The organism is Methylocystis sp., assembly GCF_051061225.1.
Lineage (GTDB): Bacteria > Pseudomonadota > Alphaproteobacteria > Rhizobiales > Beijerinckiaceae > Methylocystis.
The window spans coordinates 1-103,530 of record NZ_JBPFEB010000122.1 but is presented as its reverse complement, the minus strand read 5'-3'; the positions used below and the strand labels follow the sequence as shown (position 1 = coordinate 103,530).

The following is a 103,530-nucleotide window of genomic DNA, read 5'->3' as shown; positions in this document are numbered from 1 at the left end:
TCTTCTTCACGCCGGACGGCAAGCGCTTCGCGGCTGAAATCGGCGGCCCGGTGATTCCGAAGTTCGTCGCGGGCGACATGCCCTGATCGAACAACGATCGCTGACATAAACGCCGGCCGGATCGAAAGATCCGGCCGGTTTTCTTTTTGCGCGCAGCGATGCGCGATGACGACGCCATGCGGCGCTTCGGGGGATAGAGGGCGCCGAGCAGCCGGCGAGAGGGTGCTCCGGAGCGTCTGGCGCCGGGCGCGCGCGGGGGGCTCCAGGCGCACCACGGAGGCCGGCAACGCTTGCTCAAGATCAAACGGTGCGTCCTTTAGACGCAAATCAACATTGGGCTTTTCGCTCGCGCCAACGCCTGTTTTGGATGCAGATTAGCGGTCGAAAAGGTGGCGTTTGCGAGCCTGCGAAGCTGTCGCCGTCCGCTGCGAGTTGCGGTAAAGGTTCGAACGGCGGCGCTGTCTTGGCGGCGTCGAAGCGATCGGCGGACGTACGGGGGCGACGCCCGCGGCGGTTCGCCGGAACAAGAATGCAGCGTCGCAAAGGCGCGGGCACATATCGAGGGATGGAAATGATGAATTGGCGTAGCCTTGTCGCCGCCATGTTTGGCGCCGTTCTTTCGTTCGGCGTCGCGTCGTCCGCGCGCGCCGAAGGCGGCGCGGGACCGGAAGCCATGTCCATGGGCAACATGTGCATGGTCATGTTCGGATACGACATGATCCACATCACCGCGTTCCAGCCCGACAAATCCCGTTCGGAATATTGCAGCGAGATTCCCGCGACGGGACGGACGATCATGGCGTTCGACATCGAGACGCCGGCGTTCCGCGATCTTCCGCTGGAATTGCGGATCATCCGCGATCCGCTCGTGCCGCTCACGAAGGACACCGATCTCGAGGCGTTGACCGAACTGCACATCCCCGCCAAGAAATATTCAAAGGGGACGTTCAGCATCGAGCATAATTTTACGAGCAATGGCCATTACATCGGCCTTGTGACCTTGACCCGCGAAGATGGCCGGCAGGAGACCGAACAATTCAAGTTCATGGTCGGCGAAACGCTCTGGGCCTGGGTGCCGCAGATCGCCGGGACCGTGCTGATCGCCGGCATGGTGTTCGTCTATTGGAAGCACACGCATCCGTCTTCCAAGAAGGCCGAGGCGCCCGCCGAGACCGTCGAGTCTTGAAGCCGGAACAAGGCGACCGCATCTGAAAGGGACGCGGTCGCGTCTATCGAAAACAGCAAGAGAGGCTGGCGCCTCGGGGGAAATGTCATGAACGGACTGGTTAATTCTCCTCGCCGCGCGATCGGCGTTCTGTCCGGCGGGCTTGTCGCCGCTTTTCTGATGGCGGGTTCCGCGCTCGCGCATTCCTTCCTGGTCGAAGCGACGCCATCGTCGAAAGATCATGTCGCCACGTCGCCAAAGACGATCAAGCTGCGATTTGGCGGCGGCGTCGAGCCCAAATATTCCAAGCTCACGGTAGAAAACGCGGACGGCAAGGTGCTCGGCGAAGGCTCCATCGGCGTTCCCGACAAGCCGCGCGAGCTCTCCATGGACTCCCCCGACCTCGCGCCGGGCAAATATGTCGTGCGCTATCGCGTGCTGTCCGTCGACGGGCATGTGGTCGAGGGGAACTACGAATTCACCGTCGATCCGAAGTAGCTCCGCGAACGGGTTGCGGCGTTCGGGCAGGGCGCCTCGACTCGCGCGCCGAGGCGCCGCCCGGTTTCGTCGTCACGGCGGCGTGACGGCCTCCAACAGTCATCAGAGCGGGTAAAAGCGAGAAGCGAAACATGTATCTTTCTCTCGCGTTCGTGCGTTTCCTCGAGAGCATGCCGGCGGCGCTGGCGGTCGGTCTGCTGCTGTTGCCGCGGCTGATCGGCGAGGATGGCGGGCGGTTCAAAATCCCGGTGGCGGCGGCGGCGGTGTTCCGGGCGGCGCTCGGTTTCGCGCTGCTGTATCTCATCGCGCGCCAGATCATTCCCCCCGAGCGGCCGATCGATTCGCCTCTCCTCTGGGAGTTCACCTTCGGCACGAGCGTGGGCAAGGCGTGGATCGCCACGCAGGCCGTCGCCTTTGCCTTCGCGGGCCTGGCCGTCGCGCGGCTGTTCGTGAGTTCGGATCTGCTCGACCGCGTCACGCTGTGGACGGGCGTCGGCGTTCTCGCCATTGTCTCCGTGACGGGCCACGCCATCGATGACGGCCTGCCGGTCTGGACGCAGGCGAGCTTCCTTCTGCATACGGCGGCGGGTCTGACCTGGCTGGGCGGCCTGCTCGGCCTGATCTGGTGGATGTTCACCGCTCACAAGAAGCCGCCGGAAGTCGCGGCGCAACTTGCCGAACGCTGGTCCATGGTCGCCAAGGTGGCGGTGGGCCTTGTCGCCGTCACCGGCGTGGCCATGGCCTATGAAAATGTCGGCAGCGTGCCGAACATGCTGGCGACCCCTTACGGCCGGCTACTCACATTGAAGCTGGCGCTTCTCTGCGCTGTCCTTTTCTGCGCTCTCGCCATCGTCCGCTACATGCACAAGCGTCCGGCTGGTGAGTTCAATGTCGACTGGGTCGGCAAGATCGGCAGCCTGGAAGCGGTGTTCGGCCTGGGGCTTCTCGGGATCGCCGGCTATATCGCGGTGATCACCCCGGCCTCGCATGAGACGGACATTTACTGGCCGCTGCCGTTCCGTCTGTCCTACATCGCCACCTGGGGGCAGAAGCCGGTCTTCCCGTCGCCGATCTGGTGGTGGGGCATTGCGGGGGGCGTGTTGGCGGTCGCCGCGGCGGCTGTGTGGTTCGCGCCGGCGACTCGCGAGAAACGGCTCTACGCCACCCCGGCCGCGACCCTTGCGGCGCTGTTCTGCCTGGCGGTCTCCTTCTCGACCGAGGCGTACACCGACACCTACAACGACCCGACGCAGGATTTCACAGCCGAGTCCGTCTCGCGCGGCATGACGGCCTTCGCGGATAATTGCGTGCCCTGTCACGGCCCCATGGGCGAGGGCAACGGCCCCATGTCCAAGGATCTGAAAAACGCCCAGGGCCTCAAGGTGGAGCCGGCCGACCTCACCGCGCCGCATGTCGGAACGCATACGATCGGCGATATTTTCCACTGGCTGACCTATGGCGGCCAGAGCGGGGTCATGCCGGGCTTCAACCACGTTCTCGACGTGGACGATCGCTGGGACATGATCAACTATCTGTTGATGCTTTCGAGCACGAACCGGTCCCGGTTCATCGCCCCGCAGGCGATGATCCAGTGGCTGATCGCGCCGGACTTCGCCCTCGTCGATCCGAAGGAGGAGACCACGACCTTCTTCAAGCTGCGCGGCAAGCCGACGCTTCTGTCCTTCGCCCGCTGCACGGGGACCGGCGAGGAGAGGACCGCGCTGGACGCGAGCCTGATCAGGGCGGCCGACGCGGCCAAAGCCGCTGGCGCCAACCATGTCACGGTCTATACGGGCGATTGCCCGGCGGCCGCCAAGGGTCGCGAGGCTTTGCGTCCGGCTGCGGTCGAGAAAGCCTATTCGATCATCAACCGCTATCCGAACGTGCCCTACACGCCGGAAATCAGCCAGGCGCATTTCCTGATCGATCGGTCAGGCTATGTGCGCGCGCGATTCCGGCAGTTCGGGGAGGACGACGGCAGCGCGACGCAGTTTTCCGCGCAGGCGTCGATTCTGGCGCAGGAGCCCATCGTCGAGATCAATCTGCACTCGCACTGACGCTTGGCGGAGATTTGATGAGCCGGCGCATCAGCCGGCCGTTTCAGGAGGAAGAGATGATGATCAGGCGGCGTGATCTTTTGGCGTCTGGCGGCTCCTTGTTCGCCGGCGCCGCTCTGGGCGTTTTCGTTCCGGCCGGCGCCGCGCAGGCGCATGAATATGACGTCGGCAAGCTGAAGGTCGAACATCCCTGGATCCGCGCGCCCGCCGACGGGGACAACAAGTCGTCTTTCTACGCCTTCCTGCACAATAATGGCGACACGCCCGACAAGCTCGTGGCGGTGAAGGTCGAGAAATTCGGCAAGTCGGTGATCCATGGCGACGCCAAGAATCTCGAGCTCGAGGCGCCTGTCGTCCTCCCGCCGAAGTCGACGGTGACCATGGCTCCCGGCGGCGTCTATGTCGCGTTGCTCGACGCCAAGAAGCATCTTGAGGTCGGCTGGGGGCTCGAAATGACCCTCGTCTTCGAAAAGGCGGGGGAGGTTGTCATCGATGCGGCGATCGACGCGCCGGACGCCCAGCACGCCCATGACGCCGAGGCTATGGAGCGCTGGGAGAAGGCGCACAACAAGGACACCTCCGGCCCGAAAGATGGTGGTCACGAGGGGCATCAGGGCCATGACGGCCATGAGCACCATCATCATGAGGACATGAAGCCCGGGGCCGGCCAGTAAGCAGGTTGGGCGCGGCGCGACCGCGCCCATGCCGACGGCGGGGCCGAGCGGTCCGTATCAGCGTGTCGCGATCTTCTTCAGAGGCGCGTCGTCAGGGCGGCCGGCGCTAAAAAGCTCATGACAAAACAATACGCGCGCCGGGTGGGCGCGCGTAGCTCGCGGAGGATGATGAAGGGGCCCGTTCAGCGGTCGACGCTGACCAATCGGCCGGCAAACGGCGCGCTATCCGCGACCGGGGACATGCTCGGAGTCGGGTCGATGGGCATGGCGAAGCCAAGAACAAAGGCTGCCAACGCCATCGCGGCGACAAGAAGGATCGACACGCGGAACTGACGGCGCGCCGATTCACGGTCAAAGCTGCTCGCAAACGCGGGCTCAATCTGATCGTCGAACTTATCAACGAGCGACATTGTGACTCTTCCTCTCGGGGTGTTCGCCCTTATTTCTCTCGTCCGCCGGGGCTCTCCCTCAGCCGCGCCAGACCAGTCTGGACCGTTTCCAGTCCTCGCCTTTGCCTTAGTAACGACGATCAAGCTGAAAAGTTGCATCGCCGGATCAGAATTTTCATAAAAAATTAACCTTTGGCGAGATCAGGGTTAAAAAACGGCAAAGCCGACCTTTGCAATTGTCGACAATGGATTGGCGCGCATCAGCCCCGACCGCCGGCGCCGTCGGGCCATCGCCGTGGTCGATCAGGGGGAAACTGTAACGCGCCGTCGAGAGGAAGAGCAGGATGATCGCGGCCGCGCCCAATGGCAGCGGCAGGACGCTCGCGACCGGCCGCGCGAGGAGCGGCGCGACATAGGCGACGGCCAGCGCGGATTTTTCGTAAGGCCGGAAGCCGCTTTCCAGTCCATGCGCCAGGAGCAGCGCCAGCGCCGGCGCCAGCGCCATCATGTCGTAGTCGAGCGAATAGGGCGTCGTGAGAAAGAGCGCGGCAATGACCCCCGCCGCCTTGATGCGTGCGTCGACGCGAGATCGCAGGAGCGGCAGGAGCAGGCTGAGGGCGACGGCGGCTGCGAGAGTCTGGGCGGCGTAGGCGGCCGGGACGCCGCCGCCCATCAGCCGCACGGCGGCGAAGACGCTCTGAATTTTCTCGAAGCCCGTCGCGCCCTCTTCGACAATGGCGCGGGTGAAGCCGAGACTGTCAAAGAAGGCGCGCCAGCTCGCGAGGCCGAAGGCGGCGAGGCTTGCGGCGGTCATTGCGGCCAGCGTCGCGGCGCCGGCCGCGAGGGCGCGCCAATGACCTCCGATCAGCAGGGCCAGCGGCAGGGTCAGGCCGAATTGCGGCTTGTAGGCGAGTAGCGCGAAGAGGCCGCCGGCGAGGAGCGGGCGCCGGTCCAGCAGAACGAAGCCGCCGCCGAGAAGGGCGGCGGTGAGGAACCCATTCTGTCCGTGCCCGAGGTTGACGATCACGGCCGGATAGGCGAGCGCGGCCACGGCGATGGACGCCGGGGTCAGACCCGAGCCACGCAGGATCGCAAGGATCGATACGAGGTAGAGCGCCAGAGTGGCGCATTGCCAGAGCGTCAGGGCCTCGAGATAGGGGAGGCGCGCGAGAATCGCGGCGGGCGCCAGGAAATAGGGCGGGTAATGCCAGCCGAAGATCCCTTTTTCGGGTCCGAAGTGGGAGCGCTGCGCCGCCGCATGAAGCCGGATGTCGAAGGGCGCCTCCGGATGGCCGGCGAGCGCCTCCTTGCCGGCGACCCAGACCTGGCTGAAATCCGCGCCCAGCGGCAGATTGTTGGGACCGACGCCGCCCTGGGACGCAGCGATGACGAAGGCGACGGCGACGAAGGCGAACGCCAGCAGCATCAGCGGATAGACGCGCAACCTCTCCGGCGTGAGCCAATCCCCGCTTCGCAGCGCCGCCATCATGCCAGCCGCTCCCGCCTTCTACCGTAAGCTTGAGGTCTAGCCCGATAGCACGGGTGTGTTAATGAGCCGCAACGCCCTGCGGGCTTGGGCTGCGGATTTTCATTGCCGGTCGGCTCCCCACAAATTATGGTGCAACGCACACTCCCCCTTCAGGACGTAACGCAATGACATTCCTCGCTCACGCTCTCTCGCGCGTAAAACCCTCCGCCACGATCGCCGTGACGCAGAAAGCGCGCGATCTGAAAGCGCAGGGGCGGGAGGTGATCAGCCTTTCGGTCGGGGAGCCGGATTTCGACACGCCGGAGCATATCCGCACGGCGGCCAAGGCGGCCATCGATCGCGGCGAGACGCGTTACACGCCGGTGCTCGGCATTCCGCAGCTTCGCGAGGCCGTGGCCCGCAAGTTCAAGCGCGAGAACGGGCTCGACTACAAGGCGTCCGACACGATCGTCGCGACGGGCGGCAAGCACATTCTGTTCAACGCCTTTCTCGCCACCATCAATCACGGCGACGAGGTGATCGTCACGGCGCCCTACTGGGTGAGCTATCCGGAGATGGTCGCCATCTGCGGCGGCAAGACGGTCTTCGTCGATACGAAGATGGAGGACGGTTTCAAGCTCCAGCCGGAGGCGCTCGAGGCGGCCATCACGCCCAGAACCAAATGGCTCGTGCTCAATTCGCCGTCCAACCCCTCGGGCGCCGCCTACAGCTACGATGAGATGAAGAAGGTGACGGACGTGCTGCTGCGTCATCCGCAGGTGCATGTGCTCACCGACGACATCTACGAGCACCTGGTGTACGGCGACTTCAAATTCGTGACGCCCGCGCAGGTCGAGCCGAATCTCATGGAGCGCACGCTGACCATGAATGGCGTCTCCAAGGCTTACGCCATGACCGGCTGGCGCATTGGCTATGCCGCCGGCCCGAGCCATCTGATCAAGGCCATGGACCTGCTCCAGGGCCAGCAGACCTCGGGCGCCTGCTCCATCGCGCAATGGGCGGCGGTCGAGGCGCTCAATGGCCCGCAGGAGCATCTCGCGACCTTCCGCAAAGCCTTCCAGGAGCGGCGCGACCTCGTCGTGTCGATGCTCAACCAGGCCAAGTATCTGCGCTGCCCGACGCCGGAAGGCCCCTTCTATGTCTTCCCCTCCTGCGCGGAGGCGATCGGCCGCAAGACGCCGTCCGGCAAGATCATCGAATCGGACGAGGACTTCGTCACCGAGCTTCTGGAGGCGGAGGGCGTCGCCGTGGTGCAGGGCTCTGCGTTCGGAACCGGGCCGAATTTCCGCGTGTCCTACGCGGCCTCGGCGCTCGTGCTCGAGAAGGCCTGCGCCAAGATCCAGTCGTTCTGCGCCAGCCTCAAGTAAACAGGCTGGCGCCGCGCGCCGTCGCAGGTCGACGAGCCCGGCGCCGCCTTGCGCTTGTGTGACGGCCCGCCCGCGCGGGCCGTCACCCGCCAGCTTTGCGCCCTTCCGTCCCCCGCCTTACAATAAGGAAAAGCGTGGCGTTTCGGCCGCGCCGGGAGGACGTCGCATGACCTTTATTCTTTTGCTCGTGCTGTCGGCGGTCAGCGCGCTGATCGCTTATGTCTCGCTTCAGCCCAACACCTTCCGCATCGCGCGCTCCGCCGTGATCGACGCGCCGGCGCAGCGCATCTATCCGCTGATCAACGACCTCCACGAGTGGCCGCGCTGGTCGCCATGGTCGCGGCTCCATCCCCAACAGACCGTGACCTATGACGGCTCGCCGCTGGGCGCCGGGGCGATCATGAGCTGGGCCGGCGACAAGAAGGTGGGCGCCGGCAAGATGAAGATCGCCGAGAGCAGCCAGAACGAGCGCATCCGCATCAAGATCCAGTTCCTGAAACCGATGAAGGCGATCCATGACGTTCAGTTCGATCTCAAGCCGCTCAGCGAGACGCGCACGGAAGTCGTCTGGACCATGTCCGGCAGGAACGAGTTTCTTGCCAAGGCCATCCACGCCTTCATGAACATGGACAGGATGGTGGGCGGCCAGTTCGAAGAGGGGCTCGCCAATCTGAAGGCGCTGGTGGAAACGCCGGCCGAGGCGTAGCCGCCGGGGATTGGCAGGCGTGACGGAAAGGTTCTAGGGTTGGCGCGTTAAGCCGCGCGAGGCGTCCCGGCGGCGCCGACGCGTCGACAGACAGGGAGCATTTCAATGAAACAACTGCTGATGGCCGGGCTGGGCCTGCTGACCTTCGCCGCGACGCTCACCATTGAACCGCAAGACGCGAACGCCGTCGTCTGCGCGAGGGGGGTGTATCGCGCCGGCTGCGCCGGCTATCGGGGCGCGGCCGTCGTCCGCCGCCCGGTGGCGCCAGGCCGCGTCTGCCGCACGGTCTGGACCCGCGGCGTGCGCCGCACGGTCTGCAACTGAGGATTTGGCGCGCGGCAGGTTCCCACCGCCGCGCGCAAGATTGCTGCGAAACGCTTACTTCGCGGCGTCGAGCATTTCCTCGACATGTTCCCAATTGACCAGATGGTCGAGGAACGCCTTGAGGTAGTCGGCGCGACGATTGCGATAGTCGATATAGTAGGAGTGTTCCCACACATCGGCGACGAGCAGCGGCTGCGCGCCATGAACCAGCGGGTTCTCGGCGTTGGGGGTCTTGCGAATGGCGGCCTTGCCGTCCTTGAGCTCCAGCCACACCCAGCCCGAGCCGAACTGCCCGAGGCCTTCCTTCTGGAACTCTTCCTTGAACTTGTCGAAGGAGCCGAAGCTGTCGACGAGCAGCTTCTCGATCTTGCCCGGCGCCGCGCCGCCGCCATTCGGCTTCATCCACTTCCAGTAATGGTGGTGGTTGTAGTGCTGCGCGACATTGTTGAAGATCGGCGTGTTTTTGCCGAAGGAGCCGACGATCACCTCTTCGATCGGCTTGCCGTCGAACTCGGTGCCCTTGATCAGATTATTGGCGTTCGTGACATAGGTCGCGTGATGCTTGTCGTGGTGATATTCGAAAGATTCGCGCGAGAGATAGGGCTGCAGGGCGTCATAAGCGTAGGGGAGATCTTCAAGCGTAAACGACATCAATCGTCTCCTGAACAGGATGGGACTCACGGCCCCGCGTTTAACTAGACCCGGCGCCAGTGCGCGGCAACAAGCAATAGGGGGTCCAGTTAAGGCGCCGACGACGACGAAAATGGCCCGGCGCGGGCCGGGCCATTCCTTTTTCCGAGACTGCCCGAGCGATCAGGCGGGGGCGTTGGCGGTCTCCGCCGCCTTGTGGGCCTTCGCGCGCAGCGCCAGGAGCATGACTCCCACCAGAGCAAAGAAGCCGACGCCGTAAAGGATGTATTCGATCATTCCCCAGAAGGTGTAGAGGCCCACGCCGAACGGGAATTGCGAGACCCATTCATTGCCGAGATCGTCGCGCACCGTCACGATTGCGACATAGCGGCCCGCGTCCTTGAAATCGTGCTCGAAGGTCATGATGCCGTTGCGGTAGACCTTGGGCTCGTGGAAGGCCACGGTCACCGCGTCGAGAGTGTCCTTGCCCACGGGCGCGCCCGTGTCCTTGATGATCCGCGCGCCAATCGCCATGTCGCGCAACTCCGGCGAGACGGCCGTCAGCGCGATGACGGTCGGGCCGGTCTGGCCGACGTCCTGACAGAATTCCTGCTCCTCGCCCGAGCGCTGATAGGCGATGAAATGCATCGTGCTCGGCCCCAACCGGAGCACGCATTCATCCTGCTCCAGCTTGACGCCGCCATGCGCCTGCGCGCCGGAGGGCGCAAGGCCGAGAGCGGCGAACAGACCAAACGCCGCGGCCGCGAGGCCGCGCTTCAACAAACCCTTCATGCTCGTCTCCTCATCAAGACATGACATCCGACCAAAAGGTCCGGCGGCGCCCTCGCCGCCGTCCGCCGCTCTGTCTGGCCGATAACAAAAGCTTTGTATGAGGTGGACGTTTTACTATGCGTCATCAAGACGCAGACTTATAAAATATTACAAGCGATTGAAATCAAACTGGAAAATTGAAAACAGTGGCGAGAGCTTGTGCGCAATATCTTGTAAAACGCCAAGCTTGCAACCATATATTTTGAAAAAAGACCTTGGCTGTGGGCGGGTCGGTTCAGAGTATAGAGTTAAAGTATATCCGCGCTCCCCATGTGCAACGGCCTTCTCGCCCTCCAGCTTGCGCGCCCGCGTGCGGGTCATGTTAAAAGGAGCCGGAAACAACCGACGGGATCGAGATGAAGCGGAATCTGTCCGGAGGGGGCGTGACCATCGCCGGCCTGCTCCTCGCTGGCGCCGGCGCCTATGCCATGTGGACGGGCTGGGACATGATCCTGCTGGAGCGCGGCTGGAGCCTGTTCATCTCCGGCGCCGCCATGCTGTCCGGCGGCGTTGTGACCATGGCGCTCGGGTGCGTGATCGCGCATCTGGCGCGTCTGTCGACCCAGCTCCAGCCAGCCGCCGCCAACGCCCCGGCGAAAGCGGAGGCTCGGGGGCAGGGCGCCGCCGAGGCGCCAGCCGCCCGGCCGAAACCCGAAGCGCGTTCCGCCAAACAGGAAGCGACGCCCGCCTTTGCGCCGGCAGCCCTCCCGCCCAAGCCGGCCGAGGCGCAGACGCCGGAGCCAATCGCCAGGCCGGATGACGCGCCGGGTCTGTCGGCGCTCTTCCCCGTCGTGGCCGAGTCGGGGACGGAGGAGCCCACAGAGGTCGACCGTTACGAGGCGGGCGGCGCCACATACATCATGATGTCGGACGGGTCTGTCGAAGTGCGCGGCCCGAACGGCCGGCAGCGCTACCCGACAATCGCCGCGCTGAAAGCCGATTCCGGCCTTCGCTCAAACTAGGGCGCCCCGCCGCAAACGCGAATTTACCAAAGGCCACGGTTGAGGTAAGCTTCCCGGCGACCTGTCCGAGAGGAACTCATATGATCGCAAGGCCGCCGCGACTATGACCAGGGTCGTTTTGGCCGTGATCCGCTTCATCTTGTCCCTGTCGGCGACGGCCGCGCCCGCTGTGATCTTCATTCTTCTGCTGGGCGTCCCCGAGCGGGCGCTCATCGTGGCGCTCGCGGCGCCCATCGCGATCGTGCCGGTCGCCCTGAAATATTGGTTCGGCGCGGTTGGCGCCCTGGCGTCGACCTTCGCGCTCGCCTGCGCGCTTCTCTTTCTGACGTATCGTTTCGTCGTTGGGGATGATGAGCCATTCGAGGCGCTGAAACTTGCCGTCCCTTACATACTGGCCGGATGTGCGCTGCTCACGTTGGGCATGGCCTTCGACGCGCTCGTCATCGAGAGATGCTGGCGCTGGGTCGGCCTAAAATCAGGCGCCCGAGCCCCAGATTAGAAACAGCGCCGCATCGCCTGGCAGCCCCTCTGGAAACTCGATGATCTGCGCGGCGATCTTGAAGCCGCGAGGGTGGAGCTCATTGCGCCAGCGCCGGAAAACGTCGGCCGGCTCTCCGCGCAGCGTGTCGGGCCAATGCGCATCGGGCGCGTTGATCGCGCGTCCGCCATCCGCGCAGAGTTGCGAGGGAAAGCGGATGAGCAGGCTTTCGGTGAGCCCGTTCCCGGCCGCCGCGCGCGCCTTCGCGAGCATCTCGCGCCAGTCGGCGTCGGTGAGCCGCTGCGCGGCAAGGTCGCGTATGCGCTGCTCGCGCAGAGCTTCGGCGGCGCGCCGCTGCTCCGTGCGCTCGGTCTCCAGGAGCCGTTCGTGCTCCGAGACGAGCGCGCGAAAGTCCGAGGCGGTCGCAATGTCACAGAACGCAGGCTCGCTTTGAGCCACCTTCACCAAGGCGCCGTCCTTTTGGTCGAGCGTCTTGTCGCCGCCGCCATTCGCCAACGCCGCCATGACCTCGCGGCGGAGCAACACGCCGACGAGCTTGTGGCCGTCGACGACCGGCATGCGCTTGAGGCGATGCTCCTCCATCACCTTTTCGACCTCGGCGAGCCGCGCCTCGCAAGGCACGAAGATCGGCGGCGCCGTCATGATCTCCCGCAGCGCCTTGCCATTGCCGCGAAACGGAAGAACTTTCGGCCGGTTGCGCAGCAGGAACTCGGGGATCGGCCCGAGATCGGCGGAGAGCGGCGGGCGCGCCTTTTCGAGATCGCTGCGCGTGACAACGCCGATGGGCGTGAGATTGTCGTCGACGATCGCCACCACGCCGGCAGGCGTGGCGGCGAGCGCTTTCGCGACATAGTCGAGGTCGGCGTCCGTGGTCACATAAACGAGGCCGCGCCGCATCAGATCGCAGGCGAGCATGGGATCTCCCGCTAGTTGGCGATCACTCCGAAAGTTCGATCGTCACTGGCACATGGTCGGAGGGTCGCTCCCATCCGCGCGCTTCCGTGAGAACGTCCAGCCTTGCCAGCGCGCCGCCAAGCGCCTCGCTGACAAGAATGTGATCGAGCCGGCGCCCGCGGTTGGACGCGGCCCAATCCGCCGCACGATAGCTCCACCAGGTGTAAAGTTTCTCCTCCGCCGGCACGAAATGGCGCATGGCGTCGATCCATCGTCCCGCCTGCAAGACGCTCGTGAGCTTCTCCACCTCGACGGGCGTGTGGCTGACGACCTTGAGAAGCGCCTTGTGGCTCCAGACGTCATGTTCGAGCGGCGCGATGTTCAGATCGCCAACGAGCGCGACGCGGCCTTTCGCGGCGCCCTTCTGGCCCCAGTCGGTCATTTCATCGAGGAAGCTGAGCTTGTGCGCGAATTTCGGATTGATCTCAACGTCCGGCTCGTCGCCGCCGGCGGGCACGTAGAAATTATGCAGCGTGATCGGACCGCCCGCCGCCTCGATCTCCACGGAGATGTGGCGCGCATCGCCCTTTTCGCAGAAGTCCCGCTTTTCGATGAGACGCAGCGGTTCTTTGGAAATGACCGCGACGCCGTGATAGCCTTTCTGTCCGTTGATCGCGGCGTGCTTGTAGCCGAGCGCGGCGAAATCCTTCATCGGGAATTCGGCGTCGCGGCATTTGGTTTCCTGCAGGCAAAGGACGTCCGGCGCCCGCGTCTTGAGAAAATGCGCGACGAGCGGCATGCGCAGCCGCACGGAATTGATGTTCCAGGTCGTGATCTTCAAATCTTCAGGCCTTGGTCTTGTCGCCGCCGAACAGGAAGGGCGCGACGTCTTTCACGCCGGGCTGCTTTTCGGTGACGAAGGGAGTGGGCCGGCACACCGCCATGGCGGAGAGGCCGACGCGCGCGGTGAGCAAGCCGTTGAGCACGCCTTCGCCAAGCTTGGCGGAGATACGCGCCGCAACGCCGTGCCCCAGCACTTGCTGAAGCAGTGTGTCGCCGACCGCGACCGTGCCGGTGATGGCGAGATGCGCGCCGACGGAGCGCGCGAGCTTGAAAAAGCCGAGCAGGCCGGGACGGCCGCCATAGATTTCCGAAATGCGGCGCATCAGCACGATGGCCTGTCCGGCGACGAAAATCACATCGAGCACCGCGCGCGGGCTCACGGCCGTCACGACGGAAACGCGCTTGGCGGCGGCGGCGATTTCGCGCCGCGCCTGCTCGTCGAGCGGCGCGACGAGATTGCGCTCGGCAAGGTCGATCAGATCCTTGCCGTCCATGATCTGCTTGACGTAATCCTTCATCATCGCGCGTGGCCGCGCCAGATCGGCGCGCGGTTCATACAGCGCGCAAAGTTCGAGGACGCGCCCGCTGGCGGCGTTGAAATCATTGGCCGCACGCGCCTGCGACAACGCGGCGTGCAGCTTGGCGACCCGGTTTTGCAGCAGGATCGAACGCACTTCGCGCGCGATGAACACCAGCGCGGCGGCGGCGGCGGCCAGCGCGAGCGCGAGGCCGATGGAGCCCAGCAAGGCGGAATGGGTGAACAGATCTTCGACGAAATTCCAGGCCCACACGCTGATCGCCAGCGTGATCAACCCGCTCAGCGCAGACAGGAAGACGCCGCCGGGCGAGAAGATGTAGCGGTCGAGAATGCCCCGCGCACGGGCGGCGGCGGCGGCTTCCTCGCCGCCCGGCGCGCCGTCGACCAGCTCCGCCGCCTCGGCGAAAACGTCGATCTCGGGTTCGATGACCTCGGGGGTCGGCTTCGACGTCACCGTCTCGTCGCCCTGGAGGCGGAAGGCGCGCGGGCGGGATTTGCGCTCGGAATTGCTCATGCGGCTCTTGTCCGGTTTCGAAGATCACCCTTTAGCGCTTTCGGCCGCAAAACGGGAGGCGCCTTTGCGCCAAAACGCCGCCACCCGCGCGGCGGTCGGGCCCGGCCGCTCTCCGTTCCCGCGAAGCATAAGGGACGAAACGAGAAAACGCTTGTTCTCCGCCAACATGTTGGCCAAGGAAGGAGCGCCGGAGCGCGGCTTGCGGTCCGGCCAAGCCTCCGTTAGCATTCGCCGCGCCTTGCCGGCGTCACGAAAAGAGTTTGTGTTTCCCATGACCTTCTTTCTGTCCGACGCCCTCTCGCTGGCCATCGGTTATCTGCTCGGCTCGATCCCTTTCGGACTTCTGCTGACGAAGACCGCCGGCGCCGGCGATCTCCGCTCGATCGGCTCCGGCAATATCGGCGCGACCAACGTGTTGCGCACCGGCCGCAAGGATCTCGCCGCCGCGACTCTTCTGCTCGACGCGCTGAAGGGAACCGCCGCCGTTGTCATCGGGTCGATGCTGTCGCCGGAAGGCGCCATCCTCGCCGCCTTCGCCGCCTTCGTCGGCCATATCGCGCCGGTCTGGCTCAATTTCAGGGGCGGGAAGGGCGTCGCCACCTTCCTCGGTTGCCTGTTCGGCCTGTACTGGCCGGTGGGTCTCGCCTTTTGCGGCGTCTGGCTCGCGGTCGCCGCGATCACGCGTTATTCGTCGCTCTCGGCGCTCGTCGCCAGCATCGTCGCGCCCGTGCTGCTGTTCGCGCTGGGGCGCGGGGGCGAGGCCTTCGTCGTCGGCGCGATGGCGGCGCTGCTGTGGCGCAAGCACGCGGAAAATATCGCCCGTCTGCGCGCCGGCTCGGAAAGTCGCATCGGACAAAAGGGATGAGCGCAGCGGGCCGGCGTCTCACCGACGCGCAACTCGTCGATTGGCTGCGGCTCATCCGCAGCGAGAACATCGGCCCGCGCACCTTCCGTCAGCTCGTCAATCGCTTTGGCGGCGCCAGCGCCGCGCTGGAGGCGCTGCCGGAACTCGCAAAGAAAACCTTGCGCGGTCGCGCCATCGGCATTGCGACGCTCGATGACGTGCTGCGCGAGATCGACGCTGCAACCAGGCTCGGCGCGCGCTTCGTCACCACCGCGGACCCCGACTATCCCCCGCTCTTGCGCGAGATCCATGACGCGCCGCCGGTGCTGTCCGTTCGCGGCGCGGTCGGCGTCAGCCAGCGCGACGGCGTCGCGCTTGTCGGCTCGCGCAACGCTTCGGCGGTTGGGCTCGCCTTCGCCGAACGGCTGGCGCGCACGCTGGCGCGGGCCGACTATGTGGTCGTCTCCGGTCTCGCGCGCGGCATCGACGCCATTGCCCATCGCGCGACGCTCGACACCGGCACGATCGCCGTGCTCGCGGGCGGACAGGCGCGGCCTTACCCCGCCGAACACGAGCGGCTCATCGAGGAGATCGCGGAACGCGGGCTCGTCGTGTCGGAAATGCCGATCGAATGGGAGCCGCGCGGGCGTGACTTCCCGCGCCGCAACCGCATCATTTCTGGATTGAGCCGCGCCGTGATCGTGGTCGAGGCGGCGCGCCGCTCCGGCTCGCTGATCACAGCGCGATTCGCCAATGAGCAGGGGCGGGAGGTGTTCGCCGTGCCCGGTTCGCCGCTCGATCCGCGCGCGGAAGGGACAAATGACCTGCTCCGGCAGGGCGCCACGCTCTGCGCGCGGCCCGAGGATGTGATTGACGCTCTGGCGGCGGGAGGGCCGCGTCCGGCCGGCTCGCTACTCGACGACGACAGCTTCGCGCCGGATGAGCCGCTTTACGACGAGCTGGATCTCTTCCCCGCTCAGGGCAGTCTCGCCTTCGAGGAGAGCGCCCCGCCGAATGCCGATTTCGCGGTCGTCGAGTCGCCCGTCGAAGTCGCGCCGGGTCCTCCGCCCACGGACGCCCGGGCGCTTGTCCTGTCGCTGCTCGGTCCGGCGCCTGTGCCCGTGGATGAACTGATCCGCATGGCCGGGCTTTCGGCGCGCGACGTGCAGGGGGCGCTGATGGAGCTCGACCTGGATGGTCGCCTGGAGCGGCACGGCGCCAGCGGTGTCTCGCTCCTTTATGCGCCCGACTGAGGCGGCTTCTCCCGCTCGACGGCGTAGCCGCCCAGTTCTCTGGCGCGAATTTCCGCTTCCACGCGCGCAAGGTTGAGGAAATAGGCCACCATCTGGAGTTCCGCGCCCGCGGCCAGATGCGAGAGCTCCGACGACATGTCCGCGATGTAGCTCGCCATCCCGGCGGCGTCCTCCGACGCGCGCCGCGCCGCGACCACGTCCGAAGACTCAGGTGAAGCGCTTTGAGACGCAGTCGATCTGGCCATCGGTATGCCTCCGTGGGACGTAGGGTCGACCAAAAGCTTGAACTCAACCTTAACGTGTAATTTTTATTAAAGCCACGCTATGGGAAGTCAAGGAGCATTTTCCATGACGATAGGCGGCAGAGGGGGCCGCCTCGCCCTCGCCGGCAGCGTTGAAAGACGTAAACTCGCAGGAGCGCTCGTGTTTCTTCAGACGAGACGCGCGAGGCGATCCAGCGCGCCCTGGAGGATATAGGCGGCGGCCATCCGGTCGACGACCTCGGCGCGCTTCGCGCGGGACGCGTCCTGTGCGATGAGTTCGCGCGTCACCGCCGCCGTCGACAGTCGCTCGTCCCAGAAGGCGAAGGGCAGGGGCGTGAGCTTGCGCAGATTGCGCATGAAGGCGCGCGTCGCCTGCGCGCGCGGGCCTTCTGAGCCGTCCATGTTGAGCGGCAGGCCGAACACCAGCGCCTGAGCCTCGAAATCCGCCGCGCGCTTCAGCAGCGCCTCGGCGTCGGCCGAGAACTTGACCCGGCGGATGGTGTCCAGGGGCGAGGCGAGCCGGCGCTCGACGTCGGACAGGGCGAGGCCGATGGTTTTCGTGCCAAGATCGAGGCCGATCAGGCGCCCGCGCGGCGGGAGCGCGGCGGCCAGCGCTTCGAGGGGGAGGTCTAGCGTCATCTTCCGCCCGGAATATCAGGCTGCGGCCGGATGCGCGAGCGCCAAGCGGCTCGAACCGGGCGGTTTTCGTCGGATCGCCCGGCTCGGGGCGCCCTCCCGCATTGCGCCTTGCCAGCCCAGGCGCTATAGCGCCGTAACAGGTTCATCCCGGCGGAGCTCTCCCATGTCTGTCGATTCCGCGGTGGTACGCCGCATCGCCCATCTCGCGCGCATCGCCGTCGATGATAACGAGGTCGAGCGCCTGCGCGGCGAGCTCAACGCCATTCTGTCTTTCGTCGAGACGCTCGGCGAAGTGGACGTCGAGGGCGTGGAGCCGATCGCCTCCGTGCTGCCGATGCAAATGAAGAAGCGCGCAGACGTGGTGACGGACGGCGGCTTCGCCGACGACATTCTCGCCAATGCGCCGGCCCGCGAGGATCACTATTTCGTCGTTCCCAAGGTGGTCGAGTAGCCTCCGGCCGACACGCCCTTCCGCTTCCTGTACATAAAGAGACTCGATGTCCGATCTCACGAAACTCTCCCTCGCCGACGCCCGCGACGCGCTGACGTCGAAGAAAATCTCGGCGGTCGAGTTGACCCGGGCGCATCTCGACGCGATGGCGCATGCGCGCGTTCTCAACTGCTTCATCACCGAGACGCCGGACCTTGCGCTGGCGCAGGCCGAGGCGAGCGACGCGAAACGCGCGCGCGGCGACGCCGGCCCGCTCGAAGGTCTGCCGCTGGGCATAAAGGATCTCTATTGCTCGAAGGGCGTGCGCACCACCGCGGCGAGCCGCATCCTCGGCAACTTCACGCCCACCTATGAATCGACTGTTTCCGGCAATCTCATCCGCGACGGTGCCGTCACTCTTGGAAAACTCAATCTCGACGAATTCGCCATGGGCTCCTCGAATGAGACGAGCGCCTTCGGTCCGGTGATTTCGCCGTGGAAGCGAAAGGGCGATCCGGACGCGAAGATCGTTCCGGGCGGGTCGTCGGGCGGTTCGTCCGCGGCGGTCGCGGCGCATCTGTGTCTGGGCGCCACGGCAACGGATACGGGCGGCTCGATCCGCCAGCCGGCCGCGTTCACCGGCACGGTCGGCATTAAGCCGACCTATGGGCGCTGCTCGCGCTGGGGCATTGTGGCCTTTGCGTCGTCGCTCGATCAAGCGGGGCCGATCACGCGCACGGTGCGCGACGCGGCCATCATGCTGCGCTCCATGGCCGGTCACGATCCGAGGGACACGACGAGCGTCGATGCGCCGGTGCCGGATTACGAGGCCGCCGCCGGCGCCTCGGTGAAAGGGCGCCGCATTGGCGTGCCCAAGGAATATCGTCTCGACGGCATGTCGGCGGAGATCGCCGCGCTGTGGGATCAGGGCGTCGCCTGGCTGAAGGAGGCGGGAGCGGAAATCGTCGAGATTTCCCTTCCGCACACGAAATACGCCCTGCCGACCTATTACATCATCGCGCCAGCTGAAGCCTCGTCGAATCTCGCGCGGTATGATGGCGTGCGCTACGGCCTGCGCGAGCCCGGCAAGGACATTGTCGATCTCTACGAGAAGACTCGCGCGAAAGGCTTCGGCGCGGAAGTGCGCCGCCGCATCATGATCGGCACCTATGTTCTGTCGGCGGGCTATTACGACGCCTATTACGTGCGCGCCCAGAAGGTGCGCAGCCTCATCAAGCGCGATTTCGACGAGGCCTTCGCCGCCGGCGTCGACGCCGTGCTCACGCCGGCGACCCCCTCGACGGCTTTTGCCCAGGGCGAACAGGGTTCGACCGATCCGGTGGAAATGTATCTCAACGACGTCTTCACCGTCACGGTGAACATGGCGGGCCTGCCGGGCATCTCCGTGCCGGGCGGTCTCGCCGCCAATGGCCTGCCGCTCGGTCTTCAGCTCATCGGACGTCCGTTCGATGAGGAAACGCTGTTCTCGCTTGGCCATGCGCTGGAGCAGGCGGCGCCGAAGTTCGATTTCCCGCAACCCTGGTGGCGTGAGGCCTGACGATGAACAAGGCCGTTGCCGAGACCGACCTGAAGGCGATGCAGGACGAAATGTCCGACGTGCGCCGTGTCATCGATGAGCTCGACGACGAGCTTGTCGCCTTGCTGGCCAAGCGTCAGCGCCAGATCGAACGCGCGGCGAAAGTGAAGCCGGCGCTCGGCATTCCCGCGCGCGTGCCGGATCGCGTCGACGAGGTGCTGGCGCACGTGCTCGGCGCCTCGCGCCGCGAGGGGCTGTCCGTGGAACTCGCGATGAACCTGTGGACGACCATCATCGAGTGGGCGATCCAGTACGAAGAGCGCCTGATGGGCGACCGCGCGCCGAAGGGCGACTGAGGCTTTTCGAAAGAAGACAGCAATCTGTGGGCTCTCATCCCTCCCCTTTATGGGGAGGGTGGCGCGCGAAGCGCGACGGATGGGTGTCGCGCCGTTACTGTGCCGATGGGGCTTTACCCCACCCGACCCCGCTTCGCGGGGCCACCCTCCCCGTAAAGGGGAGGGATGGGGGTGCGGCATGATCGTCGGTCACAGACGCAAGGCCGTCATGGCTTCACGTTTCGGTTCTCGCCTCTACTGCACATCCGGCTCCTCCCGCTTCACCCGCTTGATGCGGAGAAAGCCCTTGCGGATCGACCAGCGCAGCAGGCGCCGCTCCAGACGGCCGGCTGCGGGGATGTGCGGGGCGATGATCGCGAGGCCGACGGGGAACATCCAGAGCCCGAAGACGGGCAGAATGCTCAGAAAGCCGCCAATGATGAAGAGCGCGCCCACAGGCACGGCGACATGGGCGGGCGCGTTGCGCATGCGGGCGATCACGCCGCTCTTGCAGAGGTTCGCCATATCCGGCCGATGCTCCTTTCCTGCGCGTCGCCCGTTCCGCTGACGCGCGCCGTGGTTTATATGGAAGGCGTAGGTTTAGCGAGGAAAATATGGCGACACAGGCGGCTCCCTCCAAGCTCATCAAAGGCGCGACCGGCGACTGGGAAGTCGTCATCGGCATGGAAATACATGCTCAGGTGACGTCGAACGCCAAGCTCTTCTCCGGCGCGTCGGCCGAATATGGCGGCGCGCCCAACGATCATGTTTCTCTGGTCGACGCGGCCATGCCCGGCATGCTCCCCGTGATCAATGAGGAATGCGTCAAGCAGGCCGTTCGCACGGGGCTCGGCCTGGAAGCGCAAATCAACCATCGTTCGGTCTTCGACCGGAAGAATTATTTCTACCCCGATCTGCCGCAGGGCTATCAGATCTCCCAGTACAAGCATCCGATCGTGGGCGAAGGCGCGGTCATCGTGGACGTTTCCCCCACGGAGCGCATCACCGTCGGCATCGAGCGTCTGCATCTCGAGCAGGACGCCGGCAAGTCGCTGCATGATCTCTCGCCGGGCGAAAGCCATGTCGACCTCAATCGCAGCGGCGTCGCGCTGATGGAGATCGTCTCGCGGCCCGACATGCGTTCCGCCGAAGAGGCGCGCGCCTATGTCACGAAGCTGCGCGCGCTGCTGCGCTACATCGGCTCCTGCGACGGCAATATGGAGCAGGGGTCGCTGCGCGCCGACGTCAATGTGTCGGTGCGCCGTCCCGGGGCGCCGCTCGGCACGCGCTGCGAGATCAAGAATGTCAACTCGATCCGCTTCATCGGACAGGCGATCGAGGTCGAGGCGCGCCGTCAGATCGGCATTCTCGAAGACGGCGGCAAGATCGATCAGGAGACGCGCCTCTTCGATCCCGGCAAGGGCGAGACGCGGTCCATGCGCTCGAAGGAAGAGGCGCACGACTACCGTTATTTCCCCGATCCCGACCTGCTGCCGCTCGAGTTCGACCAGGCTTACGTCGACGCGCTGAAAGCCGAGCTGCCGGAATTGCCGGACGCCAAGCGCGCGCGTTTCATCGCCGAATACGGCCTGCCGCCCTATGACGCGGGCGTGCTGGTCATGGAGCGCGCGAGCGCCGACTTCTTCGAGGAGACGGCGAAGGGGCGCGACGCGAAGCTTGCGGCCAATTGGGTCATCAACGAACTCTTCGGCCGGTTGAACAAGGAGGGTCTGGAGGTCACGCGTTCGCCGGTCTCGGCGCAGGCGCTCGGCGCGATCATCGACCTCATTTCGAGCAACGTGATTTCCGGCAAGATCGCGAAGGATCTGTTCGAGATCGTCTGGATCGAAGGGGGCGATCCGAAGGAGATCGTCGAGACGCGCGGCATGAAGCAGGTGACCGACACGGGCGCCATCGAAGCCGCGATCGACGCCGTCATCGCCGCCAATCCCGACAAGGTCGAGCAGGCCAAAGCGAAGCCCACCATGCTCGGTTGGTTCGTCGGTCAGGTGATGAAACAGACCGGCGGCAAGGCGAATCCGCAGGCCGTCAACGACCTGCTGAAGAGCAAACTGGGCATCTGATCGCAGCCCTGTCTTGCCCATTTTTACGAATCAGAACGGCCCGGGAGTGCGCGATTTTCATGTCGCCCACCCCCGGGCCGAAGTTTTTTTCACTTTTTGCGGCGGCTGCGCACAATTTTTTTTCATCGTGTCGAAACCGCGTCAGTCTGTCTCCGACATTCCGCCGCGGCGCTCCGCGGAAGGCGCGGCGCGATGCGGAAAGCGTGAAGCGAAGCATGGCGCGCGCCTGTGTCGCGCCGCGCGCGCGACGAGGAGAAGGCGCTCGTCACGCGCCTTGCGCGCCGATCTGTGAGCCTTGCTCGATTCACAAGAAAAACAAACAATTGACGTGCGCCTGACGATGTCTTCGACGCGCTGACTCAGCCAGCGCCGTCAGCCGTCGGACGGTTGCAAGACGCGTTCGTCGCCGCATGAAGTCTCGCGTGCGCTCCGGCAGGATCAAAAGCATTCGCGCATGTCGCGGACAGCATCCGCGCGCCGTCTTCTTCTTTGTCGACGAGGCAATGAGAGGAGAACCGGCGCGTTGAAATGCTTGCTTTTCGCGCAACGCCACTTGAACCGGTGGTTAACCACGTTACGCTAGTTGAGCGTATTGTCGGTCGACCATAGTTCCGGCAATTCGGATCAAGGGGACTTATTATGGCGAGAGCTACAACAAAGCGTAAGCCGGCCAAGAAGGCGGCGGCGAAGAAGGGCGCGCGTAAAACCGCGACCAAGAAGGCGGCGACGAAGAAGCGCGCGACGAAGAAGACGGCCACAAAAAAGGCCGTGCGCAAGACCGCGACGAAGAAGACCGCCGCCCGCAAGACCGTTCGCAAGGCCGCGACCAAGAAGCGCGCCGTGACGAAGAAGGCGGCGACGAAGAAGCGCGCCACCAAGAAGACGACCGTGAAAAAGGCGACCGCCAAGAAGCGCGCGCCGCGCAAGGTGAAGGTGGCTCCGCCGGTCACGCCGGGCGAGGGCGCCTGAACAAGGGCGCGTTCGCCATGCGTGATCTATGGGTCGCGCGTCGTGATTGCGCTCCGCGCATCTGTTCATCGCCCGGGGAAGCGCCTGCGCGGCGCGCCTCGGGCGGACTTGCTCAAGGGGTTCCCGCCCCGGGCGCTTTCGGTTCCGAGGGCCCGCTCTGCCGCGTCAGACAGCCCGTCGCGAATTCGCGCCACGTCGGCAGACCGGCCGTGGACTTCCGCTTCATCTGATCCCATTCATTGGCGCAGGCGCGCATGCGCTCGCGTGACGCGCGTGGCAGCATGGGCGGCGGAACGGACGTGTCCAGCGGCGGGAGCGGCGGCAAAGCGCGCGGCTGGGCTGGAACGTCGGCGCCTGGAGCCGTCGTTGCGGGCGGCGACGGAGATGGCGCCGGCGTGCGCGGCTTCGCGGCGCTTCCCGGCGCGCCGGCCGGTTTTTTCGCGGGCTTCAAATCCTGAGAACCGCCGCCCGGCGTGGACGGCTCCGGCTTCTTCGCAGGGGCTTTGGGTTTCGCGGGCGCCGCGCGGGGAACGGGCGGCGTCGCCTGAACTTGCTGCTGCGCGGCGGCGGGCGCAAGCGTCATGGCGCAGACGCCGGCGAACAGCCGGGCGGCGAGAGCGGCGAATGACGAGCGTTCGCCGGCGATGATCATCTTTCTGGTTTCCTTCACGAGCGGAACGGGGCGCGCCCTATCTTTATAACGCGCCGCGCGGCGGAGTCGAAAGGCGCCGGCGCGCATGCTAAGCGTCCGCGAAAAGGAGGCTTGAATGACGGACATGCAGACTTCATCTGCGGGGCTGGGGCTCGTGCAGCGACCCCGGCGCAACCGCAAGAGCGACTGGTCCCGCCGTCTTGTGCGCGAAACCGCCCTCGATGCATCCGACCTGATCTGGCCGCTTTTCCTGATCGAAGGCGAGGGGCGCCGTGAGCCTGTCGGCTCCATGCCCGGCGTGTTCCGCTTTTCGATCGACGTCGCGGCGGAAGAGATCGCGCGCGTGGCGGCGCTCGGCGTTCCGGCGGTCGCGCTCTTTCCCAACACCGATCCCCGGCTGCGCGACGAAAAGGCCAGCGCCGCGCTCGATCCGGAAAATCTCGTGTGCCGCGCCTGCCGCGCCATCAAGGCGACGACGCCGGACATCGGCGTCATCACCGACGTCGCGCTCGATCCCTACACGAGCCACGGCCACGACGGGCTGCTGCGCGGCGACGAAATCCTCAACGACGAAACGGTGGAGGTTCTCGCCCGTCAGGCCGTGACGCAGGCGCGCGCGGGTTCCGACATCATCGCGCCCTCGGACATGATGGATGGCCGCGTCGGCGCCATTCGCACGGCGCTCGACGCCGCCGATTTTCAGAATGTTCAGATCATGAGCTATGCGGCGAAATATGCGTCGGCCTTCTACGGGCCGTTCCGCGACGCCATCGGCACGAACAAGACGCTGCGTGGCGACAAGCGCGCCTATCAGATGGATCCCGCGAACACCGACGAGGCGCTGCGCGAGGTGGCGCTCGATCTGGAGCAGGGCGCGGACATGGTGATGGTGAAGCCGGGCATGCCCTATCTCGACATCATTCACCGCGTCGCCGAAACCTTCCATGCGCCGACCTTCGCCTATCAGGTGTCGGGCGAATACGCCATGATCATGGCGGCGGCGCGCAATGGCTGGCTCGACGAGGAGCGGGCGATGATGGAGAGCCTGCTCGCCTTCAAACGCGCCGGCGCCTCGGGCGTGCTCACCTATTTCGCGCCACGCGCGGCGGAGCTGCTGCGGGGGGAGATGTAAGGGGCCTCATTGTCCTGGCGGCTTGCCCCTCACCCAACCTCTCCCCGCAAGCGGGGAGAGGAGCAGGATGCGGCTGCGGATCGCGAGCCGTCCCCCTCTCCCTGGAGAGCGGGGAGAGGGCGGGGTGAGGGGCAAGGCCACATCACGCGAGATCAACGTCCTTCGCTTCCCAGCGTCCCGACCGTTTCGAGCCACTTCTCCGCGGTCTCGCGCCCCATGCCCTTCACCGAACCGATCAGCGTGGCGCGCACCGGGCGCACGCCCGCATAGTTGAGCACGTTGCGTTTGAGATTGCGCAGGCCATGCGCGAAGAAGAAGAAGCGGTAGACCGGCGCGGGCATGCCCATCGTCACGATGACGCGGGCGCTCTTCCCCTTGAGCAGCCCCTCGGGCAGGCGGCCGTCACGGTAGCGGAGGGCAAAGCCGGGCCGGAACGTCTGCTCGATAAACGCCTTGAACAGCGCCGGCGCGTCGCCGAGCCACAGCGGATAGATGATGACCCAGTGATCCGCCCAGCGCAGCGTCTCCTGCGCGTCGGCGATGGCGGGCGGCGGCGCGCCGCGCTCGAACTGCGCCTGATTGCGGATCAGGGGGAACTCCAGCGCCGCCACGTCGATGCGCCGCGCCTCGTGTCCAGCCTTCGCCGCGCCGGCCGCGTACGCTTCCGCCAGCGCCCGGCAGAAGCGTTCGGGCGCCGGATCGGGGTGCCCCTGAATGATCGCAATACGGCTGGCCATCGATACGCCTCTCTGTGTGCCTGATCTGTAAGTGGCGCAGCGGCCCCGGCGGCGCAACAGGATCGGCGCGCTCCGGGCCCGGCTGCGACACTGCGGCAGAGCGGGGCGGCTGGCGCGAAGATCGGCGGGACGGGTTTGCCGGGGTGGACAAATACCGCCTAGCGTGGTTTGCCTTCCCCACGGCGGCGGCGCTTCGGCGACGCCGGTCAAGGTCCTTTCCGGTTTTCTGCCCCGACGATGAATCGACGCCTCCTCCTTCCCGCCGTTTTGACGGGGCTGGCCCTGACGGCGCCGGCGCGCGCCGACTTTCGCCTGTGCAACAACACGAACACGCGCATCAGCGTGGCCATTGCCTATACGGACGGAAAAAGCTGGCTGTCCGAAGGGTGGTGGAACCTGCGCCCGACCGCCTGCGAGACGCTGCTGCGGGGGCCGCTCGCCGCGCAGTTCTATTACGTCTATGCGATGGACGAGCGCGGCGGCGAGTGGAAGGGCAAGGCCTTCATGTGCACCCGCGACCGGGAGTTTCGAATCGACGGACGCGAGGACTGTTTCGCGCGCGGTTACGACCGGACGGGTTTCTTCGAGATCGACACGGGCCGGGACGCCAAAAGCTGGACGGTGCAGCTCACCGACCCGAACGCGCCGGCGCAATGACAGCGGAGCCGTGCTATAGCGTCGGCTCCGAGAAGAGGATTTGGGAACGAATATGAGAAGGCTCAGGCGCGTCAAGATTATCGCCACGCTGGGACCGGCGACAGTCGACAAGGCGGTCATCGCCGGGCTCGTACGCGCGGGCGCCGACGTGTTCCGCATCAATATGAGCCACACGGACCACGCCGGGCTCGCGTCCTATGTCCGCATCATTCGCGAGATTGAAGCGGAGATGTCGCGCGCCATCGGCATTCTAGTCGATCTTCAGGGACCGAAGCTGCGCATCGGCGCTTTCGAGGAAGGCTCGGTGCATCTGCGCAAGGGGGACGTCTTCGTCTTCGATTCGGACCCCAAGCCCGGCGACGTCACCCGCGTGCGCCTCCCGCATCCCGAGATTTTGGCTGCGCTCAAGGTGGGCGACACGATTCTCATCGACGACGGCCGCGTGCGGCTGCATGTCGTCGAGGCCGCGCCCGAGCGCGCCCATGCGGTGGTCGATGTCGCGGGCCGGCTGTCGAACCGCAAGGGCGTGAGCCTGCCGGACACGGAAATTCCGATCACCTCCATGACCACCAAGGACCGCGCCGATCTCGAGGCGGCCCTCAAGGAGGGCGTGGACTGGGTGGCGATTTCCTTCGTGCAGCGTCCCGAGGACGTGATCGAGGTCAAGCAGATCACCAAGGGCCGCGCGCTGGTGATGGCGAAGATCGAGAAGCCGCAGGCGATTCATCGTCTGGAGGAGGTCATCGAGGTCTCCGACGCGCTGATGGTGGCGCGCGGCGACCTTGGCGTCGAAGTCCCGCTGGAGCGCGTGCCCGGCCTGCAAAAGCGCATCAACCGCTCGGCGCGCCGTCTCGGCAAGCCGGTGGTGATCGCGACGCAGATGCTGGAGTCGATGATCCTGTCGCCGCTGCCGACGCGCGCCGAAGTCTCGGACGTCGCCACCGCCGTCTTCGAGGGCGCCGACGCCGTCATGCTGTCGGCGGAGAGCGCCGCCGGCCAATATCCGCAGGACGCGGTGGCCACCATGAGCCGCATCGCGGAAGAGGTCGAAACCGACTCCTTCTACCGCTCGATCATCAACGCGCAGCGCGGCGAATTGCCCAACCCGACCTCGGCCGACGCCATCGCCGTCGCCGCGCGGGACATCGCGCAGACCTTGCATTGCAAGGCGATCTGCGCCTGGACCTCATCCGGCTCGACGGCGCTGCGCATCGCGCGAGAGCGCCCGCAATCGCCGATCCTGGCGCTGACGCCGAAGCGCGATACAGCGCGCCGCCTGGCGCTGGTCTGGGGCGTCCATGCGCTCGAGACGCGCGACGCGGTGGACATCGAGGACATGGTCAAGCGCGCCTGCGAAAACTCGAAGATCGAGGGCTTCGGCGAGGATGGCGACCGCGTCATCATCGTCGCCGGCATGCCCTTCGGCTCCCCGGGCGCGACCAACATGATCCGCATCGCCCACGTGGGCGAGGACGTGCGGCAATCCGGCGAGGCGCCGTAAGCAAGGCGGCCGGGCATTGGCCCGCCGCAATCTCCCGCCGCAAAAGTCAGGACCCACAGCCAGAGCGATACATTGACCGCCTCGCTCGCCGCAGCTTTCCTAGCGCAGGTTTGTTGACGGCAGGGGGGTTCAATGTCCGATGGTGTTCCTGGTCGCCTGCGCGCCCGTTCGGCTCCGCCCATTCTGGCGGACGCCCGGACGGGTCACATTGGCCAGCAGCGGGTCGGGCGCACGGGGCGCGGCGTGGCGGTCACCGTTCTGGACCCCGGCTCCCAGCCGCGCGCCGAGGTTCCCCCGCGGCCCGACGCGCGGCCGCTCGGCGAACGGAAAGCCAGCATCCGCAACCTCCCCAAGAGGCTGTCTCTGGAAGAGAGCGCCAATGGCCTCAAGGCGCTCGTCGGGAAGTCGATCGACCCGCAGGTGTGTGACCTCTATGCGGATGTGATCCAGTTCAATCATCTCGGTCAGATCGTCGGCCTTCGTGGGAAACCGCTGACCAACGCCGATCTTGAAAAGCTCCAGAGCAGCGTCGTCAGCGACCTGGGCCCCACCAACCGGCCGGGCGAACGCGGCGCGCCCAGGATCGAAACCGAAATCATCTTCGATTTCATTGCTCAGTTGCAGGACGAGGCGCAGAAGAGCGGAGACCCGGACGGCCTTCTGGCGCTCCACGGCAAGACGTTGAAAGAACTCTGGTTCCAGGGCGCCAATGGCCGAACTACTTGCGCGGCGCTGCGATCCGCTGAAGCCGCCCTGCGGGAACGTCATCCTGAGCTTGCCAGCTTCGCGGGAAAGCTTGCGGAAGAAGCGTCCGCGAAGAAGTTCCATACCCAGCGCCAGGACAACATTCTGGCGCGGCGCTTCGAGACAGAGGTCGTGAAACTGCTGGTCCTGAAGCCGCCAAAGGCCGCTCTGAAGGCTGCCGATGCGGTTGGGAAGAGAGTCTGTATTGACGTCGAGACGAAGATACCGGCCGGCCGCAAAGGCGATCTTGTCTGGGCGGAAATGGCGCAGAAGCTCGACTCTCTCAATCGTCCCTATGTCGTCGAACTGCCGAGCGTGCAGAAGTTCATATCTACTCCGTCCCGGTTCAGATTCTGGAGCATGATGTGCTCCAATCAAAACGGCTTCGACATCATAAAGGTTAACTGGATCTCTGGCGTGGTGAAGGATTTCGTCGACCTGCCGTGGGTCGGGGAAGGTATGGAATTCTATAGGAACGTGATCGTCCCGGCGCGTTCAGCGACGCATTCCGTGCTCTCGACAGGCGTCGCGATGATGCCCCGATTCCGCAAAGACCTCGGCAAGGATATCGACCGTCTGATCTCCGATTACGGAGACATCCCGCCCCTCGTCGCATTCGGTGCGACTCTGGACGGCGCCCAGTTGGATTTTGCCAACGGGGACACAGAGGTGCAGCAATGTCTCGGTGCTCTTGAGGCATTGCGCAGGGAGTTTCGCCAGGAAAGAGACGCTCTGCGTCAGGACAACGCTCCCCCCGAGGCGCTGCAGTTGCTTGCGGCGGGTTTCGAGAAGCGGAACGCCGAGCTTCGTGAGGGCGCGAAAAATGCGCTGGTCAAAGCCGCGAGCGATCTCAAAGCCAATCTGGCGATGTGGGGTTTCTCGGCGGAATCCTCGACAAGACGGCGACGAAATATCTGAAGCGGCTGGATGCTGAGTTGGCGGACGCCCTGGAGGAAGTCGAACGCTATGCGGCGCTGTTGTCGCTGGTCGAAGTTGCCATGGACATCGACAAGAAGAATCCCTCGCCCATTAAAACCCGGGACTTCGGCACATTTCTGCCGTATCAGGGCCGGCCCGATTTCCCGGGCCGAGGAACCTGGCCCAAGCGGCTGGCGCTGCAGACCTATCTGCATATCGACGTTGACAAGCCCACGGATTTCGAGCGGTCGGGGCTCCTTGCCAACAGATACTTCGCGACCGGGGCGTCGGGCACGATGATTCTCCTCATAAACGCGTATCGACACGCCCGGAGAGAGGCGCGCAAGACCAACGAAATCCTCAACATCGGCGACGCGTTCCTCGGCGCGCTGATATATCTGACGTTCGACGGAGGGCACTCCTTCTCGGAGTCGTTCGGGACGCTCGCCGCTTTCGTGCAATATCTGAACGAACGTTCCAGATCGAATCCGGACGCGAGCCGGCTGGCGGCAGAAAATCTCGATGCTTTCGTCCTGAATTACCGCGATCTCGAACTCGCGGATTATGAGGCGAGCACGGAGACGCAACAGGCGGTGCACGAGGCGCTGGAAGAGGCGTTCACTCGGACTTTGTCTGGATTCCGGGAGATGCGCCGGGAGAGAGGCGAATGAGCGAAACGTCCTGATCAGCCGCCCGCCACTCCATCATGACGGTCGCGCGGCCGGAGAGCGTATTCGCGCCGCGACCCACCTGCGTGAAGCCGGCGCGCTCGTAGAAGCGAATGGCGCGCATGTTGTCGGCGTTGACGTCGAGCCGCACGACGCCGGGCGAGACGGCGCGGGCCGCCGCCATCAGCCGCGCGCCGCATCCATCGCCCATATGGCCCGGAGCGACGCAGATCTGGTCGAGCCAGCCCGTCTGCGGGTCGATCACCACGAATCCCGCGATTTCGGCAGGCTCGCCGGCGAAAAGGCAGAGCGTCATCGCGCCATCCGCCTCCAGCCTCTCGACCTGCCGTGTCAGCCAGCCCCGGCGCGCGTCGAAATCAATGTCGGGATAGGTCGCGCGCCAGGAGTCGACCCAGAGATCGAGCAGGGCGGGCCAGTCGGCGTCGGCGCGCCGGCGCAGGAGCGGGGAGGGCGACGGAAGCGCGGGCGGGGGGCTGGGCGCGGCGGCGAGCATGGTCACGCCTTCCGCATGACGTCGAGCAGCAGGCGATGGATGGTCTCGTTGCCGGCGCAGACTTCGCCCCTGGCGAGCATGTCGGAGCCGCCCGCGAGATCGGTCACGAAGCCGCCCGCCTCGCGCACCAGCACGATGCCGGCCGCAACGTCCCAGGAGTTGATCCCGCGCTCCCAATAGCCGTCGAAACGGCCGCAGGCGACCATGGCCAGGTCGATGGCGGCGGCACCCATGCGGCGGATGTTGCCGATCTTGGCCATGCCGGCCGCGAGTTCGCGCTTGAAGGATTCATGGTCCCGGGCGCGGGCGAGCGGCGGGATGCCGCAGGCGACCATGGACTCGGCTAGAGACCGGCGCGCGGCGACGCGCATGCGGCGGTTGTTGAAATAGGCGCCCTGGCCCTTCTCGGCGACATACATCTCGTCGATCGCGGGATTGTAGATCAGCCCGGCGACAAGCTGGCCCTCGCGCTCGAGCGCGATGGAGACGGCGAAGACCGGAACGCCGTGAAGGAAATTCGAGGTGCCGTCGAGCGGGTCGATGTGCCAGGTGTGGCTCTTGTCGGAGCCTTCGACCACGCCGCCTTCCTCGAGCCGGAAGCCATAGCCCGGCCGGGCCTTGGAGAGCTCTTCGAACAGCGTCTTCTCCGCGCGCTTGTCGGCGGCGGTGACGAAATCGCCCGGCCCCTTCACCGAGACCTGCAGATTCTCGACCTCTCCGAAGTCGCGTTTCAGGCCGCGGCCCGCCTTGATGGCGGCGGCGGTCATGACATTCATCAACGCGGAACGAATCATTCGGAAAGGCCTCGGGGAGAGAAGGGAAGAGGGTTCAAATGCCTCCGGGGCGTCCGCGCGTCAAGCAGCGCGGCGCAAGGGACAGGATTTAACGGAATAGTTAGGATTTTCCTTAAACTTTCGTCCCGTTTCACGGGAGCCCCGCATGGCGCATGTCGATTTGCATTTCGGAGCCAACGCCCGCCGTCGTCCATCCGCCGCCCCGCGTGGCCCATTGGCTCCGTTGCGCGACAAGCCCCAACCGCAGGGCGCGGCCAATCAGCGCCCGGAATTCTGCCGCATCGACGCCGGCCAGGTGATCCGCGCCCTCTGCCTCCTGCTCCTGTGCCTCGGCTGCTCCTTCCTGCCGCGCGGCGAGAAACTGCCCGCGCAAGGCGCGGTGGTCGAAGCGGCCCAGCTCAAGCTCTGACCTTTCCCTTCTTATCCGACTCCGAACAGCGGGAGCCCGGCGCGGCGCGGCGGCGCACGCCCGTGCGTTAACCATATATTTACGATGTGGACATAGCCTTGCAATCAGTCCAACGAGTTGGGCTCGAGTGGCCTCTTCTTCTCCACTCGTCCTTGATGCCTCCCTGTCACGACCTAGAGAGCCGCTTTTGCGGCTCTTTTTTTTGACGTCAGCTCTGCCTGAGTTAAGGTTAAAAAACGGCTAAGCGCGCGCGCCGGGCCGAGGTGCGCTACTGTCTCTCTGTATCGAGTTTGCCGGCGTCGTCCGGCCAAAGCGTGAGCGTGGCATGGGTCGTTTGAATGATAGTCCGGGCGAGCAGGGCCAGCCCGTTTCCTTCGTCGAGAAGCTCGCGGCTTCCGAGGCGTTCGGCGCAATGTTCAAGGAAGGCATGGGGCTCGTCGAAGACGCCGCCGCCTATCTGGACGGCGCCGGCCGGGAGGAGGCCAAGATTCTGGCGCGCGCCGAGGCGCTGGCCTACGCCGCAGAGAGCATGCGCCTGACGACGCGCCTCATGCAGATCGCGTCATGGCTCCTGCTTCAGCGGGCGGTCAATCAGGGCGAGCTCACGCGCAGCCAGGCGGCGAGCGACCGTCACAGGGTCAAGCTCCAGCAGCAGGAGCTCGCCTCCGCGCCCGACATGTTCGAGCGCCTGCCGGAGCGGCTGCGCGAATTGGCGCTGCATTCCTTGCGTCTCCAGTCGCGGATCATCCATCTCGACCAACTGATCTATTCCGGGCCGGAAGCGGTCACGGCGCAATCCACCCCGGCCGCGAGCCCGGTTCAGGAGCAACTGGAGCGGCTGCGCGACGCCTTCGCCCGGTAAGCGCCGGGCCACTCGAAGCCCCCCTCTCGCCGCGACGCCGGGGAGAGGGGAGGAGGGCGGCGCGAGTCGCTTTCGGGCAAAAAAACGCCGGAGCGGCGGCCGCTCCGGCGTTTTTCTTTTGGATTGTCCGGCGTCTTACTTCTTGCCGAAGCTCAGGCCGCCAAAGCGGGAGTTGAAGCGCGAGAGGCGGCCGCCGCGATCGAGGAGCTGGGTCGAACCACCGGTCCAGGCCGGATGCGTCTTGGGGTCGATGTCGAGGTTCATCGTGTCCCCTTCCTTGCCCCAGGTCGAGCGCGTCATATACTCGGTGCCGTCAGTCATCACGATCTTGATCGTGTGATAATCGGGGTGGATTTCCTTTTTCATCGAACGCGTCCTTCCTGCGATCTGAAACAGCCGCGACCCCGGGGACGCCTGACGGCGCGGGGCGGCCGGTTGAATTGCCGATTTGGCTGCGCTCATAGCGCAACGCGCCCCGTTCGGCAAGGTCGCTTCATGCGCAATCGCGCCAGCGGCGCCGTCCCGCGTCACGCCGAAAGCGCGTTCTCCGCCGGGGCGAGCCCGTCCTCGATCGCCTCGGTGACATAGGCGTAGAGAGCGAGGTCCTCGGCGAGGAAATCGTTGACGACGCCGATTCTGGACAATGTCTGCGCAAGCGCGCTGACCGCCGGGTAACGCACCGGCTCCTCGTCCCCCAGAACATTCTTCCCCAGAGCGCCCGCCAGCAGGTCGCGAAACAGCGGAAAGCATTCGCGCACGCCGATCACGTCGAAGCCCGCCAGCTTCTGGAGGGCCTGGGTGACATTGGCCCGGCGCGGCGGCTCGCCCACCTCGCAGCCGAACACGCGCGTCATCGGGCTCATCAGCTCCCGCCGCTGCGTTTCCGTGGCGCCGCGAAAAGCCGCGGTGAGGCCCTTCGGGTCCCTGAAGGGAAGGTCGCGGGCGAAGTCGATCAGGCTGCGCAGGCCGTGCGCATAGTGATCGAGCGCCTCGCGGTCCGCCTCCTGGGCGAGGTAATTGAGGAAATAGAGCCGCTCCGCCAGCTCTTCACACGGCTCACGCAGGAGCGCGCAGCGCAGGAAGCCCCTCTCTCTCAGGAGATCGTCATAGCGCACGACATGCGAGCGGCCGCTCATGACGACCGATTGGGCGCCCGGATTGACAATGCAGGCGATGGTGGTTTCCGCGCCATTGCGCTCTGCGTGCTGATAGCTGAGCGAAAAGTAGCGCCCGAGTTCGTCCAGCAGGCGGCGTTGCGGAAGCACGGAGCAATCGAACAGGAAAAGCCTTTTCAGGAGATCCCTGTCCGGCGCGAAGCGCCGGTAGATGGGGAGGCGCGTGTCGGCCTCCAGAATCTCGAGGTCCATCAGCGTCGGCAGGTCGGGGACCCGGTCGGCGGTGATCAGGAAGCCGCAGACCCCGGTCAGATGATAGCCCGCGTCGGCGACGTCGCGTCGCATCACGCTTCCGGGAATTTCGACCTCGTCCCGCCCCGGGACGGCGACAATGACGCTCGGGGACAGCGACGGATTGTCCGGGGAGAGCCAGCCAGAGATCGTGTCGCCGCTGTCGATGTCGATCGAGAATCGCATTCAGGCCATTCCGGCAAAGGGGGTCGGGAGCCTGCGAAGCTCCGCCCGGCGGCTAGCCTAAAGGATTTGTGGACAAGCTCAAGGCGCCTGTCTCAGGCCGCCAGCATCCGCTGCACTTCGGTCACCAGGTCGCGCAGATGGAAGGGCTTGGAGAGAATCTTCGCCTGACGCGGGGCCTGATTGTCGGGGTTGAGCGCGACGGCGGCGAAGCCCGTGATGAACATCACCTTGATGTCCGGGTCGAGCTCGGTGGCGCGGCGCGCCAGCTCGATGCCGTCCATCTCGGGCATGACAATGTCTGTCAACAGCAGTTCAAAGGGCTCGACGCGCAACTGATCGTAGGCGGCGAGGCCATTGTCGAAGGAAGCCACGGAAAAGCCCGCCTGCTGGAGCGCCTTGACCAGAAAACGGCGCACGTCGTTGTCGTCTTCCGCCAGCAGGATCTTTGCCGTCATCCGCTCGTTCATCGTCATCCTCGCAGGTTTTCGCCTCATACAGACGCAGCTTCGTAAATATCAGGTGAAACTTCCGGCGCGTCACGTTAACTTAGGCCATTGCAGAGCAGAATTGCGCAAAGCTTGCGACCAGACGCCGGGCCACGGGGCCGGCATGGGCAAGGCAGGGCGACCGGATGACTGGTGAATCAGGGCGCGGCGAGACACCCCCGCCGGCGGAGAGCGAATTTTCTCCCCCCTTCGAGGTGATCGAGCCGGGGGAATTGACCTCGCCGCTCGTTTTTTCCTCGCCCCATTCGGGCCGGGTCTATCCCGAGCGATTCCTCGCGGCCGCGAAGCTCGACGCCGCCTCGCTGCGGCGCTCCGAGGACGCTTATGTCGACGAGCTTTTCGCATCCGCCGGGGCGGTGGGGGCGCCGCTGCTGCTCGCGCATTTCCCGCGCGCCTATCTCGACCTCAATCGTGAGCCCTATGAGCTCGACCCCAAGCTCTTCGAGGGGCCGCTGCCGCAATTCGCCAATACCCGCTCGCTGCGCGTGGCGGCCGGGCTGGGCACGATTCCCCGTGTCGTGGCCGACGCGCGGGAGATTTACAGCGGCCGCCTTTCCGTCGATGAGGCGCTGCGGCGGATCGAGGCGCTCTACAAGCCCTATCACGCGGCGTTGCGCGGCCTGATGGAGCGGGCGCAGGAGCGGTTCGGCGTGGCGATTCTCGTCGATTGCCATTCCATGCCGTCGTCGAGCGCGCGCGAGCCGTCCATGTCCGGACGCGGCGACAAGCGCCGTCTGGATTTCGTCATCGGCGACCGTTATGGCGCAAGCGCCGCGCCCGGCGTCGTCGAGGGCGTGGAGGCCCGGCTGCGGGCGCTCGGCTATCAGGTGCAGCGCAACCGGCCCTATGCCGGTGGCTTCATCACCGAGCATTTCGGCCGGCCGGCGGCTGGCTGGCACGCCGTTCAGGTCGAGGTGTCGCGCGGGCTTTACATGGACGAGGCGACGTTGGACAAGAGCCCGCGCTTCGCGGCGGTCGCCGCCGATCTCGCCGAGGTGGTTTCCGGCCTCGCGCTGGACATTGAAACGGATAAGACTCTCGGCGGCCCGCGCCGGATGGCCGCCGAATAATCGCGGCAGCCGGCGGCTGGAGCAGGAATGACCGTCGTCGATTTCGAGAAATTCGTCGAAGACCTCGCGGAAGTGTCGGGCGACGCCATCATGCCCTTTTTCCGCACCGCCATCGCCGCGGACGACAAGGCCCATGGCGGCGCCTTTGATCCGGTGACGGAGGCCGACCGCGCCGCCGAGCTCGCCATGCGGCGACTCATCGAGCGGACCTTCCCCAACCACGGAATCATCGGCGAGGAGTTCGCCGCGCGTGGAGAGGACGCCGAATATGTCTGGGTGCTCGATCCCATCGACGGCACCAAGAGCTTCATTTCCGGCTTCCCGACCTGGGGCACGCTGATCGGTCTCTCGCATCACGGCCGCCCCTGTTACGGGCTGATGCATCAGCCGTTCACCCGCGAGCGGTTCCACGGCGACGGCGAGGCCGCGTTCTGGCGCGGCCCGGCTCGCCACGTCCGGGGCAAGGAGGAGCGGCGCAGGCTCGTCGTGCGGCCGTGTCCGCAGATCGGGCAGGCGACGCTGATGACCACCTCACCCTTGCTGATCGAAGAGGGATTGCGCGAGAAGTTCCATCGCGTGGAAGAGCAGGTGCGGCTCTCACGCTACGGCGGCGACTGCTACGCCTATTGCGCGCTGGCCGCCGGCCATGTCGATCTCGTTATCGAGGCCGGAGTGAAAAAATACGACATTTTCCCGCTGATCCCGATCATCGAGGGCGCGGGGGGCGTGGTGACGACCTGGGAGGGAGGTAACGCCTCCGAGGGCGGCGCCGTGATCGCCGCGGGCGACCGCGCGCTGCATGAGGCGGCGATGCGGATTCTCGCTGGATAATGGCGGCCGCCTTGCGCTAGCCCCGGCTCCCGGGAATGAAGGCGTCGAAGGCGCACCAGAATTGGGCGCGGCATTCGTCGCGCTCCATCAGCAGTTCATGTTCCGCCCCCGGCACATGGATCAGCGCGCCATTGTTGAGGTTCTGGGCGAAGCGCTCGATGGCGGCGTTGGAGACGATGCGGTCGCGCCCGACCGTGAAGCCCAGAATCGGCGTGCGGATCTGGCGCGCATATTCCGGCGCCTCGAAACGCTTCATGAGACGGAACGCCGCGTTGACCCAGCCGATCGTCGGATCGCCGATCACCAGATCCGGCGCCGCCGTGATGATGCGGGCGTTGCGCGCGAAGCGCACGGGATCGGTCGTCAACTTGTTGCCCTGGAACGGTCCTTCGAGAAAGGAGCGCCCCTTGCCGAAGGGAATGAAGCGGCCGCCAAGGCCCAGCATGTCCAGCGTATCGGCAAGCCAGCGCGCCCCGCGCGGGAAGCGGAGATTGTAAAGGTCGATCATAGGCGCGACCAGCGCCATCCGCTCGAAGGGCGGGCGGGTCTCATGGGCGAGGTCGAGCATGATGGCCGCGCCCATGGAATGGGCGAGGGCAAACCAGGGCTGCGGCCTCGGCGCCAGTACTTCGGCAAAAAAAACGTCGAGATCGCGCAGATATTGCGAGAAATCGTCGATGTGGCCCTTGCGCGGGTCGTCGAGCTCGCGCTCCGACCCCGCCTGGCCGCGCCAGTCGAGCGTCACGACGTCGAAGCCGCGCCCGCGCAGCTCTTCGATGGTCTCGAAATATTTCTCGATGAATTCATTGTGGCCCTGAAACAGCGCGACCGTGCCGCGCGGGCTCGAAGGGCAGGGGAATGTCGCGGCGCGCAGCGTGCGGCCGTCCAGCGTCCGCAACCGATGGAGGACGGCGCCAGCGGGGATGGGATTGTCCGGCGTCGCGACCAGTGCCCGCATATCGTCTCCGTGGCGCTCGAATCTCTGAAGGCGCGCAGGATAGAGCATTTTCGCGCAGGGCCGAACTGACTCCGCCGTCAGCGGCCGCAGAAGGCGGCGAGGCGGTCAGGCTCGGTAAAGTCCATCTTGCCCGCGACGATGGCCTCGACCGCGCCGGAGGCGTCGATGAAATAATGCATCGGCGTCACCACGCCGCCCTCGACGGTCTCGCCATAGAAGGCGCGCGCCGCTTTCGCCTTTGCCACGTCGTCGCGCGACGATCCGCCCACATGGTAGAACTTCCACGGCAGGCCGAAGCTTTTGAATTTGGCGAGATCCTTTGGATAATCCCCGGCGCGCGCCGAGACGAAGACGATGTTCCACTGTCGCGGACAGGCTTTGGCGATGGCCTTGTAGCCGGAGACCTCGCCGAGGCAGTTCGGGCACCAATGCGCCCAGAGCGAAACCAGCGTCGGCTTGCCGCTCCCCATCAGCGCGTTGAGATCGAGCGGCGCGCCTTTCTCATCGACAAGCTCGACCTCGCGCAGCGAGGCTTTCATGTCCGCTTCCGTCACCTTGCGCTCCACCTGCATGCCGATGATGTCCGCAAACGCCGGCGCGGGCGGGACGACGAGGAGAAGCGTGAGAAGAACGCGGCGGGCGAGGTCTCGTTGTTCCATGGGCGCAAAAATCCGGTGGTGAGCGGGAGCCCCGATCCTAACGCAACGACGCCGTGTCGGGGAGAAAAGCGCGCGGCGAAGGGCGACGCGCTCGCGCCGCCCTTGTTCTCGATCATCAGAATTTCACCGTCATGCCGGCGACGAAGTTGCGGCCGATGCCCGGCACGGGTCCGTAGTTCAGGGGATTGTTCGTGACCCTGGCGAGGGTGAAGTAGCTGCCGCCGAGCGGCGGGAAATAGAGCTGGTCGAACAGATTCTCCAGCGCCAGATCGACGCGGATATTGCCCCATTCGTAAGCGGTGCGCAGATTGACCAGCGCATAGCCGCCGGTCATCAGCTCATTGCGCGCCAGGGAGACATGCGTCTTGTTGTCGACAAGCTGCACTTCCACGGCGCTGGACCAGCCGCCCAGACGATGCTCGATCGCGCCGCGCGCGTTGAGCGGCATGATGTGATAGAGACCGTCCGTCGTGCGGAAGTTGCGCGCGAGAATGTAGCAACTGAAGCCGGACATGCCGCAGGTCGTGTAATTGGGCATGTTGAAGTCCTGCCCGAAAGCGTAGTTCACGTTTCCGGTGGCGAAGAACTGGCCATAGTCCGGCGTTTCCCAGAGCTTGACCCGGCCCGACACGTCCACGCCGTAGATTTCCGCGCGGTGATTGAAGAACTGCATCCCGACGAAGGGAATGCCCGCGACGCCGCTGATATTCGTCCAGCGCTCCGCGTTGATGAAGTTTTCGATGTAGCTGTAGTAGGGGTTGACCCGCGCTTCCCAGTTTCCTTGCGGATCCCGCCACTCACCGGTGACGCCGAAGGTGTGCGCGACTTCCGGCTTGAGATTGATATTGCCGACATAGCCGTTGAGATCGCCGAACCAGTTGTTCATGGCCATGGCCATCGAGCTCACGCCCCAGGCATAGCGTTCGTAGAGATTGGGCGAGCGCGTCTTGCGCGAATAACCAAATTCATAGGTGCTGGCCTCATCCGGCTGGTAGCGCGCCTTGGCGACCATGTCGAAATTCACGTCGGTGCGGCCGTTGTATTGCGCGTTGAACATATTGGCGGCGACGGCGTCGGGGTTGTTCATGCCCATCATCATCATGCGCATGCCGCCCATGCCGCCGCTCATTCCACCGCCCATGCCGCCGCCCATGCCGCCGCCGCCCATGCTCATGCCCGGCATCGGAATTGGGTTGCGCCAGTCATAGGGCGCGACGGCGCCGGTGTTCATCCAGACGGTGTCGTTGCGCACGCCGAACAGCGTCGACCAGCGGGGCGACCAGGCGGCCTCCCATTCCGCGTAATGGCCGAGGCGATTGCGCTGGCCGTTGTTGATGTTCCAGTAGGTGAGCGGTCCCATCATCATGGAATTGGGGACCGGCTCCCACCAGTCGTTCAGATGAAAGCCGTGATACTCGCTGCCGAGCCGCAGGACGTCATGGCCGGAAATCTGGGTGAAGGGAATTTCCGTCTTGATCGCGTAGCCGTAGTCCTTGCCGATTGTGTTCATCGGCATGTTGGCGGGCTGCTTGTCCTGCAGGAAGCCCATCGTGTGGGAGACGTAATGATAGAAGGCGCGGGCGTCGACCGTGCCCCACTCATAGGCGCCGAGATATTTGGCGTCGGCCGTATAGGCGCGATTGCCGGTCATATCCATGCGCTGGTTGGGAAAGCCCTGATAGGGGATGTTCTCGATCGCGCCGCGCAGCGAGAACAGATGACCGTTGTTCTGATAGGCCGCGGTGACCGAATGCTGCTCGGAGATGAAATTCGTCGACAGAACCTTCTGATCGCCGCCGCCGGCATGATAGTCGGTCGCGCGCGACCAGGCGCCATTATAGAGCACGCTCCAATGCTCGGTCGCGACATTGGCCGTGCCGGAGACGGTGACGCCATTGTTGTTGGTGCGGAAGAAAGCGGAGATCGCGCCGGTCGCGAGAACCTGCTTGTCCGCCCCGAAGCGCAGGCCCTGGCCGTTGAAAGGCAGAAAGGGCGGATAGGGCGAGCCCAGCAGGAACGGCCCGGTCGGCGCGACGACCACGGCCGGCGCATTGGCGGGTGGCGCGAAGGCGGGCTGGCGCGGGGTCACGAGGATCGAGCCGCCGATCGAGTCGCCGCCCTTGCTGACCGGCATCACGCCGGACTGCACCTCGATCCTGTCGACATTGTTCGGGTCGATATAGGAGAGCGGCGGGTTCATGTGGTTGGCGCAGGCCGAGGTCGGCTCGACGCCGCCGATCATGATCTTCAGCCGGTCGTCGGCCATCCCGTGAATCGCCGGCAGGCGCGACACGCCGCCATTCTCGTACCAGCTCACGCCCGGCGTCCGTTCGAGCAGCTTCACGGTGTCCGCGCTCGCCGGACGCTCCGCGACGATTTGCTTCCTGTCGACGATGGTCGCGTCGGCGGACGGCTCCTGTTGCACAGGGGCGGCGGTCGGATTGGGCGCGCCCGTTGACGAGGCGCGGCGGGTGGCGGCGATGCGAATGTCGGGCAGGGGCGTTTGCGCCTGGGCGGCGCCAAGCAAAGCGAGGGCGATCGCGCCGGCGGAAACGCCGCGCGTCAGGTGGTGACGTGACATGACAAAATTCTCCCGATCCGCCAGTGACGGCGGTTAAGCGTTCGCGCGGGGGCCGCGCGTCAGAGTGAAGGCTTTTGGATCAGGAGAAGACAGGCGGCGCCCGCGCCGGATGCGCGGCGCGCCAGCGCACGACAGGAGTCGAGGCGGCGTCGGGCGTTGAGGCGATGGTCGCCGGATAGACGGTCGGCCGGGGATGTCCCGGCGCCCGCGCCTCGATCGCCGAAGCAAAAGCGCAGACAAGACAGGCCGCGCAATCGTGATGGGCGTCGGTCGCCGGAGCGGGCGCATGCGCGCTCGTCGATGGTTGGGCGGAGGGCGTTTCGCAAATCTGGCCGAGGAAGGCGAACGCCGATCCCGGACCCTGAGTCAGCGCAAGGGCCTGCGCTGCAATCAGCAGCGCCATCGCCAGCGCGCGCGCATGGGCGCCCCAGCCGGCAAAGCGCCGGCGGCGCCCCATCGCGCCGAAAATATGGCCTCCAAACAACCGCATGGCCAAATCTAGACGCCGTGAGGCGATTCCCGAAAGAGACCAACTCACAATATCAATGAATTGTAATTCGTGTGTCTTTTGCGCAACTTAGTTTGATATTCAGCAATGATTGGAACGCGCGTCCGGCGCCGTCTTCGCGGCGCGCGTTCCGGTTTGGCGATCAGATCGGCGACGGCAGTTTGTCCTCTTCGGCGAGATTGGAGAAGCGCGTCACCTCCGCCTCGAAGGCGAGGGCGACCGTGCCCGTCGGACCGTGGCGCTGCTTGCCGATGATGGCCTCGGCGCGGCCATGCGCGCGCTCCATCTCGGCCATCCAGTTGATGTGCTCTTCCGTGCCTTCGCGCGGTTCCTTGTTCTTCAGGTAATATTCTTCGCGATAGACGAAGAGCACCACGTCGGCGTCCTGCTCGATGGAGCCGGATTCGCGCAGGTCGGAGAGCTGCGGCCGCTTGTCGTCGCGCGATTCCACCTGACGCGAGAGCTGCGAGAGCGCGATCACCGGGACGTTGAGCTCCTTGGCCAGCGCCTTCAGGCCCGTGGTGATCTCGGTGAGTTCCTGCACGCGATTGTCGCCCCGCGACTTGGAGCCGGCGAGAAGCTGGAGATAGTCGACCACCAGCAGATCGAGCCCCTTCTGCCGCTTGAGGCGCCGCGCGCGGGCCACGAGCTGCGCGATGGAGATGCCGCCGCTCTGGTCGATGTAGAAGGGGATGCTCTGCATCTCGCGCGACGCCTGCACGATGCGCTCGAAATCGTCCTGATTGAGATCGCCGCGACGGATCTTGTAGCTCGGCACGCCGGACTGTTCGGCGATCACGCGGGTCGCCAATTGTTCGGCGGACATTTCGAGCGAGAAGAAGCCGACAATGCCGCCATTGATCGTCTTGTGCGCGCCGTCCGGTTCGACCTCGAATTGATAGGCCTTGGCGATGTTGAAGGCGATGTTGGTGGCGAGCGCCGTCTTGCCCATGCCGGGACGGCCCGCGACGATGATGAGATCCGACTTCTGCAAGCCGCCCATCTTCTCGTCGAGATCGACGAGCCCAGTCGCGACGCCGGAGAGATGGCCGTCGCGCATATAGGCGCTCGACGCCATGTCGATGGCGATGGTGAGCGCGTCCGAGAAACGCTGGAATCCGCCTTCGTAACGGCCCGTTTCGGCAATGGCGTAAAGCTTGCGCTCGGCTTCCTCGATCTGCGCGCGCGGGCTGGCGTCGACGGGAGAATCGAAGGCCGTATTGACGATGTCTTCGCCGATGCTGATCAGTTCGCGTCGCGTCGCCAGATCGTGAACGATGCGGCCATAGTCTTCCGCATTGATGATGGTCGTCGCTTCGGCCGCGAGGCGCGCGAGATAGGCCTGAATCGTCACGCCCGCCGGCAGCTCGATGTCGGCCAGAAAGGTCTTCATCGTGACGACGGTAGCGAGCTTGCCGGCCCGGACGAGCTGGCTGAGCGTCTCATAGATGCGCCGGTGCAGCTCTTCGGAGAAGTGCTCGGCGCGGAGAAAGTCGGAAACGCGGTCGAAGGCGTCGTTGTTAATGAGAATGGCGCCGAGCAACGCCTGTTCGGCCTCGATATTGTGTGGGGGCGTGCGATAGGCGGGCGTGTCGCTCTGCGCGACCTGAAAGACGCGCCGCTCCGCCAATTGTTCGATTGGAGGCATCGGTTCTCGTTACGAGTGAATGAAACGGTCCGGGGCTTTCTAACGCGACGCGGAAGCCGCCCGGAGCCAATGACATTCGCATGAAGAGACACGGCGCGCCAGAGGCGAGCGACCCCGGCGGTCAGGGCGGCAGGGTTGCGAGTCTTTTCCACAGCCACGGCAAAGATTCGCCGTCGGCCGCGTGAAACTGCTTGCCTGAGACAGAATCGCCGGGGCCTTGGCGAGACTGCCGGAATGAGGAGCGCGCAGGCAAAACAAAAAGCCTCCCGCAGCGAGACGCCGCGGGAGGCTTTTTCAATCCGTCGCTTGTGGCTCTTAGAGCTCCACGTCGCCGGCCTCGGCCAGCGCGGCGCCCACTTCCAGGCCGAGATCGTCCATCGACGTCTCCTCGCGGGCGAGAACCGACTCGCCGCGCGCCTGACGCTCGGCTTCTTCCTCGGAACGGGCGACGTTGACCGTGATCTTGACGTCGACTTCGGCGTGCAGATGCACCGGGACCGGGTGCAGGCCCAGCGCCTTGATCGGATGGGTCAGCACGATCTGGTTGCGGTTGAGCGAGAAGCCGCCGGCCGTCGCGGCCTCGGCGATGTCGCGCGTGGCGACCGAGCCGTAGAGATGGCCGCTCTCGCCCGCCTGGCGGATGATCACGAAGGTCTGGCCCTCGAGCTTCTCGGCGACGCCCTCGGCCTCCTTCTTGGCCTCGAGGTTGCGGGCCTCGATCTGGGCGCGCTGCGACTCGAAGTGCTTCTTGTTGGACTCGGTCGCGCGCAGCGCCTTGCCGCGGGCCAGGAGGAAATTGCGGGCGTAGCCGTCGCGCACCTTGACCGTTTCGCCCATCTGGCCGAGCTTGGCCACGCGTTCGAGCAGAATGACTTCCATTTTTCTTTTTCTCCGAGAGTTGGCGCCTTTGTCAGGAAAATCCGGCCAAAGTCAATCCGACTCCGCCGTTTTTTGCGGCTGATCAGGCGCCGCGGCCGACCTGCGGTCGCGATAGTTGAAGACTGTGTCGGCGCCGCCGAGCACGGCGAGAGGCACGATCGGCCAACCCAGAAGGCCGAGCATGAAATAGAGGATCGACAGCACCAGCGCGCTGGAGCGCGATCCGCGCACCCAGACATGGACGACCGCGAGGCCCTGAAGCATCAGCAGCATGCCCATGGTCGCCACGAGCACCAGCCCGATCGCGCCCGACGTCCCGCCAAACAGCGACAGGGCGACGCCGGACAGGAACAGACCGGCGACGGAGCGGGGCAGGCGGTAGTCCATGGCGATGTCCGGCCACTCTTTCGTCAGCAGGCCGGAGGCCCGGGCGATGAAGGCCCCGAGCCAGATATTCGCGATATGGATGAGGGCGGCGTAGCCGGCCAGAAAGGCGGGCACGGAGCGGGCGATGACGCCGGACAGCTCGGTCGGATTGGCGCCTTCCGGCAGTTCCTTGTCCCGCATCATGGCGTCGAGAATGAGGAAGGCGCGGGCGCGGATCGGGTTGAGGGCCTCGTCGAGGGAGCCGAAACTCACCGTCGCGACGACGAGCCAGAGAATGACGACGGCCGCCAGCGCCCCCGCAGCGGCCAGGCAGGCGGCGCTCGACACGTTGCGGGTGATGAAATCGCGCCCCTGGCGCGGCGCGCCCGAGGCGACATAGGCGGCCAGCCAGGCCGGCCCCGCCACGAGCAGGGCGTAGCCCATTCCGATGACCGGATGCACGGCGAACGATAGCACGATGGTCGCCGCCAGCGCGGCCGTCGCGCCATGGACGACGCCGAATCCGAGGGCGACGATCAGCAGGGGCAGGGGGGCGAGATGGGCGAAGATCAGGCCGCCGAAGCCGCCGCGCACGACGACGGCGCCGATGGCCGCCGCGGCGATGCCGCCGAGGACGGAAATGCCGATATTCTGGGGCGTGAAGACGCTCTTCTCGGGCACGACGATCAGCTTCCGGTCGGTTTCGCGGCCTGCCGGCGCAACCGCGCGGTCAAGCCAAAAAGCGCCGAAACGGCCTTTCGGCCGTCGGCGCGTGATGGGCTTCTACTCCGAAAGCCGCCTCGAGGGCAAGGGCGGCGCGCCTGCGGCGGGCCGCGCCATCGCCCCCGCCTCTTTTGGGCGCCTTGAAAAATAAGCCCCTCCCCACGAACGGCGCCCCTCCCGGGGCGTTTCAGACGCGAGACTTGCCCTGGGTTCCCGCGAACCGGGGCCGCACAGGAGACACAAGATGAAACCCGTTCTGACGGGCGCCCTTGCAGCGCTCGCCCTGGCGGCCTGCGCCCTTCCGGCCCTGGCCCACACCCAGCTCGTCGACTCCTACCCGGCCAACCGGCAGCTCGTGCTGAAGCCGTTGCACGCCATCAAGCTGGTCTTTTCGGGCAAGGCCGACGCGCTCTATTCGATCATCAAGCTCAAGGACAGCAAGGGCGAGGTCGTCGCCGAGACGACCCAGAAACATGCCTCCAAGGAGCTGATCCTTCAGACCCCCTCGCTCATGCCGGGCGATTACCACATCGTCTATCGGGTGCTCTCCATCGACGGCGACGTCATCGAGGGGAAGCTTGATTTCTCCGTGCACGGCCTGGAGGCGTAGGGTCACAGCTCCCGCAGTTCCGGCCCCGGAGGACGCGACAGCACGCGCCACGTGCCTGCAAGGCCCAGTCCGATGGTGATGGCGATCGTCGCCAGGACCGTCGCGGCGACCGCGCTGGGCGGGAAGACGAAGTCCACCTTCATCAGCAGCGTCGCCATGGCGTAAGCAGCCCCGCTTCCCGCCGCCTGGGCGATCGTCGAGGCCACTGCGGCGACGATGCCGAATTCCAGGGCATAGGCGGCCGCGAGCCAGCGCCGCGTGGCGCCGAGCGTCTTCAGCACCACCGCGTCGTGCAGACGCGCGCGTTGGCCGCTGGCCACGGCGCTGGCGAGCGCGAGAATGGCTGTGACGATCGCCAGACCCGCCGCGGCGCGGGCGGCGAAGGCCAGTTGCCCGGCGATCTTGTCGATGGCCGCCAGGGCTTCCTTCACCCGCACCGAGACAATCATGGGGAACCGCTTCGCCGTCTCGCGCGCGAGCCTCGCGTCCATGGCGTCGCGCGCGGCGACGCTCGGCGCGCCATAGGCGATGGTGAAAAGCTCCATGTAAGGCGCTTTGGCGAAGGTGTTGGGCGAGAAGACCATCACGAAATTGATCGCGTAGCTGCGCCAGTCGACCTTGCGGAGGCTCGCGACCTTCGCCACGGTCTCGCGGCCGAGCACATTGACCCTGATCTCGTCGCCAAGCGACAGGCCGAGCCCTTCCGCGATCCGCTGCTCAAGAGAGACAAGCGGCGGCCCGTCGTACTCCGCCGGCCACCAGTCCCCCGCGACGAGTTGCGAGTTCGGTGGAACATCCGTTGAAAAGGTGATCCCGCGATCGCCGTCCAGAGCCCATTTGGCGTCGTCCGCCACGGTGATCTTCTCGACGGGGACGCCTTTCACTTCGACGATGCGGCCGCGCATCATCGGCACGTGCTCGATGCGCGCGCCGGGCGCCTGTTCGCGCAGGAACGCGTCGAAAGCCTGCGCCTGCGCCTTCGGCGCGTCCACGAAGAAGAAGTTCGGAATCTCGCCGGCGTCGGCGCGCGCGAGTTCGTTGTGGATGGCGCCTTCGACAAGCGCCAGCGCGATCAGCAGGGTCTGCGTCAGGCCGATGGAGACGAGCAGCGCGGGGGTGAGACTCTTCGGCCTTGAGATATTGGCGAGCGCCAGCCGCAGTCTTGCGTCGCGCTGCCGGGGCAGGGTGCGGGCGACGCGCATGGTCAGCCAGGCGGCGGCGCGCAGCAGGGCGAAGGCGGCGCAGGCGGCGCCGACATAATAGGCTCCCAGCCTGATGTCCGGCGAGGACAGCATCACCAGCGCCGCAAGCGCGATCGCCGCCAGCGCCGCGCCGGCGCGATAGCGTGTGAGCCGCATGCCGCGCGGATCGTCCCGCAACAGCGCGGCGACCGGCGTTTCATGCGCGCGGCCGAGCGGCGTGAGCGAGAAGATCAGCGTGACCAGCAGGCCATAGAGCGCGCCGAACAACGCGCCGCGCGCGTCGAGCGTCGCGGAGACCGGCAGTTCGGCGACCTGCTTCAACGTCTCGGCCGCCGCCCAGGGGATCAGCGCGCCAACGGCGAGCCCGAGAAGGATGGCGAAAGCCGCCGCCGCCATCACCTGCGCCAGCGCGATGGAGAACACGCGCGAGCCCGTCGCGCCCAGCGCCTTCAGCACGGCGAACTGCATCCGCTTGCGTTCGACGAACGCCTGCACGGCATTGGCGACGCCGGCGCCGCCCGCGACGAGCGCGGTGAGCGCGACCAACGTCAGCAACTGGGTGAAGCGTTCGAGGTTGCGGGAGAACTGCGGAGACACCGCGTCGCGCGTGCGCGCGTCCCAACCCGCCTGCGGAAAGGCCGTCGCGGCCGCCTTGACGAAGCCTTTCACCTCCTCGTCGGTCATGTTTTCGTTGAGCGTCACGCGCGCCACATGGCGCACGACGGAGCCCGGAGTCACCAGCCCGGAGGCTTCGAGCGCCGCGCGCGACATCATCACCCGCGGACCAAAACCCACGCCGCCGGCGAGCTTGTCGGGTTCGCTCAGCAGCCTGGCGCGCGGCTCCACGCGCGCATTGCCGATCATCATGCGGTCGCCGAGCTTCGCGTCGAGCCGCGCGAGCAGCATCGGATCGACGACGACGCCGAAGACGCCGTCCTTTTCGGCGAGCGCATCGGCGAGCGGGAGAGCGGGATCGAGCTCCACGGTGCCGAAAGCGGGATAGGTCGAAGGCTCCACGGCCTTGATTTCCACCATGGTGGAGTCGCCGTCGTCGCGCCGCGCCATGGCGCGCATGAGCGAGATTTCCGAAAGCCGCCCGCGCGCCGCGAAATAGGCCAGCTGCTCGGGCGCGAAGTCCCGCGCGACCATACTGAAGGAGGCGTCGCCGCCGAGAATGGAGCGGCCTTCCCGCGCGAGCCCCTCGGTCAGCGCGCGGGACAGGCCCGAAACCCCCGAGATCGCCGCGACGCCGATGACGATGCAGGCGATGAAGACGCCGAAGCCGCGCCGGTCGCCGAGGAGATCGCGGAGCGCGAAGCGCAGGCCGAAGGGGAGGGCGGAAAATCTGGCGCCGAGCCGAGACGCGCTCATGACGCGTCGTCCGACTCGATGCGACCCGAACGAAGGCGCACGCGCCGGCCGCAGCGCGCGGCGAGGCCGGGATCATGGGTGACGAGCACCAGCGTCGCGCCCCGGCGCTTCTGCTGGGCGAAGATGAGGTCGATCACCGAGGCGCCGGTTTCCGAATCGAGATTGCCGGTGGGCTCGTCGGCCGCGAGGATCAGCGGGTCCGGCGCGAGCGCGCGGGCGAGCGCCACGCGCTGCTGCTCGCCGCCCGAGAGCTGGCCCGGATAATGCGACAGCCGGCCCCCGAGGCCGACCGCCGCGAGCTCCGCCTCGGCGATGGCGAAGGCGTCCGGCTTGCCGGCCAGTTCCAGCGGCACGGCCACGTTCTCCAGCGCCGTCATGGTCGGAATCAACTGGAAAGACTGAAAGACAACGCCTATTTTCTCTCCACGGAACCGCGCGAGGGCGTCTTCGGAGAGGGCGCCAAGGTCGCGTCCGTCGATGCGCACGGAGCCCGAGTCGGGACGCTCCAGGCCGGCGAGGGTCATGAGCATCGTCGATTTTCCCGAGCCGGAGGGCCCCAGCAGACTGACCGTTTCGCCCGGAGAAATGCTCAGGCTCACGCCCTTGAGAACATGTACCTTCGCGGCGCCGTCGCCCAGAGTGAGGTCGACGTCCCTGAGTTCTATGACCGGTTGCACGGAGAGAGCATCCTTGACCACTGCGCCTGATCAGACGCCTTCGATTGTCCCGCCTTATCGCCTGTTCAGCGGCTGGCTTCAAATCCTCGCCCTCGCCATGCCGCTCTTTTGGGGCGCGGGCGCGGAGGCGGCCGAAAGGCGCATCCTCGCCTTTGGCGACAGTCTGACGGCCGGCTACGGCCTGCCCGCCGCCGAGGCGCTTCCCGCGCAGCTCGAGCGCAGGCTTCGCGCGGACGGCTTCGAGGTCAAGGTCGTGAACGCCGGGGTGTCCGGCGACACGACCGGCATGGGTGTCGAGCGCCTCGACTATGCGCTGTCGGACGGGCCGGTGGACATCGCCCTCGTCGAGCTCGGGGCCAATGACATGCTGCGCGGCCTGCCGCCCCGGGAGACGCGCGCCAATCTGGAAAAGATCATCGAAACTTTTCGGTCAAAAGGCGTGAATGTCATCATTGCCGCCATGGCCTCCAGCAACAATTGGGGGCAAGCTTATCGTCAGGAATTCGATTCGATCTATCCCGACCTCGCCACCAAATTTGGAGTGACGATGGTTCCCTTCTTCATGGAAGGCGTGTGGGGCGACCCCGCGCTGCTCATCGGGGACGGCCTGCACCCCAATCCGGCGGGCGTTCGCAAGATCGTCGACAAAATCACTCCTTATGTCGAGAGAGCGCTCGCGCCTTCGGGGGCGGCGCAGGAATCCCGGGCGCGATAGTGCGCTTCTGAATCGAGGAGGAACAAATGCCTAGACTTTTCACGGCCCTGGAAGTTCCTCCCCACATCGCGGAAAGCCTCGCGCGCATGCGTGGGGGCGTGTCGGGCGCCCGCTGGATCGACGTCGAGAATTATCACATCACCATGCGCTTCATCGGGGATGTCGACGAGCGCTTCGCCCACGACGCGGCCAATGCGCTGTCCTTCATTCAGCGGCATGAGGCGACCGTGACAATCGACCAGCTCGATTCCTTCGGCGGCGGCAGGCCGCGCGCCATCTTCGCCCGCGTGCGGCCGACGCCGGCGCTTCTCGACCTGCAGGCGGAGCAGGAGCGGCTGATGCGCCGCCTCGGCGCGCCGCCCGAGGCCCGCAAATATACGCCGCATGTCACGCTGGCGCGGCTGAAGGGGTCCAATCCGGCCTCGGTCGCGGCCTATCTCGGCGCGCGGGGCTATTTCCCGCCGCTGCAATTCACGGCGGAGCGCTTCGTGCTGTTTTCCTCGAAGAATTCGGTCGGCGGCGGTCCTTATGTCGTGGAAGCGGAATATCCGCTGCTGGAAGCGCCGGCGGCGCTGACCGGGGTTGTCGGCCTGTAGGCGGAGGCGCCGCCCGTCAGGCCCTCTCCCTGCGCCGCTTGTCCCTGGCGATCGCCCGCGCCTGGCCCTCCGCCACGACGCTGGCGAGTGAGGGCTCCTGCGCGACGGCCTCGGCGATCAGCCGGTCGGAAGCGGTTTCGATCTGCGTCTGAAGCTTTTCGTAAAATTCACGCGTCGGCAGGCCCGGCTGGATCATCGGGAGAAATTCGATCACGACCTTGCCCGGGCGCACCAGAAAGGCCCGGCGCGGCCAGAACAGGCCGGCGTTGAGGGCGACAGGCAGCACGGGGACGTTTGTCGCGGCGTAGAGCTGCGCGACGCCGAACTTGTAGGAGGGTGGGGCGCCGGCGGGGCGGCGCGTCCCTTCCGGGAAGATGAAAAGCTGGCGCTTCTGGGCGAAGAGATCCTTCGCCTTGTCGATGAGCTGGGGCAGCAGCTTGCCGCCCTTGGCCCGATTGATGCCCACCTGCTCGGCGGCGAGGAGATACCAGCCGAAGAATGGAATCCAGACCAGTTCGCGCTTGAGGATGTAGCTGAAATCCGGAAAGCGGATCGGCAGGACGAAGGTGTCCCAGATCGACTGGTGCTTGCTCGCGACGATCAGGGCTCCGCCGCCCGGCGGGATGTTTTCGAGACCACGCCATTCGACCTTGAGCCCGCAGAGTTTGTCCACGAGCCACAGCGAGGTGCGGCCCCATGTCCGGCCGAGCTCCATGGAGACGCGGCGGGGCATGACGAGACCCGGCAGCCAGATCAGCATCAGCAGGATCGTATTGCACCAGAAGAGTATCTGGAAAACGAGCGAGCGCAGGAAGAGCATGGCCGGGTCCGTTGCGAGTGTCCGCGGGCGTTTTAGCCAGCCCTGCGGGCCTTCACAAGCGGAGGGCCGATCCGCTCATTCGGACGCGGTCTCGTTGCTGCGCAATGGCCCCAGATCCGGGTCGCCGTCGTTCTGCCGCAGGGTGACGCGCAGCAGCGCGCCGAGGAACTTGACATATTCGCCGCCGATCAGGCGAATCACGCCCGGATCGCTCGCCCAGTCGGCGAGATTCACATGCTCGCTGACCACCGGATAGGGATAGAGCTTCAGTTCCGGCAGCGCCGCCGAGAGTTCGACCATGGCGCGCGGCATGTGGTAGTTCGAGGTCACGACGATGAGCGAATGTGAAATCTTGTGCACCTGCGCCCATTGGCGCGTTTCGCGTGCGTTGCCGACAGTGTCCAGCGCCTCATAGCCGAGGTCGACGCAGCAGTTGAAAAGGTCGCGCGAGACCGGAAGCCGCCGCGCCAGCACGGAACTGCGGGTGGCGCGATTGACCCCGGTGATCAGCAGGCGCCGCGCCTGTCCGCGCGCGAGGAGCTCGGCCGCGTCGAGCACGCGGTCGGAGCCGCCGGTCAGCGCGACGACGCCTTCCGCCTTCACGGAGAGGTGGGGCTCGTCGCGGGCCAGCGAGAGCGCGAACCAGACGTAGCCGCTGACGAAGGCGACGCCGCACAGGGCGAGCGCGCTCGCCGCCGTGACGAGAACGGCGCGCAGCAGACCGGCCCGTGTCGCGCGCCAGCGGCGCGTCAACGCCCTCAACTTGCCCTTCCTCCCGCCGTTCTTCCCTGCGTCCGTCGAGACTCGGTTCCTGAACAGATATATGGTCACAAGGCGCCGCCCGGCGCGAGCGCCATCATCCCAGTCCCCGCAGATGGCGGAAAACGATGCGGCGCGACAGCCAGCCCGTCAGAAGCGCGACGCCGCCGGCCAGCAGCAGAATCACCACGAAGCCGCCGAGGCCGATGGAGAGGTCGCCGAACATCGCCTGCATCTGTTCGCCGCCCGCCGTCGTGCGCCAATGGCGCAGGAGCGCCTGCGCCGCCAGGAGAAAGGCCATGGCCGCGCCCCCGCCGATCAGCGCGCCGCGCAGGCCCATCGCCAGAAACCGCCGCTGGAATTCCTGCGCGATGAAGGAATCCGCCGCGCCGACGATGTGCAGAACCTCGACAATCTCGCGGTTCGTGGCCACCGCCGCGCGCGTGGCGGAGGCGACCACGACGCTCATGGCGCCGAGAATGAGGAGGAAGATCATCACCGCCGCCGAGACCACGGCGCGCGCCATGTCGCCGAGCCGGGCCATGACGATGCGATGGTCGTCGAAGGTCGCGCTCGGCACGGCTCCGGCCAGCGCCTCGCGGATTTCGGAGAGGTCCGGCTTCTCCCTGGGGTCGAGCTTCACCACGATCATGCGCGGCACGGGAAGCTGCGACAGATCGAGCCCCTGGCCCAGCCAGGGCGCCAGCAGATTCTCCGATTCCTCCTTGGAATAGATCAGCGCCTCGCGCACGCCGGGCGTTCCCTGAAGAATGTCGGCGGCGATGCGCAGATCGGATTCGATGTCGCGCCCCTGGGCCGGGCGCACCTGCACGCTGGCCTCCGTCGCGGCCTCGGCGCGCCATTCGGCGCTCGACGCGGCGACGAGCAGCGCGGCGGCGGCGGCCAGCGCCGCCAGAAAGGTCATGATGGCGATGACCATCACCAGAGAGCGCCCGGCGACCGAATCGGTGGGGACGAGCGGCGACGGCTGGGCAAGGCTGTCCTCGTCGCCGTTCCCCGGCGCCCGCAGGGCAATGACGCGCGCGACAAGGCGGCTGGCGAACTCCCAATCCATCCGTCTTACTCGAAGATATGCAGGCGGCCGTCGGCGAGCACGAGGCGCCGCGCCTCGTCGTACTGGTCCATCAGGCTCAGATCGTGAGTGGCGATAATGACGGCCGTGCCGGATTTGTGCAGTTCGACGAAGAGCCGCAGGATTCGGCGCGCGAGCGTGGGGTCGACATTGCCGGTGGGCTCATCCGCGAGAAGGAGCCTCGGCCGCGAGATCAGCGCGCGGGCGATGGAGGCGCGCTGCTTCTCGCCGCCCGACAGCACGCTCGGCGCGCAATGGCGCCGCTCGCCGAGGCCGACCCATTTGAGAAGCTCCAGAACTTCCGAGCGGTAGCTCGCCTCCTCGCGTCCGAGCACGCGCAGCGGCAGCGCCACATTCTCATAGAGCGAAAGATGCTCCAGCAGGCGGAAGTCCTGAAACACCACGCCGATCTGGCGGCGCGTCTCGGTGATGTCGTCCTTTCCGAGCGTCGCCGTGTCGCGGCCGAAGACGCTGATCAGGCCGCGCGTGGGTTTGAGGGCCATGATGATCAGGCGCATGAGCGTCGTCTTGCCGGCGCCCGAGGGGCCGGTGAGAAACTGGAAGGAGCGCGGCTCGATGCTGAACGAGACGTCCCGGAGCGTTTCCGGCCCCACGCCGTAGCGCAGGCCGACATTCTCGAAGCTCAACACCTGTCTGTCGCTCCAGATGATCGGGCCGCGCCCGGGCGCGCGGGACGGCCGGGAATCGGCTCCCGAACATAGCAGTTCACGCCTTCTTAACCATATTTGGCGTTAATTGCTTGTTATTGCATTGCAAAAATCCGGACAGCGCCGATGGACAGGATGGATGGCCCGCGACAGCCCTGGTCCCGCCGTGACGCAAGGGAAGCGGCTCCGGATTGGATGGCGGCGAACGGGAGGCCGGACATTGCCGCGGAAGCGTCGAGCGGCGCCGCGCCCGCGTCCGATGACGAGGAGATCTGGAGCCGTCCCGCGCGCGCTCCCGTCCGGCGCGATCCGCCCTCCGGCGCGCGCGACCGCTGGCCGATCGTCGCGACAATCGTGGCGATCATCATCGGCGCGACCGCGCTGATCGCCATGCGCGAGAGGATCGTGCGCATCCTGCCGCCGGCGGCGGTCGGCTATCGGGCGCTCGGCCTGCCGGTGAATCTGGCGGGTCTCGAGCTGCGCGAGGTGCGCTCCCGCATCGAGATGGACGGCGCCCGCAGGATTCTCGTCGTCGAAGGCGAGGTCGCCAATCTTCGCCGCGACACCAACCGGGTCCCGCCGCTGGCGCTGGCGGTGCGCGACTCTGGCGGGCTCCAGCGCTACGCATGGACGTCGCCGTCGCCAAAATCCCGGCTCGACGCCGGCGAGTCCATCGCCTTCCGCGCGCGCCTCGCGTCGCCGCCGGACGACGGCGTGGACGTGCTGGTCCGCTTCGCTCGCCTGGACGAGACGAAGAAGGCTTCCGCGAAGTAAAGGCGCCCTGTGCGGACGCGTTGATTGTGACAGCGCCCGCGCAGAGAGTTCCGCCCGGCGGGTCGGCGGAGGCGTTTTTCTCATGGATTGGCGCGAACCTGTGCGCGACTATTGCGAGCGGCTCGACGGCGGCTTCTGGGCCGAGCCGCTGAATGCGACCACGAACGCCGCTTTCCTGATCGCGGCCGCGGCGGCGCTGGGACTGCTCCTGCGCCGGCGCCAGAGCGACCCGGCGGCGGCCGCGCTCATCGCCGTCACGGCGTCGGTCGGCGTCGGAAGCTTCCTTTTCCACACGCTCGCCACGCGCGGGGCGATGCTCCTCGACGTGATTCCCATCGCGATTTTCATCTACGGCTATTTCCTGCTCGCGCTGCGCCGCTTCTTCGGCCTCGGCGTGGTCGATGGCGTGCTGGCGACGCTCCTCTTCGGGCTGGCGAGCTTTCTCCTCGACTCTCATGTTCGGGGTCTCAACGGCTCGGTCGCCTATCTTCCGGCGCTCGCCGCGATCGCGGGTTTTGCAACGCTGCTGTGGCGGCGGCGCCCGGAGGCGGCGCACGGGCTTGCGGCGGCAGGCGCCGTCTTTTCGATCTCGCTGGTCTTTCGCACCATGGACCGCGCCGTCTGTCCGGTGTTTTCGCCGGGCGCGCATTTCCTCTGGCATGTGCTGAACGCCTGCGTGCTCTGGCTACTCCTGCGCACGGCGATCATGGCGCACGGCGCCCCCGATCAGGCGACGCCGAGCCAGAAGGCGAGAGAGCCGACGGCCGCGTGAGAGGCGGCGATTGGCCAGATGTTCTGCGTCACGAGATAGGCGCCGGCCCAGGCCAGACCGGCGACGAACGTATTGGCGAGAAGAAGCGGATCGCCATAGGCGATGTGCATGAGCGAAAAGGTCACGGCCGAAAACAGCATGTACTTCACGCCGCTCAGCCGCAGCCGGTCGGTGATCAGCTTCGGGATGGACCTGAACACCAGCTCCTGACAGGGGCTTGAGATCATCACGTAGAAGGGCGCGAATCTGACCCAGTCGGGCTGCCGGCGCGCCGCCGGCAGGAACTGCGCCTCGACGTAGATGGCGGCGCCGATCAACACTGTGACGAGACCGCAACCGAGCCAGTGGCGCGCCACCCACGGTCCTGCGAGTCCCAGCTCCGCGCCGCGATAGCCCGCCAGAAAACAGAGGCCGATGCACAGGACGGATACCGCGATCAGGACGCCGAACCGCAGGTCGAACGGAAGCAGGCCGAGTCGGATCGCGATCCCCGGAGCCAGCAGCAGCAGGGCGAATCCGACCAGCACCGCGATGTCACGAATTCGATGCGCGCCTGTCATGCTTCCGTAATATACAGCGCCAGATCGCCGTTCCAACAGGCTTTCCGCCACTTTTCGCAGCGGGCCGCGCGCGAGACGTCCGGCGGCGGCGGCATCGAGCTTTGCCATAGTTTCGCTTCAAACGTCCGTATGAATTTCAGTCGCTCGTTTGAATTTCGAGGTTCGGCCAATGCTCAAGAAATTGGATGAATGCGACTCAACCGCCCGCCAGGCGCCCGCCGCGATCGACGCCCGGACCGTCTGGCCCTTTGGCATGCCCGCGCCCCGCCGGGTGAAAACGCGCCCGATCCTGATCGACGCCGCCGCCTGCTTCATCGCGACGTCGCTTGGCTCCCTCTCGCCGCAGGCGCTGAGCCTCCTCGATCTGACTCCCACCAGGACGATCTCCGATCGGGTCGACGCCGGGAGCGGCAAATTCACGGATCGCGTCCTGATTGGCGGCTTGCAGCCGTTGAGCTGGGACGACCCGGCCACGTCGCGCGCGCCGGCGTTGATGCGCGCGCCGGCGCCGGACTTCGCCGACGAGACGCCGGCCGCTCCTGCCGCCAGAGCGGTCGTGGTCAAGACTGCCGGGGAGCCTGCCGTAACCGCGACCCCCGCGCGGTCTGTGAGGGAAGCGGTCGTGAAGCGGCCCGACAAGAGCCCCGAGACAAAGACCCCCGAGATCAAGGCGGCGGAAGCGGTTCCCGCGCCCCCGCCAGCGCCGGAGGTTCGCCCGGCCGCCGAGCCCGCTCCGGCGCCAGAGGCGAAGGCGCAGGCGGGTGAGTCGGGCCTGCTCTCGGCGTTCTCGCCCGCCAGCCTCTCGACAAGGCTTGCGCCCGTCGGGCAGAAGGTCGCCAATGGGGCGAAATCCCTCGGCGGCGTCGTGGCCGGAGGTCTGAGCTGGATTGGCTACTGAAGGAACGCGATTGGAGACGCAGGACAAGACGCGCGGCTGCTCGCGCGCCTCGGAAGCCACGAGAGCGGCGCTGATCAAGGCGGCGCTCTCGGTCTTTTCGGAACATGGCTACGACGGCGCGTCGGTGCGGTTGATCACCCAGCGCGCCGGCGCCAATCAGGCGGCGATCACCTATCACTTCGCGGGCAAGGAGGGGCTCTATCGCGCGGTGCTCGAGGTCGCCGCCGACGCGCTGGAGCGGGAAAGCTTTCTCGACGCCGAGGCGCTCGACCGGCTGGCGCCCGAAGACGCTTTGCGCCTTTACCTGCGCCAGTTTCTGTCGCCGCTCGTCAAGCGCGACCGCGTCGCCCAATATCTGCGGCTGTACGCCTGGGAGAGCGTGCGCCCCAGCGCCGTTTTCAAGAGTTTTTTCGAGGCTCGCCCGCCGCGCATCTTTCGCCTGGCGGAACATGTGGTCCGCCGCTTCGCGCCCGATGACGCGGCCCCGGAGGACATCGCCTTGCGCACGCTCTGGCTCGCCCAGCAGCCGATCTTCTTCGTGCGGGAGACGGAGCTCGTGGCCATGGCGCCCTTCCGCCTGACTTTGAGCGGGGAGGGGTTCGAGCGGCTTGTCGAGCGGCTCGCGCAATTGAGCCTGAGCGGCCTCAAGGGGGCATGAGACGGGGCGCGGGCGTTCCCAAGGCCGGCAAAATGGCCTAATCAGGCGCCATGTCCGCCGCCGAACGACCCGCTCCCGTCCTCTTCGTCAACGCCCGCCTGATCGACCCCGCCACGGGGGCCGATACGCGGGGCGGGCTCCTTGTCGCTGACGGTCGCATCGCCGATCTCGGGCCGGGGCTGACTCGGGAGGCCGCGCCCGAAGGCGCCCGGATCATTGATTGCGCCGGCGACGTGCTCGCGCCCGGCCTGATCGACATGCAGGCCTTCGTCGGCGAGCCCGGCGCCGAGCATCGCGAGACCATCGCCAGCGCCACGCTGTCGGCGGCGGTGGGCGGCGTCACCACGCTGGTGGCCACATCGTCCACCGATCCGGCCGTGGACGATCCGGCCGTGGTCGATTTCGTTCTGCGCCGCGCCCGGGACACCGGCCGGGTGCGGGTGCTCCCGATGGCCGCGCTGACCAAGGGGCGCGAGGGCAAGGAGATGGCCGAGCTGGGCCTTCTCCAGCAGGCCGGCGCCGTGGCCTTTTTCGACGGCGCGCGCTCGGTCAGAAACGCGCTCGTCATGCGCCGGGCCATGACCTACGCCCGCGACTTCGATGGGCTGGTCGTGCATTTCACCCAGGACCCCGATCTCGCCACTGGCGTGATGAACGAGGGCGAGCTGGCTCTGCGTCTGGGTCTCGCCGGCGTGCCGCGCGAGGCCGAGGCCATCATGCTCGACCGCGATCTGCGCCTCGTCGCGCTGACCGGGGCGCGCTACCACGCGGCCATCGTCACCACGACGCTGTCGCTCGACTCGCTGCGCGCGGCCAAGGCGGCGGGACTGCCCGTGACCTGCGGCGTGACGATCAACCATCTGACGCTCAATGAAAACGACATTGGCGATTACCGCACCTTCCTCAAGCTTCGCCCGCCGCTGCGCCACGAGGAAGAGCGTCAGCGGCTCGTCGCCGCGCTCGCCGAAGGGCTGATCGACGTCATCGTCTCCGACCACGATCCGCAGGATGTGGAGACCAAGCGCGTGCCCTTCGCCGAGGCCGAATTCGGCGCCATCGGCGTCGAGACCATGCTCGCCGCCGGGATGCGGCTGGTTCACGCGGGGGACATCCCGCTGCCGCGCCTCCTCGCCGCCCTCTCGTCCCGGCCAGCCGAAATTCTCGGGCTGGAGCAGGGGCGACTGCAAAAGGGCGCGCCGGCCGATCTCATCCGTTTCGATCCCGACGAGCCCTTCGTCGTCGGCCCCGAGGCGCTGCACTCGCGCTGCCGCAACACGCCCTTCGACGGCGCGCTTTTGCAGGGGGTGGTGAAGATCACCATGGTCGGCGGCAAGATCGTGCACGAGGTCGGCTGATGCGGCGCACGGCTCTTTATTCGGGGACCTTCGACCCGTTGACCAACGGCCATCTGGACGTGATCCGCCAGGGCGTCGCGCTCTTCGACCGGGTGGCGGTGGCGATCGGCGTGCATCCCGGCAAGGCGCCCTGGCTCAGCTTCGAGGAGCGGGCCGAGACGATCCGGGACGCCTGCGCGGCCGGGGGCTTCGGCGGCGCGGTGACAGTGACGAGTTTCGACGGGCTCGTGGTCGACGCCGCCCGTGCGGCCGGGGCGGGGGCGATCCTGCGCGGATTGCGCGACGGCTCGGATTTCGACTATGAAATGCAGATGGCGGGGATGAACGGGACGCTCGCGCCCGACATTCGCACGGTTTTCCTGCCTGCTTCGCCGGGCCTCCGCCACATCAGCGGAACGCTCGTGCGCCAGATTGCGGCGCTCGGCGGCGACGTGTCGGCTTTCGCGCCGGCCGCCTCCGTCGAGGCCCTCAAACGCGCCATTTCAAGGCGCGACATCAAGCCGTAGGGAGGCTCTATGACATTCACCCGCCGTATGCTGCTCGCCGCCGTGGCGTTTTCCGCCGCGCTCGGAACCGCGTCGCTCGCCCGCGCGGAAGACAAGCTGCTCTATATCGACACCAAGGACGGCCGCATCACCATCAAGCTGCGTCCGGACCTCGCGCCCAAGCATGTCGAGCGCATCGAGCGCCTTGCGAAAGAGCACTTCTACGACAACATCGCCTTCCATCGCGTCATCGAGGGCTTCATGGCGCAGGGCGGCGACCCGGACGGCACCGGCATGGGCAGCTCGCGCTACCCCGACCTCAAGGCGGAATTCAGCAGCGAGCCCTTCAAGCGCGGCACGGTCGCGATGGCGCGCCAGCCGGGCGACAAGGATTCGGCCAATTCGCAGTTCTTCATCTGCTTCGCCGAGACGCCGCAGCTCAACGGCAAATATACGATCTGGGGCGAGGTCGTCTCCGGCATGGACGTCGTCGACAAGATCAAGAAGGGCGACAAGGCGAACAATGGCGCCGTCGAGACCCCCGACCGCATGCTGAAGGTGCGCGTCGCGGGCGACGAGAGCTGATCAAAGCGCTGAACATCCAGCGTCATGGCCGGGCGCGTCCCGGCCATTTCCGTCTGGCGTAACTGACAAGGAGCCGTAATGACTGAAGCCGCCGACACCATGACGCTCGAGACCACCAAGGGTCCGGTCGTCATCAAGTTCCGTCCCGATCTCGCGCCCAAGCATGTCGCGCGCATCAAGCAGCTCGTCTCCGAGGGCTTCTACGACGGCATCGTCTTCCATCGCGTGATCGAGGGCTTCATGGCGCAGACCGGCTGCCCGCGCGGCACCGGCACGGGCGGTTCGAGCTATCCGAATCTCGCGCAGGAGTTCAACGACGCGCCGCATGTGCGCGGAACCTGCTCCATGGCCCGCGCCTCGCATCCCGACACGGCCAATTCGCAGTTCTTCATCTGCTTCGACGACGCGCACTTCCTCGACCGCCAGTATACGGTCTGGGGCGAAGTGATCTCCGGCATGGAGAACGTCGACAAGATCAAGCGCGGCGAGCCGGTGAAGGATCCCGACAAGATCATCAAGGCGACGCTGAACGCCTGAATCTGTTCCCTCTCCCCGCGCGCGGGGAGAGGGTCAGGGTGAGGGGCAGGCCGCGACAGCGTCTCTAGCTCCGTACCCCCTCCCTGTCCCTCCCCCGCTTCGCGGGAGAGGGGACGCTCAAGATTCACATTCTCGATGAAGGCCACGATCTGCTCCCTCTCCCGCGAAGCGGGGGAGGGGTGGGGAGGGGGCGAGCGAAAGCAACGACCTCACCATGCGCGTCGACCTCTTCGATTTCGATCTCCCGCAAGACCGCATCGCGCTGCGCCCGGCCGAGCCGCGCGACAGCGGGCGTCTGCTCGTCGTGGCGCCGGCCGGCAGCTTTGAGGATCGTCTCGTGCGCGATCTGCCGAGCTTCCTGCGCCAGGGCGACGTTCTGGTCGTCAACGACACACGCGTGATTCACGCGCGTCTTTCCGGCAAGCGGATTCGCGGCGAATTGAGCGCGGGCGTGGAGGCGACGCTGATCGAACGCCTCGACGCGTCGCGCTGGCGCGCGCTGATGCGGCCCGCGAAGAAGCTGCAAGAGGGCGACCTCATCCGCTTCGGGCGGGAGACGGACGGCGCCTGTCTCCTCGGCGGTCTCGACGCGCATGTCGACGCCAGGGGAGACGAAGGCGAGATCACGCTGCGCTTCGATCTTTCCGGCCCCGCGCTCGACGAGGCGATCGAGGCCGCCGGGGACATGCCGCTGCCGCCCTATATCGCCGGCAAACGCGCCGCCGACGCCCGCGACGAAGCCGATTACCAGACCGTTTTCGCGCGCGAGGCCGGGGCCGTGGCGGCGCCGACGGCCGGCCTCCATTTCACGCCGCAGCTTCTCGCCGCGCTTGAGGCGCAGGGCGTGGCGCTGCATCGCGTGACGTTGCATGTCGGCGCGGGGACCTTTCTGCCGGTGAAGGCGGAGGACACAGACGCGCACAGGATGCACGAGGAATTCGCCCGGATCGACGCGGCGACGGCCGAGGCGCTCAACAATGCGCGCGCGAAGGGCGGCCGCATCGTCGCGGTTGGAACCACCGCGCTGCGCACGCTCGAAAGCGCCGCGACGCCCGAAGGGCGCATCCTGCCTTACGTGGCGCGTACGAGCATCTTCATCACGCCGGGATACAGGTTCCGCGCGACGGACATGCTCATCACCAATTTCCATCTGCCGCGTTCGACGCTGTTCATGCTGGTCTCGGCCTTCTGCGGGCTCGACCGTATGAAAGCCGCCTATGCGCACGCCATCGCGCGGGGCTATCGCTTCTATTCCTACGGCGACGCGAGCCTGCTGTATCGCGCCGAGCCATGACCGCCATCCGCCTCATCGCCCAGTGGCGCGACGATCCCACCGAGGCGCTGATGAGCGCCGACGTGCGGGTGGAGGATCGACGCTTTGCGGCGCCCTGGGACGTGTTCGGCGCCTTCGATCTCGACGGCGCGAATCCGCGCCCCTTCATCCTGCGCCGCGACGGGCGCATCGACTTCGGGGACAGCGTCGATCGCTGGCGCACGGATTTACGCGACGCGGAAATCAAGGTCGGAACGCTTTTCACCGTGTGGTTCAACGCGACGGATAGCGGAGCCTATAAAATCGTGAAACTCGCCGTACTCGGCGCCAAGGAACGCAAATGAGCCAGGATTTCTCCTTCACCCTTCAGGCGACGGACGGGAGGGCGCGCAGGGGCGAGATCTTTACGCCGCGCGGAACGATCCGCACGCCCGCCTTCATGCCGGTGGGCACGGCGGCGACCGTGAAAGCCATGTTTCCGCAGGACGTCCGCGCGACGGGCGCCGACATTCTTCTCGGCAATGTCTATCATCTGATGCTGCGTCCCGGCGCGGAGCGCATCGCGCGGCTCGGCGGCCTGCACAGCTTCATGCGCTGGCCTTTTCCGATCCTTACCGATTCCGGCGGCTTTCAGGTGATGTCGCTCGCCAAGCTCCGCAAGCTCGACGAGAGCGGCGTGACCTTCCAGTCGCACATCGACGGCTCGAAGCATCACCTCTCGCCCGAGCGCTCGATGGAGATTCAGCATCTCCTCGGCTCGGATATTCAGATGCAGTTCGACGAATGCGTGCGGCTGCCGTGCTCGGATGAAGAGGCGGAGCGCGCCATGCGTCTGTCGCTGCGCTGGGCGGAGCGATCGCGCAAGGCGTTTCGAGATGAGCCGGGCAGGGCGATCTTCGGCATCGTGCAGGGCGGCGCCTCGAAGCCGCTGCGCCTCGAAAGCGCGAAGGCGCTGGCGGGCATGGAGTTCCACGGCCTCGCCGTTGGCGGTCTCGCGGTGGGCGAGCCGCAGGAGGTGATGCTCGACATGCTGGAGACGACGCTTCCGCATCTGCCGGCGGGCAAGCCGCGCTATCTGATGGGCGTCGGCACGCCGGACGACATCGTGCAGGCGGTGGCGCGCGGCGTCGACATGTTCGACTGCGTCATGCCGACACGGGCCGGCCGTCACGGCCTCGCTTATACGCGCTTCGGAAAAGTAAACATCAAAAACGCCAGATACGCGGAGGACTTGTCGCCGCTCGACCCCGAGTCGACCTGCCCGGCCGCGCGCGATTATTCGCGCGCCTATCTGCACCATCTCGTAAAAGCCGGGGAAATTCTCGGAATGATGCTGCTGACACAGGCGAATGTGGCGTATTATCAGGCGCTGATGGCGGGCCTGCGCGAGTCGATCTCGCAAGGGCGTCTTGCGGATTTCATCGCGGAGACCCGCGCGCAGTGGGAGGCTGGAGAGGCTTCGAGCCGTCCTCAGTAGCGTCGTACGGAACAGATCATCCGTTCCGGGGCGTTTGTTGGAGCCTGGGATGGGCCGGTATTACGAGGCGCTGACGCGTCTGTTGATGAGAGGAGCCTTTCCTGCGCCCGCCGCCGGCGAGCCCGCACGCGCCCCGCCGCCGGAGCCGCCCAAGTTGGCGGCGGCGCCGCTGACTCCGCCGCCGCTGCGGCAGCCGCGCGCGGCCCATGCGCCGCCCCCGCGGCCCGCCGCCGCTGTCCCCGCCCGGGCGCATTCCGACCGCCGCGCCGCGCAGCCCCGCAAATTCCGTCCCGCCACACTGGAGCGAGTCATGGCGCCCCATCCCGGCCAGGTTCTGGCCCAGCATCTCGCCGATCTCGGCCTCACCGCGTCCGATCTCGCGCGGGATATCGACGTGCCGGTCAACCGCGTCACCGCCATCATCAACGGTCAAAGGGGCGTGACGGCGGACACGGCCTTACGTCTCGGCCACTGGTTTGGCGTCGACGCCGAGGACTGGCTCGGCCTGCAACTCGAATATGAGCTGGCGCTCGCCCGTCACGAGGCCGGCGTCACGATCAGGAAGCTGCCCCGTCTTGCCGACCGTGTTGCGTAAGCCCGCGCCAACGGCGGCCGATGATTTTCTGTCGCAGCTTCGCAGCTTCGACGGCTTCGGCGCGCCGACGCGCGTGGCGGAAGAAGGCGGTCTGACGTATTACGTCAATGAATATTGGACGGCGGGGCAGCGTTCGGCGCATTCGCTGCACGAGATCAGCTACCGCGCCTGCTTCAAGCCGCAATTGCCGGCCTTTTTCATCGAGCGGCTGACGCAGCCGGGCGACGCCGTCTTCGACCCCTTCATGGGACGCGGCACGACGCCCTTGCAGGCGGCGCTGATGGGGCGCCGCGTGCTCGGCTCGGACGCCAATCCGCTGTCGCTCATGCTGGTCCGGCCGAGGCTGAACCCGCCCGCGCTCGACGCCATCGCCGCGCGGCTCGCCGAGGCGCCGCTTGCGTCGGGAGAGATCGCGCGCGAGGATTTGCTTGCTTTCTATCACCCCGACACGCTGCGCCAGATCTGCGCCTTGCGCGCATGGTTGATCGCGCGCGACGCGGAAGCCGATCCGGTCGACGACTGGATCAGAATGGTGGCGCTCAATCGGCTCACGGGCCATTCGCCGGGTTTCTTCTCGGTCTATACGATGCCGCCCAACCAGGCCGTGAGCGTGAAGGCGCAACTCAAGATCAATGCGCGGCGCAATCAGACGCCGCCGCCGCGCGACGTGGCCGCGCTGATCCTCAAGAAAACCCGCGCGCTTCTGGCGGACAGGCCGCGCCCGGCTCTTTCTCACGCCCGTCTCGCGGTCGCCGACGCGACGCGCCTGACGCAGATCGAAACTGCACGCGTCGATCTCGTCGTGACCTCGCCGCCGTTCCTCGACGTCGTGGATTATCGCGGCGACAATTGGCTGCGCAACTGGTTTGCCGGAATCGACGGCGACAGTCTGTCGATCGCGCAATTGCGCAGCGTCGACGCCTGGGCGGAAATGACCCGCGCGGTCTTCGAGGAGCTCGCGCGCGTCGTGCGGCCCGGCGGCCACGTCGCCTATGAGGTCGGGGAAGTGCGGGGCGGCGGCGTGTTGCTGGAACGGCTCGTGTGGCAGGCGATGGAGGGGCTCCCCTTCGAGCGCCTCGGCGTCATGGTCAATCAGCAGCGCTTCACGAAAACGAGCAACTGCTGGGGCGTAGCCAACAACAGCAAGGGCGTCAACAGCAATCGCATCGTGCTGGCGCGGCGGCGCTGAGCGACCCCCGTTGCGCTACCCGGCGCGCAGAAGCCGGATCGCCTCGTCCCGCTCGAAGAGATAGAGCAGCACGCGCAGGGCCTGACCGCGTTCACTTGCGAGGTCGGGGTCGCGACGCAGGATCAGCTCCGCGTCGTCGCGGGCGGTGGCGAGGAGGCGGGCATGGGCGGCGATGTCCGCAAGGCGGAAGCCCGGCAGCCCCGCCTGTCGCGTGCCGAGCAATTCGCCTTCGCCGCGCAGCCGCAAATCCTCTTCCGCGATACGGAACCCGTCTTCCGTGTCGCGTATGACCGTCAGGCGCGCCTTGGCGTTTTCGCTCAGCGGCCCCTTGTAGAGCAGCAGGCAGCTCGACTTCGCCGACCCGCGCCCGACGCGCCCGCGCAACTGGTGGAGTTGCGCGAGGCCGAAGCGCTCGGCGTGTTCGATGACCATGATCGTCGCCTCGGGCACGTCGACGCCGACTTCAACGACGGTGGTCGCGACGAGGAGGCGGGTGTCGCCACGCTGGAAGGCGTCCATGGCGGCGTCCTTCTCCGGCCCCTTCATGCGGCCGTGCAGAAGACCGACTGCGTCGCCGAAGTAATGGCGCAGATCGGCGGCGCGGGCTTCCGCCGCGGCCAGATCGAGATCCTCGTTCTCCTCGACGAGGGGGCAAATCCAATAGGCGCGCGCGCCGGAGGCGAGGGCGCGCTGCAGGCCGGCGACGACCTCGCCGATTCGCGAGGCGGGCAGGGCGCGGGTCGAGATTGGCGTGCGTCCCGGCGGCTTTTCATCCAGCGCCGAGACGTCCATGTCGCCGAAGGCCGTGAGGGCCAGCGTGCGGGGAATGGGAGTCGCCGTCATCACGAGAACGTCCACCGCGTCGCCCTTGCCGCCGAGCGCAAGGCGCTGCTGCACGCCGAATCGATGCTGTTCGTCTACAACGGCGAGGCCGAGGTCGTGGAAGGCGAGATCGCCCTGCACCAGCGCGTGCGTGCCGACGACGACGTCGACCGCGCCGGAGGCGATGGCGGCGTGCGCCGCCGCGCGCTCGCTGGCTTTCAAGCGGCCGGTGAGCAGAGCGACGCGGACGCCCGCGGGTTCGAGGAGCGGCGCAAGGCGCTCGTAATGCTGGCGGGCGAGAATTTCGGTCGGCGCCATCAGCGCGGCCTGCCGCCCGCATTCCACGACGCTGGCCATGGCGAGCGCGGCGACGACGGTCTTGCCGGATCCGACATCGCCCTGCACGAGCCGCAGCATGCGCATCTCCGAGCCGAGATCGACGCGGATATCCGCCAGCGCCCGCTGCTGCGCGCCGGTGAGGTGAAACGGCAGCGCGGCTTCGATGGCGCTGGAGATACGGCCGTCGCCCTTGTTCTCGCGGCCGGGCAGGCGGTGCATTTTCGCGCGCGTCAGGCGCAACGCCAATTGCGTCGCGAGCAGTTCGTCAAGGGCGAGCCGCTGGCGCGCGGGATGTTGCGGCGAGAGCGCCTTCGCGCTGTCCGGCCGATGCGCGGCGCGCAGCGCGTCCGCGAAGGCGGGCAGCTTGTTGGCGGCCAGGACGCTCGGCTCCTGCCATTCGGGCAGGGCGGGAACGCGCGCAAGCGCCTCTTCCGTGGCGCGTAAGACGAAGCGCGGCTGAAGCCCTTCGGTGAGGCCGTAAACGGCTTCGAAAGCGGGGAGCTTCGCGAGCCCGGCCTCGTCCAGCACGCGGTCGGGATGCACCATCTGGCGACGGCCGTCATAGAGCTCCAGCCGACCCGAAATCCACCGCGTCGCGCCGAGGGGCAGGCTGCGCTCGATCCAGTCGGCGTTGGCGAGGAAGAAGACGAGCTCCACGTCGCCGGTCTCATCCTCGACGAGTACGCGCCAGGGCTGCTTGCCATAGCGCCCCTGCGGCCGGCGATGCTCCACGACCCGCGCCTTGATGACGACCTGAGTCTCCAGCGGCGCCTCGGCGATCGTCGGACGCTGGCTGCGGTCGATGACATTCGTCGGCAGATGGAACAGCACGTCGACCACACGCGCCTGCGCGCCCGCGCGAGCGAGCAGACGATCGAAGAGCGGCGCGGTCTTGGGGCCGACGCCGGGGAGAGCGGCGGCCCTGCCGAAGAGCGGGGCGAGAATGTCAGGGCGCATGCGCGCGCAGTTTAGCGGCGCCGGAGCCTGCGCGCCATGTTGCGCTTGAAGACCCGGCGTTATAACGTGTGTATGAATTGATAACGTTCATACGGGTGTTCCAATATGAGCGGGTCCGACTCCGTTGACGCCTATGGCGTGCTGAAGGTCATTCGCATCGGCAATTCGCTCGGCGTGGTTCTGCCGCGCGAGATCGTCGCCGAGCTTGCGGTCGAGAAAGGGGACCGTCTGTTTCTGACGCGTTCGCCCGAGGGCTATCGCCTCACCCGGAGCGATCCGGAATTCGAGCGCCGCGTCGCGGCCGCGCGACGGATCGTCAGCAAGCGGCACAATGCGCTGCGCGAGCTGTCGCGGTGAGCGGCGGCTGGCGTTTTCTCGACCGTCAGATTGCGCTGGCCATCCATGAGCACGTTCTCGCGGCGCATGGCGGAACCGTGGGGATCATCAGCGAGGACGCGCTGGAGGCGGCGCTGCGGCGGCCGCTGGAGGTCGCGCGGGCGACGCCGCGCTGCGACGCGGCCCGCCTTGCGGCGGCCTCGGCCGCGGGGTTCATCCGCAGCCACCCGTTTGTCGAGGGCAAGAAGCGCGTGGCGCTCGTGGCGCTGGAACTGATTCTGACCGACAATGGGTATGAACTGGCCGCCTCGGACGAGGAGTTCTTCATTGTCATGGCGCAGTTCGCGGCCCGTGAAATCGACGAGGAGGCGCTCACCGAATGGGTGCGCGCCCATATCCCGCCGCCGCGCCCGGACGCGCGTCCCCGCCGTCGTTGAGTTTTTCGGCTGCCGCAAGGGGCCGCTTATTGTCCACCGCAGGAAACGTCGCCTTCCTCACAGTTCAATTGATGGTCGAGGCGCTTCGTCTGGTCGAGGGTCATTTGCGTCTTGCATTGCGCGATCATCATGCCGTTGATCGAGCCGCCATTCGTTCCGAATGTGTCGAAGGCGCATTGCAGATCGCGATATTTGATCCAGGCGCGCTGCGCGTCGACGAGTTTCGCCTTGCCCGCCGCCGTCACTTTCGCGGCCAGCCTTGTGTAGATGGCGTTGAGCCGTGCGTCCGCCGCGTCGAATTTCTTTCCCTCGCAGAGCGTCATGTCCAATTGGGTCGCGAGACTTCCACACTCCGGCCCGAGCGCGGGGGGCGTGGCGAGACACAAGGCGATCAAGGGAAGAATCTGTCTCATTCTACGGGTGTTCCTCAAACGGGCGTCGCTTTATTTATCAATCGATCGGCTGGTCGAGGCGCTCGGCGCGATCCGCGCCCTTGAATGTATAGTGCCACCACTCGCGCGAAAAGTTTTCGAAGCCGTGGCGGCGCATCAGCGCGACGAGCGTCTCCCGGTGACGGTGCGCGTCCTCCGTCGTTTTCGACTGCGTCCACGAGCGTTCGTCGAAGAAATCAAAGGGCGTGCCGAAATTCCATCCGATAACGCCGAGATCGACGGCAAGGCCGGTGGAATGCGTCGATTGCTCGGCGATATAGCCCTGCGGGAATAGCTGGCTTTTCTCGACCCGTGGATAATATTGCGGCTTCGTCGATTGATCGGCGTTGCGGGACCATTCCACAAAGGATGACACCGCGCGCTTGGGCCGATAGCAATCATAGACGATAAGAGAAAATCCATGCGATTTCGCGTCCGCCTCGGCGGCGGCCAGCGCTGTCGCGGCGTCGGCGCGCAGCCAGCATTGCGGCGCGCCATAGCCCGGCGCCGGATGGCCGGTGAAATTGTTGGCTCCCGCATAGCGGATGTCCTGCCGGATGTCCGGGGCGATCTCGGCAAGGCGGGCGAAGCCCGGCGGCGGCTCCGCGCGCGCCGAGGTGACGGCGAACAGAAGAAGGCAGGCGAGGCGTGCGGGTCTGTTCATTGCGTGCTCCCAATGTGCGCCGGCGCAAATCCGCTGAAGCAGAGGCGGGATTATAACCGATTGCATGACGGAGGTTTCGATGAAACAGAAAATGCTGCTGTGTTTCGGACTCGGCCTCGCCGCCCTTGGCGCGGCCGTTGTCGTCTCCGCGCCTGCCCATGCGGCTGATCGCTGCAAGGTGACGGACCCCACCGGCACGCCGCTGAATGTGCGCGACAAGAGCAAGAACATCGTGGGGACGATTGAAAACGGGCGCATCGTCATGGTCCAGCGCTACAGCGAGGACAGCGCAGGCCGGCCCTGGGCCTATGTTTCGACGCCCGGCGGGGAAGGCGTCGGCTGGGTCTATCGGGAGTTCATCAGCTGCTACTGAAGGCGCCGACATGCGCGGGCGCCGGAACGTTCCCGAAGCCCCGCCTCGCCAGACAGGAGAGGCGGGACTCTTGCGAGCAAAGGTCGCCGCTCAGGCTTTGGGCTTGTCCGCGCCGCCATGGGCCGCCGACCAGGCGATGGGATCGGCGATGAAGGATTCGATCTCGTTGAGCGCGTCTTCGGGGAAGTAGCGATGCGCGCGGGCCACCGCCAGCACGTCGCGCCAGGTGGCGAGATAATGCAGGTTGATCCCGAGTTGCGCGAGATCCTCGCGCGCGCCGGCGAAGATGTCATAGAAGAAGAACACGAAGACATGGTCGCAGCGCTGGCCGGAGTTGCGCAGCGCCTGCACGAAATCCTTCTTCGAGCCGCCGTCGGTGGCGAGATCCTCGACCAGCAGGGCGCGGCCGTTGTCATGCAGATCGCCCTCGATGCGCGCGTTGCGGCCGAAGCCTTTCGGCTTCTTGCGGACATATTGCATCGGAAGCATCAGACTGTCCGCGATCCAGGCGGCGAAGGGAATGCCCGCCGTCTCGCCGCCGGCGACTACATCGAGCGACTCATAGCCGATGTCGCGCTCGATGGCGCGGGCGGCGAAGTCCACCAGCCGGCGCCGCAGGCGCGGGTAGCTGATGATCTTGCGCATGTCGATATAGACCGGCGACGCCCAGCCCGCCGTGGTGATGAAGGGCTTCTGCGTATTGACGAGCACCGCCTGGACTTCGATCAGAGCCTTGGCGGTTTCCTGAGCGGCGAACAGCTGACGATCGTTGGACATGTAAAAGGCCGGGCTCCCTGTTGGTTGCTGGGCGCAGCCATAGCCTACTTTTCGTCCGGGCGCGCGGTCTGTCCGAAAAGGATTTCGCGCTCCAGTGCGGTGAAATCCGGTCGGCGGCGCTCCCAGGGCGCGCCGGCGGCGTAGGCCCGGGCGACCGCCGGGCGGGATTTGATCGATTCGAACCAGCGCTTGAGGCGCGGAAAATCGTCGAGGTCCTGCCCCTGATCCTCGTGAGGGACGATCCAGGGGTAGCAGGCGATGTCGGCGATGGAATAGTCCCCGGCGAGATAGGGACCCTTCGAGAGTTCGCGGTCGAGCACCCCATAGAGCCGGGCGGTCTCGTTGCGGTAGCGCTCGATGGCGTAGGGGATGCGGGCCGGGGCGTATTTGGCGAAATGGTGATTTTGCCCGGCCATGGGGCCGAGCCCCCCGACCTGCCAAAAGAGCCATTGCAGCGCCCGCATGCGGCCGCGCAGGTCCTGCGCCAGCAGGCGGCCGGTCTTCTCGGCGAGATAGAGCAGGATCGCGCCCGACTCGAAGAGCGCGACCTCGGCCCCGCCGTCTGGCGGCGCATGGTCGACGATGGCCGGCATGCGGTTGTTGGGAGAGATCGCCAGAAACTCCGGCTTGAACTGATCGCCCCGCGTGATGTCCACGGGAATGATTCGGTAGGCGAGGCCCGTCTCCTCGAGGAAGATCGTGATTTTATGGCCGTTGGGAGTGGGCCAGTAGTGAAGATCGATCATTCCGGCTCCTTCAGGCGGTCCGTCGTCCATTTTCCACGTTCAGGCCAAGCTTGTCGATCCTCGCGACGTCAATGGCGCCATTATGGGACAATTCTCCACAGCGCGGACCGCGCGGCTGGCGGCAAGGATGGAGGTCGTCGTCCGATGGCGCAGCGGCGGCGCCGATCTGCCTTATGAGCCTCATATGAGGCGGCGGCCGAGTCAGACAAACACCAATTCGAGTCAGGGCAGGGCGGAGCCGCAACCAGACGAGGAGTTGCACGGCAAAGGGACCGCCTCGCGCCAGCAACGCCCGCGTCCCCGACACCGGATCGCTCTTAGCGATGTCGGAACGGGCCGAAGCGGAATGGCAGGCGAGGTTGCGGAGGGCGGCGCCGCATGACGTCTCGCGCGCCGGATGGTCACGTTTGCGTGAACCGCTTCAATTGTTGTCTCGGCTCACGATTGGTGACACCCTGCGAGACGTTCACGGGAGGGCAGCATGCAAAGGATCGTCATTACCGCATTGTCGCTGACATTGCTGATCAGCATCTGGTTTCTGACGAACTGGAATCCCCTCGCGAAACTCGCGCTGATCATTGGCTGGCTGGTCGTTCTTGCAGCCTATCTGCTGATCAGAATTGGAAAGCCGCGGCTGAAGAAAAAGCAGGAAGCCGAGAGAGAGATTTTATAATAGGCTTTACACCTGCCAACGGCTGTCGGATCAGGTGACACCGTGCTGCTTCCATGAAGCGGCACGAAGAGACGCAGGAAATTTGCCGACACATGAAATTTCTGATTGTGCAGGCTCCCGTCCCCTCCACATTCGGGAGAGAGACGGGGGCCTGCCGATACTGAAGGAAACGCTCAGCCGACGAAACGCGCAGAAGCGCCTCGGGGCTCTCTCTTCCTTTCCTATTGTTTTTCCGGGACGTCTTGCCGCGGTTGGGGGCTTCCCGTGTGACGAACGCGCGCGACGCGGCGATGGCGCCGGGAGCCTCTCAGGGGACTGCGCGGGCGCTGCACGCGCGGCTGATGCCGGAAGCTCGTGAATTGCCGTTCCTGCGCCTCGGCGTCCGATGTCGCAACCGCCGCCGGGATGATGACCGCAGCCCCGAACAGCGCCGCCACAAACGCGCGGCGGGACAAAGTCGTTTCTCCCTCTGTCTCATTATTCATGTTCTTGTCTCCCGAAACCAACTCAAACTGCAACTAAATGCTGCGCTTAAACAGAGCGTCCGTCAAGTTTGTGGAGGATGCTCACCTGGCGTTTCGCGTCGAAAGGAAGATGACGCGATCGCTAGTGTAACACCTCATAACGCGCCACTTGCCGCGCCCGCATGCGTTCGGGAGGCAAAGGTCTTCATCTTTTTCGTCGGATAGCGGGGCGGGGCTTCTTCAACATTTCGTCACTGGCGAGCGGCGCGCGCTCTGGCTCGATTGGCGCGACTTTGGGCGGCATGCGGGCCTCGATCTTCTCGGCCAGATAGGAAAAGAACGGGTTCGACGACATGCGCGAGAGCGCATCGAGGCTCACGACGAGCGTTCCCCTTTCGCCGCGCAGATCGAGCGCGCCGAGGCTGACGCCAAAATCCTCCGATTTGTCTGGGTTCAGGCCGTAGAGCGCATCGCTGAGCGGGAAGGGAAGCGCGACATGCGAGAGCGAAAACACGCCCTTTGGATAGTCGATGCCGAGTCTCCTCGACGTTTCGGAGGTCGCCCCCGCCTCGACGACCCGCTCGATTGTTTCATCCGTCCCTTCGCCGGCGTTGGTGACGATGGCGAGGCGGTAGGCCCTGATGGCGGCCGGCAGAATGCGCGACAGCTTCGTCTCCGCCGACTCTCTGAACAACGGCCCGAATTTGGCGTTGCGGTTGAGATCGAACAACACGAGTTCGCTGCCGTTCGCGGGCAGATGATCATAGAGCCCCGAGAGCACGGCGGGGGTGCTTACCGTGAAATCCATGACAGACTGGAACGTCAGCACGGGTGGAAGCTCAGCGAGCCTGCCATTGCGCGCATATGAAGCGACAAGGGTCTGGAGTGAACGGGTCAGGAGGTCGGACTGGCGCGCGCCATTCACCGGAAAGGAGTTGTATTTGAAAGGATTGAACTCCGGCATCACGCTGAGCCAGGCGGCCTTGGCGAAGGCCGGCAGGATCGCGGGCAGACCGGCGAGCCCCGCGAAGCGGGCAAGACTTGTGACGCCGACCATCGGAGAGATCAGGACGAGCTGATCCGCCCGGGCAAGGCTTTTGTTTTCAATGGCGTCGAGGGCGTATTTCAGTGCGATCGTCCCGCCGTTCGAGAAGCCGACAAGATGGAGCGGCGCATTCGCGGGCGCGCGTCTGCGCGCCTCGCGCACGGCGAGCCGCGCGGCGGCGATCCAGTCGGGCCAATGGATTTTCGTCAGGGCGGCCGGCGTTGTGCCATGGGCCGGAAGGCGGATGGCGACGACGACAAATCCGCGGTCGCGGTAGCGCGCGGCGATGTGCCTCAAACTATAGGGAGAGTCCGTCAGCCCATGCAGCAGCACGACCGCGCCGGACGGCGGGCCTTTCTCCGGCTCAAGAACATAGGAGCGGTTCCAGTCTCGTGGAAATCCCCCTGGATAAACCGGACTCCCCTCGAAATAGCGATTGAAGGGGACTTTTTCGTCGGACGCGAGCTTCCTGGTGACGTTTTCGCGCACCGCGTCGAAGACCCGCTCTTCCGCCGCCAGATAGTCGGCCCAGTTCGCGGCGTCCATCTGCTCGGCGCTCAATTCCTGCGGCGCATAAATGTGCCAGACGTCGAGCGGCGGGCCGCGCAGCGAGTCATACATGCGGAAGCCGAGGAAGATCGTCACCGCGACGGCCGTGAGCACGAGGAGCCATTTCGCGGTCTTGCGGACAAGCGACATCCGACCTCCTCCGTCTCTCGGGCGCATCGTCGCATCGTCGCATCGGCGCCCCTTGCAACAGGCTATCCGATCAGGCTGCAAGATCAATGCGGCGCTCGCATTCTTGCATTTGACTCGTTGGCCCGTTCGTATTGAACTGGCTGACCGCGCCCGACGCGACTCGAGGCGGAAGCGACATGTTGAAAGAGCCGCCATGAGCGCCGGACGCACAGTGGAGACAACACTGGTCATCATCGCGGCGCTGCTCGTCCTGGCCGTGTGCAAGCTGGCGCAGGCCGTCCTGGAGCCGGTCGTGTTCGCGGTTTTCATCATCATGATCGCCTGGCCCACGCAGAAGGCCCTGCAAGCGAGCACGGGCAAGGCGCTGGCGCTCGTCGTGACAGTGGTTGCGACAATCGCCGTCGTTCTGGCGCTGCTCGGGGTGATTGTCTGGGGCGGCGGGCAAGTCGTGGACTGGGTCAATCAGCATCTGGAACGCATCCAGGAGACGCTTCTCGCCTCCACATCCTGGCTCGAAAAGCACGACATCTTCGTGCTGACGCTGTTGAGCGATCATTTCAATTCGGCGCAAATGGTCAGGCTGCTGCAACGCGTCGTGATACAGGCCAACACCATTCTCGCCTTCGCGCTGATCGTGCTGCTCTATGTGATCCTCGGCCTCGTCGAAGCGGAAGCTGTCGCGGGGCGTATCGGGGCGCTGCAAAATCGGGATGTGAGCCAGCGCCTGCTCACGGCGGGCGCCAGCATCAACAGGAAGTTTCGCACCTACATGCTGGTGCGGACGATCGCGAGCGCCCTGACCGGTCTGGCGGTCTGGGGCTTCGCCCGCCTCATGGGGCTGGAGATGGCGGCCGCCTGTGGCGTGCTGGCCTTTGCGCTCAATTATCTCCCATATCTCGGGTCGCTGATCGTCACCGGCTTTCTGGCGGTCTTTGCATTCGTGCAGACGGGCTCGCCGCAGTCCTCCCTGATCGTTCTGGGCGGAGTCTCGCTCATTCAGGTCGTCATCGGCAGTTATCTCGAGCCGGTCTTTTCCGGCGAGGCGCTGGCCATCTCGCCGCCCGTCGTGCTGTTCACGATTGTCTTGTGGACGTATCTCTGGGGCGCGCTGGGCGCCTTTCTCGGCGTGCCGCTCGCCATCGCCGCGATGACCCTCCTGAATGCGTTCCCTTCCACGCGCTGGATCGCCGACATCTTGTCCGGAGGCCGAACACGCGCCGAGCCTGGCCTTGATGGGGAGAGCCTGGCGTTCGAACGCGCCGATCCCCGCTAGAGCTTGATTTTTCCGGGCGTTGGCATGAGCTGACACTGTAGAGGAAAGCGTCGTGACGGCCAGAATTGTGAAGATTGCGGTGGTTTTCTCGCTCGGCGTCATCATGCTGCTGGTCGCGCTAGGCAACATCTTCGACTATGGCGCCAATTTTGACGTCGTTCAGCATGTGCTGTCCATGGATACGGTCCCCGAGACCCCGCTGAAATGGCGCGCGATCACCAGCCCATGGCTGCACCACCTGTTTTACCTCGTCATCATCGCAACGGAATCGATCACGGCCACGCTGTCGCTTTACGGCGGCGTTCAATTGTGGCGGGCGCGGGCCACTGGCGCGGGCGCCTTCAACGCCGCCAAGGCGGTCGCCGTGACGGGTCTGGCGACCGGCTTTCTCCTTTACGCGCTGGGCTTCATGGGCGTTGGGGGGGAATGGTTCCTGATGTGGCGCTCGGGTCCCCCTTACAATCTGGAGGACGCGGCTTTCCGTTTCATCGGGCTCTTGGGGCTGTCGCTCATTTTCGTCTCGCTTCCGGACGTGGATTGAGGGCGAGCGCGCTCTAGTTTGTGAGAACTGGCGAACAGGGGCGTCGCGCGCATGCAGGCGGTGAAGACGGCGTTTGTCCTGGCCGGGGGCGGGAGCCTCGGCTGTATTCAGGTCGGCATGCTGCGGGCGCTGCTCGCCGCCGGCGAGCGGCCGGATTTCATTGTCGGCTCGTCGGTGGGGGCGCTCAACGCCTGCTATTTCGCGGCCTATCCGGATTCCACGGGCGTGGAGCGGCTGGGCGACATCTGGAAGTCGCTGCGACGGCGCGACGTGTTCCCGCTGTCGCTGGCCACTGCGCTCGCCGTGCTGGGACGGCGCGATTATGTCGTCGATCCGGGTCCACTGCGCCGCATTGTCGAAGCGGCGCTGCCGTATCGCCGGCTGGAGGACGCGCCGCTTCCGGTCCATCTCGTGGCGACAGACATGCAGGGCGTCGGGGCGATCCTGTCGCGCGGACCGGCTGTCGAGGCCATCATGGCGAGCGCGGCCGTGCCGGGCGTGTTTCCGGCCGTCGAGTTCGATGGCGCCCCGCTGATGGACGGCGCCGTCGCCGCCAACACGCCTGTCCGGGCGGCGGCCAGCCTCGGGGCGGGCAAGATCGTCATCCTGCCGACCGGCTACGCCTGCGACCTCCAGGCCCCGCCCTCCGGCGCCGTCGCCCGCGCCCTGCATGCCGTCACGCTGCTGATCGCCTGGCAGCTCATTCGCGATATCGAACGGCTCTCGGGCGAGGTCGAGCTGCGCCTGGTTCCGGCGCTCTGTCCGCTGGATGTGTCGCCCTATGACTTCAGCCGGGCCGCGGCGCTGATCGGGCGGGCGGCGCGCTCGACCGAAGAGTGGATCGCCCAAGGCGGGCTGCATGCGCCGGCCCTGCCGGCCCAGCTCGCGCCGCACCATCACCGCCGCGCGCAGGGGGCTGGCCATTAGCCAAATCTTTACGTTGATGGTGACTTTGCGCGCGGGACCACGTTTATTGCGGACAGAGCCGTGATGGCCGCGGGGGATCGTTCCATGTCTGCGCGCAAATTTGTGCTGGTCTGCCTTTTATCCGCGTCAGCCGCCGTGCTTCTGACAGGCGAGGCGGCGGCGCTCCGCCACCCTCGCTACATCTATCCCAAGAACGCGCCGCATCTTGGTCCCTGGGTCGAGGAGGGGTGGCGGCGCGAAGACTGGTCCCGCGCTCCGGCCATCCGCGACTGGGCTTTCTCGGCTCCCTGGGATTACGATCCCGCGCTCGGCTATCCGTCGAGCACGGCCGAATATCCGTGGGGTTACACCACGCCCTTCGTGAGGGTGGGACGGAAATGCGTCGCAAGCGAAATCAACGTGAGTCCCGGCGGCGACTCGGTTCGCTACCAAAGGGTGAGACCGTCTTATTATTGCAACTGATCATTGAAGGACGACCGCGGACTCCTGTGGCCCGCGCGCAACGGCTTGCGGAAATGTAGCCCGTTCCGGCGCGCCCGCGCGTCTGTCTGAAAATGGGGCAACGCCTCTCCGGCATACGCAAATCTGTATTCCTCGAGTACTGCGGCGCGGCTGCTGGCCGCCCGGACCCTATTCCCCTTTGCCAGTCTATAGCTAAACAATTCGTCGCCGGACACGGCTGACGGACAGGGGAGCAGGCATGGCGGATTGGTTACATTGCAACCGGCGGACGTTGCGCGCGGGTCTGCTGGCCACGACGGCCGTCTCCACCTTCGTCATGACCTCTGGCCGGGCATGGGCGGTCTGCAGTTCGGTCGGCGCGCCGAACGATATCGCCTGCTCTGGCGCAACCCCCGGCCTTTTTGTCGACAACACCTCGCCGGGAGCCATCGGCGTCACCGTGCAGAGCGGCGCGACGATCACCAATGACGGCGTCACCCTGCGTGGCGATGCCGTGGGAGCCAACCCGCCAGTCGCCGTGACTTACACGGAGGCAGGGCCCGCGACGATCACCAATTTGGGCGCGTTCAACGGCGCCGGCATTTTCGCCGGGACCTCAGGCGACAGCAACGTTACCGTGACGACTGCGCGCGGCAGTCAGATATACGCTGTAAACAACGGCTTCGAAGTCTACGCCGCGTTTGCGGGCGGAATCGGCGGCGCCTATGTCAATTCCAACGGCTCCGTGGTCGCGGGTGGCTCGGGCGTCTTCGCCTACAACAACTTCGATGGTCCGGTCATCATCACAAACACGGGCGCGATTGGTTTCGACAGCGCGACGAACACGATCACGCCGGTGGGCGGGCATGGCGTCTCCGCGATGACTGTCGGCTATGCCGCGTCGCAGACCGACACAATCGGCGGCTATATTTCCATTCAGAACGCCGGCGCGATTTCCGCGCTCGGCAACGGCGTGATGGCCGCCGCGACGGAGGGCGGCCAGATCGCGATCGTCAACCAGCGCGCCGGCTCCATCGACGCGGCGGCGGAGGGCGTTTACGCCTTTTCGGATGTTTCGGGCGGCCCCGTCGCGGGCGTTGTGTCGGTGATCAACGACGGCTCGATCCTGGCGCAGGGCCATGGCGTCCATGTCGACTCCGACTCCGCCGCGGCGGGCGTCGCGGCTGCTTCGATTCTCGTCAACAACCGCGGCTCCATCACAGCCTTCGAAGGCGTGTTCGTGTCGTCTGGAGGGACGATCGGCGGAGACGTTGGCGTTCTCAACAGTGGCCTGATCCGCGCGACGGGGTTTGTCAAGGCGGGGGATGGCGTCGTCGCGAGAGGCGACTCCGGCGGGTCGGCGTCCGTGAGCAATCTGGCGGGCGGGACGATCCTGTCGGAGCAGAGCGTTGGCGTTTCGGTCGACGCCTTCGGCGCAAACCCAACGACAGGGAAGGGCGGGCTCAGCGCCGTCTATAACGCCGGGACAATCCTTGCCCCAAATGGCGGCGCGATCCAGGCGACCCATGGGCTCTCGGCCTCGGGCGTGACTTACGGCAACCTCATGGGACAGAGTGCCGTCCTCGACACGCTGGTCCAGGTGGATCGCGGCGGCCTGGTGGTGGGCGGCGGCGTTCTCGACGCCAATGGGATCTTCACGTCCTCTGGCTCCGTAAACGAGGGCGTCTCCGCCTCGACCGACAGCGGGGCGGACGCCCTCGTGATCAACAGGGGCCGCATCTACGGGGACTTTGGCGCCGTCGCATTAGGGCTTGGCGGCGGCAATGCGATTGTCGACAACGCCGGTTTGATTGCGGGCGACAATAATGACGGCGTCTGGGCGATGACGAGCGGCGGCGCGGGCGGCGCGGCGCTTGTCATCAACCGCGCCGGGGGCGTGATCGAGAGCAAGGGGTCTATCGGCGTCGAAGCCTGGAAAGCAGGCGCCGCGACTTCGAATTACGTGTCGAACACGGTCTTCGGTCGGCTGATCACCGACGCGCATGTGATCAATCTGGGCGCCATCGGCGCGTCGCAGCCGGCCCTGGAGGGAGGCGTCTCCGCGCGGACCGAGGGAAGCGGCGCCGCCATCGTTGAAAACGCCGGAAGCATCAGGGGCGACCTCGGAGGCATATATGCGACCTCCAACAATGGATCGTACATCAACAATTCCGGAAGCGTCGTCGGCAATCTTCTGGGAGTCCAAGGGCTCGTTTGGGGAATCGGCGTCCTGGACGTCCGTAACAGCGGCTCGATCACCTCGCTGATGGGCGAGGCGGTCAGACTTACGAACGCCACGGGGGCGGGCCGGACGCAGTTGGTCAATTCTGGGCTGCTTCAGGGCGCGGGCCTGACGCCGTCGACGGCCGTGGTCGTCATCGCCTCCGGCTCCCCGACAAGCATCGTCAACAGCGGCGTGATCCGGTCCAATGACAACGCGCCGACGGCGCTGGCGATGGCGGCGGGCTTGTCGGGAGTCGTATCGATTTCGAACAGCGGCCTGATCAACGGCCGCGTGGCGCTGACAGACCGGGACGATGTCTTCCAGAATCTGGACGGCGGCGTCTGGCGGATGTCGGGGACCAGCAATTTCTACGGCGGCGCGGATCGCCTGACGAATGCGGGGCGGATCGTTTCCGTCGGCGACCCGGTCGTCGACATGGGCGCGGGGGCGAACAGCGTCTGGAACGGCGGCGTGATACAGGTGACAAATGGCGCGGCGCCGGGGCAGGCGGTCTTTACGGCCACGGGCGGGACGCTTGCCTTCGCCAACGCCGGGCTGATTGATCTTCAGAACGACGGCGCGCATAGCGTCGCCAATACGGCGACGATCAACGGCTCATTCAACGCAATGGCTGGCAGCGCGCTCGCGGTGGACGCGCAGCTTGGACCCGCCGGCTCCATGGCGGACCGGCTCACGATCAACGGCCCGGCGACGGGCGGCGTGACGCTCGTGTCGGTGCGCAACGCGGTTGCTGGCGTCGGCGCGCTGAACACGGCCGGCATTACGGTCGCGCGGCTCAACGGCGCCAATACGGGCGGCGGCTTCGCGCTGAGCCCGGCCTCGCCGGGCTACACGCTCATCCATGGCGCGCCGGTGATCGACGCGGGCTTCTATTATTACACCCTGGAGCAGGGCGGGGGCGCCGGCTGCAACGGCGCGGCGGTCTGTTACTCGCTTTACAGCGGTCCCTCGACAAAGGCCTTCATTCTCCCGGTGTCGGTGACGACGACACAGGCGCTGTGGCAGGACACGGCGCTGATGTGGGAGGAGCGCCAGACGGAACTGCGCGACGCGCGCCCGATCGAATCGGGCTTCATGAGCCTGGCGGCTCCGCGCGCCGCGCCGGCGCCGGCGCCGACGCTTGCGTCCGCCGGCCGGTTTGGCGTCTGGCTCAGGCCGCTCGGCGCCTGGACGACGCGCGCGAGCGCGGCGACGACGGCGGTGGGGCCGCGCGTGCTCTCGCTTGATCTCGGCTATCGCCAGAACAGTTTCGGCCTCGTGGGCGGCGGCAATTGGGCCATCGGCCTTCTGGGCGGCGAGGTCAACGCCGGCGTGATGGGCGGCTATGTGGAGTCGGACGTGAACTTCCGCAGCGGGCAGTTCTTCCGTTATCAGGGCGGCACGGCCGGCGCCTCGGTGAGCTATTCGAGGCGGGGCCTGTTCGCCGAGGGCCTGTTCAAGGCCGATCTTCTGACTCTTCAGTTCGGCGTGCCGCTTGGACCCTACAGCAGCCTGTGGACCACCGCCGAGACGCTCGGCGGTCTCTGGAGCGCCGGCTATCGCCACGACTTGGGGCCGGTCTTCATCGAGCCCTCCGCGACGGTCACCTATTCCAAATCGCGCATCGGCCAGCTCAGCGAGCTGGCGGCGCTCGGCGCGGGCGCCCGCTTCGGCGACGGCGAGGATTTTCGCGGCGGCTTCGGCGGACGGATCGGCATGGCGTTGCCGAATGTTGTGGCGGGCCATCTGCTGGAGGCGTCCGTGACCGGGCGCGTGTGGGATCAGTTCAACAGCAATGGCGGACGCGTCGCCAACATCGTCGCCGCCGGCATCGAACAGAGCTTTGGGGATTATACGCTGGGCCGGGTCTATGGCGAGGCGAAGGGCAATCTGGCGATGCTCGCGGCGGGGTCAGGTCTCGGCGCCTATCTCGGCGGCGGCGCCAGATTCAACGACCAGTTCACCACCTGGACGGCCAGGGGCGGGCTGGCCTACCGGTGGTGACGAAAGCCGCGCGACGGTTCACGGTTTCAGCAGGACCTTGCCGAGATTCTTCCGGTCCTGCAGATAATGATGCGCGAGCGCGGCCTCCTCCAAGGCGAACGCCTTGTCGATGCGGGGGCGGATGGCGCCCGCGTTCCAGAGCGCCAGCAGGTCCGTCGACCAGCGCCGCAGGCGATCCGTCTCGCCCCACATGCGGCCGAGATTGACGCCGAAGACGCCCTTGTTGGCGTTGATCAGCGTCATCGGCATGAACTGGAAGAGCGGCGTGGCGATCAGCGCGCGCAGCACATTGAGCAGATCGCGCTCCTTCGCGTTGACGAAGGAGGAGACCCCGAACATGCCCAGCCGGCCCGTCGGCGCCAGCATGCGGAAACTTCTCTTGAAGGAGGAGCCCGCGTTGGGGTCGAGGACGAGCTCGACGCCGCGCCCTTTGGTAATGTCTTTCACACGCGCTTCGAGAGGCTCCGCTCGCGCGTCGATGAACCAGTCGGCGCCAAGCCTTTCGAGCTCGGCATGCTTCCATTGCGAGGCGACGCCGATGACGCGCGCGCCCAGATGCTTGGCGATCTGCGTCGCCGCAATGCCGACGCCGCCGCCGGCCGAATGCACCAGCATGGTTTCTCCCGGCTTGAGGGCGCCCATGACGACGACGAGTTGCCAGGCCGTCAGATAATTCACCGGAAGCGCCGCGCCTTCCTCGGCGGACATGTCGGCGGGCCGGATGAAAACCTGATCCTGCGGCGCGCAGATTACATCGGAGTAACCGCCGAAATGCGTCGCGGCGAAGACGTCGCGGCCAATCCATTGCGCATCGACGCCGGGTCCGACGGCGTCGACCCGGCCGGCGACCTCGTAGCCGACAACGGCGGGCAGTCCCGGCAGATCGGGATAAATGCCCAGGCGGGCGAGAATATCCGCGAAGTTCACGCCGCTCGCCTCGACACGGATGCGTACTTCGCCCGCGACCGGCGCGGGATCGGGCGCGTCCTTGACCTGGAGAACCTCGGGCCGCCCGGCTTTCGTGATCCAGACCTGTCGCATGTTGGCCTCGCTTTCCTGTGCTGCGCCTCTACTGGCCTTCCGAGAGCCGCGTCGCAAAATAGGCGAGGGTTTTCGCGTAGACGCTCGCCTGATTCCATTCGAGGAACACGGGGTAATTGGCGTCGCCCTCCGCCCAGCCCGCGCCCGGCCGCCAGCCCTTGCCCTTGAGATAATTCGCGGTCGAGGCCAGCGCGTCGGCGGGGGAGCGAATGAGATCGCGCCTGCCGTCGCCGTCGAAATCGACGGCATAGGTCAAATAGGATGACGGCATGAATTGCGTCTGGCCGATTTCGCCGGCCCAGTCTCCGCGCATCTGCGCCGCCGCCATGTCGCCCCGCTCGACGATCGTCAGCGCGTCTTTCAGTTCCTGCGTGAATTTGGCGGAGCGGCGGCAATCATAGGCCAGCGTCGCGAGCGCCTGTGTGGTTCTGAAATGGCCATTGTCCGCGCCGAAGCCGGTCTCGAGCCCCCAGATCGACACGAGCACCGGACCGGGCACGCCGTAGCGGGTCTCGATCTCGCGCAGCAGCGTCGCGTGGCGGCGCAGCAGCTCCCGGCCGCGACCGAGGCGCGAGGGCGTGACGAGACGCGCCGCGAATTTTTCGAAGCTCAGACGGAAAACCTTCTGGCTCCGGTCGCGGGCGATGATGGCGCGGTCATAGGCGACGTCGTCCAGCGCCGCCGCCAGCGTGCGCGGCGAGACGCCCTGCGCAGCCGCCTCGGCGCGGAAATCGGCGAGCCAGGCCGGAAACCCCTCGGCGGCGTTCCCGCAGGCGGCCGCCGTCGCGCCGGCGGTCGCGGCCAAGAGCGCGAGCGCCGCAGCGCAGGCAAGTGAAAAGGTCTTCGTCATTGTCCTCATCGAAAGATCGTCCACCTGAAACGCGCGAGATCACGGCCGCTCCCTCCCGGAAGGAGGCGGCCACACCGGGATTGATCATCGGACTCGATAGGAATGCAACCAATCCTTAACCGGTTTCTCAAATAGTAAACGAAGTTGTTTCGGTCTCACACATGCGCATCGCGGGTTGTGACCGGGGGCAACCTGTCCGAGTCGCCGCGAGTCCCAGAGAATGATTACCTGTGAGCACAGCTTGAACGACGCCTACGATCTGGCCTTGCGCGTGGGGCGCGGCGCTGCGCGGGACTATGTGAGGGAACGGCGCGAGGTCGCGCCCGAGCGGCAGGACGAACTCCTCGGCGTCTTCATCATCGGTCTGGAAGAGGCGCTGACGAGCGTGATCTCGGGTCGCGACGAGGCGCTTCCCGATATTGTCGAGGCCGCCATCGAGGCCTTCGTGGCGGAAGCGGACCGCTGGCCGGCTCCCGCGTCCGATCCGGAACGTCTGTTCGATTTCGACTCGCTGCTGGCCTGATTTTTCCGAAGTCTCCGCGAGAACACAGGCGAAGCAACGCAGGCCGGATGGCCCTCGTCGCTTCGCCGAAACTCACGCCTTCTTGACGAACTCCGTCCGCAGCACGAGGTCCTTGACCTTTTCAGCCCGGCACTCGATCTCGGCGGGATCGCCGGTGAGGCGAATATTCTTGATGAGCGTGCCGCGTTTGAGCACGATCGACGAGCCCTTGACCTTCAGGTCCTTGATGAGCGTCACCGAGTCTCCGTCCTTCAGTTCGGCTCCATTGCTGTCTCTGACAATTTCCGTCATTCGTACCCCGCTTGCTCCTGCTTGCTAGATTTCCACGCCCGCATATAGGCGAAAAGCCGCCGGCGACAAAAGCACAAGCGCGGCCGCGCCCCTCCCTTGCTTCCTCCCCCCTCTGAAGCCCGCTCCGGAGACTGCAACATGTTTGTCGCCGAAAGGTCACGCGCAAGAAATGATGCGTGACTACACGACTTTTCATTTCCAATATTTAAAGGCTGAACGAGATGAAAAGTCGAACGCTTGCCGCCGTTGTTTCGGCGTCCCTGACGCTGTCGCCCCTGACGGCGTCCGCTGAAATGGCGCTGATCGAACGGGTGGATCTGGCCCAGTTCAACCACGTCGTCGTGATCTACGAAGAGAATCACAGCTTTGACAATCTGTGGGGCACATGGGGCGACGTCGGATCGGACGACGTCAAGGGCCTGCGCGACGCCGACGCCGCGCATACCAAGCAGGCGCGGCTCGATGGCTCCCTTTACAACTGTCTGCTCCAGAACGATCCGCACTTCACGTCGCCGCCGCTGAGCGGAACATGCATCGAACCGTCGCCGTATGGCGCGAGCCATTTTCCGAACGCGCCGTTCAGCATCGACAGCGTCCTCTCCAACGCCCAGAACACGGAGGATCTGGTCCATCGCTTCTACAATGAGCAATTCCAGCTTCATCAGGGGCGGCAGGATCGTTATACGCTCGGCAGCGACGCGGCTGGCCTGACGCAGGGCTATTACAAGGCGCAGAACCTGCCGCTCTTCCAGTATCTGCACGGCGTCGGCGCTCCGAAATATGTCATCGCCGATGGTTTCTTCCAGGCGGCCTTCGGCGGATCGTTCCTCAACCATCAATGGCTCGTCGCCGCGACGACTCCGGTCTTCGCCAGCGCGCTGAACGATGGGTCGTCGTTCGATCTGCACTCCGGGCTCGACTCCAATCTCATGCCGGCGAGCACGCCGCTCTACGCCAATCCGCTGGGATCACTGGCGAAGGACCTGGCGCTCACGCAATCCTGCTCTCCCGCGCCCTCCCGCGCACCGAAGCAGCCGGGCGCGGTTTGCGGCGATTATGTCGTCAACACGATCCAGCCGGCCACCCAGCCTTATGCTCCCGGAACCGCGACGCAGAAGCGTCTTCCGCTTCTCGATGGCCCGACGATCGGCGATCGCCTGACCGAGCGTCGCGTCGACTGGGCGTGGTATTCCGGCGGCTGGTCGAACGCGGCCGGCAAGGTCGGCGCGCCGGGCTGGACGAATGGCGATGCGGGCGCCTGCGCCGATCCCAACACCATTGCGGGCGCGGTCTACCCCAACTGCCCGAACAAGCTGTTCCAGTTCCACCATCAGCCCTTCAACTACTTCTCCCGCTACGCCTCCGGCGCCGCCCGCGACGCGCATCTGCTCGATGAAGTCGAATTCCTCAAGGCGGCGCAGACCGGCGCGCTGAAGCCGGTCAGCTTCATTAAGCCGATCGGCGGCGACAATGAGCACCCCGGTTACACCAACGTCGCGGCGGGCGACTCGCATCTGGTCGAGCTGATCAAGGCGGTGGTCAACGGCCCCAACGCCTTCGATACGCTCATCGTGATCACTTACGATGAGTTCGGCGGCGCCTGGGATCACGTCCCGCCTCCGGGGCAGGGTCGCGGCGGCGTGCATGATCAGTGGGGTCCCGGCACCCGCATTCCGGCGATGCTGATTTCCCGCCGTTTCATCAAGTCGGGCGTCGATCATCTGGATCACGACACGACGTCGATCCTGCGCCTGATTGAAGAGCGGTTCAACGTCTCGCCTCTCGGCGCGCGTGACGCAAGCGTGCGCAGCCTGTCGTCGGCGCTCGTGAAAGGCATGTAAGCCGGGCGGGCCATTTCGGGCTCGCCGGACATCGTGGTTCTCAGGAAACGCCCCTCGCGCTGACATCGGCGCGGGGGGTGCGCGTTTTATCGGCCGCCTCCGCAAACCCTCGCGCGCCGGGAAAGCCTGCCCACTTGCCAAACGGCGAGGCCCGTGTTCGCTTGCAAAAAGTTTCATGCTGGTGAGGCTTTAGAAGAATGGATACGTCTCGTCGCCACATTCTGCGCGGCGGCGCCGCGCTCGTCGCCGGCGCCATGGCGGATGCGCCGCGGCGCGGTTTCGCCGGACCCGCCCTTGCCAGCTCCGATGGTCTCGGCGCGCTCGCGCGCAGTCTGAAGGGCCGGCTCATCCGGCCCGGCGAGACGGGCTACGTTCAGGCGGCGTTGCCCAATAATACCCGCTATGCGGAAACCTTCCCCCGAGCGGTCGCAATTTGCGCCAATGACTCTGACGTACAGCTCTGCGTCGCATGGGCGCGTGACAACCGCGCGCCCTTCGCGGTGAAGTCGGGCGGGCACAACTACGCCGGCTTTTCAGTGACCGAGGGGCTTCTCATCGACGTGCGGGCGATGAAGGCCACGCGTCTCGACGCGCGCAATGGAGTCGTTTACGCGCAGGCGGGGGTCAACAATGCGATCATGGCGGCGACGCTCTCGGACGCGCCGCTGGCGGTGCCGGCCGGACGCTGCCTCACAGTCGGCGTCGCGGGGCTGACCATGGGCGGCGGCTGGGGATTTACGGCCACGCGCGCGGGCCTGACCTGCGACAGCCTGCTCGCGTCCGAGGTGGTGCTGGCGGATGGCCGCAAGGTTCTGGCCGACGCGCGCAACAACGCCGATCTGTTCTGGGGCCTGCGCGGGGGCGGCGGCGGCAATTTCGGCGTCAACACCTCCTTCGCCTATCGGCTCGCCGATGTCTCAGGTCCGGTCACGGCGTTCCAGATCGTCTGGCCAGCGAACCGGTTCGTCGCGCTCGTCTCCGCCTTGCAGGCGATCGAGAACGAGAATGTGCGGCAGATGTCGATGCGTCTGGCGCTGACCCAGACGCAGGCCGGCGCCAATCCGTCGCCGGACGAGCTGGAAGTCGACTGTCTGGGACAGTTCTTCGGCTCCAGGAAGCAGCTTCTCGACATCCTTGCGCCGGCCTTCTCGATTTCCCCGCCGGCGTCGCAGCAGGTCCAGGAGGGCGGGTTCTGGCAGGCGGCCAAATTCCTCGCGGAGCCGGGCCTGCCGCATATGTTCGATTCGCGCTCGGCCTATGTCGCCACTGCGCTGAGCCCCGATGCGCTGGACACGCTGTTGCGGCTGGTGACGAAATGGCCCGGCGGCGCCGTGGCGCAGGACGGACTCGCCAAGCTCTTCGCCATCGGCGGAAAGGTGCGCGACGTGCCGGCGGACGCGACGGCCTATGCGCACAGAAACGCCAATTATATTTTCGAGATCATGCCGGTGAACGACCCGTCCGACCGCGACGACGTCATCGCCCGTCAGGCCGACTGGCTCGCAGCGACATTCGAGGCCATGCAGAGGCACCTTCTGCCGGCCTCCTATGTGAATTTCCCCAACCGCAGCCTGCCGGGCTGGGCGCAGCGCTATTACGGCGCCAACCTTGGCCGGCTGTCGCAGGTCAAGCGCCGCTACGACCCGGACAACGCCTTCCGCTTCGCCCAGAGCATTCCCCTCTTCGCCGCGAGCTGAAGGGGAGGGGGCCCGCCGGGTGAAGGCGGAGTCGGTGGCGTGCGTCAGTCCCCGCGCGCGGGGATGGCGATGCGCGGCGGATTGCCGAGACGCCTGTCGAGATAGGCGTCGACATGCGCGATCAGCGGCTCCACCCTGTTCTCGAAGAAGTGGTTGGCGCCCTCGACCACGGCGTGCTCGATGACGATTCCCTTCTGGGTCTTGAGCTTTTCGATCAGCCCCGTGACTTCCTTGAGCGGCGCCACGCGGTCCTGATCGCCGTGGATGAACAGGCCCGAGGACGGGCATGGCGCAAGGAACGAAAAGTCGAAGCGGTTCGCCGGCGGCGCGACCGACACAAATCCCTCGATCTCCGGACGGCGCATGAGCAACTGCATGCCGATCCACGAGCCGAAAGAGACGCCGGCGATCCAGCAGGCGCGCGCCTCCGGATTGACGGCCTGCGCCCAGTCGAGCGCGGCGGCGGCGTCGGACAATTCGCCCGAGCCGTGGTCGAACGCCCCCTGCGAGCGGCCGACGCCGCGAAAATTGAAACGCAGCACGGAAAATCCGCGCTCGGCGAAGGCGTAATAGAGATGGTAGACGATCTGATTGTTCATCGTCCCGCCGAATTGCGGGTGGGGATGCAGGATGATGGCGATCGGCGCGCCGCGCGTGGCGGACTGATGAAAGCGGCCTTCGAGCCTGCCGGCCGGACCGGTGAAGATGACTTCGGGCATGGGAATTCCCTGTGGAAACGGGGCAGGGCGCCTTTTACCATGCTTGACGAGGTAAAATGCAAGGGAATTCGCAAGCTTCCCGCAAGGATGCGCCCGGCGCTCTCGCGCTTGCGGCCGGCGCTCCCCACATCCCCTCCATGAGGCTTCGGATGACAATGACGCGGGCGGCGGTCTTTCTCGCGGCCGGGCTGTGCCTGTTCTGGCTCGCGGCGCAAAGCTTTGCCCCAGCGCGGGACGGGCTGCGCGTCGCGGCGGCACGGAACGACCCCGTCGCGCTCGCCGACGCGCGGCTGGATCAGACCTTTACGACGGCGCGTTTCGCCGAGGGTCTGGACGCGGCGCTGGCGGCGGGCGACGCGGATCTCGCGCGAAGCTTCATCGAGCTGGGCCGGTCTCGGGGGCTCTTCGCATCCCAGGCCCAGCAGGCGCGCCTCGCGGCGCTCGAAGCGGCGTCGACAGACAGGGCGGCGGCGGATTTCGCCGAGGGGTTCCTGCACGGCGCGCGCGACACGGGGCCGGCTTTCGCGGGCGCCTTGACCGGCGATCTGACGGGCTACGGCGACCTTCGCGACCTCTGGACCGAAGGCGAAAAGGTCCGGCGCGGCGAAACGCCCGACGAACTCGTCGTCGGTCTCGCCACGGCGGGGCTGGCGCTCAGCGTCGCCACCTGGTCGAGCGTCGGGGCGGCGCTGCCGGCGCGTTCGGGCCTCACACTGCTGAAAGGCGCGCAGAAAGCTGGCCGCCTGTCTCGCCCGCTGGCGAGATCGCTTGTCGCGGCGGGCGCCAAGGCCATCGACCGCGAGGCGCTGACGGGGGCCATGGCGGCGGCGGCGAAGTTGGACGTCGCGGCCGCGCGCGCCGCCGCCACGCGGGTCGTGAAGCCGGGCGCCCTCGCGACGTTCCGCCTGCTCGGCGAGGACATGGCGACGCTCTACCGCCGCGCCGGGGCGCGCGGCGCGCGGGACGCTCTCGCGCTGGCCGAAGACGGCGCGGAGCTGCGCAAGGCGGCGCGCCTCGCGGCCGCGAGAGGGGCGGGAACGCGTGCGATCCTCGCGACGCTGGGGCGCGGCGCGCTTGTCTTCGGCGGCCTCACGGCGGCGGCGGTCAACGCCATTTTCACCTTTGCGACCACGCTTCTGGGCCTCGCCATGCTGGCGCGGCGCCTCGGCGTCTGGCTCGGGCGCCGCCTGTGGCCCCGTGTCGGGAAGCGGGCGGCGGGCGCCTTCTAGGTGACTTGCGGCCGTGGCGCGGCTTGCGCCGCGTCGGAGCGCAAGAGCGGGGCCAGACGCTCGTCGACTTCCCTGTTCGCCTTTTCCCGGGCGCGGTCTAGGGAGCGCTCATTGATCCCGACGGCGCTTGTCGCGAGAAACTCATCAACCGACTTCCGCAACTGGACTTCGAAGCTGTCTGTCAGAGTCTTGATCATTTCAGAATTCGTATCCTTGAGCACGGCAGAGTCGCGCAACCTTTTTTCAAAGCCAAAGGTCGCAGCGGTGACAATCGACTCAGCTTCACTGGCGGCGCTGTCTTTCACCCGCCATGACGCGAGGCGCTTGTCGACAAGCTCGCGCGCAAGCGTCATCGCCGCCTGTTCGCTTGCCGAGCTTTGGTCCGGGGTCCTCGACATCAGCAACTGCTCAATCTCGGTCCTGACCTCTCCCTGCAAAAGACGGATTTCATCGCTGATCTCCGTCTTCATCTGATCGTCTTCCAGCGCGCTCGGGGAAAGCGCGTCGTTCAGCCCGAGGTTGAATTGCGTCAGCGCGAAGTTGGTCATGTCCTCGGCAATCGCTTGCGCGTAAAGGCGTTGCTGTTCACGAGCGGGGTCGGCCATTTGGGCGGGCGCCGGCGCTGGCGCGCTATTCGCGACCGGCGGCGCGGCGCCGGCGGCGGCGCCGGGAAGGCCTCCACGCCTCGGCGGGGAGTGGGCGCCGATGACGATGCCCCTCGACTTGTAATAGGCGCGCGCCTCCATCCCCGGCGGCGGGGTCATCCTCGGCGCGAATTGCATGTTCTGACGCTGCTGGGCCGTCAGAGCCGGCGCTGCCTGCGCTCGGACCCCGGCGGCTGCGCGGTTGGCGCGCGGCTGGTAGTCCTGCGCCCTTGGCTCCGTCACCTTCCACTGCGGCGCCGGAGCCGCCGTTTGCCCCGGCCCAGGCGCGGCTGTCTGAGCCGGCGCGACCCCTGCGGGAATCGGCGGCGGCGGGTTGCCGAGGGGCGGGGGTGGGTTGTGGAGCGGCGGCGCCGCCGGATGCGCCTGTAGCCCAGCGTTCTGTAGCGCAGAATGGGGAGGCGCATGTAGCGCATCAGGCGGGGGCGGCGGGGGATCGCTCGGCGCGGGCGGATTGAGTTGTCGCGCTGGCGGGTTGGTAGGTAGGGGTGGCGGGTCGTCGGGTGGCGGCAGAACGTCAGTCGGCGGCGGGCCAGGCGGCAGCGGCGCCGCCGCCCCATTCCACATCGCGGCGGTTTGATTCAGATTTGTCGTGAAAAGCGCGCCGTCGGGCGTCGGCGGCAGGTCGCTAGGGGGGCCGTCGTCACTGTCAGCAAGCTCGGACGTCGGTGGCGGCGCGGCCGGCGGCTCACTCTCGGGCAGGTCGATCGTCTCGAGCCCCGCCTCGAAGAAGGGCGCCGTTGGCGGCGCAGGTTGAGTCGACTTCTGCACGAGGTCGGCGGGCTCCACTTGCATCGCGCTCGCCATTTGCGCCAATTGATGCCCTTCGACCCCCTGCTTCCCAACGCTCTCCAACCGTTGGGCGTCATTGACATCCGCCGCCTTCTGCGCCGACGAAAGCGGCGAACGCGACAGCATCCGCTCGCGATCCGCGTGGCTGCGTTCCTGCTGCTGCTTGCCGATCCACTCGAGAGCGATGGGAACTTGTGACGGCAAGGTGGCGCCGATCTGCGCTCTGGCTGCCGCAATCTCTTTCTCGCCCGCCCTGTCCCCCAACATCTGCTCGATCTGGGAACGCACCTTGGCTTCGTACAAGTTGCACGCAGTTTCGACATCGCCCGGGTGCGTGCTTCCCAAATCTATGCGGGTCCGAACTTCGTCGTAAAACCTTCTGCTGGTCTCAGTAACGATTTGCTTGACGATCTCGTCTCTTTTGCCTTGCGATGCGGGCCCGGTTGGCGGCTTCAGGCTGATCGAACCTCGGCTGCTTTTACCGGTTTTCTGCGTCGTCGGGCTTGAGGAAGGCGACGATTCGGTCGGCCTTCCCGCCCTCAGACGGCTCGCATAGCTCGCTAGAGTTATCCCACCCATCGTCTCGCCTCCTCGCCGTCTCGCCTAGAGTTTGAACATCACAAGGGACGCGTCGTTGCCTTGCGTGGCTTTTTCCAGAAACTCCCGCACCATCGCCGGGCCTTCGTTGAGCGTCGAGATCAGCTCCCTCGCGGAGCGGCACTTGGTCACGATCAGGGCCAGTTCGGCGTCAAGCTGCTCCGAGTCGATGTTCGTCAGCGGCACGCTTTGCTGAAGCTGCAAGGCGCCGCTCGTCGCGTCGGCGCAAAAGCTCAGCCCGCCGGAGAGGCCGAGCGCGGCGTTGAGTTGCAGCAGAACCGGGGCGAGCTGCTCCAATTGCTCCGGGGCGATGCTCTCGACCGTCGAGGCCATGGCCAGACGCCCGAAATCCTCATCGTGACGCACGACGACCGTGACGTCGTCAACGACGAATTCGCCCCCGTCCGGGTCGATTTCGAACTCGCCCATTCCGACGGATCGGCAGTAATCCTCCAGCAGGCGCGTGAAGGCGGTCGGTTCATGCGTGCGCATCGCGGCTCCTTTCGCGGCGGGGCCGGAAACCAATTGTCAAGAATAAGCCTGTCGGCCGCACAGTCAATTCGACGAAAGCTGGCGTTTGCCGCGCCCTTCGCGTTTTACGACAGCCGCGCGCGGGGCGGGGCGCGCGTCCGCGCGCCCCGAAACCTACCGTGGAGCCGCCCGACTGGCGTCGGGCGGCGTCCCGCTGTTACTGCGGCGCCTTCCGGTCAGTCCTTCTTATCACTGGGCTCCTTCTTCTCCTTCTCCTCGGCGCCCTTTGGAGACAGCGCGCCCGTCGCGTTGGGAGTGGTGGGCTTGGTGATGGCCCCCCCCCCGCGTCGATTTGGTCAACGTTGGCCTGTTCCCGCCGGTTGTTGATCTTTTGATTCCAGTTCTCCGGCCGCCATCATTCAGGGCGACATTTTTTTTGTCATTTTCTCGCACTTGCAGCGGGCTCTCGGGTTCCTCCGGAACGGAGCGCAGTTTCTGAGGTCCGCCGTTATTGTTGCTTTCGATTTTACCGCTGTTGCTGTCCGATATCTCCCGTAGAACAGACTCCAAGTCCTCTTCCGGGTTGGAAACTTTCGTGCCATCAGGGAATATATAACCTCCGTCGCCATTGTTGCTTTCGAAGCGGCGAAGGTCGCCGTTGTCTGAAAATTCACTGTATATATTCTCGGAGCTTCCATTCAGTCCGGCGCCATGGCTGGCGTTATTTTCAGCGGGTGGCGAAGCGTATTTCTCATCCCCTAGATTGTTTGCCCTCACCAGAACCTGCGGAGAGGGGGAGGGAGAGCCAGTGGAGTGGCCTTGCTTGCCAATAAAATGATTGCCCGGAGAGTTGACCGATTTTCTTCTGGAGCCTGCGTCTTTTATAAGCTTCGAATTCCATGTGGCTTTGCTGGGAAGCGGCGAGGGCGAGGGAGACGGCGAGGGAGAAGGAGTTACGTTGGAGCTTGGATCATGCTTTGCGCCTGCCTGCAGAAGCGCATTCGCTTTTCGTTGCTGCTTCTCATGGAGTACCCCAAACATCTCAAGAGCTTTATTGTTAGCGAATTCTCCAGTTTCCTCAAGCGCCTCTTTCAAGTCTGCCACTGTAAGTGCTTTATAATTTGAAAATTTGGCCGCTAATGTGTCGTCGCCATTTGCTGCCTTAGCCCCCAAAAAATATCCGAATCGACCCTGAACCTCGTTTACAAACTCCTGCACAAATTCGTTGTAACTATCCTTTGGCCAGTTTTTTTTATCCCAGCCCTCTGGAAGCGAATTCATTGCATCTTGAGCTATATGGCCAACAGCGTACTTCGCGCCTTGTTTTACATTCCATATCGTCCCCAGTACCCGTCCGGCTCTGTCTGAAGCCAATTTTTCGCCTCGGCTATTGGTAACCGGACTATCGTTGAACTTCTTTAAGGTGGCCTTTCCCGCTTTTGCACTGAAGCCTTCTAGGTTGTCGGACTTGTTCAATAGCAAAATGGATGCGTCATTTTTCTCTCCGGGAATGGTTTCGATAAACGAAGCCAAGGCATTTCTTGCGTTGTCGCTGATCGAGGACATGTTTTTGCTCCATCCTTGTTAACTCAGAGTCGTTACGTGGCGGGCGCACCACTCATCACCCCTTGAACTTAACCATGCCATCCTCAGACTCTTTCGTCTCCTCGCTCGCCGCGGCCTGAAGCAAATTGTCCGCCTCGTTCATCGCGCCGAGCAGCTCGCGCGCCGCGCGGCATTTGGCGACGAGGGCGGCGAGTTCTTCGTCGATGTCCTCGGAGGTCGTGTTATTGAGGGCGAGGCTGATGTAGAGGCGCAGTTCGCCGCTCTCGATATCGGCGCAGAAGGCGTGTCCGCCGCTCAGGGCCAGCGCGGCGTTGAGTTGCAGCAATTGCGGCGCGAGCTGCGGCAATCTCTCCACGGGAACCGTTTCGACAACCGTCATCATCGAAAGCCGCTCGAACTCGTCGTCGTGCTGGACCGCGACCTCCACGTCGCCGATTTCAAAAATGCCGCCCTCCGGACCGATCTCGACATCGCCCATGCCGATCGAGCGGCAATAGGCTTCGAGCAGCAGGTTGAATGCCGTTGGCTCATGCGTTCTCATTGCGCGACTCCTGTGCGGCGGCGCTGGGGAAGGCCGGGATTTCTTAAGAGCTTGTTAAGAGCGAGTATTGCAGCGCCCGCGCTGGAGTCAATCAACCATGTGCTTGATTTTCAACCGTGTTTCGCGTCAGGCGCGAGTTCGGCGATCTCCCGGCGCCGGCCATTGCGCGGCAAGGCGTTCGCATGACTGCTAAATTTGAAAGGCCGCGCGCGCATGCGGGCCGGGCGCGAAAAATTTCATCCCGTTCATCGAAATGGTGGCGGCAATGCAATCATTGCGGCGACCGCCACCCGCTTGGGACGACAGAGGCTCACGCCCCTGTCTTCCTTACTTTTTGGCCGCCTGCTTCAGTGCATCAACAATAGCGGCCGCGATAGCCTTGTCGAGATCGCCGCCCATATCGGACAGCAGGCTGTTTGTCGCCAGTTGCTCGACGCGTGCATGCAGCGCGTCTTTCGCCGCTTCGCGGTTGCGGGCCTCGCTTGAACCAACAAAGCCGCGCGTTGGAAGTTTCGCATGGAAGTCTGCGACCGCCTGATTTGCCTTCTCCGTCGCGAGACGTGGCACATCACTGGCGTTTACTTTCGCGCGGGTCACGGCCTCAGGCGGCCGGGGTTGATCGGCGTGCGTTTGCGGTTGTGACGCCACAGGATTGGCGGGCGGTTTCGGGACCCCGAGCTTATCGTCGATAAGCCGCGCCGCAAGCTCTTTGGCCGCCATCAATTCCGGTTTCGCAATGGGGCCTTGTTTTGCCTTTTCTGATAAAAATTTCGTCACTTGTTCGTAACGATTTTTTTAAATCCCGCGGCAGCCTGATCGCGCTGCTCCTCCGTCAAATTCGGAAATCGCGGCTCCAGCCCGGCTCGATAGTCCTTCTGCGCGGCTTTGGAGATGATCCCGGCGGCGTCGTGTATCAATGTTTCAGGAGATCTGGTTTCAAGAAATCTGGCGGTTGGAGGTTGCGCACGTGGCTTGTCGATGAAGCTGGTCCCTGCGAGAGTCTCATTCGCAAGGGCGTTTACCTTGTTTATAGCGTCCCGCACGTCGGCCACCGTCAGGCGGCGGCCCCCCGGCGTTTCCTTCTTCTGCAGGAGTTCCTTTGCGGCGGTGCGAGCGGCGTCTTTGAATTCGTCCAGCGCGCTCAGCACCTTAGTCGGGCTGACGTCTGTCGCTTCGCCGAGGTTGGCGCGAATTCTATCACTCATTTCATTCGTTGCGCAGCGTACGATTGCGGAGGCGATAACCTCTGCGGCTTTGTTCTGGCCGGGTTCGGCCCTGGCGCTTCGGAACGTCAACGCGCCGATGAGGCCGCTACGGCCAATCTTCGGTCGCCCGTCGCCGCCGAGTTTTACGGAATCTGTCTTGTGGCCGGCATCGACGCCGCCGAGAAGGGACTTGAATGCGGTGTTCCGTGTGAGGTCGATATTGGACACGGCTTCCTCCCTGCGCGTTATGCAAGCCGACAAAGCGGCGGGCCGTTGCTCATGCGCGCCCGCGCGGCGCGGGCGGTTCAGACTTCCTCAACCATCATTGTGACGTTCGAGCTGTTCGTCAACGACACGCCCGCTGAGTTTCAACGGCCTCTCCCGTCATGCGCGAGTGACGTGTTCGGAAATGAAGTCGCGCCTATCCCGCCGTTCTCAAACCAAGCTCCCGTAAAACCCCTCCCGTCGCGGGGCGGAAACGATTACATCTCCGACATGCCCGTGAATCGCATCTATCTCGACCACAACGCCACGTCGCCGCTGCGGCCGGAGGCGCGGGCGGCCATGCTCGCGGTGCTGGAGGGCCCCGCCAACGCCTCCTCGGTCCATGCCGAAGGGCGGGCGGCCAAGGCGGCGCTGGAGCAGGCCCGCGCGACCATCGCCAGAGGGCTCGGAACCGCCGCCCGCAACGTCACCTTCACCAGCGGGGCGACGGAGGCCGCCAATCTGGTCCTCACCCCCATGGTGCAATGCGGCAGAGAGTCCGGACCGATGGACCTCCTGCTGGTCGGCGCGGGGGAGCATCCCGCTGTGCTGCAGGGGCGCCGATTCGCGGCCGGGACGGTTGAAACGGTGGCGTTGACGCCCGAGGGCGCGCTCTCCCTTGCGGCCCTCGACGCGGCGCTGGCGCGTCATGCCGGGCGGCGGGTCATGCTGGCGGTGCAGGCCGTCAACAATGAAACCGGCGTGATTCAGCCGGTCCGGGAGGCCGCCGAGCGGGTCCATGCGGCGGGCGGCCTGCTGGTCTGCGACGCCACCCAGGCCATTGGCCGGATTGATCTGACATTCGCGACAAGCGAATCGGATTTCCTGTTCTTTTCCTCACACAAGCTCGGCGGGCCCGTGGGGGCGGGGGCGCTTGCCGCAGCGCGGGAGACGCTCCACATCTCCGAGACGCATCTGCGCGGCGGCGGGCAGGAACTCGGCCGCCGCGCCGGGACCGAGAATGTCGCCGCAATCGCCGGATTCGCCGCGGCCTTCGAGGCGGCGCTCCGTGCGGGGGAGGCCGAAGGCGCGCGGCTCGCGCCGCTGCGCGATCTGGCGGAAGAAAAGATTGCCCAAATCGCCCCCGACGCCCGGTTTTTCGGCCGAAAGGCGGCGCGCGTCGCGGGCGTCAGCGCCTTCGCCATTCCGGGTATTCCAGCGCATACGCTGTTGATGGCGCTGGACCTTTCGGGCATCGCCGTCTCCAGCGGCTCGGCCTGCTCGTCGGGCAAGGTGCGGGAGTCGCATGTGCTGGCGGCCATGGGGGCGCCAGAAAAAGAGGCGTTGCGCGTCAGTCTGGGTTGGTCTACGCGCGATGACGATGTAGAACAGTTTGGAATGGTTCTTGCGGAGGTCGTGGACCGGATCAGGTCGCGGCGGTCCGTCGCCTGGAGCCCAGCGCTCCAACGGGCGGAACCGGGATCGGCCGACGGGCCTTGAACCCGTCGCGACGAGGAGATGAGAGACATGGCGGCTCGTCAGGAGACCGTTGCGCGCGTCGAGGAAATCGACGTCGACGCCTATAAGTATGGCTTTACGACCGATATCGAGTCGGAGAAGGCCCCCAAGGGCCTGAGCGAAGACATTGTTCGCTTCATCTCCGCCAAGAAGAACGAACCAGACTGGCTGACCGAATGGCGCCTGGAGGCCTATCGCCGCTGGCTGACCATGGAGGAGCCCAATTGGGCGCGGGTCAGCTATCCGCCGATCGACTATCAGGACCTCTACTATTACTCGGCGCCGAAATCGACGCCGGGGCCGAAATCGCTCGACGAGGTCGATCCCGAACTGCTGCGCACTTATGAGAAGCTCGGCATTCCGCTGCGCGAGCAGGAGATTCTGGCCGGCGTCGAGACGCGCAAGGTCGCGGTGGACGCGGTGTTCGACTCCGTGTCCGTCGCCACGACCTTCAAGGAGGAGCTGGCCAAGGCGGGCGTGATCTTCTGTCCGATCTCCGAGGCCGTGCAGACCCACCCCGAGCTGGTGCGCAAATATCTCGGCTCGGTCGTGCCGGCGACGGACAATTTCTATGCGACGCTGAACAGCGCGGTGTTTTCGGACGGCTCCTTCGTCTATGTGCCGAAGGGCGTGCGCTGCCCGATGGAATTGTCGACCTACTTCCGCATCAACGAGCAGAAGACGGGGCAGTTCGAGCGCACGCTGATCATCGCCGACGAAGGCGCCTATGTCAGCTATCTCGAAGGCTGCACGGCGCCCAAGCGCGACGAGAACCAGCTCCACGCGGCCGTTGTCGAACTGGTTGCGCTCGACGACGCGGAAATCAAATATTCGACGGTGCAGAACTGGTATCCGGGCGACAGCGAGGGCAGGGGCGGGATTTACAATTTCGTCACCAAGCGTGGCGACTGCCGAGGACGCAATTCGCATATTTCGTGGACGCAGGTGGAAACGGGTTCGGCCATCACCTGGAAATATCCGTCCTGCATCCTGCGCGGCGAGGGCTCGCAAGGCGAGTTCTATTCGATCGCGGTCTCGAACGGCCATCAGCAGGTCGACAGCGGCACGAAGATGATTCATCTCGGCCGCAACACGAAGAGCCGCATCGTCTCCAAGGGCATTTCGGCGGGCAAGTCGCAGAACACCTATCGCGGGCAGGTGTCGGCGCATCGCAAGGCGGACGGCGCGCGCAACTTCACCCAATGCGACAGTCTGCTGATCGGCCATGACTGCGGCGCGCATACGGTTCCCTATATCGAGTCGAAGAATCCCAGCGCCCAGTTCGAGCATGAGGCGACGACGTCGAAGATTTCCGACGACCAGCTCTTCTACGCGATGCAGCGCGGGCTTTCGGCGGAGGAGGCGACCGCGCTGATCGTCAACGGCTTCGTGCGCGACGTGTTGCAGCAATTGCCGATGGAGTTCGCGGTCGAGGCGCAGAAGCTGATTTCGATCTCGCTCGAAGGGAGCGTGGGGTGATGGGGGCGGTCACGAACATTCGTTCGAATCACGGTGTCTTCGCCGACGAGGGCGCGGCGCTTGCCTCCATCGTCTCGCGGCTGCGTGACGCGCTCGACCCCAAAGAAATCTGGCTCTTCGGTAGTCGTGCGCGAGGCGAGGCGCGCCCCGATAGCGATTTCGATCTTCTCGTCGTCGCCAAGCGGGGCGGCGCTTTCGGATCCGATGATTACGAAATAGTCGATGCGCCACTGAACGGCTGCGGTGTCGGTTGCGACATCGTTCCTTGCTCGGCCAAAGATTTCGAGGACGGCGCGGCTCTCCCGACGTCCTTCGTGTCGCGCATCCTGCGAGAGGGGAGGAAGCTTTATGATGCGGGCTCCCCATGAGCGCCGAAGCGCACAGGCAAAGGCGCGTCGCGTCTTTTCTCGCGCTCGCCGAGGAAGATTTCTCCGCGGCCGGCGTGTTGCTCGAAAAATTGCCGAGGCAAGCGGCCTATTTCCAGCAGCAATGCGTCGAGAAGCTTCTGCGCGCTGTGCTGGAGGCGGAAGGTGTTCCGGTCGGTCCGACCCACAATATCCGTCAGCTTGCCGACATGCTGCCGGGAGATCACGTGCTGAAAGCTGGGTTTCTGCAGTTCGAAACGCTGAGTTCCGCTGCAACACGCTTTCGTTATCCAACAGCTTCGGGCGCGGTCGCCAGTCCGCCTGGGGGCGAAGCGCCCGAACGGCAACAGAAAATTGAACGCCTGAAAAGCGACGTTGGCGCATTCCTCGCGAAGCGCTGAAAGGAAACAAGGCCCGGCGCGGTCGGGGACCAAAAAGGAGCAGATGAGTGCTCGTCATTAAAAATCTCCACGTTTCGGTCGGCGACCGGAAGATTCTCAAGGGCCTGTCCCTCACCGTGCGCGACGGCGAGGTCGCGGCGATCATGGGGCCGAACGGCACGGGCAAGTCGACGCTGTCTTATGTGATCTCCGGCCGCGAGGGCTATGAGATCACGGATGGCGAAGTGCTGCTCAATGGCGAGAACATTCTCGAACTCGATCCGCACGAGCGCGCGGCCAAGGGGCTGTTTCTGGCCTTTCAGTATCCGGTCGAAATTCCCGGCGTCGCCACCATGACCTTCCTCAAGGCGGCGATGAACGCGCAGCGGCGGTCGCGGGGCGAGCCCGAATTGCAGACGCCCGACTTCATGAAGCGCGTGCGCGACGCCGCCGCCAAGCTCGGCGTGTCGCAGGAGATGCTGCGCCGGCCGCTGAATTCCGGCTTCTCCGGCGGCGAGAAGAAGCGCATGGAAGTGTTGCAGATGGCGCTGCTGGCGCCCACGGTCGGCATTCTCGACGAGACCGACTCCGGGCTCGACATCGACGCGCTGCGCGTCGTGTCCGAGGGCGTCAACGCGCTGCGCGCGCCCGAGCGGTCGTTCCTGGTGATCACGCATTACCAGCGGCTGCTCGATTACATCAAGCCGGACACGGTCCATGTGATGGCCAATGGCCGCATCATGCGCAGCGGCGGGCCGGAGCTGGCGCTCGAACTGGAAGAGCGCGGCTATCAGGACTACGTCGGCGAGGCGGCCTGAGCCATGACCAGAACCACGACAGAAGCCGATACGGCGCTTGCCGCGCTCTTCGAGGAAATGAAGGGCAGGGGCGGCGCGAGCCTTCGGGCGACCGCGTGGCAGGATTTCGCGCGGAGAGGCTTGCCGAACCGTCGTGTCGAGGCCTGGCACTACACCGACATCAAGGCGGCGCTCGCGAAGCCTGCGCCGCTCGCGGCGACGATCTTGGCTCCAAACCTGCCGCGCAGCCATGACTCCGTGCGGCTCGTGACGCTCGACGGCGTGTTCCGGCCGGACCTGTCGGATGTGGCGGATTTGCCGGACGGCGTCACCGCCCAGCCGCTGCGCGACGCGCTGGCGCAGGGCGCGCCCGGAATCATGGCGCTCCTCGCGAGCGCCGATGTGCAGACCGACGACGCGCTGGCGTCGCTCAACGCCGCGCTGATGCAGGACGGCGTGGTTCTGCGCATTCCGGCCGGCGCGGCGCTGGAGCGCACGATCGAACTGGCGAGCTTCGTCTCGGGCGACGCCGCGCAATCCAGCTTCACGCGCTCGCTCGTCATCCTCGGCCGGGGCGCGAAAGCGACGATCGTCGAGACAGCCGGCGCGCTTGGAGGCGCGGCGGCGCAGGACAATCAGGCGCTGATCCTGCGGCTGGCGACGGGCGCCACGCTCGAACTCGTCACCCATGCCGTTGGCCAGAGCGACGCGCTGGTGCGGGTGATGAGCCTTCTCGCCCATCTCGATGTGGATGCGACGCTGAATTCCGTCGCGCTGCTCGAAGGCGCGGGGCTCCTGCGGCGTCAGATCTTCGCGCGGCTCGACGGCGAGCGCGCCAGGCTTGCCTTGAACGGCGCGACGCTCGCGCGCGGGCGCCAGCATGTCGACACGACCCTTGTCGTCGATCACGCCCTGCCGCATGGCGAGAGCCGCGAGCGGTTCCGCAGCATTCTCGACGAGAGTGGGACGGGCGTGTTTCAGGGCAAGATCGTCGTGCGGCCGCATGCGCAGAAGACGGACGGCGTCATGCAGTCCAAGGCGCTGCTGCTCGCCGACGGCGCGACGATGAACAACAAGCCGGAGCTGGAAATCTTCGCCGATGACGTTCAATGCGGACATGGCGCGACCTGCGGCCGGCTCGACAAGGACCAGCTTTTTTACCTCATGGCGCGCGGCCTGCCGCGCCGCGAGGCGGAGCAACTCTTGATCGAGGGCTTCGCCAATGAGGCGTTCGACGGGCTGGAGAACGAGGCGCTGCGCGAGTATCTTCATGCGCGCGTTTCGGCCTGGCTCGCGGGGAGATCGTGATGAGCGAGAACGCGCCGCTGAAATTCTATAATGTGGAGGCCATCCGCGCGGATTTTCCAATTCTCGCGGAGAAGCCCTATTGCAAGCCGCTCGCCTATCTCGACAACGCCGCCTCGGCGCAGAAGCCGCGCGCGGTGATCGAGCGGCTGGCGCATTTCTACGAGCATGAATACGCCAACGTGCATCGCGGCCTGCATTATCTCGCCAACGCCGCGACGGAGGGCTATGAGGGCGCGCGCGAGACGCTGCGGCGCTTCCTCAATGCGGAGTCGACGGACGAAATCATCTTCACGAGAGGCGCGACGGAGGCGCTGAACCTCGTGGCCTCGTCCTTCGGGCTGGCGCATATCGGCGAGGGTGACGAGATCATCCTTTCGCTCATGGAGCATCACTCCAATATCGTGCCCTGGCATTTCCTGCGCGAACGCAAGGGCGCCGTGATCAAATGGATCATGCCGGACGACGACGGCCGCATCGATCTCGACGCCTTCGAGAAGATGTTCACGCCGCGCACGAAGATCGTCTCCGTGACGCATATGTCCAATGTGCTGGCGACGCCGACCCCCGTTGCCGAGATGGCGCGCATCGCCCATGCGCATGGCGTGCCGATCTGCGTCGACGGCTCTCAGGGCGCGGTGCATCTGGATGTCGACGTGCGCGCGCTGGATGTCGACTTCTATGTCGTCACCGGCCACAAGCTCTACGGCCCGACAGGGGTCGGCGCGCTTTACGGCAAGCGGAAATGGCTCGAAAACCTGCCGCCTTTCGCCGGCGGCGGGGAGATGATCGAGACCGTCACGCTCGATACTGTGACCTACAACGCGCCGCCCCACCGCTTCGAGGCGGGCACGCCGCCCATTGCGCAGGCGGTCGGCCTCGCGGCGGCGCTGGACTATATCGAGAAGATCGGCAAGGGCGCGATCCGCGCGCATGAGGCGCAGCTCACCGCCTATGCGCAGCAGCGCCTGTCCGAGATCGACGGATTGCGCATCTTCGGCAATGCGCCGGACAAGGGGCCGATCGTGGCCTTTGAAATGGCGTCGGCCCATGCGCATGACATTGCGACGATCATCGACCGATCGGGCGTCGCTGTCCGCGCCGGCACGCATTGTGCGATGCCGCTGCTCGCGCATTTTGGCGTGACCTCGACCTGCCGGGCCTCCTTCGCGCTCTACAATACGCGCGAGGAGGCAGACCGGCTGGCCGAGGCCTTGCTGAAGGCGCAAAAACTTTTCGCGTGAGGAGGTTCTCTTGCTGATGAGCGAAGCTCTCGACACAGGCGCGACGCAGGGCGCGGTGGAAACGGACCAGGCTGCCGAAGCCTCGGAAACCGAGCGTCTGGCGAACGACGTCATCAAGGCGCTCAAGACCGTCTACGATCCGGAAATCCCGGCCGACATCTACGAGCTGGGTCTGGTCTACCGCATCGACATCGCGGACGAAGGCGTCGTCGAAATCGACATGACGCTGACGGCGCCCGGCTGTCCCGTTGCGGGCGAAATGCCCATATGGGTGAAAAACGCAGTGAGCGCCGTGCCGGGCGTCAGCGACGTCAAGGTCAACATGGTGTTCACGCCGCCTTGGGATCAGAGCCGCATGTCGGACGAGGCGCGCGTCGCGCTCGACATGTGGTGAGAGAGGAGGGCGCATGACCGCGCGTCACCCTGCGCCGGGGAAGCCGAAAGTTCTGGAAACCGCGCTTTATGTCGACGATCTCGCGCGGGCCGGCCGGTTCTACGGCGCGGCGCTGGGACTCGAGCCCATGACGCAGGACAGCCGCATGTGGGCGCTGGATTGCGGCCCCGCGAGCGTGCTGCTGCTGTTCCGTCGTGGGGGAACTCTGGAGACGGTCGAACTTCCCGGCGGACGCATTCCGCCGCACGACGGGGCGGGCCCCGCCCATCTCGCCTTCGCCGTCGACGCGCAAGAATTGCCTGCCTGGGAAGCGCGTCTCGCGGAATGCGGCGTGGAGATTGAAGCGCGCATGACGTGGCCGCGCGGAGGCGAGAGCCTTTATTTCCGTGATCCGGATGGCCATCTGGTGGAATTGGCCACGCCGGGGCTCTGGGAGAATTATTAGAAATTGGCCGGTCGAACGAACCGTCCATCGAAGAAGAGAGAAGACATGGCCCTCCCTAAAATGGATGTGATGACTGTGAGCCCCGCCGCCGCCGAACGCGTGCGCGGGCTTCTGGCGACGGCCGCCGACGGCGCCGGGCTCCGCGTTTCGGTGGAGAAGGGCGGCTGCGCCGGCATGTCCTACAAGATGGAGATCGGCGCGCCGCAGAGGGGCGACGAGGTGGTCGACTTCGAGGGCGGCCGGGTCATCGTGGACGCAAAGGCCGTGCTTTATCTGCTCGGGACCCGGATGGATGTGAAGACCGACCAGTTTTCCTCCACCTTCGTGTTCGAGAATCCGAATCAGACCTCGGCCTGCGGCTGCGGCGAGAGCGTCGAACTGAGGCCGGCCGACCCCGCGCAGCTCGGAGCCGTGTGAGCCTGTCTGTCGTGACCCCGCGTTAACCCTGATGACGCGTTTCCGCGGCCGCTGACTGCGGACAAAGAATTTTTTCAGCTTCTTAAGGCAAAGCTTCAGTTAACATTAGCTGGAGTCGCCGATGTCCGTGTTCCGATCGCCCCTCGTCGTGTCGAGTCTCGCTTTGCTCGCGGCCCTGTCGCTGTTTCCCGGCAAGGGGATGGCGCGGGAGCGCCGGCCCCCTGGGCAGGGGACGGCGGCGGAGGTCGCGCCGATGCAGGACGAGGCGCCCGAGGACATCATCTTCGTGATGCCGCCGCTGAAGCCGGTGAAAGGCGCGCTGGCGTCGAAAAAAGGTAAGCGCTCAACGCCTCCCGTGTAGCGGACTTACGCTTGGACGCCGATGATTGGTTGCCCTGGATTCGGGTGATCGACATAGGTCTGAGCATATGTCTGGAGATAGAACGTTTCAGGTTTTGGATGTGAGCCCAGC

General features: G+C 65.8%; 113 protein-coding genes. 65 read left to right on the top strand and 48 right to left on the bottom strand.

All coding sequences use genetic code 11. From position 1 onward, the window contains the following. The coding region (locus ACR652_RS20800; protein WP_434508382.1) for a hypothetical protein at nucleotides 1-275 on the bottom strand (275 nt) is incomplete at its 3' end. A gap of 296 nt (nucleotides 276-571) precedes the next feature. Between ACR652_RS20800 and ACR652_RS20795 the strand changes: the two genes are divergently transcribed. The 4 genes from ACR652_RS20795 (at nucleotide 572) to ACR652_RS20780 (ending at nucleotide 4,394) form a co-directional block, all read left to right on the top strand. Then, complete coding sequence (locus tag ACR652_RS20795; protein WP_434508381.1) at nucleotides 572-1,186, top strand: hypothetical protein; 615 nt, start codon at nucleotides 572-574, stop codon at nucleotides 1,184-1,186. 87 nt (nucleotides 1,187-1,273) lie between these two features. Continuing rightward, the gene (locus ACR652_RS20790) at nucleotides 1,274-1,663 is read left to right on the top strand and encodes a copper resistance CopC family protein (protein WP_434508380.1); all 390 of its coding nucleotides are present in this window, start codon (nucleotides 1,274-1,276) and stop codon (nucleotides 1,661-1,663) included. 131 nt (nucleotides 1,664-1,794) lie between these two features. Beyond that, nucleotides 1,795-3,720, top strand: coding sequence for a CopD family protein (locus ACR652_RS20785; protein WP_434508379.1), 1,926 nt, complete (start codon nucleotides 1,795-1,797; stop codon nucleotides 3,718-3,720). 56 nt (nucleotides 3,721-3,776) lie between these two features. After that, nucleotides 3,777-4,394 carry a copper chaperone PCu(A)C gene (locus ACR652_RS20780; RefSeq protein ID WP_434508385.1) on the top strand — a complete coding sequence of 206 codons (618 nt, stop codon included), beginning with the start codon at nucleotides 3,777-3,779 and terminating at the stop codon, nucleotides 4,392-4,394. Nucleotides 4,395-4,576: 182 nt separating this feature from the next. On the opposite strand, the gene ACR652_RS20775 is transcribed toward ACR652_RS20780, so the two are convergent. Together ACR652_RS20775 and ACR652_RS20770 are read right to left on the bottom strand one after the other, a co-directional pair. After that, nucleotides 4,577-4,804, bottom strand: a complete 228-nt coding sequence (locus ACR652_RS20775; RefSeq protein WP_434508378.1) for a hypothetical protein — start codon at nucleotides 4,802-4,804, stop codon at nucleotides 4,577-4,579. Between the two features lie 154 nt (nucleotides 4,805-4,958). After that, on the bottom strand, nucleotides 4,959-6,272 hold the full coding sequence (locus tag ACR652_RS20770; protein ID WP_434508377.1) for a glycosyltransferase family 87 protein: 1,314 nt from the start codon (nucleotides 6,270-6,272) through the stop codon (nucleotides 4,959-4,961). Nucleotides 6,273-6,436: 164 nt separating this feature from the next. On the opposite strand from ACR652_RS20770, the gene ACR652_RS20765 reads away from it, so the two are divergent. From ACR652_RS20765 to ACR652_RS20755, 3 genes are all read left to right on the top strand, one after another. After that, complete coding sequence (locus ACR652_RS20765) at nucleotides 6,437-7,639, top strand: pyridoxal phosphate-dependent aminotransferase (RefSeq protein ID WP_434508376.1); 1,203 nt, start codon at nucleotides 6,437-6,439, stop codon at nucleotides 7,637-7,639. 166 nt (nucleotides 7,640-7,805) lie between these two features. Further along, nucleotides 7,806-8,345, top strand: a complete 540-nt coding sequence (locus ACR652_RS20760) for an SRPBCC family protein (RefSeq protein ID WP_434508375.1) — start codon at nucleotides 7,806-7,808, stop codon at nucleotides 8,343-8,345. Nucleotides 8,346-8,450: 105 nt separating this feature from the next. Continuing rightward, nucleotides 8,451-8,669: a hypothetical protein gene (locus ACR652_RS20755; protein WP_434508374.1), complete on the top strand. Its 219-nt coding sequence runs from the start codon at nucleotides 8,451-8,453 to the stop codon at nucleotides 8,667-8,669. A 54-nt stretch (nucleotides 8,670-8,723) separates the two neighbouring features. On the opposite strand, the gene ACR652_RS20750 is transcribed toward ACR652_RS20755, so the two are convergent. Together ACR652_RS20750 and ACR652_RS20745 are read right to left on the bottom strand one after the other, a co-directional pair. Next, nucleotides 8,724-9,320 carry a superoxide dismutase gene (locus tag ACR652_RS20750; protein WP_434508373.1) on the bottom strand — a complete coding sequence of 199 codons (597 nt, stop codon included), beginning with the start codon at nucleotides 9,318-9,320 and terminating at the stop codon, nucleotides 8,724-8,726. Between the two features lie 162 nt (nucleotides 9,321-9,482). Beyond that, complete coding sequence (locus tag ACR652_RS20745; RefSeq protein WP_434508372.1) at nucleotides 9,483-10,091, bottom strand: hypothetical protein; 609 nt, start codon at nucleotides 10,089-10,091, stop codon at nucleotides 9,483-9,485. A 395-nt stretch (nucleotides 10,092-10,486) separates the two neighbouring features. Between ACR652_RS20745 and ACR652_RS20740 the strand changes: the two genes are divergently transcribed. Continuing rightward, nucleotides 10,487-11,092, top strand: a complete 606-nt coding sequence (locus tag ACR652_RS20740; protein ID WP_434508371.1) for a hypothetical protein — start codon at nucleotides 10,487-10,489, stop codon at nucleotides 11,090-11,092. 103 nt (nucleotides 11,093-11,195) lie between these two features. After that, nucleotides 11,196-11,591 (top strand): hypothetical protein, encoded by a 396-nt coding sequence (locus tag ACR652_RS20735; RefSeq protein ID WP_434508370.1) that lies wholly within the window; start codon nucleotides 11,196-11,198, stop codon nucleotides 11,589-11,591. Here the strand turns inward: ACR652_RS20735 and ACR652_RS20730 are convergent. The 3 genes from ACR652_RS20730 to ACR652_RS20720 are packed head-to-tail and all read right to left on the bottom strand — an operon-like array spanning nucleotide 11,568 to nucleotide 14,380. After that, complete coding sequence (locus ACR652_RS20730; protein WP_434508369.1) at nucleotides 11,568-12,506, bottom strand: CBS domain-containing protein; 939 nt, start codon at nucleotides 12,504-12,506, stop codon at nucleotides 11,568-11,570. The two genes, ACR652_RS20735 and ACR652_RS20730, sit on opposite strands and share 24 nt — an antisense overlap. A 22-nt stretch (nucleotides 12,507-12,528) precedes the next feature. Continuing rightward, entirely contained in the window at nucleotides 12,529-13,326 is a 798-nt protein-coding gene (xth, locus tag ACR652_RS20725) for an exodeoxyribonuclease III (protein WP_434508368.1), read from the bottom strand. 4 nt (nucleotides 13,327-13,330) lie between these two features. Further along, nucleotides 13,331-14,380: a YcjF family protein gene (locus ACR652_RS20720; RefSeq protein WP_434508367.1), complete on the bottom strand. Its 1,050-nt coding sequence runs from the start codon at nucleotides 14,378-14,380 to the stop codon at nucleotides 13,331-13,333. A gap of 271 nt (nucleotides 14,381-14,651) precedes the next feature. On the opposite strand from ACR652_RS20720, the gene plsY reads away from it, so the two are divergent. Together plsY and dprA are read left to right on the top strand one after the other, a co-directional pair. Then, on the top strand, nucleotides 14,652-15,245 hold the full coding sequence (gene plsY / locus ACR652_RS20715; RefSeq protein ID WP_434508366.1) for a glycerol-3-phosphate 1-O-acyltransferase PlsY: 594 nt from the start codon (nucleotides 14,652-14,654) through the stop codon (nucleotides 15,243-15,245). Next, the gene (dprA, locus tag ACR652_RS20710; RefSeq protein WP_434508365.1) at nucleotides 15,242-16,477 is read left to right on the top strand and encodes a DNA-processing protein DprA; all 1,236 of its coding nucleotides are present in this window, start codon (nucleotides 15,242-15,244) and stop codon (nucleotides 16,475-16,477) included. The genes plsY and dprA overlap by 4 nt, the downstream gene beginning before the upstream one ends. On the opposite strand, the gene ACR652_RS20705 is transcribed toward dprA, so the two are convergent. Both ACR652_RS20705 and ruvX read right to left on the bottom strand, forming a co-directional pair. After that, nucleotides 16,462-16,722, bottom strand: a complete 261-nt coding sequence (locus ACR652_RS20705; RefSeq protein ID WP_434508364.1) for a hypothetical protein — start codon at nucleotides 16,720-16,722, stop codon at nucleotides 16,462-16,464. The genes dprA and ACR652_RS20705 overlap by 16 nt on opposite strands. A gap of 186 nt (nucleotides 16,723-16,908) precedes the next feature. Further along, complete coding sequence (ruvX, locus tag ACR652_RS20700; RefSeq protein WP_434508363.1) at nucleotides 16,909-17,379, bottom strand: Holliday junction resolvase RuvX; 471 nt, start codon at nucleotides 17,377-17,379, stop codon at nucleotides 16,909-16,911. A gap of 163 nt (nucleotides 17,380-17,542) precedes the next feature. On the opposite strand from ruvX, the gene gatC reads away from it, so the two are divergent. Genes gatC through ACR652_RS20685 form a run of 3 tightly spaced genes read left to right on the top strand, consistent with a single transcriptional unit; the run spans nucleotide 17,543 to nucleotide 19,702 of the window. Then, entirely contained in the window at nucleotides 17,543-17,830 is a 288-nt protein-coding gene (gene gatC, locus ACR652_RS20695) for an Asp-tRNA(Asn)/Glu-tRNA(Gln) amidotransferase subunit GatC (protein ID WP_434508362.1), read from the top strand. Between the two features lie 46 nt (nucleotides 17,831-17,876). Then, nucleotides 17,877-19,367 carry an Asp-tRNA(Asn)/Glu-tRNA(Gln) amidotransferase subunit GatA gene (gene gatA / locus ACR652_RS20690; protein WP_434508361.1) on the top strand — a complete coding sequence of 497 codons (1,491 nt, stop codon included), beginning with the start codon at nucleotides 17,877-17,879 and terminating at the stop codon, nucleotides 19,365-19,367. Nucleotides 19,368-19,369: 2 nt separating this feature from the next. Continuing rightward, nucleotides 19,370-19,702, top strand: coding sequence for a chorismate mutase (locus tag ACR652_RS20685; protein WP_434508360.1), 333 nt, complete (start codon nucleotides 19,370-19,372; stop codon nucleotides 19,700-19,702). A gap of 234 nt (nucleotides 19,703-19,936) precedes the next feature. On the opposite strand, the gene ACR652_RS20680 is transcribed toward ACR652_RS20685, so the two are convergent. After that, complete coding sequence (locus tag ACR652_RS20680) at nucleotides 19,937-20,206, bottom strand: hypothetical protein (RefSeq protein ID WP_434508359.1); 270 nt, start codon at nucleotides 20,204-20,206, stop codon at nucleotides 19,937-19,939. A gap of 89 nt (nucleotides 20,207-20,295) precedes the next feature. Between ACR652_RS20680 and gatB the strand changes: the two genes are divergently transcribed. After that, complete coding sequence (gene gatB / locus ACR652_RS20675; protein ID WP_434508358.1) at nucleotides 20,296-21,765, top strand: Asp-tRNA(Asn)/Glu-tRNA(Gln) amidotransferase subunit GatB; 1,470 nt, start codon at nucleotides 20,296-20,298, stop codon at nucleotides 21,763-21,765. Nucleotides 21,766-22,404: 639 nt separating this feature from the next. Further along, nucleotides 22,405-22,734 (top strand): hypothetical protein, encoded by a 330-nt coding sequence (locus ACR652_RS20670; protein WP_434508357.1) that lies wholly within the window; start codon nucleotides 22,405-22,407, stop codon nucleotides 22,732-22,734. A gap of 112 nt (nucleotides 22,735-22,846) precedes the next feature. On the opposite strand, the gene ACR652_RS20665 is transcribed toward ACR652_RS20670, so the two are convergent. Then, complete coding sequence (locus ACR652_RS20665; protein ID WP_434508356.1) at nucleotides 22,847-23,386, bottom strand: hypothetical protein; 540 nt, start codon at nucleotides 23,384-23,386, stop codon at nucleotides 22,847-22,849. Between the two features lie 115 nt (nucleotides 23,387-23,501). Between ACR652_RS20665 and hemB the strand changes: the two genes are divergently transcribed. After that, nucleotides 23,502-24,518 carry a porphobilinogen synthase gene (hemB, locus tag ACR652_RS20660; RefSeq protein ID WP_434508355.1) on the top strand — a complete coding sequence of 339 codons (1,017 nt, stop codon included), beginning with the start codon at nucleotides 23,502-23,504 and terminating at the stop codon, nucleotides 24,516-24,518. Nucleotides 24,519-24,670: 152 nt separating this feature from the next. Here hemB and ACR652_RS20655 read toward each other — a convergent pair whose 3' ends face one another. Continuing rightward, the gene (locus ACR652_RS20655) at nucleotides 24,671-25,255 is read right to left on the bottom strand and encodes an NAD(P)H-dependent oxidoreductase (protein ID WP_434508354.1); all 585 of its coding nucleotides are present in this window, start codon (nucleotides 25,253-25,255) and stop codon (nucleotides 24,671-24,673) included. 237 nt (nucleotides 25,256-25,492) lie between these two features. On the opposite strand from ACR652_RS20655, the gene ACR652_RS20650 reads away from it, so the two are divergent. The 4 genes from ACR652_RS20650 (at nucleotide 25,493) to ACR652_RS20635 (ending at nucleotide 29,746) form a co-directional block, all read left to right on the top strand. Then, nucleotides 25,493-25,912 carry a DUF1036 domain-containing protein gene (locus ACR652_RS20650; RefSeq protein ID WP_434508353.1) on the top strand — a complete coding sequence of 140 codons (420 nt, stop codon included), beginning with the start codon at nucleotides 25,493-25,495 and terminating at the stop codon, nucleotides 25,910-25,912. A gap of 52 nt (nucleotides 25,913-25,964) precedes the next feature. Next, on the top strand, nucleotides 25,965-27,413 hold the full coding sequence (pyk, locus tag ACR652_RS20645; RefSeq protein ID WP_434508352.1) for a pyruvate kinase: 1,449 nt from the start codon (nucleotides 25,965-25,967) through the stop codon (nucleotides 27,411-27,413). A 132-nt stretch (nucleotides 27,414-27,545) separates the two neighbouring features. Then, nucleotides 27,546-29,075: a hypothetical protein gene (locus ACR652_RS20640; protein ID WP_434508351.1), complete on the top strand. Its 1,530-nt coding sequence runs from the start codon at nucleotides 27,546-27,548 to the stop codon at nucleotides 29,073-29,075. Nucleotides 29,076-29,092: 17 nt separating this feature from the next. Next, a complete protein-coding gene (locus tag ACR652_RS20635; protein WP_434508350.1) occupies nucleotides 29,093-29,746 on the top strand; it encodes a hypothetical protein in 654 nt (217 codons plus the stop codon). Here ACR652_RS20635 and ACR652_RS20630 read toward each other — a convergent pair. Together ACR652_RS20630 and ACR652_RS20625 are read right to left on the bottom strand one after the other, a co-directional pair. Continuing rightward, a complete protein-coding gene (locus tag ACR652_RS20630; protein WP_434508384.1) occupies nucleotides 29,694-30,257 on the bottom strand; it encodes a GNAT family N-acetyltransferase in 564 nt (187 codons plus the stop codon). The two genes, ACR652_RS20635 and ACR652_RS20630, sit on opposite strands and share 53 nt — an antisense overlap. Nucleotides 30,258-30,259: 2 nt before the next feature. After that, nucleotides 30,260-31,051 (bottom strand): inositol monophosphatase family protein, encoded by a 792-nt coding sequence (locus ACR652_RS20625; RefSeq protein ID WP_434508349.1) that lies wholly within the window; start codon nucleotides 31,049-31,051, stop codon nucleotides 30,260-30,262. Nucleotides 31,052-31,196: 145 nt separating this feature from the next. Between ACR652_RS20625 and ACR652_RS20620 the strand changes: the two genes are divergently transcribed. Together ACR652_RS20620 and ACR652_RS20615 are read left to right on the top strand one after the other, a co-directional pair. Further along, nucleotides 31,197-31,460: a hypothetical protein gene (locus tag ACR652_RS20620; protein WP_434508348.1), complete on the top strand. Its 264-nt coding sequence runs from the start codon at nucleotides 31,197-31,199 to the stop codon at nucleotides 31,458-31,460. A 325-nt stretch (nucleotides 31,461-31,785) separates the two neighbouring features. Continuing rightward, nucleotides 31,786-32,322, top strand: coding sequence for a DUF1465 family protein (locus ACR652_RS20615; RefSeq protein ID WP_434508347.1), 537 nt, complete (start codon nucleotides 31,786-31,788; stop codon nucleotides 32,320-32,322). Nucleotides 32,323-32,457: 135 nt separating this feature from the next. Here the strand turns inward: ACR652_RS20615 and rpmE are convergent, their stop codons facing one another. The 3 genes from rpmE to cpdR all read right to left on the bottom strand — a co-directional run bounded on the left by rpmE (nucleotide 32,458) and on the right by cpdR (nucleotide 34,369). Further along, nucleotides 32,458-32,688 carry a 50S ribosomal protein L31 gene (gene rpmE, locus ACR652_RS20610; RefSeq protein ID WP_434508346.1) on the bottom strand — a complete coding sequence of 77 codons (231 nt, stop codon included), beginning with the start codon at nucleotides 32,686-32,688 and terminating at the stop codon, nucleotides 32,458-32,460. Nucleotides 32,689-32,849: 161 nt separating this feature from the next. Then, nucleotides 32,850-33,914: a hypothetical protein gene (locus ACR652_RS20605; protein ID WP_434508345.1), complete on the bottom strand. Its 1,065-nt coding sequence runs from the start codon at nucleotides 33,912-33,914 to the stop codon at nucleotides 32,850-32,852. Between the two features lie 92 nt (nucleotides 33,915-34,006). Next, complete coding sequence (cpdR, locus tag ACR652_RS20600; RefSeq protein WP_434508344.1) at nucleotides 34,007-34,369, bottom strand: cell cycle two-component system response regulator CpdR; 363 nt, start codon at nucleotides 34,367-34,369, stop codon at nucleotides 34,007-34,009. 176 nt (nucleotides 34,370-34,545) lie between these two features. Between cpdR and ACR652_RS20595 the strand changes: the two genes are divergently transcribed. Together ACR652_RS20595 and hisN are read left to right on the top strand one after the other, a co-directional pair. Next, nucleotides 34,546-35,490 (top strand): N-formylglutamate amidohydrolase, encoded by a 945-nt coding sequence (locus ACR652_RS20595; protein ID WP_434508343.1) that lies wholly within the window; start codon nucleotides 34,546-34,548, stop codon nucleotides 35,488-35,490. A gap of 27 nt (nucleotides 35,491-35,517) precedes the next feature. Beyond that, nucleotides 35,518-36,321 carry a histidinol-phosphatase gene (gene hisN, locus ACR652_RS20590; RefSeq protein WP_434508342.1) on the top strand — a complete coding sequence of 268 codons (804 nt, stop codon included), beginning with the start codon at nucleotides 35,518-35,520 and terminating at the stop codon, nucleotides 36,319-36,321. Nucleotides 36,322-36,337: 16 nt separating this feature from the next. On the opposite strand, the gene ACR652_RS20585 is transcribed toward hisN, so the two are convergent. The 7 genes from ACR652_RS20585 to ACR652_RS20555 form a co-directional block, all read right to left on the bottom strand. Next, nucleotides 36,338-37,279, bottom strand: a complete 942-nt coding sequence (locus ACR652_RS20585) for an alpha/beta fold hydrolase (RefSeq protein ID WP_434508341.1) — start codon at nucleotides 37,277-37,279, stop codon at nucleotides 36,338-36,340. A 77-nt stretch (nucleotides 37,280-37,356) separates the two neighbouring features. After that, a complete protein-coding gene (locus ACR652_RS20580; RefSeq protein ID WP_434508340.1) occupies nucleotides 37,357-37,938 on the bottom strand; it encodes a TlpA family protein disulfide reductase in 582 nt (193 codons plus the stop codon). A gap of 115 nt (nucleotides 37,939-38,053) precedes the next feature. Next, nucleotides 38,054-40,519, bottom strand: a complete 2,466-nt coding sequence (locus ACR652_RS20575) for a TonB-dependent receptor (RefSeq protein ID WP_434508339.1) — start codon at nucleotides 40,517-40,519, stop codon at nucleotides 38,054-38,056. 79 nt (nucleotides 40,520-40,598) lie between these two features. After that, nucleotides 40,599-41,009, bottom strand: coding sequence for a hypothetical protein (locus tag ACR652_RS20570; RefSeq protein WP_434508338.1), 411 nt, complete (start codon nucleotides 41,007-41,009; stop codon nucleotides 40,599-40,601). A gap of 160 nt (nucleotides 41,010-41,169) precedes the next feature. After that, a complete protein-coding gene (locus ACR652_RS20565) occupies nucleotides 41,170-42,675 on the bottom strand; it encodes a replicative DNA helicase (protein ID WP_434508337.1) in 1,506 nt (501 codons plus the stop codon). A gap of 315 nt (nucleotides 42,676-42,990) precedes the next feature. Next, the gene (rplI, locus tag ACR652_RS20560) at nucleotides 42,991-43,554 is read right to left on the bottom strand and encodes a 50S ribosomal protein L9 (RefSeq protein ID WP_434508336.1); all 564 of its coding nucleotides are present in this window, start codon (nucleotides 43,552-43,554) and stop codon (nucleotides 42,991-42,993) included. Between the two features lie 51 nt (nucleotides 43,555-43,605). Then, a complete protein-coding gene (locus ACR652_RS20555) occupies nucleotides 43,606-44,601 on the bottom strand; it encodes a DUF2232 domain-containing protein (protein ID WP_434508335.1) in 996 nt (331 codons plus the stop codon). A gap of 286 nt (nucleotides 44,602-44,887) precedes the next feature. On the opposite strand from ACR652_RS20555, the gene ACR652_RS20550 reads away from it, so the two are divergent. Continuing rightward, entirely contained in the window at nucleotides 44,888-45,253 is a 366-nt protein-coding gene (locus ACR652_RS20550) for a copper resistance CopC family protein (protein WP_434508334.1), read from the top strand. Nucleotides 45,254-45,255: 2 nt separating this feature from the next. On the opposite strand, the gene ACR652_RS20545 is transcribed toward ACR652_RS20550, so the two are convergent. Both ACR652_RS20545 and ACR652_RS20540 read right to left on the bottom strand, forming a co-directional pair. Continuing rightward, nucleotides 45,256-47,826, bottom strand: coding sequence for an ABC transporter permease (locus ACR652_RS20545; protein WP_434508333.1), 2,571 nt, complete (start codon nucleotides 47,824-47,826; stop codon nucleotides 45,256-45,258). Continuing rightward, a complete protein-coding gene (locus tag ACR652_RS20540; RefSeq protein ID WP_434508332.1) occupies nucleotides 47,823-48,503 on the bottom strand; it encodes an ABC transporter ATP-binding protein in 681 nt (226 codons plus the stop codon). Before ACR652_RS20540 ends, ACR652_RS20545 begins: the two co-directional genes overlap by 4 nt. A gap of 13 nt (nucleotides 48,504-48,516) precedes the next feature. On the opposite strand from ACR652_RS20540, the gene ACR652_RS20535 reads away from it, so the two are divergent. Beyond that, on the top strand, nucleotides 48,517-49,218 hold the full coding sequence (locus ACR652_RS20535) for an arylesterase (protein WP_434508331.1): 702 nt from the start codon (nucleotides 48,517-48,519) through the stop codon (nucleotides 49,216-49,218). Nucleotides 49,219-49,244: 26 nt separating this feature from the next. Beyond that, nucleotides 49,245-49,814 carry an RNA 2',3'-cyclic phosphodiesterase gene (thpR, locus tag ACR652_RS20530; protein ID WP_434508330.1) on the top strand — a complete coding sequence of 190 codons (570 nt, stop codon included), beginning with the start codon at nucleotides 49,245-49,247 and terminating at the stop codon, nucleotides 49,812-49,814. 16 nt (nucleotides 49,815-49,830) lie between these two features. Here the strand turns inward: thpR and ACR652_RS20525 are convergent, their stop codons facing one another. From ACR652_RS20525 to ftsE, 4 genes are all read right to left on the bottom strand, one after another. Next, entirely contained in the window at nucleotides 49,831-50,634 is an 804-nt protein-coding gene (locus ACR652_RS20525) for a lysophospholipid acyltransferase family protein (RefSeq protein WP_434508329.1), read from the bottom strand. Nucleotides 50,635-50,709: 75 nt separating this feature from the next. After that, nucleotides 50,710-51,465, bottom strand: coding sequence for a YdcF family protein (locus tag ACR652_RS20520; RefSeq protein WP_434508328.1), 756 nt, complete (start codon nucleotides 51,463-51,465; stop codon nucleotides 50,710-50,712). A gap of 25 nt (nucleotides 51,466-51,490) precedes the next feature. Next, nucleotides 51,491-52,468 carry a cell division protein FtsX gene (locus ACR652_RS20515; RefSeq protein ID WP_434508327.1) on the bottom strand — a complete coding sequence of 326 codons (978 nt, stop codon included), beginning with the start codon at nucleotides 52,466-52,468 and terminating at the stop codon, nucleotides 51,491-51,493. Nucleotides 52,469-52,473: 5 nt separating this feature from the next. Then, the gene (gene ftsE / locus ACR652_RS20510; protein ID WP_434508326.1) at nucleotides 52,474-53,136 is read right to left on the bottom strand and encodes a cell division ATP-binding protein FtsE; all 663 of its coding nucleotides are present in this window, start codon (nucleotides 53,134-53,136) and stop codon (nucleotides 52,474-52,476) included. Between the two features lie 144 nt (nucleotides 53,137-53,280). On the opposite strand from ftsE, the gene ACR652_RS20505 reads away from it, so the two are divergent. Both ACR652_RS20505 and ACR652_RS20500 read left to right on the top strand, forming a co-directional pair. Beyond that, nucleotides 53,281-53,928, top strand: a complete 648-nt coding sequence (locus ACR652_RS20505) for a hypothetical protein (RefSeq protein WP_434508325.1) — start codon at nucleotides 53,281-53,283, stop codon at nucleotides 53,926-53,928. An 82-nt stretch (nucleotides 53,929-54,010) separates the two neighbouring features. Continuing rightward, nucleotides 54,011-54,700 carry a ceramidase domain-containing protein gene (locus ACR652_RS20500; RefSeq protein ID WP_434508324.1) on the top strand — a complete coding sequence of 230 codons (690 nt, stop codon included), beginning with the start codon at nucleotides 54,011-54,013 and terminating at the stop codon, nucleotides 54,698-54,700. On the opposite strand, the gene ACR652_RS20495 is transcribed toward ACR652_RS20500, so the two are convergent. Then, nucleotides 54,655-55,368, bottom strand: coding sequence for a CPBP family intramembrane glutamic endopeptidase (locus ACR652_RS20495; protein ID WP_434508323.1), 714 nt, complete (start codon nucleotides 55,366-55,368; stop codon nucleotides 54,655-54,657). The two genes, ACR652_RS20500 and ACR652_RS20495, sit on opposite strands and share 46 nt — an antisense overlap. Nucleotides 55,369-55,429: 61 nt before the next feature. Here ACR652_RS20495 and ACR652_RS20490 point away from each other — a divergent pair, with 61 nt between their 5' ends. From ACR652_RS20490 to ACR652_RS20440, 11 genes are all read left to right on the top strand, one after another. Further along, nucleotides 55,430-56,158, top strand: coding sequence for a hypothetical protein (locus ACR652_RS20490; protein WP_434508322.1), 729 nt, complete (start codon nucleotides 55,430-55,432; stop codon nucleotides 56,156-56,158). 10 nt (nucleotides 56,159-56,168) lie between these two features. Next, nucleotides 56,169-56,816: a TetR/AcrR family transcriptional regulator gene (locus ACR652_RS20485; RefSeq protein WP_434508321.1), complete on the top strand. Its 648-nt coding sequence runs from the start codon at nucleotides 56,169-56,171 to the stop codon at nucleotides 56,814-56,816. Nucleotides 56,817-56,866: 50 nt separating this feature from the next. Next, nucleotides 56,867-58,171, top strand: coding sequence for a dihydroorotase (gene pyrC, locus ACR652_RS20480; RefSeq protein WP_434508320.1), 1,305 nt, complete (start codon nucleotides 56,867-56,869; stop codon nucleotides 58,169-58,171). After that, a complete protein-coding gene (coaD, locus tag ACR652_RS20475; protein WP_434508319.1) occupies nucleotides 58,171-58,677 on the top strand; it encodes a pantetheine-phosphate adenylyltransferase in 507 nt (168 codons plus the stop codon). The genes pyrC and coaD overlap by 1 nt, the downstream gene beginning before the upstream one ends. Nucleotides 58,678-58,686: 9 nt before the next feature. Continuing rightward, nucleotides 58,687-59,241 carry a peptidylprolyl isomerase gene (locus ACR652_RS20470; protein WP_434508318.1) on the top strand — a complete coding sequence of 185 codons (555 nt, stop codon included), beginning with the start codon at nucleotides 58,687-58,689 and terminating at the stop codon, nucleotides 59,239-59,241. A gap of 78 nt (nucleotides 59,242-59,319) precedes the next feature. After that, the gene (locus ACR652_RS20465) at nucleotides 59,320-59,778 is read left to right on the top strand and encodes a peptidylprolyl isomerase (protein WP_434508317.1); all 459 of its coding nucleotides are present in this window, start codon (nucleotides 59,320-59,322) and stop codon (nucleotides 59,776-59,778) included. A gap of 214 nt (nucleotides 59,779-59,992) precedes the next feature. After that, on the top strand, nucleotides 59,993-61,072 hold the full coding sequence (gene queA / locus ACR652_RS20460) for a tRNA preQ1(34) S-adenosylmethionine ribosyltransferase-isomerase QueA (protein WP_434508316.1): 1,080 nt from the start codon (nucleotides 59,993-59,995) through the stop codon (nucleotides 61,070-61,072). Continuing rightward, nucleotides 61,069-61,395 carry a hypothetical protein gene (locus ACR652_RS20455; protein ID WP_434508315.1) on the top strand — a complete coding sequence of 109 codons (327 nt, stop codon included), beginning with the start codon at nucleotides 61,069-61,071 and terminating at the stop codon, nucleotides 61,393-61,395. Before queA ends, ACR652_RS20455 begins: the two co-directional genes overlap by 4 nt. Continuing rightward, nucleotides 61,392-62,528 carry a tRNA guanosine(34) transglycosylase Tgt gene (gene tgt, locus ACR652_RS20450; protein ID WP_434508314.1) on the top strand — a complete coding sequence of 379 codons (1,137 nt, stop codon included), beginning with the start codon at nucleotides 61,392-61,394 and terminating at the stop codon, nucleotides 62,526-62,528. The genes ACR652_RS20455 and tgt overlap by 4 nt, the downstream gene beginning before the upstream one ends. Before the next feature lie 49 nt (nucleotides 62,529-62,577). Next, nucleotides 62,578-63,123: a HigA family addiction module antitoxin gene (locus tag ACR652_RS20445; protein ID WP_434508313.1), complete on the top strand. Its 546-nt coding sequence runs from the start codon at nucleotides 62,578-62,580 to the stop codon at nucleotides 63,121-63,123. Beyond that, a complete protein-coding gene (locus tag ACR652_RS20440; RefSeq protein WP_434508383.1) occupies nucleotides 63,113-64,312 on the top strand; it encodes a DNA methyltransferase in 1,200 nt (399 codons plus the stop codon). Before ACR652_RS20445 ends, ACR652_RS20440 begins: the two co-directional genes overlap by 11 nt. Nucleotides 64,313-64,327: 15 nt before the next feature. Here the strand turns inward: ACR652_RS20440 and recG are convergent, their stop codons facing one another. After that, the gene (gene recG, locus ACR652_RS20435) at nucleotides 64,328-66,430 is read right to left on the bottom strand and encodes an ATP-dependent DNA helicase RecG (RefSeq protein WP_434508312.1); all 2,103 of its coding nucleotides are present in this window, start codon (nucleotides 66,428-66,430) and stop codon (nucleotides 64,328-64,330) included. 105 nt (nucleotides 66,431-66,535) lie between these two features. Between recG and ACR652_RS20430 the strand changes: the two genes are divergently transcribed. Beyond that, nucleotides 66,536-66,787 (top strand): AbrB/MazE/SpoVT family DNA-binding domain-containing protein, encoded by a 252-nt coding sequence (locus tag ACR652_RS20430; protein ID WP_434508311.1) that lies wholly within the window; start codon nucleotides 66,536-66,538, stop codon nucleotides 66,785-66,787. Further along, a complete protein-coding gene (locus ACR652_RS20425; protein ID WP_434508310.1) occupies nucleotides 66,784-67,203 on the top strand; it encodes a type II toxin-antitoxin system death-on-curing family toxin in 420 nt (139 codons plus the stop codon). The genes ACR652_RS20430 and ACR652_RS20425 overlap by 4 nt, the downstream gene beginning before the upstream one ends. Nucleotides 67,204-67,229: 26 nt before the next feature. Here the strand turns inward: ACR652_RS20425 and ACR652_RS20420 are convergent, their stop codons facing one another. Next, the gene (locus ACR652_RS20420) at nucleotides 67,230-67,616 is read right to left on the bottom strand and encodes a lysozyme inhibitor LprI family protein (RefSeq protein WP_434508309.1); all 387 of its coding nucleotides are present in this window, start codon (nucleotides 67,614-67,616) and stop codon (nucleotides 67,230-67,232) included. A 37-nt stretch (nucleotides 67,617-67,653) separates the two neighbouring features. Beyond that, a complete protein-coding gene (locus ACR652_RS20415; protein ID WP_434508308.1) occupies nucleotides 67,654-68,298 on the bottom strand; it encodes a M15 family metallopeptidase in 645 nt (214 codons plus the stop codon). 79 nt (nucleotides 68,299-68,377) lie between these two features. Between ACR652_RS20415 and ACR652_RS20410 the strand changes: the two genes are divergently transcribed. After that, nucleotides 68,378-68,671: a peptide-binding protein gene (locus tag ACR652_RS20410; RefSeq protein WP_434508307.1), complete on the top strand. Its 294-nt coding sequence runs from the start codon at nucleotides 68,378-68,380 to the stop codon at nucleotides 68,669-68,671. Between the two features lie 90 nt (nucleotides 68,672-68,761). Here ACR652_RS20410 and ACR652_RS20405 read toward each other — a convergent pair whose 3' ends face one another. Then, on the bottom strand, nucleotides 68,762-69,448 hold the full coding sequence (locus tag ACR652_RS20405; protein WP_434508306.1) for an orotate phosphoribosyltransferase: 687 nt from the start codon (nucleotides 69,446-69,448) through the stop codon (nucleotides 68,762-68,764). Nucleotides 69,449-69,492: 44 nt separating this feature from the next. After that, nucleotides 69,493-70,194 (bottom strand): glutathione S-transferase N-terminal domain-containing protein, encoded by a 702-nt coding sequence (locus ACR652_RS20400; protein ID WP_434508305.1) that lies wholly within the window; start codon nucleotides 70,192-70,194, stop codon nucleotides 69,493-69,495. 481 nt (nucleotides 70,195-70,675) lie between these two features. On the opposite strand from ACR652_RS20400, the gene ACR652_RS20395 reads away from it, so the two are divergent. After that, nucleotides 70,676-70,867 (top strand): hypothetical protein, encoded by a 192-nt coding sequence (locus ACR652_RS20395; RefSeq protein ID WP_434508304.1) that lies wholly within the window; start codon nucleotides 70,676-70,678, stop codon nucleotides 70,865-70,867. A gap of 669 nt (nucleotides 70,868-71,536) precedes the next feature. On the opposite strand, the gene ACR652_RS20390 is transcribed toward ACR652_RS20395, so the two are convergent. Then, on the bottom strand, nucleotides 71,537-73,075 hold the full coding sequence (locus ACR652_RS20390; RefSeq protein ID WP_434508303.1) for an alpha/beta hydrolase: 1,539 nt from the start codon (nucleotides 73,073-73,075) through the stop codon (nucleotides 71,537-71,539). Between the two features lie 193 nt (nucleotides 73,076-73,268). Here ACR652_RS20390 and ACR652_RS20385 point away from each other — a divergent pair, with 193 nt between their 5' ends. The 5 genes from ACR652_RS20385 (at nucleotide 73,269) to ACR652_RS20365 (ending at nucleotide 80,485) form a co-directional block, all read left to right on the top strand. Then, nucleotides 73,269-74,348, top strand: a complete 1,080-nt coding sequence (locus ACR652_RS20385) for an AI-2E family transporter (RefSeq protein ID WP_434508302.1) — start codon at nucleotides 73,269-73,271, stop codon at nucleotides 74,346-74,348. A gap of 52 nt (nucleotides 74,349-74,400) precedes the next feature. Further along, complete coding sequence (locus tag ACR652_RS20380; RefSeq protein WP_434508301.1) at nucleotides 74,401-74,889, top strand: DUF2165 family protein; 489 nt, start codon at nucleotides 74,401-74,403, stop codon at nucleotides 74,887-74,889. A 51-nt stretch (nucleotides 74,890-74,940) separates the two neighbouring features. Next, nucleotides 74,941-75,816: a patatin-like phospholipase family protein gene (locus tag ACR652_RS20375; RefSeq protein WP_434508300.1), complete on the top strand. Its 876-nt coding sequence runs from the start codon at nucleotides 74,941-74,943 to the stop codon at nucleotides 75,814-75,816. Between the two features lie 84 nt (nucleotides 75,817-75,900). Beyond that, on the top strand, nucleotides 75,901-76,278 hold the full coding sequence (locus tag ACR652_RS20370) for a hypothetical protein (protein ID WP_434508299.1): 378 nt from the start codon (nucleotides 75,901-75,903) through the stop codon (nucleotides 76,276-76,278). Between the two features lie 238 nt (nucleotides 76,279-76,516). Next, nucleotides 76,517-80,485: a hypothetical protein gene (locus ACR652_RS20365; RefSeq protein ID WP_434508298.1), complete on the top strand. Its 3,969-nt coding sequence runs from the start codon at nucleotides 76,517-76,519 to the stop codon at nucleotides 80,483-80,485. 18 nt (nucleotides 80,486-80,503) lie between these two features. On the opposite strand, the gene ACR652_RS20360 is transcribed toward ACR652_RS20365, so the two are convergent. Further along, a complete protein-coding gene (locus ACR652_RS20360; RefSeq protein WP_434508297.1) occupies nucleotides 80,504-81,526 on the bottom strand; it encodes a zinc-binding dehydrogenase in 1,023 nt (340 codons plus the stop codon). A 28-nt stretch (nucleotides 81,527-81,554) separates the two neighbouring features. Continuing rightward, on the bottom strand, nucleotides 81,555-82,376 hold the full coding sequence (locus ACR652_RS20355; RefSeq protein ID WP_434508296.1) for a lytic murein transglycosylase: 822 nt from the start codon (nucleotides 82,374-82,376) through the stop codon (nucleotides 81,555-81,557). Between the two features lie 241 nt (nucleotides 82,377-82,617). Between ACR652_RS20355 and ACR652_RS20350 the strand changes: the two genes are divergently transcribed. Beyond that, the gene (locus tag ACR652_RS20350) at nucleotides 82,618-82,899 is read left to right on the top strand and encodes a hypothetical protein (RefSeq protein ID WP_434508295.1); all 282 of its coding nucleotides are present in this window, start codon (nucleotides 82,618-82,620) and stop codon (nucleotides 82,897-82,899) included. A 72-nt stretch (nucleotides 82,900-82,971) separates the two neighbouring features. Here ACR652_RS20350 and ACR652_RS20345 read toward each other — a convergent pair whose 3' ends face one another. Further along, a complete protein-coding gene (locus ACR652_RS20345) occupies nucleotides 82,972-83,190 on the bottom strand; it encodes an alkylphosphonate utilization protein (protein ID WP_434508294.1) in 219 nt (72 codons plus the stop codon). A gap of 221 nt (nucleotides 83,191-83,411) precedes the next feature. Here ACR652_RS20345 and ACR652_RS20340 point away from each other — a divergent pair, with 221 nt between their 5' ends. Together ACR652_RS20340 and ACR652_RS20335 are read left to right on the top strand one after the other, a co-directional pair. After that, nucleotides 83,412-85,031, top strand: a complete 1,620-nt coding sequence (locus ACR652_RS20340; protein ID WP_434508293.1) for an alkaline phosphatase family protein — start codon at nucleotides 83,412-83,414, stop codon at nucleotides 85,029-85,031. 197 nt (nucleotides 85,032-85,228) lie between these two features. Continuing rightward, nucleotides 85,229-86,728: an FAD-binding oxidoreductase gene (locus ACR652_RS20335; protein WP_434508292.1), complete on the top strand. Its 1,500-nt coding sequence runs from the start codon at nucleotides 85,229-85,231 to the stop codon at nucleotides 86,726-86,728. Between the two features lie 44 nt (nucleotides 86,729-86,772). Here ACR652_RS20335 and ACR652_RS20330 read toward each other — a convergent pair whose 3' ends face one another. Beyond that, the gene (locus ACR652_RS20330) at nucleotides 86,773-87,447 is read right to left on the bottom strand and encodes an alpha/beta hydrolase (RefSeq protein ID WP_434508291.1); all 675 of its coding nucleotides are present in this window, start codon (nucleotides 87,445-87,447) and stop codon (nucleotides 86,773-86,775) included. A gap of 149 nt (nucleotides 87,448-87,596) precedes the next feature. Here ACR652_RS20330 and ACR652_RS20325 point away from each other — a divergent pair, with 149 nt between their 5' ends. Further along, a complete protein-coding gene (locus ACR652_RS20325; protein WP_434508290.1) occupies nucleotides 87,597-88,676 on the top strand; it encodes a hypothetical protein in 1,080 nt (359 codons plus the stop codon). Here ACR652_RS20325 and ACR652_RS20320 read toward each other — a convergent pair. The 6 genes from ACR652_RS20320 to ACR652_RS20295 all read right to left on the bottom strand — a co-directional run bounded on the left by ACR652_RS20320 (nucleotide 88,673) and on the right by ACR652_RS20295 (nucleotide 94,738). Beyond that, on the bottom strand, nucleotides 88,673-90,418 hold the full coding sequence (locus tag ACR652_RS20320) for a hypothetical protein (RefSeq protein WP_434508289.1): 1,746 nt from the start codon (nucleotides 90,416-90,418) through the stop codon (nucleotides 88,673-88,675). The genes ACR652_RS20325 and ACR652_RS20320 overlap by 4 nt on opposite strands. A gap of 315 nt (nucleotides 90,419-90,733) precedes the next feature. After that, nucleotides 90,734-91,219 (bottom strand): CesT family type III secretion system chaperone, encoded by a 486-nt coding sequence (locus ACR652_RS20315; protein WP_434508288.1) that lies wholly within the window; start codon nucleotides 91,217-91,219, stop codon nucleotides 90,734-90,736. A gap of 228 nt (nucleotides 91,220-91,447) precedes the next feature. Then, nucleotides 91,448-92,764, bottom strand: coding sequence for a hypothetical protein (locus ACR652_RS20310; protein ID WP_434508287.1), 1,317 nt, complete (start codon nucleotides 92,762-92,764; stop codon nucleotides 91,448-91,450). Between the two features lie 55 nt (nucleotides 92,765-92,819). Further along, nucleotides 92,820-93,305 carry a CesT family type III secretion system chaperone gene (locus ACR652_RS20305; RefSeq protein ID WP_434508286.1) on the bottom strand — a complete coding sequence of 162 codons (486 nt, stop codon included), beginning with the start codon at nucleotides 93,303-93,305 and terminating at the stop codon, nucleotides 92,820-92,822. 327 nt (nucleotides 93,306-93,632) lie between these two features. After that, nucleotides 93,633-94,082, bottom strand: coding sequence for a hypothetical protein (locus ACR652_RS20300; RefSeq protein ID WP_434508285.1), 450 nt, complete (start codon nucleotides 94,080-94,082; stop codon nucleotides 93,633-93,635). Continuing rightward, entirely contained in the window at nucleotides 94,079-94,738 is a 660-nt protein-coding gene (locus ACR652_RS20295; RefSeq protein ID WP_434508284.1) for a hypothetical protein, read from the bottom strand. Before ACR652_RS20295 ends, ACR652_RS20300 begins: the two co-directional genes overlap by 4 nt. A gap of 267 nt (nucleotides 94,739-95,005) precedes the next feature. Between ACR652_RS20295 and ACR652_RS20290 the strand changes: the two genes are divergently transcribed. The 11 genes from ACR652_RS20290 to ACR652_RS20240 all read left to right on the top strand — a co-directional run bounded on the left by ACR652_RS20290 (nucleotide 95,006) and on the right by ACR652_RS20240 (nucleotide 103,419). Further along, nucleotides 95,006-96,214, top strand: coding sequence for a cysteine desulfurase family protein (locus ACR652_RS20290; RefSeq protein WP_434508283.1), 1,209 nt, complete (start codon nucleotides 95,006-95,008; stop codon nucleotides 96,212-96,214). A gap of 27 nt (nucleotides 96,215-96,241) precedes the next feature. Then, on the top strand, nucleotides 96,242-97,711 hold the full coding sequence (gene sufB, locus ACR652_RS20285; protein ID WP_434508282.1) for a Fe-S cluster assembly protein SufB: 1,470 nt from the start codon (nucleotides 96,242-96,244) through the stop codon (nucleotides 97,709-97,711). After that, nucleotides 97,711-98,079, top strand: a complete 369-nt coding sequence (locus ACR652_RS20280; protein WP_434508281.1) for a nucleotidyltransferase domain-containing protein — start codon at nucleotides 97,711-97,713, stop codon at nucleotides 98,077-98,079. Before sufB ends, ACR652_RS20280 begins: the two co-directional genes overlap by 1 nt. Beyond that, nucleotides 98,076-98,477 carry a HEPN domain-containing protein gene (locus ACR652_RS20275; protein WP_434508280.1) on the top strand — a complete coding sequence of 134 codons (402 nt, stop codon included), beginning with the start codon at nucleotides 98,076-98,078 and terminating at the stop codon, nucleotides 98,475-98,477. Before ACR652_RS20280 ends, ACR652_RS20275 begins: the two co-directional genes overlap by 4 nt. 47 nt (nucleotides 98,478-98,524) lie before the next feature. Continuing rightward, the gene (gene sufC / locus ACR652_RS20270; RefSeq protein ID WP_434508279.1) at nucleotides 98,525-99,274 is read left to right on the top strand and encodes a Fe-S cluster assembly ATPase SufC; all 750 of its coding nucleotides are present in this window, start codon (nucleotides 98,525-98,527) and stop codon (nucleotides 99,272-99,274) included. Nucleotides 99,275-99,277: 3 nt separating this feature from the next. Beyond that, the gene (sufD, locus tag ACR652_RS20265) at nucleotides 99,278-100,561 is read left to right on the top strand and encodes a Fe-S cluster assembly protein SufD (RefSeq protein WP_434508278.1); all 1,284 of its coding nucleotides are present in this window, start codon (nucleotides 99,278-99,280) and stop codon (nucleotides 100,559-100,561) included. After that, nucleotides 100,561-101,802: a cysteine desulfurase gene (locus ACR652_RS20260; protein WP_434508277.1), complete on the top strand. Its 1,242-nt coding sequence runs from the start codon at nucleotides 100,561-100,563 to the stop codon at nucleotides 101,800-101,802. The genes sufD and ACR652_RS20260 overlap by 1 nt, the downstream gene beginning before the upstream one ends. 16 nt (nucleotides 101,803-101,818) lie before the next feature. Further along, nucleotides 101,819-102,196: an SUF system Fe-S cluster assembly protein gene (locus ACR652_RS20255; RefSeq protein WP_434508276.1), complete on the top strand. Its 378-nt coding sequence runs from the start codon at nucleotides 101,819-101,821 to the stop codon at nucleotides 102,194-102,196. Nucleotides 102,197-102,209: 13 nt separating this feature from the next. Further along, entirely contained in the window at nucleotides 102,210-102,641 is a 432-nt protein-coding gene (locus ACR652_RS20250) for a VOC family protein (RefSeq protein ID WP_434508275.1), read from the top strand. Between the two features lie 45 nt (nucleotides 102,642-102,686). After that, nucleotides 102,687-103,058, top strand: a complete 372-nt coding sequence (locus tag ACR652_RS20245; RefSeq protein ID WP_434508274.1) for a HesB/IscA family protein — start codon at nucleotides 102,687-102,689, stop codon at nucleotides 103,056-103,058. A gap of 121 nt (nucleotides 103,059-103,179) precedes the next feature. Beyond that, nucleotides 103,180-103,419, top strand: coding sequence for a hypothetical protein (locus tag ACR652_RS20240; RefSeq protein ID WP_434508273.1), 240 nt, complete (start codon nucleotides 103,180-103,182; stop codon nucleotides 103,417-103,419). Nucleotides 103,420-103,530: the final 111 nt, after the last annotated feature.

Bases quoted from the DNA above. Each gene is read 5' to 3' on its own strand.
- ACR652_RS20795 (WP_434508381.1), top strand. From the start codon at position 572: ATGATGAATTGGCGTAGCCTTGTCGCCGCCATGTTTGGCGCCGTTCTT.
- ACR652_RS20790 (WP_434508380.1), top strand. From the start codon at position 1,274: ATGAACGGACTGGTTAATTCTCCTCGCCGCGCGATCGGCGTTCTGTCC.
- ACR652_RS20785 (WP_434508379.1), top strand. From the start codon at position 1,795: ATGTATCTTTCTCTCGCGTTCGTGCGTTTCCTCGAGAGCATGCCGGCG.
- ACR652_RS20780 (WP_434508385.1), top strand. From the start codon at position 3,777: ATGATGATCAGGCGGCGTGATCTTTTGGCGTCTGGCGGCTCCTTGTTC.
- ACR652_RS20775 (WP_434508378.1), bottom strand. From the start codon at position 4,804: ATGTCGCTCGTTGATAAGTTCGACGATCAGATTGAGCCCGCGTTTGCG.
- ACR652_RS20770 (WP_434508377.1), bottom strand. From the start codon at position 6,272: ATGATGGCGGCGCTGCGAAGCGGGGATTGGCTCACGCCGGAGAGGTTG.
- ACR652_RS20765 (WP_434508376.1), top strand. From the start codon at position 6,437: ATGACATTCCTCGCTCACGCTCTCTCGCGCGTAAAACCCTCCGCCACG.
- ACR652_RS20760 (WP_434508375.1), top strand. From the start codon at position 7,806: ATGACCTTTATTCTTTTGCTCGTGCTGTCGGCGGTCAGCGCGCTGATC.
- ACR652_RS20755 (WP_434508374.1), top strand. From the start codon at position 8,451: ATGAAACAACTGCTGATGGCCGGGCTGGGCCTGCTGACCTTCGCCGCG.
- ACR652_RS20750 (WP_434508373.1), bottom strand. From the start codon at position 9,320: ATGTCGTTTACGCTTGAAGATCTCCCCTACGCTTATGACGCCCTGCAG.
- ACR652_RS20745 (WP_434508372.1), bottom strand. From the start codon at position 10,091: ATGAAGGGTTTGTTGAAGCGCGGCCTCGCGGCCGCGGCGTTTGGTCTG.
- ACR652_RS20740 (WP_434508371.1), top strand. From the start codon at position 10,487: ATGAAGCGGAATCTGTCCGGAGGGGGCGTGACCATCGCCGGCCTGCTC.
- ACR652_RS20735 (WP_434508370.1), top strand. From the start codon at position 11,196: ATGACCAGGGTCGTTTTGGCCGTGATCCGCTTCATCTTGTCCCTGTCG.
- ACR652_RS20730 (WP_434508369.1), bottom strand. From the start codon at position 12,506: ATGCTCGCCTGCGATCTGATGCGGCGCGGCCTCGTTTATGTGACCACG.
- ACR652_RS20720 (WP_434508367.1), bottom strand. From the start codon at position 14,380: ATGAGCAATTCCGAGCGCAAATCCCGCCCGCGCGCCTTCCGCCTCCAG.
- plsY (WP_434508366.1), top strand. From the start codon at position 14,652: ATGACCTTCTTTCTGTCCGACGCCCTCTCGCTGGCCATCGGTTATCTG.
- dprA (WP_434508365.1), top strand. From the start codon at position 15,242: ATGAGCGCAGCGGGCCGGCGTCTCACCGACGCGCAACTCGTCGATTGG.
- ACR652_RS20705 (WP_434508364.1), bottom strand. From the start codon at position 16,722: ATGGCCAGATCGACTGCGTCTCAAAGCGCTTCACCTGAGTCTTCGGAC.
- ruvX (WP_434508363.1), bottom strand. From the start codon at position 17,379: ATGACGCTAGACCTCCCCCTCGAAGCGCTGGCCGCCGCGCTCCCGCCG.
- gatC (WP_434508362.1), top strand. From the start codon at position 17,543: ATGTCTGTCGATTCCGCGGTGGTACGCCGCATCGCCCATCTCGCGCGC.
- gatA (WP_434508361.1), top strand. From the start codon at position 17,877: ATGTCCGATCTCACGAAACTCTCCCTCGCCGACGCCCGCGACGCGCTG.
- ACR652_RS20685 (WP_434508360.1), top strand. From the start codon at position 19,370: ATGAACAAGGCCGTTGCCGAGACCGACCTGAAGGCGATGCAGGACGAA.
- ACR652_RS20680 (WP_434508359.1), bottom strand. From the start codon at position 20,206: ATGGCGAACCTCTGCAAGAGCGGCGTGATCGCCCGCATGCGCAACGCG.
- gatB (WP_434508358.1), top strand. From the start codon at position 20,296: ATGGCGACACAGGCGGCTCCCTCCAAGCTCATCAAAGGCGCGACCGGC.
- ACR652_RS20670 (WP_434508357.1), top strand. From the start codon at position 22,405: ATGGCGAGAGCTACAACAAAGCGTAAGCCGGCCAAGAAGGCGGCGGCG.
- ACR652_RS20665 (WP_434508356.1), bottom strand. From the start codon at position 23,386: ATGATCATCGCCGGCGAACGCTCGTCATTCGCCGCTCTCGCCGCCCGG.
- hemB (WP_434508355.1), top strand. From the start codon at position 23,502: ATGACGGACATGCAGACTTCATCTGCGGGGCTGGGGCTCGTGCAGCGA.
- ACR652_RS20655 (WP_434508354.1), bottom strand. From the start codon at position 25,255: ATGGCCAGCCGTATTGCGATCATTCAGGGGCACCCCGATCCGGCGCCC.
- ACR652_RS20650 (WP_434508353.1), top strand. From the start codon at position 25,493: ATGAATCGACGCCTCCTCCTTCCCGCCGTTTTGACGGGGCTGGCCCTG.
- pyk (WP_434508352.1), top strand. From the start codon at position 25,965: ATGAGAAGGCTCAGGCGCGTCAAGATTATCGCCACGCTGGGACCGGCG.
- ACR652_RS20640 (WP_434508351.1), top strand. From the start codon at position 27,546: ATGTCCGATGGTGTTCCTGGTCGCCTGCGCGCCCGTTCGGCTCCGCCC.
- ACR652_RS20630 (WP_434508384.1), bottom strand. From the start codon at position 30,257: ATGCTCGCCGCCGCGCCCAGCCCCCCGCCCGCGCTTCCGTCGCCCTCC.
- ACR652_RS20625 (WP_434508349.1), bottom strand. From the start codon at position 31,051: ATGATTCGTTCCGCGTTGATGAATGTCATGACCGCCGCCGCCATCAAG.
- ACR652_RS20620 (WP_434508348.1), top strand. From the start codon at position 31,197: ATGGCGCATGTCGATTTGCATTTCGGAGCCAACGCCCGCCGTCGTCCA.
- ACR652_RS20615 (WP_434508347.1), top strand. From the start codon at position 31,786: ATGGGTCGTTTGAATGATAGTCCGGGCGAGCAGGGCCAGCCCGTTTCC.
- rpmE (WP_434508346.1), bottom strand. From the start codon at position 32,688: ATGAAAAAGGAAATCCACCCCGATTATCACACGATCAAGATCGTGATG.
- ACR652_RS20605 (WP_434508345.1), bottom strand. From the start codon at position 33,914: ATGCGATTCTCGATCGACATCGACAGCGGCGACACGATCTCTGGCTGG.
- cpdR (WP_434508344.1), bottom strand. From the start codon at position 34,369: ATGACGGCAAAGATCCTGCTGGCGGAAGACGACAACGACGTGCGCCGT.
- ACR652_RS20595 (WP_434508343.1), top strand. From the start codon at position 34,546: ATGACTGGTGAATCAGGGCGCGGCGAGACACCCCCGCCGGCGGAGAGC.
- hisN (WP_434508342.1), top strand. From the start codon at position 35,518: ATGACCGTCGTCGATTTCGAGAAATTCGTCGAAGACCTCGCGGAAGTG.
- ACR652_RS20585 (WP_434508341.1), bottom strand. From the start codon at position 37,279: ATGCGGGCACTGGTCGCGACGCCGGACAATCCCATCCCCGCTGGCGCC.
- ACR652_RS20580 (WP_434508340.1), bottom strand. From the start codon at position 37,938: ATGGAACAACGAGACCTCGCCCGCCGCGTTCTTCTCACGCTTCTCCTC.
- ACR652_RS20575 (WP_434508339.1), bottom strand. From the start codon at position 40,519: ATGTCACGTCACCACCTGACGCGCGGCGTTTCCGCCGGCGCGATCGCC.
- ACR652_RS20570 (WP_434508338.1), bottom strand. From the start codon at position 41,009: ATGCGGTTGTTTGGAGGCCATATTTTCGGCGCGATGGGGCGCCGCCGG.
- ACR652_RS20565 (WP_434508337.1), bottom strand. From the start codon at position 42,675: ATGCCTCCAATCGAACAATTGGCGGAGCGGCGCGTCTTTCAGGTCGCG.
- rplI (WP_434508336.1), bottom strand. From the start codon at position 43,554: ATGGAAGTCATTCTGCTCGAACGCGTGGCCAAGCTCGGCCAGATGGGC.
- ACR652_RS20550 (WP_434508334.1), top strand. From the start codon at position 44,888: ATGAAACCCGTTCTGACGGGCGCCCTTGCAGCGCTCGCCCTGGCGGCC.
- ACR652_RS20545 (WP_434508333.1), bottom strand. From the start codon at position 47,826: ATGAGCGCGTCTCGGCTCGGCGCCAGATTTTCCGCCCTCCCCTTCGGC.
- thpR (WP_434508330.1), top strand. From the start codon at position 49,245: ATGCCTAGACTTTTCACGGCCCTGGAAGTTCCTCCCCACATCGCGGAA.
- ACR652_RS20525 (WP_434508329.1), bottom strand. From the start codon at position 50,634: ATGCTCTTCCTGCGCTCGCTCGTTTTCCAGATACTCTTCTGGTGCAAT.
- ACR652_RS20515 (WP_434508327.1), bottom strand. From the start codon at position 52,468: ATGGATTGGGAGTTCGCCAGCCGCCTTGTCGCGCGCGTCATTGCCCTG.
- ACR652_RS20505 (WP_434508325.1), top strand. From the start codon at position 53,281: ATGGACAGGATGGATGGCCCGCGACAGCCCTGGTCCCGCCGTGACGCA.
- ACR652_RS20500 (WP_434508324.1), top strand. From the start codon at position 54,011: ATGGATTGGCGCGAACCTGTGCGCGACTATTGCGAGCGGCTCGACGGC.
- ACR652_RS20495 (WP_434508323.1), bottom strand. From the start codon at position 55,368: ATGGCAAAGCTCGATGCCGCCGCCGCCGGACGTCTCGCGCGCGGCCCG.
- ACR652_RS20490 (WP_434508322.1), top strand. From the start codon at position 55,430: ATGCTCAAGAAATTGGATGAATGCGACTCAACCGCCCGCCAGGCGCCC.
- pyrC (WP_434508320.1), top strand. From the start codon at position 56,867: ATGTCCGCCGCCGAACGACCCGCTCCCGTCCTCTTCGTCAACGCCCGC.
- coaD (WP_434508319.1), top strand. From the start codon at position 58,171: ATGCGGCGCACGGCTCTTTATTCGGGGACCTTCGACCCGTTGACCAAC.
- ACR652_RS20470 (WP_434508318.1), top strand. From the start codon at position 58,687: ATGACATTCACCCGCCGTATGCTGCTCGCCGCCGTGGCGTTTTCCGCC.
- ACR652_RS20465 (WP_434508317.1), top strand. From the start codon at position 59,320: ATGACTGAAGCCGCCGACACCATGACGCTCGAGACCACCAAGGGTCCG.
- queA (WP_434508316.1), top strand. From the start codon at position 59,993: ATGCGCGTCGACCTCTTCGATTTCGATCTCCCGCAAGACCGCATCGCG.
- ACR652_RS20455 (WP_434508315.1), top strand. From the start codon at position 61,069: ATGACCGCCATCCGCCTCATCGCCCAGTGGCGCGACGATCCCACCGAG.
- tgt (WP_434508314.1), top strand. From the start codon at position 61,392: ATGAGCCAGGATTTCTCCTTCACCCTTCAGGCGACGGACGGGAGGGCG.
- ACR652_RS20445 (WP_434508313.1), top strand. From the start codon at position 62,578: ATGGGCCGGTATTACGAGGCGCTGACGCGTCTGTTGATGAGAGGAGCC.
- recG (WP_434508312.1), bottom strand. From the start codon at position 66,430: ATGCGCCCTGACATTCTCGCCCCGCTCTTCGGCAGGGCCGCCGCTCTC.
- ACR652_RS20430 (WP_434508311.1), top strand. From the start codon at position 66,536: ATGAGCGGGTCCGACTCCGTTGACGCCTATGGCGTGCTGAAGGTCATT.
- ACR652_RS20420 (WP_434508309.1), bottom strand. From the start codon at position 67,616: ATGAGACAGATTCTTCCCTTGATCGCCTTGTGTCTCGCCACGCCCCCC.
- ACR652_RS20415 (WP_434508308.1), bottom strand. From the start codon at position 68,298: ATGAACAGACCCGCACGCCTCGCCTGCCTTCTTCTGTTCGCCGTCACC.
- ACR652_RS20410 (WP_434508307.1), top strand. From the start codon at position 68,378: ATGAAACAGAAAATGCTGCTGTGTTTCGGACTCGGCCTCGCCGCCCTT.
- ACR652_RS20405 (WP_434508306.1), bottom strand. From the start codon at position 69,448: ATGTCCAACGATCGTCAGCTGTTCGCCGCTCAGGAAACCGCCAAGGCT.
- ACR652_RS20400 (WP_434508305.1), bottom strand. From the start codon at position 70,194: ATGATCGATCTTCACTACTGGCCCACTCCCAACGGCCATAAAATCACG.
- ACR652_RS20395 (WP_434508304.1), top strand. From the start codon at position 70,676: ATGCAAAGGATCGTCATTACCGCATTGTCGCTGACATTGCTGATCAGC.
- ACR652_RS20390 (WP_434508303.1), bottom strand. From the start codon at position 73,075: ATGTCGCTTGTCCGCAAGACCGCGAAATGGCTCCTCGTGCTCACGGCC.
- ACR652_RS20385 (WP_434508302.1), top strand. From the start codon at position 73,269: ATGAGCGCCGGACGCACAGTGGAGACAACACTGGTCATCATCGCGGCG.
- ACR652_RS20375 (WP_434508300.1), top strand. From the start codon at position 74,941: ATGCAGGCGGTGAAGACGGCGTTTGTCCTGGCCGGGGGCGGGAGCCTC.
- ACR652_RS20370 (WP_434508299.1), top strand. From the start codon at position 75,901: ATGTCTGCGCGCAAATTTGTGCTGGTCTGCCTTTTATCCGCGTCAGCC.
- ACR652_RS20365 (WP_434508298.1), top strand. From the start codon at position 76,517: ATGGCGGATTGGTTACATTGCAACCGGCGGACGTTGCGCGCGGGTCTG.
- ACR652_RS20360 (WP_434508297.1), bottom strand. From the start codon at position 81,526: ATGCGACAGGTCTGGATCACGAAAGCCGGGCGGCCCGAGGTTCTCCAG.
- ACR652_RS20355 (WP_434508296.1), bottom strand. From the start codon at position 82,376: ATGACGAAGACCTTTTCACTTGCCTGCGCTGCGGCGCTCGCGCTCTTG.
- ACR652_RS20345 (WP_434508294.1), bottom strand. From the start codon at position 83,190: ATGACGGAAATTGTCAGAGACAGCAATGGAGCCGAACTGAAGGACGGA.
- ACR652_RS20340 (WP_434508293.1), top strand. From the start codon at position 83,412: ATGAAAAGTCGAACGCTTGCCGCCGTTGTTTCGGCGTCCCTGACGCTG.
- ACR652_RS20335 (WP_434508292.1), top strand. From the start codon at position 85,229: ATGGATACGTCTCGTCGCCACATTCTGCGCGGCGGCGCCGCGCTCGTC.
- ACR652_RS20330 (WP_434508291.1), bottom strand. From the start codon at position 87,447: ATGCCCGAAGTCATCTTCACCGGTCCGGCCGGCAGGCTCGAAGGCCGC.
- ACR652_RS20325 (WP_434508290.1), top strand. From the start codon at position 87,597: ATGACAATGACGCGGGCGGCGGTCTTTCTCGCGGCCGGGCTGTGCCTG.
- ACR652_RS20315 (WP_434508288.1), bottom strand. From the start codon at position 91,219: ATGCGCACGCATGAACCGACCGCCTTCACGCGCCTGCTGGAGGATTAC.
- ACR652_RS20310 (WP_434508287.1), bottom strand. From the start codon at position 92,764: ATGTCCTCGATCAGCGACAACGCAAGAAATGCCTTGGCTTCGTTTATC.
- ACR652_RS20305 (WP_434508286.1), bottom strand. From the start codon at position 93,305: ATGAGAACGCATGAGCCAACGGCATTCAACCTGCTGCTCGAAGCCTAT.
- ACR652_RS20290 (WP_434508283.1), top strand. From the start codon at position 95,006: ATGCCCGTGAATCGCATCTATCTCGACCACAACGCCACGTCGCCGCTG.
- sufB (WP_434508282.1), top strand. From the start codon at position 96,242: ATGGCGGCTCGTCAGGAGACCGTTGCGCGCGTCGAGGAAATCGACGTC.
- ACR652_RS20280 (WP_434508281.1), top strand. From the start codon at position 97,711: ATGGGGGCGGTCACGAACATTCGTTCGAATCACGGTGTCTTCGCCGAC.
- ACR652_RS20275 (WP_434508280.1), top strand. From the start codon at position 98,076: ATGAGCGCCGAAGCGCACAGGCAAAGGCGCGTCGCGTCTTTTCTCGCG.
- sufD (WP_434508278.1), top strand. From the start codon at position 99,278: ATGACCAGAACCACGACAGAAGCCGATACGGCGCTTGCCGCGCTCTTC.
- ACR652_RS20260 (WP_434508277.1), top strand. From the start codon at position 100,561: ATGAGCGAGAACGCGCCGCTGAAATTCTATAATGTGGAGGCCATCCGC.
- ACR652_RS20255 (WP_434508276.1), top strand. From the start codon at position 101,819: ATGAGCGAAGCTCTCGACACAGGCGCGACGCAGGGCGCGGTGGAAACG.
- ACR652_RS20250 (WP_434508275.1), top strand. From the start codon at position 102,210: ATGACCGCGCGTCACCCTGCGCCGGGGAAGCCGAAAGTTCTGGAAACC.
- ACR652_RS20245 (WP_434508274.1), top strand. From the start codon at position 102,687: ATGGCCCTCCCTAAAATGGATGTGATGACTGTGAGCCCCGCCGCCGCC.
- ACR652_RS20240 (WP_434508273.1), top strand. From the start codon at position 103,180: ATGTCCGTGTTCCGATCGCCCCTCGTCGTGTCGAGTCTCGCTTTGCTC.